Source organism: Rhizobium sp. BK491 (assembly GCF_014194925.1).
Taxonomy (GTDB): Bacteria; Pseudomonadota; Alphaproteobacteria; order Rhizobiales; family Rhizobiaceae; genus Rhizobium.
The window spans coordinates 559341-672766 of the sequence record NZ_JACIAR010000002.1 but is presented as its reverse complement, the minus strand read 5'-3'; the positions used below and the strand labels follow the sequence as shown (position 1 = coordinate 672766).

Annotated in this window: 110 protein-coding genes and 1 tRNA gene (2 of these 111 cut by a window edge); 38 read left to right on the top strand and 73 right to left on the bottom strand. The window is 60.5% G+C overall.

Features of this window, described 5'->3' with window-relative positions:
- From lpxK to FHX05_RS11115, 6 genes are all read right to left on the bottom strand, one after another.
- Window positions 1-10, bottom strand: partial view of a tetraacyldisaccharide 4'-kinase gene (gene lpxK, locus FHX05_RS11140; protein ID WP_183871669.1) — the 5' end (the start) only. Its footprint begins 1040 nt before the window's first position; 10 of the gene's 1050 nt are visible here — the first part of the coding sequence; its start codon is at window positions 8-10; its stop codon lies beyond the left edge, outside the window.
- A gap of 84 nt (window positions 11-94) precedes the next feature.
- Entirely contained in the window at window positions 95-826 is a 732-nt protein-coding gene (locus FHX05_RS11135; protein ID WP_183871667.1) for an HAD family hydrolase, read from the bottom strand.
- A 12-nt stretch (window positions 827-838) separates the two neighbouring features.
- Window positions 839-2158 carry a lipid IV(A) 3-deoxy-D-manno-octulosonic acid transferase gene (gene waaA / locus FHX05_RS11130; protein WP_183710981.1) on the bottom strand — a complete coding sequence of 440 codons (1320 nt, stop codon included), beginning with the start codon at window positions 2156-2158 and terminating at the stop codon, window positions 839-841.
- A 180-nt stretch (window positions 2159-2338) separates the two neighbouring features.
- On the bottom strand, window positions 2339-2584 hold the full coding sequence (locus FHX05_RS11125; protein ID WP_015338950.1) for a DUF4170 domain-containing protein: 246 nt from the start codon (window positions 2582-2584) through the stop codon (window positions 2339-2341).
- A gap of 61 nt (window positions 2585-2645) precedes the next feature.
- Window positions 2646-3452 (bottom strand): 3'(2'),5'-bisphosphate nucleotidase CysQ, encoded by an 807-nt coding sequence (locus FHX05_RS11120; RefSeq protein ID WP_183871665.1) that lies wholly within the window; start codon window positions 3450-3452, stop codon window positions 2646-2648.
- Between the two features lie 26 nt (window positions 3453-3478).
- A complete protein-coding gene (locus tag FHX05_RS11115; protein WP_112608149.1) occupies window positions 3479-4831 on the bottom strand; it encodes a TldD/PmbA family protein in 1353 nt (450 codons plus the stop codon).
- Window positions 4832-4981: 150 nt separating this feature from the next.
- Here FHX05_RS11115 and FHX05_RS11110 point away from each other — a divergent pair, with 150 nt between their 5' ends.
- Window positions 4982-6802, top strand: coding sequence for a monovalent cation:proton antiporter-2 (CPA2) family protein (locus FHX05_RS11110; RefSeq protein WP_183871663.1), 1821 nt, complete (start codon window positions 4982-4984; stop codon window positions 6800-6802).
- Between the two features lie 49 nt (window positions 6803-6851).
- On the opposite strand, the gene FHX05_RS11105 is transcribed toward FHX05_RS11110, so the two are convergent.
- From FHX05_RS11105 to FHX05_RS11095, 3 genes are read right to left on the bottom strand one after another with little or no spacing between them, the layout of a single operon-like run.
- Window positions 6852-7718, bottom strand: coding sequence for a patatin-like phospholipase family protein (locus FHX05_RS11105; protein WP_183871661.1), 867 nt, complete (start codon window positions 7716-7718; stop codon window positions 6852-6854).
- A gap of 18 nt (window positions 7719-7736) precedes the next feature.
- Window positions 7737-8303 (bottom strand): 16S rRNA (guanine(966)-N(2))-methyltransferase RsmD, encoded by a 567-nt coding sequence (rsmD, locus tag FHX05_RS11100; protein ID WP_095434065.1) that lies wholly within the window; start codon window positions 8301-8303, stop codon window positions 7737-7739.
- A gap of 6 nt (window positions 8304-8309) precedes the next feature.
- Window positions 8310-10271 carry a pseudouridine synthase gene (locus FHX05_RS11095; protein ID WP_183871659.1) on the bottom strand — a complete coding sequence of 654 codons (1962 nt, stop codon included), beginning with the start codon at window positions 10269-10271 and terminating at the stop codon, window positions 8310-8312.
- Window positions 10272-10343: 72 nt separating this feature from the next.
- Here FHX05_RS11095 and FHX05_RS11090 point away from each other — a divergent pair, with 72 nt between their 5' ends.
- Window positions 10344-10802: a nucleoside deaminase gene (locus FHX05_RS11090; RefSeq protein WP_183871657.1), complete on the top strand. Its 459-nt coding sequence runs from the start codon at window positions 10344-10346 to the stop codon at window positions 10800-10802.
- A gap of 36 nt (window positions 10803-10838) precedes the next feature.
- Here the strand turns inward: FHX05_RS11090 and FHX05_RS11085 are convergent, their stop codons facing one another.
- From FHX05_RS11085 to FHX05_RS11050, 8 genes are all read right to left on the bottom strand, one after another.
- Window positions 10839-11468 (bottom strand): hypothetical protein, encoded by a 630-nt coding sequence (locus tag FHX05_RS11085; RefSeq protein WP_112335401.1) that lies wholly within the window; start codon window positions 11466-11468, stop codon window positions 10839-10841.
- 134 nt (window positions 11469-11602) lie between these two features.
- Window positions 11603-14485 carry an isoleucine--tRNA ligase gene (gene ileS, locus FHX05_RS11080; protein WP_183871655.1) on the bottom strand — a complete coding sequence of 961 codons (2883 nt, stop codon included), beginning with the start codon at window positions 14483-14485 and terminating at the stop codon, window positions 11603-11605.
- Between the two features lie 300 nt (window positions 14486-14785).
- Window positions 14786-16261: a sodium:solute symporter family protein gene (locus tag FHX05_RS11075; protein ID WP_112608161.1), complete on the bottom strand. Its 1476-nt coding sequence runs from the start codon at window positions 16259-16261 to the stop codon at window positions 14786-14788.
- A complete protein-coding gene (locus tag FHX05_RS11070) occupies window positions 16251-16448 on the bottom strand; it encodes a DUF3311 domain-containing protein (protein WP_047627888.1) in 198 nt (65 codons plus the stop codon). Before FHX05_RS11070 ends, FHX05_RS11075 begins: the two co-directional genes overlap by 11 nt.
- Window positions 16449-16781: 333 nt before the next feature.
- Entirely contained in the window at window positions 16782-17423 is a 642-nt protein-coding gene (locus tag FHX05_RS11065; protein WP_112608163.1) for a response regulator transcription factor, read from the bottom strand.
- Entirely contained in the window at window positions 17420-18796 is a 1377-nt protein-coding gene (locus FHX05_RS11060) for a cache domain-containing protein (protein WP_112608165.1), read from the bottom strand. The genes FHX05_RS11065 and FHX05_RS11060 overlap by 4 nt, the downstream gene beginning before the upstream one ends.
- 151 nt (window positions 18797-18947) lie before the next feature.
- Window positions 18948-19931, bottom strand: coding sequence for a bifunctional riboflavin kinase/FAD synthetase (locus FHX05_RS11055; RefSeq protein WP_183871653.1), 984 nt, complete (start codon window positions 19929-19931; stop codon window positions 18948-18950).
- 15 nt (window positions 19932-19946) lie between these two features.
- Window positions 19947-20795, bottom strand: coding sequence for a TIGR01459 family HAD-type hydrolase (locus tag FHX05_RS11050; RefSeq protein WP_183871651.1), 849 nt, complete (start codon window positions 20793-20795; stop codon window positions 19947-19949).
- Window positions 20796-21220: 425 nt separating this feature from the next.
- Here FHX05_RS11050 and groES point away from each other — a divergent pair, with 425 nt between their 5' ends.
- The 3 genes from groES to FHX05_RS11035 all read left to right on the top strand — a co-directional run bounded on the left by groES (window position 21221) and on the right by FHX05_RS11035 (window position 24256).
- Window positions 21221-21517, top strand: a complete 297-nt coding sequence (groES, locus tag FHX05_RS11045; RefSeq protein WP_015338933.1) for a co-chaperone GroES — start codon at window positions 21221-21223, stop codon at window positions 21515-21517.
- Window positions 21518-21590: 73 nt separating this feature from the next.
- Window positions 21591-23231: a chaperonin GroEL gene (groL, locus tag FHX05_RS11040; protein ID WP_183871649.1), complete on the top strand. Its 1641-nt coding sequence runs from the start codon at window positions 21591-21593 to the stop codon at window positions 23229-23231.
- A 566-nt stretch (window positions 23232-23797) separates the two neighbouring features.
- The gene (locus tag FHX05_RS11035) at window positions 23798-24256 is read left to right on the top strand and encodes a hypothetical protein (RefSeq protein WP_183871647.1); all 459 of its coding nucleotides are present in this window, start codon (window positions 23798-23800) and stop codon (window positions 24254-24256) included.
- A 57-nt stretch (window positions 24257-24313) separates the two neighbouring features.
- On the opposite strand, the gene FHX05_RS11030 is transcribed toward FHX05_RS11035, so the two are convergent.
- Window positions 24314-25021 (bottom strand): glutathione S-transferase C-terminal domain-containing protein, encoded by a 708-nt coding sequence (locus FHX05_RS11030; protein ID WP_183871645.1) that lies wholly within the window; start codon window positions 25019-25021, stop codon window positions 24314-24316.
- 210 nt (window positions 25022-25231) lie between these two features.
- On the opposite strand from FHX05_RS11030, the gene FHX05_RS11025 reads away from it, so the two are divergent.
- On the top strand, window positions 25232-25675 hold the full coding sequence (locus FHX05_RS11025; protein WP_183871643.1) for a DoxX family protein: 444 nt from the start codon (window positions 25232-25234) through the stop codon (window positions 25673-25675).
- Window positions 25676-25748: 73 nt separating this feature from the next.
- On the opposite strand, the gene hisG is transcribed toward FHX05_RS11025, so the two are convergent.
- The 3 genes from hisG to hisS are packed head-to-tail and all read right to left on the bottom strand — an operon-like array spanning window position 25749 to window position 29076.
- Entirely contained in the window at window positions 25749-26444 is a 696-nt protein-coding gene (hisG, locus tag FHX05_RS11020) for an ATP phosphoribosyltransferase (RefSeq protein WP_112608179.1), read from the bottom strand.
- Entirely contained in the window at window positions 26444-27562 is a 1119-nt protein-coding gene (locus tag FHX05_RS11015; protein WP_183871641.1) for an ATP phosphoribosyltransferase regulatory subunit, read from the bottom strand. Before FHX05_RS11015 ends, hisG begins: the two co-directional genes overlap by 1 nt.
- Window positions 27562-29076 (bottom strand): histidine--tRNA ligase, encoded by a 1515-nt coding sequence (hisS, locus tag FHX05_RS11010; RefSeq protein WP_183871639.1) that lies wholly within the window; start codon window positions 29074-29076, stop codon window positions 27562-27564. Before hisS ends, FHX05_RS11015 begins: the two co-directional genes overlap by 1 nt.
- A gap of 125 nt (window positions 29077-29201) precedes the next feature.
- Here hisS and FHX05_RS11005 point away from each other — a divergent pair, with 125 nt between their 5' ends.
- The 3 genes from FHX05_RS11005 (at window position 29202) to FHX05_RS10995 (ending at window position 30614) form a co-directional block, all read left to right on the top strand.
- Window positions 29202-29729, top strand: a complete 528-nt coding sequence (locus FHX05_RS11005; RefSeq protein WP_183871637.1) for a 2'-5' RNA ligase family protein — start codon at window positions 29202-29204, stop codon at window positions 29727-29729.
- A gap of 70 nt (window positions 29730-29799) precedes the next feature.
- Window positions 29800-30171, top strand: a complete 372-nt coding sequence (locus tag FHX05_RS11000) for a hypothetical protein (RefSeq protein ID WP_183871635.1) — start codon at window positions 29800-29802, stop codon at window positions 30169-30171.
- 74 nt (window positions 30172-30245) lie between these two features.
- Entirely contained in the window at window positions 30246-30614 is a 369-nt protein-coding gene (locus tag FHX05_RS10995; RefSeq protein ID WP_183871634.1) for a DUF305 domain-containing protein, read from the top strand.
- Between the two features lie 40 nt (window positions 30615-30654).
- On the opposite strand, the gene FHX05_RS10990 is transcribed toward FHX05_RS10995, so the two are convergent.
- Window positions 30655-31539 (bottom strand): LysR family transcriptional regulator, encoded by an 885-nt coding sequence (locus FHX05_RS10990; protein ID WP_246698897.1) that lies wholly within the window; start codon window positions 31537-31539, stop codon window positions 30655-30657.
- A gap of 84 nt (window positions 31540-31623) precedes the next feature.
- Here FHX05_RS10990 and FHX05_RS10985 point away from each other — a divergent pair, with 84 nt between their 5' ends.
- Window positions 31624-31920, top strand: coding sequence for a YciI family protein (locus tag FHX05_RS10985; protein ID WP_183871630.1), 297 nt, complete (start codon window positions 31624-31626; stop codon window positions 31918-31920).
- A gap of 20 nt (window positions 31921-31940) precedes the next feature.
- On the opposite strand, the gene FHX05_RS10980 is transcribed toward FHX05_RS10985, so the two are convergent.
- Window positions 31941-32840, bottom strand: coding sequence for a LysR family transcriptional regulator (locus tag FHX05_RS10980; protein WP_183711001.1), 900 nt, complete (start codon window positions 32838-32840; stop codon window positions 31941-31943).
- A gap of 110 nt (window positions 32841-32950) precedes the next feature.
- Here FHX05_RS10980 and FHX05_RS10975 point away from each other — a divergent pair, with 110 nt between their 5' ends.
- A complete protein-coding gene (locus FHX05_RS10975) occupies window positions 32951-33976 on the top strand; it encodes an NAD(P)-dependent alcohol dehydrogenase (protein ID WP_183872428.1) in 1026 nt (341 codons plus the stop codon).
- 46 nt (window positions 33977-34022) lie between these two features.
- Here FHX05_RS10975 and FHX05_RS10970 read toward each other — a convergent pair whose 3' ends face one another.
- The gene (locus FHX05_RS10970; protein ID WP_183871628.1) at window positions 34023-35072 is read right to left on the bottom strand and encodes an aldo/keto reductase; all 1050 of its coding nucleotides are present in this window, start codon (window positions 35070-35072) and stop codon (window positions 34023-34025) included.
- Window positions 35073-35376: 304 nt separating this feature from the next.
- On the opposite strand from FHX05_RS10970, the gene FHX05_RS10965 reads away from it, so the two are divergent.
- Window positions 35377-36081 (top strand): HAD family hydrolase, encoded by a 705-nt coding sequence (locus FHX05_RS10965; protein WP_183871626.1) that lies wholly within the window; start codon window positions 35377-35379, stop codon window positions 36079-36081.
- A 3-nt stretch (window positions 36082-36084) separates the two neighbouring features.
- On the opposite strand, the gene FHX05_RS10960 is transcribed toward FHX05_RS10965, so the two are convergent.
- A complete protein-coding gene (locus FHX05_RS10960) occupies window positions 36085-36630 on the bottom strand; it encodes a hypothetical protein (protein ID WP_183871624.1) in 546 nt (181 codons plus the stop codon).
- A complete protein-coding gene (locus FHX05_RS10955) occupies window positions 36609-37238 on the bottom strand; it encodes a DNA-3-methyladenine glycosylase I (RefSeq protein ID WP_183871622.1) in 630 nt (209 codons plus the stop codon). Before FHX05_RS10955 ends, FHX05_RS10960 begins: the two co-directional genes overlap by 22 nt.
- 301 nt (window positions 37239-37539) lie before the next feature.
- On the opposite strand from FHX05_RS10955, the gene FHX05_RS10950 reads away from it, so the two are divergent.
- The 4 genes from FHX05_RS10950 to FHX05_RS10935 all read left to right on the top strand — a co-directional run bounded on the left by FHX05_RS10950 (window position 37540) and on the right by FHX05_RS10935 (window position 40637).
- Window positions 37540-38322, top strand: coding sequence for a L,D-transpeptidase (locus FHX05_RS10950; RefSeq protein WP_183871620.1), 783 nt, complete (start codon window positions 37540-37542; stop codon window positions 38320-38322).
- Window positions 38323-38540: 218 nt separating this feature from the next.
- The gene (locus FHX05_RS10945) at window positions 38541-39239 is read left to right on the top strand and encodes a L,D-transpeptidase (RefSeq protein ID WP_112335379.1); all 699 of its coding nucleotides are present in this window, start codon (window positions 38541-38543) and stop codon (window positions 39237-39239) included.
- 302 nt (window positions 39240-39541) lie between these two features.
- Window positions 39542-40213, top strand: coding sequence for a porin family protein (locus FHX05_RS10940; protein ID WP_112608203.1), 672 nt, complete (start codon window positions 39542-39544; stop codon window positions 40211-40213).
- A gap of 76 nt (window positions 40214-40289) precedes the next feature.
- Complete coding sequence (locus FHX05_RS10935) at window positions 40290-40637, top strand: hypothetical protein (RefSeq protein ID WP_112335377.1); 348 nt, start codon at window positions 40290-40292, stop codon at window positions 40635-40637.
- Window positions 40638-40685: 48 nt separating this feature from the next.
- Here FHX05_RS10935 and glcF read toward each other — a convergent pair whose 3' ends face one another.
- The 3 genes from glcF to FHX05_RS10920 all read right to left on the bottom strand — a co-directional run bounded on the left by glcF (window position 40686) and on the right by FHX05_RS10920 (window position 44855).
- Window positions 40686-42005, bottom strand: a complete 1320-nt coding sequence (gene glcF, locus FHX05_RS10930) for a glycolate oxidase subunit GlcF (protein ID WP_183871618.1) — start codon at window positions 42003-42005, stop codon at window positions 40686-40688.
- Window positions 42006-42219: 214 nt separating this feature from the next.
- The gene (locus tag FHX05_RS10925; RefSeq protein WP_183871616.1) at window positions 42220-43419 is read right to left on the bottom strand and encodes an FAD-binding protein; all 1200 of its coding nucleotides are present in this window, start codon (window positions 43417-43419) and stop codon (window positions 42220-42222) included.
- Window positions 43416-44855, bottom strand: coding sequence for an FAD-linked oxidase C-terminal domain-containing protein (locus FHX05_RS10920; RefSeq protein WP_183871614.1), 1440 nt, complete (start codon window positions 44853-44855; stop codon window positions 43416-43418). The genes FHX05_RS10925 and FHX05_RS10920 overlap by 4 nt, the downstream gene beginning before the upstream one ends.
- 121 nt (window positions 44856-44976) lie before the next feature.
- Between FHX05_RS10920 and FHX05_RS10915 the strand changes: the two genes are divergently transcribed.
- Both FHX05_RS10915 and FHX05_RS10910 read left to right on the top strand, forming a co-directional pair.
- Complete coding sequence (locus tag FHX05_RS10915) at window positions 44977-45873, top strand: LysR family transcriptional regulator (RefSeq protein WP_183871612.1); 897 nt, start codon at window positions 44977-44979, stop codon at window positions 45871-45873.
- A gap of 29 nt (window positions 45874-45902) precedes the next feature.
- A complete protein-coding gene (locus FHX05_RS10910; RefSeq protein ID WP_183871610.1) occupies window positions 45903-46466 on the top strand; it encodes an O-acetyl-ADP-ribose deacetylase in 564 nt (187 codons plus the stop codon).
- A gap of 3 nt (window positions 46467-46469) precedes the next feature.
- Here the strand turns inward: FHX05_RS10910 and FHX05_RS10905 are convergent, their stop codons facing one another.
- Together FHX05_RS10905 and FHX05_RS10900 are read right to left on the bottom strand one after the other, a co-directional pair.
- On the bottom strand, window positions 46470-47633 hold the full coding sequence (locus tag FHX05_RS10905) for an adenosylhomocysteinase (RefSeq protein WP_183871608.1): 1164 nt from the start codon (window positions 47631-47633) through the stop codon (window positions 46470-46472).
- A 127-nt stretch (window positions 47634-47760) separates the two neighbouring features.
- Complete coding sequence (locus FHX05_RS10900; protein ID WP_183871606.1) at window positions 47761-48669, bottom strand: LysR substrate-binding domain-containing protein; 909 nt, start codon at window positions 48667-48669, stop codon at window positions 47761-47763.
- Between the two features lie 263 nt (window positions 48670-48932).
- Here FHX05_RS10900 and FHX05_RS10895 point away from each other — a divergent pair, with 263 nt between their 5' ends.
- The 3 genes from FHX05_RS10895 to FHX05_RS10885 all read left to right on the top strand — a co-directional run bounded on the left by FHX05_RS10895 (window position 48933) and on the right by FHX05_RS10885 (window position 51870).
- A complete protein-coding gene (locus FHX05_RS10895) occupies window positions 48933-49430 on the top strand; it encodes an NUDIX hydrolase (protein WP_183871604.1) in 498 nt (165 codons plus the stop codon).
- Window positions 49431-49526: 96 nt separating this feature from the next.
- A complete protein-coding gene (locus tag FHX05_RS10890) occupies window positions 49527-51062 on the top strand; it encodes an inorganic phosphate transporter (protein WP_183871602.1) in 1536 nt (511 codons plus the stop codon).
- Window positions 51063-51132: 70 nt separating this feature from the next.
- Window positions 51133-51870: a 16S rRNA (uracil(1498)-N(3))-methyltransferase gene (locus FHX05_RS10885; protein WP_183871600.1), complete on the top strand. Its 738-nt coding sequence runs from the start codon at window positions 51133-51135 to the stop codon at window positions 51868-51870.
- 4 nt (window positions 51871-51874) lie between these two features.
- Here the strand turns inward: FHX05_RS10885 and FHX05_RS10880 are convergent, their stop codons facing one another.
- Window positions 51875-52489 (bottom strand): LysE family translocator, encoded by a 615-nt coding sequence (locus tag FHX05_RS10880; protein ID WP_183871598.1) that lies wholly within the window; start codon window positions 52487-52489, stop codon window positions 51875-51877.
- A gap of 243 nt (window positions 52490-52732) precedes the next feature.
- Between FHX05_RS10880 and FHX05_RS10875 the strand changes: the two genes are divergently transcribed.
- The 3 genes from FHX05_RS10875 (at window position 52733) to FHX05_RS10865 (ending at window position 56110) form a co-directional block, all read left to right on the top strand.
- A complete protein-coding gene (locus tag FHX05_RS10875; protein WP_183871597.1) occupies window positions 52733-54106 on the top strand; it encodes a glutamate--cysteine ligase in 1374 nt (457 codons plus the stop codon).
- Between the two features lie 134 nt (window positions 54107-54240).
- Window positions 54241-55110 (top strand): DUF937 domain-containing protein, encoded by an 870-nt coding sequence (locus tag FHX05_RS10870; protein ID WP_183871595.1) that lies wholly within the window; start codon window positions 54241-54243, stop codon window positions 55108-55110.
- A 121-nt stretch (window positions 55111-55231) separates the two neighbouring features.
- The gene (locus tag FHX05_RS10865) at window positions 55232-56110 is read left to right on the top strand and encodes an aldo/keto reductase family oxidoreductase (protein WP_183871593.1); all 879 of its coding nucleotides are present in this window, start codon (window positions 55232-55234) and stop codon (window positions 56108-56110) included.
- Window positions 56111-56118: 8 nt separating this feature from the next.
- Here the strand turns inward: FHX05_RS10865 and FHX05_RS10860 are convergent, their stop codons facing one another.
- The 3 genes from FHX05_RS10860 to FHX05_RS10850 all read right to left on the bottom strand — a co-directional run bounded on the left by FHX05_RS10860 (window position 56119) and on the right by FHX05_RS10850 (window position 58937).
- Window positions 56119-57717, bottom strand: a complete 1599-nt coding sequence (locus FHX05_RS10860; RefSeq protein WP_183871591.1) for an ABC-F family ATP-binding cassette domain-containing protein — start codon at window positions 57715-57717, stop codon at window positions 56119-56121.
- Window positions 57718-57866: 149 nt separating this feature from the next.
- Window positions 57867-58445 carry a dienelactone hydrolase family protein gene (locus FHX05_RS10855; protein ID WP_183871589.1) on the bottom strand — a complete coding sequence of 193 codons (579 nt, stop codon included), beginning with the start codon at window positions 58443-58445 and terminating at the stop codon, window positions 57867-57869.
- A gap of 192 nt (window positions 58446-58637) precedes the next feature.
- Entirely contained in the window at window positions 58638-58937 is a 300-nt protein-coding gene (locus tag FHX05_RS10850) for a DUF1127 domain-containing protein (protein ID WP_183871587.1), read from the bottom strand.
- A gap of 200 nt (window positions 58938-59137) precedes the next feature.
- On the opposite strand from FHX05_RS10850, the gene FHX05_RS10845 reads away from it, so the two are divergent.
- Window positions 59138-60091, top strand: coding sequence for a LysR substrate-binding domain-containing protein (locus FHX05_RS10845; protein ID WP_015338895.1), 954 nt, complete (start codon window positions 59138-59140; stop codon window positions 60089-60091).
- 37 nt (window positions 60092-60128) lie between these two features.
- Here the strand turns inward: FHX05_RS10845 and FHX05_RS10840 are convergent, their stop codons facing one another.
- The 5 genes from FHX05_RS10840 to guaB form a co-directional block, all read right to left on the bottom strand.
- Window positions 60129-60761: a TetR/AcrR family transcriptional regulator gene (locus tag FHX05_RS10840; protein ID WP_183871585.1), complete on the bottom strand. Its 633-nt coding sequence runs from the start codon at window positions 60759-60761 to the stop codon at window positions 60129-60131.
- Window positions 60762-60959: 198 nt separating this feature from the next.
- Window positions 60960-61841, bottom strand: a complete 882-nt coding sequence (locus tag FHX05_RS10835; RefSeq protein ID WP_183871583.1) for a dienelactone hydrolase family protein — start codon at window positions 61839-61841, stop codon at window positions 60960-60962.
- 146 nt (window positions 61842-61987) lie between these two features.
- Window positions 61988-62410: an MAPEG family protein gene (locus FHX05_RS10830; protein ID WP_183871581.1), complete on the bottom strand. Its 423-nt coding sequence runs from the start codon at window positions 62408-62410 to the stop codon at window positions 61988-61990.
- 150 nt (window positions 62411-62560) lie between these two features.
- Window positions 62561-63151, bottom strand: coding sequence for a hypothetical protein (locus FHX05_RS10825; RefSeq protein WP_183871579.1), 591 nt, complete (start codon window positions 63149-63151; stop codon window positions 62561-62563).
- Between the two features lie 3 nt (window positions 63152-63154).
- Window positions 63155-64639, bottom strand: coding sequence for an IMP dehydrogenase (guaB, locus tag FHX05_RS10820; RefSeq protein WP_183871577.1), 1485 nt, complete (start codon window positions 64637-64639; stop codon window positions 63155-63157).
- A 368-nt stretch (window positions 64640-65007) separates the two neighbouring features.
- Between guaB and FHX05_RS10815 the strand changes: the two genes are divergently transcribed.
- Entirely contained in the window at window positions 65008-65379 is a 372-nt protein-coding gene (locus FHX05_RS10815) for an NIPSNAP family protein (protein WP_183871575.1), read from the top strand.
- A gap of 15 nt (window positions 65380-65394) precedes the next feature.
- Window positions 65395-66075, top strand: coding sequence for a glycerol-3-phosphate 1-O-acyltransferase PlsY (plsY, locus tag FHX05_RS10810; RefSeq protein WP_112608243.1), 681 nt, complete (start codon window positions 65395-65397; stop codon window positions 66073-66075).
- 49 nt (window positions 66076-66124) lie between these two features.
- Here the strand turns inward: plsY and FHX05_RS10805 are convergent, their stop codons facing one another.
- The gene (locus FHX05_RS10805) at window positions 66125-66997 is read right to left on the bottom strand and encodes an MBL fold metallo-hydrolase (protein ID WP_183871572.1); all 873 of its coding nucleotides are present in this window, start codon (window positions 66995-66997) and stop codon (window positions 66125-66127) included.
- Between the two features lie 346 nt (window positions 66998-67343).
- On the opposite strand from FHX05_RS10805, the gene FHX05_RS10800 reads away from it, so the two are divergent.
- The gene (locus tag FHX05_RS10800; RefSeq protein ID WP_183871570.1) at window positions 67344-68774 is read left to right on the top strand and encodes an MFS transporter; all 1431 of its coding nucleotides are present in this window, start codon (window positions 67344-67346) and stop codon (window positions 68772-68774) included.
- An 80-nt stretch (window positions 68775-68854) separates the two neighbouring features.
- Here the strand turns inward: FHX05_RS10800 and FHX05_RS10795 are convergent, their stop codons facing one another.
- The 5 genes from FHX05_RS10795 to FHX05_RS10775 form a co-directional block, all read right to left on the bottom strand.
- Complete coding sequence (locus FHX05_RS10795) at window positions 68855-69592, bottom strand: RlmE family RNA methyltransferase (RefSeq protein WP_183871568.1); 738 nt, start codon at window positions 69590-69592, stop codon at window positions 68855-68857.
- Window positions 69589-71169: a Ppx/GppA phosphatase family protein gene (locus FHX05_RS10790; RefSeq protein WP_183871566.1), complete on the bottom strand. Its 1581-nt coding sequence runs from the start codon at window positions 71167-71169 to the stop codon at window positions 69589-69591. The genes FHX05_RS10795 and FHX05_RS10790 overlap by 4 nt, the downstream gene beginning before the upstream one ends.
- A gap of 146 nt (window positions 71170-71315) precedes the next feature.
- Window positions 71316-72119: an anti-sigma factor gene (locus tag FHX05_RS10785; protein WP_183871564.1), complete on the bottom strand. Its 804-nt coding sequence runs from the start codon at window positions 72117-72119 to the stop codon at window positions 71316-71318.
- Window positions 72112-72756, bottom strand: coding sequence for an RNA polymerase sigma factor (locus FHX05_RS10780; RefSeq protein ID WP_246698896.1), 645 nt, complete (start codon window positions 72754-72756; stop codon window positions 72112-72114). Before FHX05_RS10780 ends, FHX05_RS10785 begins: the two co-directional genes overlap by 8 nt.
- 62 nt (window positions 72757-72818) lie before the next feature.
- Window positions 72819-73361 carry a tetratricopeptide repeat protein gene (locus tag FHX05_RS10775; RefSeq protein ID WP_183871562.1) on the bottom strand — a complete coding sequence of 181 codons (543 nt, stop codon included), beginning with the start codon at window positions 73359-73361 and terminating at the stop codon, window positions 72819-72821.
- A 197-nt stretch (window positions 73362-73558) separates the two neighbouring features.
- Here FHX05_RS10775 and FHX05_RS10770 point away from each other — a divergent pair, with 197 nt between their 5' ends.
- The 3 genes from FHX05_RS10770 (at window position 73559) to FHX05_RS10760 (ending at window position 76473) form a co-directional block, all read left to right on the top strand.
- Entirely contained in the window at window positions 73559-74611 is a 1053-nt protein-coding gene (locus FHX05_RS10770) for a type III polyketide synthase (RefSeq protein ID WP_183871560.1), read from the top strand.
- The gene (locus tag FHX05_RS10765; RefSeq protein ID WP_183871558.1) at window positions 74611-75108 is read left to right on the top strand and encodes an isoprenylcysteine carboxylmethyltransferase family protein; all 498 of its coding nucleotides are present in this window, start codon (window positions 74611-74613) and stop codon (window positions 75106-75108) included. The genes FHX05_RS10770 and FHX05_RS10765 overlap by 1 nt, the downstream gene beginning before the upstream one ends.
- A gap of 117 nt (window positions 75109-75225) precedes the next feature.
- Window positions 75226-76473: an FAD-binding oxidoreductase gene (locus FHX05_RS10760; RefSeq protein WP_183871556.1), complete on the top strand. Its 1248-nt coding sequence runs from the start codon at window positions 75226-75228 to the stop codon at window positions 76471-76473.
- Between the two features lie 60 nt (window positions 76474-76533).
- On the opposite strand, the gene FHX05_RS10755 is transcribed toward FHX05_RS10760, so the two are convergent.
- The 11 genes from FHX05_RS10755 to FHX05_RS10705 form a co-directional block, all read right to left on the bottom strand.
- Entirely contained in the window at window positions 76534-77061 is a 528-nt protein-coding gene (locus FHX05_RS10755) for a gluconokinase (protein ID WP_112608263.1), read from the bottom strand.
- 72 nt (window positions 77062-77133) lie between these two features.
- Window positions 77134-78087, bottom strand: a complete 954-nt coding sequence (locus FHX05_RS10750) for a peptide ABC transporter ATP-binding protein (protein ID WP_112398718.1) — start codon at window positions 78085-78087, stop codon at window positions 77134-77136.
- The gene (locus FHX05_RS10745; RefSeq protein WP_183871554.1) at window positions 78084-79100 is read right to left on the bottom strand and encodes an ABC transporter ATP-binding protein; all 1017 of its coding nucleotides are present in this window, start codon (window positions 79098-79100) and stop codon (window positions 78084-78086) included. Before FHX05_RS10745 ends, FHX05_RS10750 begins: the two co-directional genes overlap by 4 nt.
- Window positions 79100-80008, bottom strand: coding sequence for an ABC transporter permease subunit (locus FHX05_RS10740; RefSeq protein WP_183871552.1), 909 nt, complete (start codon window positions 80006-80008; stop codon window positions 79100-79102). The genes FHX05_RS10745 and FHX05_RS10740 overlap by 1 nt, the downstream gene beginning before the upstream one ends.
- A 9-nt stretch (window positions 80009-80017) precedes the next feature.
- Window positions 80018-81022 carry an ABC transporter permease subunit gene (locus tag FHX05_RS10735; protein ID WP_112608267.1) on the bottom strand — a complete coding sequence of 335 codons (1005 nt, stop codon included), beginning with the start codon at window positions 81020-81022 and terminating at the stop codon, window positions 80018-80020.
- Between the two features lie 89 nt (window positions 81023-81111).
- Window positions 81112-82707, bottom strand: coding sequence for an ABC transporter substrate-binding protein (locus tag FHX05_RS10730; RefSeq protein ID WP_112398716.1), 1596 nt, complete (start codon window positions 82705-82707; stop codon window positions 81112-81114).
- 338 nt (window positions 82708-83045) lie between these two features.
- A complete protein-coding gene (rirA, locus tag FHX05_RS10725; RefSeq protein ID WP_015338873.1) occupies window positions 83046-83534 on the bottom strand; it encodes an iron-responsive transcriptional regulator RirA in 489 nt (162 codons plus the stop codon).
- Window positions 83535-83653: 119 nt separating this feature from the next.
- The gene (locus FHX05_RS10720; protein WP_183871550.1) at window positions 83654-84757 is read right to left on the bottom strand and encodes a M48 family metallopeptidase; all 1104 of its coding nucleotides are present in this window, start codon (window positions 84755-84757) and stop codon (window positions 83654-83656) included.
- Entirely contained in the window at window positions 84729-85796 is a 1068-nt protein-coding gene (locus FHX05_RS10715) for a YjgN family protein (RefSeq protein WP_183872426.1), read from the bottom strand. Before FHX05_RS10715 ends, FHX05_RS10720 begins: the two co-directional genes overlap by 29 nt.
- A 228-nt stretch (window positions 85797-86024) precedes the next feature.
- Window positions 86025-86372: a VOC family protein gene (locus FHX05_RS10710; protein ID WP_015338872.1), complete on the bottom strand. Its 348-nt coding sequence runs from the start codon at window positions 86370-86372 to the stop codon at window positions 86025-86027.
- A 146-nt stretch (window positions 86373-86518) separates the two neighbouring features.
- On the bottom strand, window positions 86519-88015 hold the full coding sequence (locus FHX05_RS10705) for a CoA-acylating methylmalonate-semialdehyde dehydrogenase (protein WP_112335341.1): 1497 nt from the start codon (window positions 88013-88015) through the stop codon (window positions 86519-86521).
- A gap of 190 nt (window positions 88016-88205) precedes the next feature.
- Between FHX05_RS10705 and FHX05_RS10700 the strand changes: the two genes are divergently transcribed.
- Window positions 88206-89087, top strand: a complete 882-nt coding sequence (locus FHX05_RS10700) for a LysR family transcriptional regulator (RefSeq protein ID WP_132715875.1) — start codon at window positions 88206-88208, stop codon at window positions 89085-89087.
- A gap of 39 nt (window positions 89088-89126) precedes the next feature.
- Here FHX05_RS10700 and FHX05_RS10695 read toward each other — a convergent pair whose 3' ends face one another.
- Window positions 89127-89333: a hypothetical protein gene (locus FHX05_RS10695; RefSeq protein ID WP_183711050.1), complete on the bottom strand. Its 207-nt coding sequence runs from the start codon at window positions 89331-89333 to the stop codon at window positions 89127-89129.
- A 184-nt stretch (window positions 89334-89517) separates the two neighbouring features.
- On the opposite strand from FHX05_RS10695, the gene FHX05_RS10690 reads away from it, so the two are divergent.
- Complete coding sequence (locus FHX05_RS10690; RefSeq protein WP_015338868.1) at window positions 89518-89664, top strand: hypothetical protein; 147 nt, start codon at window positions 89518-89520, stop codon at window positions 89662-89664.
- 52 nt (window positions 89665-89716) lie between these two features.
- Here FHX05_RS10690 and FHX05_RS10685 read toward each other — a convergent pair.
- Together FHX05_RS10685 and FHX05_RS10680 are read right to left on the bottom strand one after the other, a co-directional pair.
- Window positions 89717-89793: transfer RNA gene (locus FHX05_RS10685), tRNA-His, on the bottom strand.
- A gap of 217 nt (window positions 89794-90010) precedes the next feature.
- On the bottom strand, window positions 90011-90457 hold the full coding sequence (locus FHX05_RS10680) for a phasin (protein WP_183871548.1): 447 nt from the start codon (window positions 90455-90457) through the stop codon (window positions 90011-90013).
- A 221-nt stretch (window positions 90458-90678) separates the two neighbouring features.
- On the opposite strand from FHX05_RS10680, the gene FHX05_RS10675 reads away from it, so the two are divergent.
- Window positions 90679-94329, top strand: a complete 3651-nt coding sequence (locus FHX05_RS10675) for an ATP-binding protein (RefSeq protein WP_183871546.1) — start codon at window positions 90679-90681, stop codon at window positions 94327-94329.
- An 18-nt stretch (window positions 94330-94347) separates the two neighbouring features.
- Here FHX05_RS10675 and FHX05_RS10670 read toward each other — a convergent pair whose 3' ends face one another.
- The 5 genes from FHX05_RS10670 to FHX05_RS30755 form a co-directional block, all read right to left on the bottom strand.
- Window positions 94348-94749 (bottom strand): GFA family protein, encoded by a 402-nt coding sequence (locus FHX05_RS10670; RefSeq protein ID WP_183871544.1) that lies wholly within the window; start codon window positions 94747-94749, stop codon window positions 94348-94350.
- Window positions 94750-94771: 22 nt separating this feature from the next.
- Window positions 94772-95473 carry a Type 1 glutamine amidotransferase-like domain-containing protein gene (locus FHX05_RS10665; RefSeq protein ID WP_112608283.1) on the bottom strand — a complete coding sequence of 234 codons (702 nt, stop codon included), beginning with the start codon at window positions 95471-95473 and terminating at the stop codon, window positions 94772-94774.
- Window positions 95474-95680: 207 nt separating this feature from the next.
- Window positions 95681-97084 carry a chromate efflux transporter gene (gene chrA / locus FHX05_RS10660; protein WP_183871542.1) on the bottom strand — a complete coding sequence of 468 codons (1404 nt, stop codon included), beginning with the start codon at window positions 97082-97084 and terminating at the stop codon, window positions 95681-95683.
- A gap of 6 nt (window positions 97085-97090) precedes the next feature.
- Entirely contained in the window at window positions 97091-97903 is an 813-nt protein-coding gene (locus FHX05_RS10655; RefSeq protein ID WP_183711058.1) for a sulfurtransferase/chromate resistance protein, read from the bottom strand.
- A 77-nt stretch (window positions 97904-97980) separates the two neighbouring features.
- Complete coding sequence (locus FHX05_RS30755) at window positions 97981-98112, bottom strand: hypothetical protein (RefSeq protein ID WP_281411850.1); 132 nt, start codon at window positions 98110-98112, stop codon at window positions 97981-97983.
- 150 nt (window positions 98113-98262) lie between these two features.
- On the opposite strand from FHX05_RS30755, the gene FHX05_RS10650 reads away from it, so the two are divergent.
- Complete coding sequence (locus tag FHX05_RS10650) at window positions 98263-99285, top strand: class I SAM-dependent methyltransferase (RefSeq protein WP_183871540.1); 1023 nt, start codon at window positions 98263-98265, stop codon at window positions 99283-99285.
- Window positions 99286-99373: 88 nt separating this feature from the next.
- Here FHX05_RS10650 and FHX05_RS10645 read toward each other — a convergent pair whose 3' ends face one another.
- Together FHX05_RS10645 and FHX05_RS10640 are read right to left on the bottom strand one after the other, a co-directional pair.
- On the bottom strand, window positions 99374-101290 hold the full coding sequence (locus FHX05_RS10645) for a DEAD/DEAH box helicase (RefSeq protein WP_183872424.1): 1917 nt from the start codon (window positions 101288-101290) through the stop codon (window positions 99374-99376).
- 356 nt (window positions 101291-101646) lie between these two features.
- Window positions 101647-103599: an acetoacetate--CoA ligase gene (locus FHX05_RS10640; RefSeq protein WP_183871539.1), complete on the bottom strand. Its 1953-nt coding sequence runs from the start codon at window positions 103597-103599 to the stop codon at window positions 101647-101649.
- A 164-nt stretch (window positions 103600-103763) separates the two neighbouring features.
- Here FHX05_RS10640 and FHX05_RS10635 point away from each other — a divergent pair, with 164 nt between their 5' ends.
- Entirely contained in the window at window positions 103764-105659 is a 1896-nt protein-coding gene (locus tag FHX05_RS10635; RefSeq protein WP_112409913.1) for an AsmA family protein, read from the top strand.
- Between the two features lie 27 nt (window positions 105660-105686).
- Here FHX05_RS10635 and FHX05_RS10630 read toward each other — a convergent pair whose 3' ends face one another.
- The 4 genes from FHX05_RS10630 to FHX05_RS10615 all read right to left on the bottom strand — a co-directional run bounded on the left by FHX05_RS10630 (window position 105687) and on the right by FHX05_RS10615 (window position 109781).
- Window positions 105687-106502, bottom strand: coding sequence for an ABC transporter permease subunit (locus tag FHX05_RS10630; protein WP_112398702.1), 816 nt, complete (start codon window positions 106500-106502; stop codon window positions 105687-105689).
- A 3-nt stretch (window positions 106503-106505) separates the two neighbouring features.
- On the bottom strand, window positions 106506-107417 hold the full coding sequence (locus tag FHX05_RS10625; RefSeq protein WP_015338857.1) for an ABC transporter permease subunit: 912 nt from the start codon (window positions 107415-107417) through the stop codon (window positions 106506-106508).
- Between the two features lie 2 nt (window positions 107418-107419).
- On the bottom strand, window positions 107420-108562 hold the full coding sequence (locus FHX05_RS10620; protein WP_112335331.1) for an ABC transporter ATP-binding protein: 1143 nt from the start codon (window positions 108560-108562) through the stop codon (window positions 107420-107422).
- Between the two features lie 130 nt (window positions 108563-108692).
- Window positions 108693-109781, bottom strand: coding sequence for a polyamine ABC transporter substrate-binding protein (locus tag FHX05_RS10615; protein WP_246698929.1), 1089 nt, complete (start codon window positions 109779-109781; stop codon window positions 108693-108695).
- A gap of 325 nt (window positions 109782-110106) precedes the next feature.
- Here FHX05_RS10615 and FHX05_RS10610 point away from each other — a divergent pair, with 325 nt between their 5' ends.
- The gene (locus tag FHX05_RS10610; RefSeq protein ID WP_183871535.1) at window positions 110107-111105 is read left to right on the top strand and encodes an aldo/keto reductase; all 999 of its coding nucleotides are present in this window, start codon (window positions 110107-110109) and stop codon (window positions 111103-111105) included.
- 37 nt (window positions 111106-111142) lie between these two features.
- Here FHX05_RS10610 and FHX05_RS10605 read toward each other — a convergent pair whose 3' ends face one another.
- Entirely contained in the window at window positions 111143-112015 is an 873-nt protein-coding gene (locus FHX05_RS10605) for a LysR family transcriptional regulator (RefSeq protein ID WP_183871533.1), read from the bottom strand.
- Window positions 112016-112103: 88 nt separating this feature from the next.
- Between FHX05_RS10605 and FHX05_RS10600 the strand changes: the two genes are divergently transcribed.
- Entirely contained in the window at window positions 112104-112364 is a 261-nt protein-coding gene (locus tag FHX05_RS10600; RefSeq protein ID WP_183871531.1) for a hypothetical protein, read from the top strand.
- Here FHX05_RS10600 and FHX05_RS10595 read toward each other — a convergent pair.
- Window positions 112337-113426: the final stretch of a HAMP domain-containing methyl-accepting chemotaxis protein gene (locus FHX05_RS10595; RefSeq protein WP_183872422.1), read on the bottom strand. 1451 nt of this gene lie beyond the right edge of the window; only the last 1090 of its 2541 coding nucleotides appear in the window; its start codon lies beyond the right edge, outside the window; the stop codon is at window positions 112337-112339. The two genes, FHX05_RS10600 and FHX05_RS10595, sit on opposite strands and share 28 nt — an antisense overlap.

Sequence of the window (113426 nt, the reverse complement as noted above, 5' to 3'; positions counted from 1 at the left end):
CCGATACCATGCGTCTAATCCAGCCCTATTCCTGTGCCTGCGACCAAGCGGCAAGAAAGGGCAGATTGCATGAAAAAGCAAGCCATTGCCGGGATCAGGCCGATTGCGCCACAGGCATGAGCAGGTTTTCAAGCTCGGTAATGTCGTTGAGACAATAATCCGATGCGGCCGTCAGCGTTTCGCGCGAGCCGGTGCCCGTCAGCACGCCAACGGTCAGGCCGACACCGGCGTTGCGCCCCATATGAAGGTCGTGATTGTTGTCACCGACGACAGCGACCTGTGCCGGCGAAAGGCCTGTCGCGGCGTAGAAGCCGAGTACCATGCCCGGCTCCGGCTTAGTACCGAAGCCGCTATCGTAGCCGGCGATGTAATCGATATAGTCGATGAAGCCGAAGCGGCGCGCTGTCTGGCGGATGGAGCGCTCATTGTCGCTGGAGGCAACGCCGAGCCTGTATCCGCGCTCATGCAGGCGCTGGAAGAAGGCCGCGAGATCGGTGACGGGCGAGGAGAAATCGGCCGCATGCGCAAAAAGCGCGTCGAGTTTTTCCACCAGCTCCGCGACATCCACTTTCGAGCCGGCAGCCACCAGGCCCTCGGAAATCTGCCGGGTGTTACCTGCCGCAAGCAGGCTATCCGGCACGATGTGGCCTGTGATCGGGTCCATGCCGCAGGCGGAGAGAAGATGATCGGCGAGAATGGGATCGTCCTGAGCAGCAATCCTGGCAAGCTCGCGATTGACCGGCAGCCAGCTCTGGTCATAGTCGAGCAACGTGCCGTCCTTGTCGAAAAGGATGCCCCCAATCGCTCCCAGCTTCGCCGCTGTCATACCCTTCCCTTCTTATCCGTTCGCCATCGTCTTCGGCATCAGCCGCGCCTTGACCGAAAGCGGATTGATATAGGGCTCCAGGCCCTTGACCGTTGCGGCCAGCGCGCCTCGCATTTCATGCACGGCTGCGAAGCCGGCGTCGATCATACCGCGTCGTGCCGTGTCGTTCGTGAGCAAATAATGCACGCCGCGCGCCAGCATCTCGGTATCGCGCACCATGCGGGCGCTGCCGCGGCGGGCGAGCAACTGATAAGAGTCACGGAAATTCTGGACATGGCCGCCCGTCAGGATCGCGCAGCCGAGCATAGCCGGCTCAAGCGGGTTCTGGCCGCCTTCATTGAATAGCGATTTACCCATGAAGGCGACTTCCGTCATCCGCAGGTAAAGCCCCATCTCGCCGATCGTATCCCCAAGGAAGACATCGACATCGGGCGAAAGGATGTCATTGCGGGTGCGGCGCGCCACTTTCAGGCCCTGTTCGACCAGCATCGCCTCGATCGCATCGCAGCGCTCGGGATGGCGCGGCACGATGATGGTGAGCTGACCGTTATGCTCCTTGAGCATCGAATGGACGGTGGCTGCAGCACCCTCCTCGCCCTCGAAGGTGGAGACGGCTGCCCAGGTCTTGCGGTCGCCGACCTGCTTCATGTAGTCGGCAAGCGTCGGCGCGTCATAGGACGGCGCGTCCGTATCCACCTTGAGATTACCTGATTTGAGAACCTGCAGGGCGCCGAGATCACGGAAGCGCTCGGCATCGAGGTCGGACTGTGCCACGACCAGCGCCAGATTTTCGAACAGCGCCTCGGCAAGCGAGGGATGCCGGCTCCAGCGCGCGAAGGATCGATCCGACATGCGGGCGTTGACGAGGATCTGCGGAATGCGCTTGCGGCCAAGCTCCATGATCGTTGTCGGCCAGATCTCGGATTCGGCGAAAATGGCGCAATCGGGCTGCCAATAATCGAGGAACCGCTTGATGGCAGGCTTGAGATCAAGAGGAACGTATTGATGGATCACCTCGTCGCCAAGCCGCTGATGCGCGACCTTGGCAGAGGTGATCGTACCCGTCGTCAGGATGACGTGAATGTCGCGGCGACGGATTTCTCGGATCAGCGGAATGACGGCCGAGGTTTCGCCAACGCTTGCGGCATGGAACCAGATCAACGGTCCCTGCGGGCGGTTGGCACTGGCATAACCCGAGCGCTCCAGCCTGCGGGAGCCATCTTCCTTACCCTTCGCCGCGCGCACGGCGAGATAAGGCCCGATGAACGGATAAACGGCAATTCCGCCGAAACGATAGGCGCTCAAGGCAAGACGCGCCCTGAGGCTACTCATTTCGACCGCCTCCCATCCCAGCTGATCATCATCTATGCCAAATCCCGATAACCACGCGGCCGAATAAGCAGCCGAATTTTCGTTCTTATTGTGTCAAAGATACTGCTTCATGGCCGGATTTAAAGCGACAACGCTTTCCCGGATAGAGATATCAAATGCAAAATTCGGAGTAATGCGACCTCAGGATGCCGCTTTTTCCTGCGGATCCAGCAAGCGATGCAGGTGGACAATGAAATAACGCATATGGGCATTGTCGACAGTCTGCTGTGCCTTGGACTTCCACGCCACCAGCGCGCTCGCGTAATCGGGATACATGCCGACGATATCGAGCTCATTGAGATTGCGGAACTGGACCTCTTCGAGGTTTTCCAATTCGCCGCCGAAGACAAGGTGCAGGAGCTGCTTTTTGCCGCTGGTATCAGTCATTTTCGTCTCTTTCTACTGTCGTCCCCCTCCGTCCTTCATCTGCGGGATTTTGACGGAAAGGTCAACCGTCTCGTCGGTTCGATAGTTGACGGAGGAACTCCGGTAATTGTGTTGCCGACGCACCGCAAAGTTCGTCATGGGATACTTCGGCGCGGTTGTAGCGCAAGGTCTTGCCGGAGAGATCCACGAGAGCGCCGCCGGCTCGCTCCAAAATGAGATCGGCGGCGGCGAGATCCCAGTCGTGGGAGTTACGTTTGACGATTGTTCCCTCAAGCCTGCCGTCTGCCACCATGGCAAGGCGGTAGGCGAGCGACGGCACGTGCTTCACCCGCTCGACCGTCTTGCGAAAATCCGGATCGAAGCCCTTCAGCATCTCCTCGCCGGTCGCAAGACGATTGATATCGTCGCCGACCCTCTGGGAAACGCTGATCGGCTCGCCGTTCTTCAATGCCTGCCCGCCGGCCGTCGCCACGAAGAGTTCGTCCAGCGCCGGCGCATAGAGGACACCCGCCACCGGCCGGCCGTCAGTGACGACGGCAACGCTGACGCACCATAGATCCAGGCCGGAGAGAAAACCTCTGGTGCCGTCTATCGGATCGACGACGAAGACGGTCGCGTGCTTCAGACGCTCGGCGTCATCATCGGTTTCCTCGGAAAGCCAGCCATAATCGGGCCTTGCGATGCGAAGCGTGGCGGCCAGGCTTTCGTTCGCGGCAAAATCCGCGGCACTGACCGGGGACTGGCCGTTATTCTTCCACCAGACTTCCGGCGATTGCCGGAAGAAACCGAGAGCGATCTTGCCCGCCTCGAGCGCGGCACCCACGATCAGGTCCACGTCGCTCAACTGGCCGGCCTTGCTATCGATCATTGACTAATTCCAATCTCCGCTCGTTTTTAGCGGCCCGCGAGCGTCATGCCCTCAATGGCAAGCGTCGGAGCGGCGATGCCGAAATCGCGGTCGATGTCGTTCGCCGGCGTCACGCGCATAAACATGTCCTTCAGATTGGAGGCGATCGTCACCTCCGAAACCGCGAAGGTCAATTCGCCGTTCTCGATCCAGAAACCGGTGGCGCCACGGCTATACTCGCCGGTGATCATATTAACGCCCTGACCGATCAACTCGGTGACATAGAAGCCCGCACCGACGCTGCGGATCAGTTCCTCGGGCGAAATATCGCCGGGTTCCAGCGCAAGGTTCGTGGATGCGGGCGATACGGACGTGCCGCCGCGCACACCGCGGCCGTTGGTCTTCAGCCCGCCGCCAATTTCCCGCGCCGTCGCCGTGGACAGGAACCAGGACTTCAGCACACCGTCCTCGATCATGACGAGCCGCTTGCCTGACACGCCTTCGCCGTCGAAGGGGCGCGAGGACGGGCCGCGCACGATCAGCGGATCGTCCGTGATCGAAAGGCCTGCCTTCAGCACCTGCTGGCCCATCTTGTCGCGCAGGAAGCTGGTCTTGCGGGCGACGGACGCGCCATTGATGGCGCCGGCGATATGGCCGACGAAGCCGCGCGCGACACGGGGGTCAAAAACGACCGTGACATTCTTGCCGGTCGGAACCTGCCGCGGATTGAGGCGTTTGACCACCCGCTCGCCGGCGCGGCGGCCGATCTCCTCAGCCGCATCGAGATCGGCAAAATAGAGACGGCTGTCGAAATCATAGTCGCGCTCCATGCCGGTGCCCTCGCCGGCAATGACGCTGACGGAGCGCCCGAAGCGCGAGCCCATATAGTGGCCGGAAAAACCATGCGAGGTGACGAGCACAAGGCCGCCCATGCCGGCCGAGGCGCCGGCCCCGGAAGAATTGGTGACGCCGGAAACGGCAAGAGCTGCCGCCTCGGTCGCAAGCGCCGCTTCGCGTAGCTGCTCCGTGGAAACCTCGGTCGGATCGAACAGTTCGAGATCGGGATAGCTCTTGGCGAGATCCGCCTCATCGGCAAGGCAGGCGAAGGGATCTTCCGGCGAAACCTTGGCCATGGCGACCGCGCGCTCGGCAAGAGCATTCAGATCGAAGCCTGGATTGGCCGATACGCTGGCGACGCGATTGCCAACGAAGACCCTCAGCGAAAAGTCGTCGCTCTCGGAGGATTCCGTGCCTTCCACCTTGCCGAGGCGTACGCTGACGGAATGGGCCCTCGATCGCACCACGACAGCATCGGCCGCATCCGCGCCGGCTTTCCGGGCAAGATCGATCAACTGGCTGGCGCGGGAAAGCAGAGCGGCGGAATCGATTTCAGAGGTCATGACTTGGCCTTTCCTTCGCGTTCCATTTATTGTGCACTACATAAAGCATCAAGTGCGGCAAAGCCGATTCTTGTTCTAATCCCTTCACGCATGGTTGTTTATCATGGCCAAGCGTCGCAACACCGCCTGCCCCACGGAAAGAAACAGACGATGTCCGCCCCCAATACGCTTTTCACCGAAACCCTGCTGCTGCTCGGCGGTGCCGTCGTCACGGCGCCTATCTTCAAGAAACTGGGGCTTGGCACCGTGCTCGGCTATCTCGCCGCAGGCGTCGTGATAGGCCCGATCCTGCACAGCATCAGTGACAGCGAGGCCGTGCTTGCGGTTGCCGAACTCGGCGTCGTCTTCCTGCTCTTCATCATCGGGCTGGAACTGAAGCCGTCACGCCTCTGGCAGATGCGCCGGGATATTTTCGGCCTCGGCACGGCACAGGTGGTTCTCAGCGGACTTGCGCTGATGGTGGCCGCATATTTCGGCGGCATTACGGGCTGGAAGGGCAGCATCATCATCGGCTTCGGCCTGGCGCTTTCCTCGACCGCCTTCGCGATGCAGATCCTCGAACAGCAGGGCGACGTCAACACGAAATACGGCCAGCGCTCCTTCTCGATGCTGCTGCTGCAGGATCTCGCCATCGTGCCGCTGCTGGCGCTGATCACCGTTCTCGACGGCGCGCAGGAAACCGCCAATCCCCTGCCGAGCCTGGCAATCGCCGTCGGTGCGGTGGCGGCAATGATCATCGCGGGGCGCTATCTGCTAACGCCGCTGTTTCAGGTGATCGCTCGCACCGGCGCCCGCGAGGCGATGATTGCGGCCGCCCTCTTCGTCGTCATGGGATCGGCAACGCTGATGCAGCTTGCCGGCCTTTCCATGGCGATGGGTGCCTTTCTCTCCGGCGTAATGCTGGCCGAATCCTCCTATCGGCATGAGCTGGAGGCGGATATCGAGCCCTTCCGTGGCGTGTTGCTCGCCATTTTCTTCATCGCCGTCGGCCTGTCGCTGAAACTCGACGTGATCCTCGACAACTGGGTGCTGATCGTCCTCGCTGTTCCGGTGATGATGTTCATCAAGGCGATCGTGATCTATGCGCTCTGCCGCGTCACAGGCTCCCCGCATAACGATGCCGTGCGTATCGCTGGCCTCCTGCCACAAGGCGGCGAATTCGGATTCGTGCTCTTCAGCGCGGCCAGCGCCAGCGGCGGGCTCTTCTCCACCAACACGGCATCGATGCTGATCGCCATCGTGACGCTGTCGATGGCGCTGACGCCGCTGAGTTCCGCGCTGGCGAAGCGGATGGTCAAGGGAGACGCGCAGGAAGAGCTGGACGAGGATTTCGAGGGCGCCGGCTCCGACGTGCTGATGATCGGCTTTTCACGTTTCGGCCAGATTGCCGCGCAGATCCTGCTTGCCAGCGGCCGCGACGTGACCGTCATCGATTTCTCCGCCGATCGCATCCGTCAGGCATCGAGCTTCGGTTTCCGCATCTATTTCGGCGACGGCACCCGCAAGGACGTACTGCGCTCCGCCGGCATCGATCGCGCCAAGATCGTCGTCGTCAGCACGCATCTGCGCGAGGTGACCGACAAGATCGTCGAACTCGTGCAGACCGATTATCCGCATGCGCGCCTCTTCGTCCGCTCTTATGACCGTATTCACTCGATCGAGCTGCGACACAAGGGCGTGGATTACGAGCTGCGCGAAACGCTGGAATCCGGTTTGCTCTTCGGCCGCCGCACCCTGGAAGCGCTTGGGGTCAGCGAGGCGGAAGCCTACGAGATCGGCGAGGATATCCGCAAGCGCGACGAGCAGCGGCTCGTGCTGCAGGTCAGCGAGGGGCTGCAGGCCGGCACCGACATGCTCTACTCGCGCCCCGTCAAGCCGGAGCCGCTGGTCAAGCCGAAGCGTGCGGCCGAAACCTACAGCGATGCAGACGATCTCGTTGCCTTGCCGCAGGAGGAGCCGGAGCGGGCTTAATCTTCGTACGGTCCTGGCGGAAACACAGTCAGCGGCTACTGGCTAAATACTAATTCTTCGCTGTCATCACCCGGTCGAGGGCGAATTTCAACTCGTCCTTGACGCCAGCCGACATGGCGAGAATATCGCGTGCCTTCAGGAAATCGAGAACGCCGGTGCGGCCGACGGCAGGGCGCAGGAAGATTTGCGGCGCCTGCAGGCGCAGCTTCAGGGCAATATTGGACTGCATGGTCAGCTGGCCGGCACCGAACAGGCTCTCGATGCGGTTCGGAACCTGTCGACCGCTGCCTTCCGGCCCACCAACGACGTCGATGCCGATGATGATATCGGCAAGCCCGGCCAGATGTTCATAAGGAACCGGATTCATGATGCCGCCGTCGATCATCACGCGGTCTCCGAGCTTGACCGGCATGAACACGGCGGGAATGGCGGCAGAGGCGGCGAGCACGGGGAAGAGTTCGCCCTTCTCGATGACGACCTCCGCCTGGTCGTAATAATCGGTCGTGACCACCTTCAGCGGGATGTTCAGCTCGGAAAAGCTTTCCGGAATGGCCGGCGGCAGGAAGGTTCGCAGAATGCGTTCGAGATTGAACTGACCGAAGCGGATGCTGCGCATGCTGACTGGCCGCAGGCTCCAGATCTTGTTGAGAACGGCCGGGCGGTTGCCGACGGTTGCCAGCGTATAATCGCGGATCTCAGCGCCACTCATGCCAACGGCCATGGCCGCGCCCATGATCGAGCCGATGGAGGAGCCTGCTATGGCGACGGGGCGAATGCCGAGCTCGTCCAGCGCCTCGATGATGTGAATATGGGCGAGACCGCGCGCACCGCCGCAGCCGAAGGCGACTGCGACGCTCGGCGTGCCGGAAGCGGCCGGCGGATAGTCGCTGCCGACGAAATCAGCATAATCGCCCATATTGTTCTCCTTCCTCCGTCAGGCCGCCAACGGCTGGTAACGGAAGAAATGCATCTTGCTGTCACCGAAGGTTCGCTCCTCCAGAAACAGGAAATCCGACGGCGCGGCAACTGTGACATCGGCGCGCTCCTCGAGGATCGCCAGAGCGCCCGGCACCAGCCAGCCACCGGCGGCAGCGGCCGCGAAAGCCTTCTCACCCAGCCCCTTGCCATATGGCGGGTCGGCGAAGAGAAAATCGAAGGGCTCGAGATTGCCGACACTGCCGAGATCCGTCGCGTCACGGCGCAGCATGCGCGTGCGGCCATGCAGGCCGAGGGCATCGATGTTTTCCCAAAGGAGACCCCTGCCCTCGACGCTGCTCTCCACGAAGAGCACATGCCGGCAGCCGCGCGAGGCTGCCTCCAGCCCGACGGCGCCGGTGCCGGCAAACACATCCATCATCCGCGTGCCGTCGATGGCTTCGGGATAGGCGTGGTTCAGAATGTTGAACAGGCTTTCGCGCGTGCGATCCGCCGTCGGACGAATGTCGTTCGACTTCGGCGTTGCAAGCGAGCGACCGCGAAACTCCCCGCCGACGATCCTCACCGCGCGTCAGCCCCTGCCGCCCTTGGGACCGCCCCTGCCGGGGCCACCCCGACCGGAACCACCGCGCGGACCGCCAGACGGGCGACCTGCACCGCCGGGTTTGCCGCCAAAGCCGCGCGAGCCACCGGGCTTTCCGCCCGGTTTCCCGCCAAAGGATTTGCCGCCGCCTGGCTTCTTGCCGAAGGGCTTGCCGGCCGGCCGATCGCCGAAAGAACGCTCGCCTTGCGGGCGATCACCGAAGGGTCCGTCACCACGGGGCGGACGATCACCAAACGGACGATCCCCCTGCGGGCGAGCGCCGCGGGGACGTTCGGAGCGCTGCTCGCCGCCGAAAGACTTGCTGCGCGGACGCTCGTCTCCCTCGGCGCGCGGACGTCGATCACCACGGGGCTTATCGCCGAAAGGCCGGTCGCCACGCGCGGGCCGATCTCCGAAGGAGCGCTCGGAGCGGGCCTCCCCCTGGAAGGATTTCCCACGAGGACGATCGCCACCCTCTGGCCGCGAACCACGTTCACCACGCGGACGATCGCCAAACGGACGATCTCCGCGGGGACGATCACCTTGCGGCCGATCGCCGCGAGAGCGCTTGCGGTCAAAACCTTCATCATCGCCACGCGACCGGCGCGGAGCTTCCTCGCTCGAACGGATCCACTCGCCATCGCCCTCGTCGACGCGATTGATGCGAACGCGCGGGCCTTCGTCCGGACGGTCGAAGCCGCTGCGCTGCGGGCGTTCGGGCTCGCCGCGCCGGGAGGCGGTCTTTGCATTCTTGGCCGCCTTCGCGGCTGCCTTTTCGCCGAGCGGCCGGGCGCCGGGCGCCATCCAGACATTGGCGCTGCGGCGTGGGCCGAGCGGCTGGCGCTTCTGACGGTCATCGTCCTTGTGCCCACCATCGCGACCACCTTCGCGACGATCATCACGCTTGGCATCCCGCTTGGTATCGAGACGGCTGAGCGCACGTTCGCGCTTATCCTCGGGACGCTCCCGACGCGGTCGCTCTTCCTTGCCCGCGCGAACCGGGGCCGTCCGCGCCGGCTTGGCTTCCGCCTCTTCGGGTTCGGCAATGGCCGGGGCGTTATAGAGCGGCGCATCGAAATTCGCCTTGGCGTCCTCGACCAGGCGAGGGCCGAGCTGGTCGCGCAGCGTGCGGCCGCGCACCTCGAGCACATGGCCTTCCGGCAGCTCGCCGAGCTGGAACGGGCCATAGGAAATGCGGATCAGGCGGTTGACCTCAAGGCCGAGCGCGCCGAGCACGTTCTTGATTTCGCGGTTCTTGCCTTCGCGCAAGCCCATGGTGATCCAGACGTTGGACCCTTGCGTGCGATCGAGCGTCGCGTCGATCGAGCCATAGAGCACGCCGTCAACGGCAATGCCTTCCTTCAGCTTGTCGAGCGCTTCCTGATCGATCTCACCATGAGCGCGCACGCGATAACGGCGCAGCCAGCCGGTGGTCGGCAATTCCAGAACACGGGCAAGGCCGCCGTCATTGGTCAGCAGCAGCAAGCCTTCGGTGTTGATATCGAGGCGGCCGATCGACATAACGCGCGGCAGCTCTTCCGGCAGATTATCGAAAACGGTCGGGCGTCCCTCAGGATCGGCATTGGTGGTCACCAGGCCGGCCGGCTTATGGTAGAGCCACAGTCGCGTGCGCTCGATGCCACGTATCGGCACGCCGTCGACCTCGATCTTATCAGTCAGGGTCACGTTGACCACCGGCGTATCGAGGAGCACACCGTTCAGCTTGACGCGGCCATCGAGGATCATGCGCTCGATATCGCGGCGCGATGCCACACCAGCGCGCGCCATCACCTTGGAAATGCGCTCGGCCTTTCCATCCTCGACTGCGGTTTCATCCGCAGCCTTGACGGTTGCGGCCTTCGCAGGCTTCGCGCCATCGCGCTTTATCGTCTTCTTGTCGCCAGCAAAGGGTTTAGACCCAGGCCGCTTGGGCTTGTCATTCATCGTCATTTGTTGTTTGCCTGAATTTTTAACGCGTGTCCCTATCAGGTCACGCCCTTGCGGTTAAGTGGAAAAACTTGAATGGCGGCTACAAATCAATTCATGGAGCTTGCTTTGACCGAAGCGCGCCGTGCCGGAGAGCGTGGCGAAGTGCCGATCGGCGCAGCAGTCGTGCTCGACAGCAAAGTCATCGCCACTGCCGGCAACCGTACCCGCGAGCTCAACGACATCACCGCCCACGCCGAAATCGTCGCCATCCGCCTGGCCTGCGAGGAATTGGGCCAGGAACGTCTTGCGGGCGCCGATCTCTATGTGACGCTGGAACCCTGCACCATGTGCGCGGCGGCCATTTCGTTCGCGCGCATCCGACGTCTCTACTATGGCGCCGAGGATCCCAAAGGCGGCGGTGTCGACAATGGCGTGCGCTTCTATCGCCAGCCGACCTGCCATCATGCGCCGGAGGTCTATTCCGGCCTCGGCGAGACCGCATCCGCCGACATCCTCAGAGGTTTCTTTCAGGCGAAACGCTCCGAAGACTGAAAAGCGGCGGTTTTGATGCCGCCGCCTTGAGGGCTTTTATTGGAAAGGCTTCCACCAGCTGCTGTTGCTCGTCTGCTGCGCGGCCTCGGCGTCCTTCTTGCGCTTCTTTTCCTTCTTCGACTCGGGTGTACCGAGATCGTTGAGGGCAGCCTGGTCGGCAACCTGACGATATTGCTGCGGCGGGTCGATCAGGTAACGGCGCTGATCGATATAGCTGCCGGCCTGATCCTGGCGCGCGGCACGATAGGCTGCCGTCTGCTGTGCTTCGCTCATGTGATTCTTGGCGCTATCAGCCTGAGCCAGCGGCGAGCGATAGTTGACGTCGTTCTTCTTCTCGTCGGCTTCCGCGGCAAGGCGCTTGCGGGCGTCTTCCGGCGATTCGAGCCAGGCCGGGTTGTCCTTGCTTGCCAGGGACTGCTGTGGAGCGGTCAGAGTGTCTTTGCTTCCGGCAACGACCAGACCGGGGCGGTTCGGATACTTCACGCCCTTGTCCTTCGGCGTAGCGGCCGAAACGGAGGCGATGTCGCCGAGGTCATCCAGGAGCTGGACGCCGGCCGTCTTATCGGTGCCGTAAGTCGGGCTGCTAAGGCAACCAGACATGGCGCCGCAGCCAACCACAAGTGCCGCCAAGCTGACGCCGACACGAACCTTATGCATCGCTCTCATGAAAACCCTTCCCAGCCATGCCGGAATAAACGCAATAGGACCCCATTCAACGGCAACTGCCGTAAAATTCTGGCCATTTTCAGGCAGCTTTTACCGGATGAACGCCGCAAAGGCAATTCATCCGGCAATTTTCTTCAGTTGACAGCGGCAAGTTCGCGCAGTGCCGCGGCGTCACGCGCCGAGACATCCGGGTATTCCGGATCGGAGCCGACATCCGTCGTGATGCGCCAGGAACGGGCGCACTTTCGGCCCTCCGCGAGCTTGGGCACGACACTGACCTTGGCATCGTCGTCGAGGCGGAAGGCATCCGCAGGGCCCTGCTCACCCAGGATGGTGATATCGGAGGTGATGCAGATTTCCGAGAAGTCCTGGCCTTCGAGCACCTTCAGCAGCTCGGGATCGGCGACGTAGACGACCGGAGCAGCTTCCAGAGAGGAGCCGATCCGCTTGTCCTTGCGCTCGATTTCCAGCGCGCCGGTGACGACGCTGCGCACAGCGCGGATCTTCTTCCACTTCTCGGCCAGCGCCTCGTTCTTCCACTCAACGGGAATGGTGACGAACTGCTCGAGATGAACCGAGACCGCAGACGGATTGCGCGACAGCCATGCCTCTTCCGTGGTGAAAGGCAGCATCGGCGCCAGCCACGTCACCATGCAGTCGAAGATCGTGCGGATGACGGCAAGCGAGGCGCGGCGGCGCAGGCTCGACGGAGCATCACAGTAAAGCGCATCCTTGCGGACATCGAAGTAGAAGGCCGAAAGCTCGACATTGGCGAAATCGATCAGAGCGCGGGCGATGCGCTTGAAGTCGAAGGCGTCGTAGCTTTCCCGCACCAGTTCGTCGAGCTCGGCGAGACGGTGCAGCATCAGCTGCTCCAGCTCCGGCATGTCAGCATAGGCGATCACCTCGCCCTTGTCGTGCGCCAGCGTGCCGAGCATCCAGCGGATGGTGTTGCGCAGCTTGCGATAGGCATCGACATTGGTCTGGATGATGGCCTTGCCGACGCGCAGATCTTCCGAATAGTCCGACGTCATGACCCAAAGGCGGAGGATGTCGGCGCCCGCATCCTTCATCACCTCTTGCGGCGAAGTGACGTTGCCCTTGGACTTCGACATCTTTTCGCCCTTCTCATCCATGGTGAAGCCATGGGTGAGGACGGCATCGTATGGCGCACGGCCACGCGTCGCGGCACTTTCGAGCAGCGACGAATGGAACCAGCCGCGATGCTGGTCGGAGCCTTCGAGATAGAGGTCAGCCGGCCATTTCAGATCCGGGCGGTCTTCCAGGGTGAAGGTGTGGGTCGAACCGGAATCGAACCAGACATCAAGGATATCCATGACCTGCGTCCAGGCCTCGTTGGCCTTTTCGCCGAGGAAGCGTTCACGCGCACCTTCGGCAAACCAGGCATCGGCGCCTTCCTGCTCGAAAGCCTCGAGGATACGGGCGTTCACACGATCGTCCTGCAGGATGTTGCCCTGCTCGTCGACGAAGATCGCGATCGGCACGCCCCAGGCGCGCTGGCGCGACAGGACCCAATCGGGGCGCTGCTCGATCATGGCGCGCAGGCGGTTCTGGCCGGCAGCCGGCACGAAGCGGGTATCGTCGATCGCCTTCAGGGCGCGCGAACGCAGCGTCGAACCGTCGGCAAAGTCCTTGTCCATATAGACGAACCATTGCGGCGTGTTGCGGAAGATGACCGGCTTCTTCGAGCGCCAGGAGTGCGGATAGGAATGCTTCAGCCTACCGCGGGCAAACAGCGTGTTCGTCTCGATCAGCGCCTTGATGACGAGGTCGTTAGCATTGCCCTTCTTGCCGTTGTCGTCCATGACACGGCCACCTTCGAAGCCCGGGGCATCGGCGGTGTAGAAGCCCGCGTCGTCGACAGGGAACGGGATGGCGGAGGAGATACCGCGCTTTTCAAGATCGCGGGCATGCGACGTCCAGGCGTCAAAATCTTCGCGGCCGTGGCTGGGCGCCGTGTGCACGAAGCCGGTGCCGGCATCATCGGTGACGTGATCGCCATCAAGAAGCGGCACCTTGAAGCCGTAGCCGAGAGAGGCGAGCGGATGAGCACAGGTGAGTGCGGCCAGATCGGCGGCGGTTACGTCGCTCACGCGCTTGTATTGCAGCTTTGCCTTGGCGAAGGATTCCTCTGCCAGCTTGTCGGCAAAGATCAGCTTTTCGCCCGGGCGCGGGCCGAAATCATTGGCGGCTTCCGTGACCTCATAGAGTCCGTAGGACACGCGCGAGGAGTATGCGATCGCGCGATTGCCGGGGATCGTCCAGGGGGTGGTGGTCCAGATGACGACAAAGGTGCCAGCGAGATGCGCCGGGCCTTCAGCCACCGGGAACTTCACCCAGATCATGTCGCTCTCGACATCGGCATATTCGACTTCAGCTTCGGCGAGCGCAGTACGCTCGACCACCGACCACATGACCGGTTTGGAGCCACGATAAAGCTGACCGGTACGGGCGATCTTCAAAAGCTCGCCAGCGATGCGGGATTCCGCATGAAAGTTCATGGTCAGATAGGGATTGTCGAAATCGCCCGTGATGCCCAAGCGCTTGAATTCCTCGGACTGGATCTTGATCCAGCCGGCGGCAAAGTCACGGCATTCCTGGCGAAACTCGTTCACCGGGACCTCGTCCTTGTTCTTGCCCTTCTCGCGGTATTTCTCCTCGATCTTCCATTCGATCGGCAGGCCGTGGCAGTCCCAGCCCGGAACGTAATTGCTGTCATAGCCGCGCATCTGGAACGAGCGGGTGATGACGTCCTTGAGGATCTTGTTCAGCGCATGGCCGATGTGGATGTGGCCATTGGCATAGGGCGGGCCATCATGCAGCACGAACTTTTCGCGGCCAGCGGCGGAGGCGCGCAGCTTCTTATAGAGGTTCATCTCCTCCCAACGCTTCACCAGTTCCGGCTCCTTCTGCGGCAGCCCGGCGCGCATCGGGAAATCGGTTTCCGGCAGGTAAAGGGTCTTGGAGTAATCCATCTTTTCAGCGGTATCGGTCATAGTCGTGACAATTGCCTCGGTGTCTCGGGCGTCTTACGCCTCAACTGGCGCAGCCATACGGGGATTTTTCGGCGGCGGAAAGCGCCTCGTGAACGAGACGCCAAAAACCCGGACCTTCCGGCAGCTTAAAGCGCGCGGAAGGCCGGGCCAATAATTCGTATCGCGTGGCTCAGCCGAAATTGGGTCATGGTCGCCGGTTCATAGGCGTTTTTTCCAGGGAAAGGAAGAGGAAACAGTTGCGGCAATCCATAGAAAAGCCGCGGACGTTTCCGCCCGCGGCCAATTTGAGGGTCTATCTAATTAGGCTCGTGCTGCTGCCCGTGCCGGCACGACCGCATTTACGATAACGGCCACGACGATATTGGCGAGAAGCGCCAGCAGCCCCGTATAGACGGTGAAGCCGGTTTCGCCGAGCGGGACCATGTGCAGCGGCTTCCAGCCGGCATCCCATACGAGATAGGTGCCGCCAAAGAAGCCGACGAACCAGCCGGCGAGCAGAGCGGGTGCACGAAACCACTTGGTATAGAGACCGAAGACCAGAGCCGGCAGCGTCTGCAGGATCCAGATGCCGCCCAAAAGCTGGAGATCGAGCGCAAACTGCGTCGGCAGGAAAATGATGACGAGAAGCGCTCCGACCTTGACGACAAGCGATGTCATCTTGGCGACCTTCGCCTCGCCGGCATCGGAAACCTGTGGATCAATGTAAGCCTTCCAGAAGTTGCGGGTGAAGAGGTTGGCGGCGCCAATGCTCATCACGGCCGCGGGAACGAGCGCGCCGATAGCGATGGCTGCGAAGGCGAAGCCAGCAAACCAACTCGAGAACAAGGTCTGGAACAGTGCAGGCACCACGTCATTGGCGCTGTCCAGCTTCAGATTTGCCGCGTGGCCCATGTAGCCGAGCAGCGCCAAGAGACCGAGCAGCAGCGTGTAGGCCGGCAGCAGCACCGCATTCTTGCGGATGGTATTGCCGCTGTTGGACGCGAAGATGCCGGTCAGCGTATGCGGGTACATGAAGGCCGCCAGCGCCGAGCCGAGCGCCAACGTTGCGTAGGCGACGTACTGGTTGCCGCCGAGCAGCAGACTACCCGCCCCCTTGGCTTTGAAATCCGCATCGGCCGCGGCAAAGACATTCGCATAGCCACCGAGTTTCGCCGGAATGAGCGCGATGGCCGCGATCACCACGATGTAGATCATGATGTCCTTGACGAAGGCGATCAGCGCCGGAGCGCGAAGGCCGGCCGAATAGGTATAAAGCGCCAGGATGATGAAGGCGACGGCGAGCGGCAGTTCACCATGAAGTCCGAGCGCCTTGAATACCGCCGTCATACCGACGAGCTGCAGGGCGATATAGGGCATCGTCGCGATAACGCCCGTCAGAGCGACTGCCAGTTCCAGCGCCCGCGAGCCATATTGGCCGTGTACGATATCGCCGGCCGTGACGTAACCATGATCCTTCGCACGCCTCCAGAGAAGCGGCATGACCATGAAGACGAACGGATAGACGACAATCGTATAGGGCAGCGCGAAGAAGCCATAGGCGCCGACCGTGTAGACCAGCGCCGGGACGGCGATCACGGTGTAAGCGGTGTAGAAATCGCCGCCGACCAGGAACCAGGTGATCCAGGTGCCGAAGGTGCGGCCGCCGAGGCCCCATTCGTCGATATGAGCAAGGGTCTTCGGCCTACGCCAGCGGGCAGCTACAAAGCCCATGACAGTGACGAGCGCCAAAAAGAAGATGAAGACGGCAAGCGCAGTCGGATCGATATCAGTCATCATGGCGCATGCTCCGATAGGCGATCCAGGTCAGAATAGCGGTGATTGGCACCCACGCCAGTTGATACCAGTAGAAGAAGGGGAAACCCAACAGCACAGGATCGTGGCTGTTGTAGAAGGGGACCCAAAGCAAACCAATATAGGGAATAACGAGCAGCCAGCAGGCCGCCGTCCCGAAACGTTTATCCATGTCCGATACCTCTCACGCGGTGCCTGCGCGCCACCTTGTTGCAGTTGTCAGAGCGGAAGGAGTGTATCAGCCTGCGATTGCAATGTGCGCTCAAGGGCCGAAGCCGATGAACTTTGCCTGTGCAGAGCCAGACTAACGGATGTGAATTCCTCCCAACGGCCCGCCTGAGGCCAGCCGCTGCTAAAGTCCTACGGCGAGTCTGCCGCCCGAACAAGATATTAGCTGATGCGAAATCGCCGAACCTACCCAGAAGTGGGTAGACGGGCGTTGGAGCATTTTGCTTCGCTACGCATTCCGAACGGAAAACCGCTTCGCACTTTTCCTGGAAATGCGCTAGCCCGCCGTGGTTGCGATGCCGTGGTCGAGGGCGTAACGGATCAGGCCGGCCGTCGTTGCGATGCCTAGCTTCTTCTTCAAATTCTTGCGATGCGTTTCCGCCGTTGCAGGCGTGATCTGAAGTTCCTCGGCAATCTCACGATTGCTCCTGCCTGTAACGATCAAACCCAGAATGTGGCGCTCACGGGGCGTCAGAGGGTCGGCCTCTTTTTGCAGCGCGTCCGCCACCAGTATATCGCGAACGCCTGACGAGAAATAAGTTCCACCGGCCGCCACAGTCTCAATGGCACAGACCACTTCGTCGGTCGAAACGTCCTTGAGAATATATCCGACGGCACCGCGCATGATCGACGAGGAGATGTATTCGCGGCTGTCATGCATGGAGAGCATCACGATCCGCGTCTCCGGAAGCTCCCGGCGAAAGAGTTCTATCGCATCGATGCCACTCAGCTTCGGCATGTTGATATCCATCAAGGTCACTTGTGGCAGTGTCCGCCGACCGACCTCAAGGCCGCTTTGCGCAAGGCTTGCCGTCCCAACCACCTCTATGTGGTCGAAAGTCTCCAGCACGGCTTTCAGTCCGTCCAGCACCACGGGGTGATTGTCGATCAGCAGAACGCTGATCCTGCCTCTGCTCATGCCGCATCCACCTTTGCTCTTGGCAAGGCATTGGCCGATTTCGGCAGCATCGCAATAAGCGTCGTGCCACCGGCCGTGCTTTGAACGAGAAGCAGGCCACGGAAATGCGCCATCCGTTCCTGCATGTTTCTAAGCCCGAGCCCGCCCTTGCCGTCACCGGCGCCTTCAAAACCAATACCATTGTCCGAAATTCTCAAGCGCGCCCGCCCCCGATCATTCCAAAGTTTGATCGTAAGACGCGTCGCACCGGAATGACGTTCGACGTTGTTCAAGGCTTCCTGGGCAACGCGGTAGAGCGCTGTATTGGCTTCGGGCTTCAGCAGGCTGGTGAAGCCCGAAGCCTTGATCTCGGTTGCGATCCCGGTCCGCTCACCGAAATTGTTCGCGAGTGCGGTTAGTGCGGCCGTCAAGCCGAGATCATCGAGCACGCGGGGGCGGAGATCATGCGAAAGTCGCCTGATGTCCTTGATCGCGCTGTTAAGGGTATCGATACCCTTCTCGATTGTCGTGACGGCGTCATCGACCTGGTTTCGCACTTTGCGGTTGGCGAGATCCATGACGTAGCGCACGCCAAGGAGATTCTGCGAGACGCCGTCGTGCAATTCGCGGGCAAGACGGGCGCGTTCCTCCTCCTGCGCATCGATCACTCTTTGCGTCAACTCCTTGAGCCGGCCATCAGCCATGCGTCGCTCACGGAACGTCAGCAGCATGCAGGTCGTGAAGACGACCAGAACGGCAGGAACGGCAATGAATGTGACGACGATGAAGGTTCCCTTTATGTTTGCCCGCATGGCGGTGTTGGCCGCCGCGGTCTGGGTGAAAATATCGTCCAAATAGACACCGGTTCCGACGACCCAGTGCCATTTATCAAGGCCGACGACGAATGAGAGCTTGTCGGCCATGCGGCCGGTAGAGGGCTTTTCCCATTTGTACTGGTGCAGGCCCCCGCCGGTTTTTGCCGTCTTGATGAGCTCCGCGATGACCCTGTCCCCGTCCGGATCGGTCAAATCGAGCCAATTCCGGCCGTTGCGAAATCCCTCACGCGGATGAACGATGTTGTTCCCATCATAATCGTAGACAAAAAAGTACCCATCCGGGCCATAGTCAAGGGACGTCAGGATCCCGGCTACTTTATCCTTCGCAGCCTGATCGTCCGGCGCGGCGTCCCGATAGGTCGCCTGAATGGCCGAGACAGCGAGGTCTGTCAGGTTGACGATTTCCGTTTCCTTTGCCTTCAACATGTTCTGTTCGAAGGTCTCGATATTGTTCTTGGTAAGATTGGCCGACTGCCAGGTAATGAAGGCCGTGATTGCCAGGATCGAGATAACTAGAGGCGCGAGCGCGAGCGCAATAATCTGATTGCGTAATGTCAACGATGACTCCTCCCAAGAACCGGCGCAGAACAATGGCCCTTGTCGGACACGAATTCAACAGCTTGCCAGGGATGTTGATGCACACCCGCAGTCGGAGAGTTCCCTCGAAACGGCAAGGTGCCGTATTCGAACGGCAGCCACTTGGGAAATATCAGCTGAAGGCGATGACCCGGTCGAGCTCACTGAGCGGCTGGACACCGGCGAGCAGCGCCCTCGCCTCATCTTCGTCCTTATGGATTTGCGCGACCAGCGGGTCCAAGCCATCGAACTTCAGTTCGGGGCGGAGATAACCGAAGAAGGAGACCGAACAGACCTGTCCGTAGAGATCGCCGCTGAAATCGAAGACGAAGGTTTCAAGCAGCGGCGCCCCGTTGTCCGTTACCGTCGGACGCCGGCCGTAACTGGCGACGCCATCGCGGATGGTGCCATCGGCCGTCCGAAAGCGAACCGCATAGATGCCTGCCCTCAGCGATGTCTCGGGTGGCAGCTGCATGTTTGCCGTAGGGAAGCCGAGCGTGCGACCGAGCTTTTCGCCACCGATGACAGGCGCCTGAACGGTATAGCGATAGCCGAGCAGACCCGCGGCTTGGGCGACATCGCCTTCCGCAAGCAGTGTGCGTATGCGGCTCGACGAGATGACCTCCGTGTTTTCGTCGCGGAAGGCATCGATCAGTGTCACGCCGAAGCCGTTATGGCTGCCGGCATTCATCAGGAAGGCGGGGCCTCCCTGACGATCATGGCCAAAATGAAAATCGAAGCCGGTGACGACTTCCGACGCGTGCAGCCAGTCGATCAGGATCGAATGCACGAATTCATCCGCCGAGCGCTGCGAGAAAGTGCGATCGAAAGGATATTCGATAACGGCGTTGAAGCCGAGCGCTTCCAGCAGCCGTGCTCGCAAAGGAGCAGGCGTCAGGCGGAAGACAGGATGATCCGGCTTGAAAACGGTGCGCGGATGCGGCTCGAAAGTCAGCACCAGCGCCGGAATGCCGCGCTCCCTGGCGATCTCCAGCGCACGCGTCAGCACCGATTGATGGCCGCGGTGCACGCCGTCAAAATTGCCGATGGCGACCACGCCGCCCTTCAAGGCATCGGGAAGCGGTTCGCGGGTTTCGTTACGGTGGAAAACGGTCATCGACTGCCACTCTCCTCAGACAAGGCGCGGCATCCACCACTTCGGCGAGGCCTGTTCGCGCGCCAGGAAGGCGCCGAGAGCGGCCTCATCCGTATGCCCTTCGACGACATATTCGCGGGCGTGGATGCCATGGCTGATATAAAGAAGATCGAGGCCGTAATCGAGTGCGCCGCGTACGTCGGTCGGCATGCCGTCGCCGATTGCCACCACGCGCGACAGCGGAAATTCGTTCTTGACCTCGCGGGCGGCCGCGATCGCTGCATCGTAGATCGGCTGGTGCGGCTTGCCGGCGATGCGCGTCTGGCCGCCGAGCCGCTCGTAATAGGCGGCCATGGCGCCGGCGCAGGGAATCATGCGATGGCCGCGCTCGACCACCAGATCCGGGTTGGCGCAGATCAGCGGTACGTGACGGGCCGACCAGGCCGTCAGCATCTCGGTATAATCGTCAGGCGTTTCGGTCTCGTCATCGAAGAAGCCGGTGCAGACGATGCTTTCCGCTTCGCCGGCATCGACCCGCTGAACGTCAATACCTTCGAGGATACCAATGTCGCGCTTCGGACCGAGCAGAAACACCTTCTTCGGTCCCTCGGCAATCAGCTTGCGGGTGACATCGCCCGAGGTGATGATGCGATCGTAAACGCTGTCGGGAACACCGATCGCACGCAGCTGCTCGATGACCTTCGGAGCAACACGCGGAGAGTTGGTGATGAGGACGACCGCAAGGCCTTCGTCGCGGGCGGCTTCGAGCGCGATGGAGGCTTCCTTGTAGGCCGTGACGCCGTTATGGAGCACGCCCCAGACATCGCAGAGCGCAACATCATAAAGTCCGCCGATGTCGCGAAAGCTCTCGATCCGTTTGCCCATGCCGTCCTCGCATCAAATAAATTACGGGCTGACATCGCAAACCGGCCGGCAAATTACAAGAGCGGCTTGCAAGGTTTTTGCGTCGCACAAGGCCTGAGCAGCAGGCGTGGGCAAGGTCGGCGAGCGGCAAGATTGCACAGCGGAAGCAACGGGATGACGCTCTGGAAAAGGCTTGATCTGACCCTGTCTTCACGAGGGCAAAATGAGAGAACCTTTGCAACGACATGCTATGCGGCGGCGCCCTGGGCGTTAATCATCCTCAAAACAAGCCGAGGCGCGCCGCAAAAAATTCACAGTGCTGTCCTTGACTCGTCCGGAAGCCACCCCTAAATCACGGTCGCTAGCACTCTCAGAGGATGAGTGCTAACAAAATCCATACGGATCCGCGCTGATCCGTGAATGTCATTTGATCGAGGGATTAGACAATGGCAAGCACCAATTTCCGCCCCCTTCATGACCGCGTCGTCGTTCGTCGCGTCGAGTCGGAAGAAAAGACCAAGGGTGGGATCATCATTCCCGACACCGCCAAGGAAAAGCCGCAGGAAGGCGAAATCGTCGCCGTCGGTTCCGGCGCTCGTGATGAGGCCGGCAAGGTCGTAGCACTCGACGTCAAGGTCGGCGATCGCGTTCTGTTCGGCAAGTGGTCGGGCACTGAAGTCAAGCTCAACGGCGAAGACCTTCTGATCATGAAGGAAGCCGACATCATGGGCATCATCGGCTAATTGGCCGGTTCCCTTTTCCGATAAAGCTGACGGGTCTTAAAGCCCGGAAAACGCGAATTCAGGAGTTTCAAACATGGCAGCTAAAGAAGTAAAATTCGGCCGCAGCGCCCGCGAAAAGATGCTTCGTGGCGTCGACATCCTCGCTGACGCAGTGAAGGTCACGCTCGGCCCGAAGGGTCGTAACGTCGTTATCGACAAGTCCTTCGGCGCTCCGCGCATCACCAAGGACGGCGTCTCCGTCGCCAAGGAAATCGAACTCGAAGACAAGTTCGAAAACATGGGCGCCCAGATGGTCCGCGAAGTTGCTTCGAAGACCAACGACGTCGCCGGTGACGGCACCACCACTGCGACCGTTCTCGCCCAGGCGATCGTTCGCGAAGGCGCCAAGGCTGTTGCAGCCGGCATGAACCCGATGGACCTGAAGCGCGGTATCGACCTCGCTGTTGCAGAAGTCGTCAAGGATCTCCAGGCCAAGGCCAAGAAGATCAACACCTCGGAAGAGGTTGCCCAGGTCGGCACGATCTCCGCAAACGGCGAAAAGCAGATCGGTCTCGATATTGCTGAAGCCATGCAGAAGGTCGGCAATGAAGGCGTCATCACGGTTGAAGAAGCCAAGACCGCCGAAACCGAACTCGAAGTCGTCGAAGGCATGCAGTTCGACCGCGGCTACCTCAGCCCCTACTTCGTGACCAACCCAGAAAAGATGATCGCCGACCTCGAAGACGCGTTCATCCTCCTGCACGAGAAGAAGCTCTCGAACCTGCAGGCCATGCTTCCGGTTCTCGAAGCCGTCGTTCAGACCGGCAAGCCGCTCCTCATCATCGCTGAAGATGTCGAAGGCGAAGCTCTTGCGACCCTCGTCGTCAACAAGCTGCGCGGCGGCCTGAAGATCGCTGCCGTCAAGGCTCCGGGCTTCGGTGATCGCCGCAAGGCCATGCTGGAAGACATCGCCATCCTGACGGGCGGCACTGTCATCTCCGAAGACCTCGGCATCAAGCTTGAGTCCGTCACCCTCGACATGCTCGGCCGCTCTAAGAAGGTTTCGATCTCCAAGGAAAACACCACGATCGTCGACGGCGCTGGCGCCAAGTCCGACATCGAGGGCCGCGTTGCCCAGATCAAGGCTCAGATCGAAGAAACCACCTCCGACTACGACCGCGAAAAGCTGCAGGAACGTCTTGCCAAGCTCGCCGGCGGCGTTGCCGTGATCCGCGTTGGCGGCTCGACGGAAGTCGAAGTGAAGGAAAAGAAGGACCGCATCGACGACGCTCTCAACGCGACGCGCGCTGCTGTTCAGGAAGGTATCGTACCGGGCGGCGGTATCGCCCTCCTGCGTTCTTCCACGAAGATCACTGCCAAGGGTGAAAACCAGGATCAGGAAGCCGGCGTCAACATCGTTCGCCGTGCCCTGCAGTCGCTCGTTCGCCAGATCGCAGAAAACGCTGGTGACGAAGCTTCGATCGTTGTCGGCAAGGTTCTCGACAAGAACGAAGACAACTACGGCTACAACGCCCAGACGTCTGAATATGGCGACATGATCGCCATGGGCATCGTCGACCCGGTCAAGGTTGTTCGTACGGCTCTGCAGAACGCAGCTTCGGTTGCTTCGCTGCTGATCACCACCGAAGCCATGATCGCCGAACTGCCGAAGAAGGATGCTCCTGGCGGCATGCCGGGCGGCATGGGCGGCATGGGCGGCATGGACATGATGTGATAGGCCAACGGCCTCATCACAGGAATGTCCATAAAGCTTCGCCCATGCACTTTCAGTGCTTCAGGCCGCTAAGCGGCCTGAGTGGCGGCATGGACATGATGTGATAGGCCAACGGCCTATTACGACTGTTCAATCCGACATCCGGAATTGACGAAAGGGCGGCCCTCGGGTCGCCCTTTTTGTTTGTGGCCTATAGTTTCGATGCAGACCGCCAAGTTTCTGGTAGCGCAAATTTACGCAAATTGCCCCATTGCCGTTTTCGAAAAAGCTCTTATAAATCGCGGCGCAGCGATTTTAGAGGTTAGCTGCAATGCACGCAAATTTTACTTATATTCGGCACGATTAATAGGCGTCTGCACGTGGCTATGATCTTAGGGATTGAGGGGCGCGCGGATTTTTTACTTGAAATGACTTCATAGCTCGGATCGCCAAGTCGGACCAAGCATGACGGAAAATGGAAGCAGCAGAGCCGAATGCTCTGCTTTTGATGCGGCATGCGGGAAGACATTCAATCCGGAAGACGCAGGGAAATTTGAATAAAGCGCAAGGGGGGACCTGGCGCTCAAATGGGGATCATCTTGTTCAAGATTGCCAAGGCCGATTTTTCCGCACCGTTTGCGCCGGGCTCATTGGAGTTCGAGGGCCATTACCCCGATCTTCTGGCTCAGTTCTGTGTTTCCGAGGGATGGACGGGCGATCTTTCAAGCGGCATCATCAAACTTGGGCAGTGGGGCACAATGCTGCATGGGCTGAGTTCTTCAGAATGCGGCCTGCTAAGCCTCATGCATTGCTATGATCTGCAGGATCAGGCCCGTATCCTCGATCTTTTCGAGCAGGCGGCTACGGCCAATTCCTGCTTCTGCTATTCGACGACCACGCTCGGCGCAGGTGGTCATCGCCGGCCGGTCTTCTGTGTCGGCGAGTCCGTTGCCGCGGATAAGCAACATGCCGGCAGCATGGTCGGCGTTTTCCTGTTTCCGCGCTTCAAACTGGGGCCGGGCAGCCAACTCGCCACCCGGCAGTAAATCACTCTCGGCCATGGTCGGCCAAGTTCGCCCGACCAGCTACCGAGTTCAAGCTGATCAATCCCGCTTGGGAATGCTGAGGCCGCGCTGGCTTGCCGGACGTGCCAGAGCGCGATCCAGCCAGGCCATGACCCAGGGGAAGCTTTCGAACTCCAGCACCTCGCGGCCGCCATAGAAGACGTCGACGCCGCGAACCCAGGGAAAGGTGGTGATGTCGGCGATAGTGTATTCATCGCCCATGATCCATTCGCGTCCCTGCAGGCGGCTCTCCAACACGCCGAGGAGGCGCTTGGCCTCATCGCGATAACGCTCGACCGGATAGGAGTTATTGGCAACCTTCTCGGCGGCGAATTTGAAGAAATGACCGAACTGGCCGAACATGGGACCGACGCCTGCCATCTGGAAGAAGACCCATTCGAGGGTCTCATAGCGCCTGGCAGCATCGCTCGGAATGAGCTTGCCGGTCTTTTCCGCCAGATAGACCAAGATCGCGCCGGATTCGAACAGGCCGATCGGTTTGCCGTCGGGGCCATTGGGATCGATGATTGCCGGAATGCGGCCATTCGGGTTCAGCGAAACGAATTCCGGCGATTTTTGATCATTGGTGCCGAAGGAGATCAGATGCGGCTCATAGGGCAGACCAAGCTCCTCCAGCGCAATCGACACTTTGACGCCGTTCGGCGTCGGCAGAGAATAGAGCTGGATAATATCCGGATTGCTGGCAGGCCAGCGCTTCGTGATCGGAAAGGATGACAGATCGGCCATGGGCTTGCTCCTGAAGGCTATGATTTGACAACTGATTTGCCGCCACAATAGCCGATGGGGCTTGTATGGGAAGAGCTATCTCGGCGGATCATTGTTCAATGATTGTGAACTAATTGTGCGCAGTTGTTTATCTTTCCAACTCCTCAAAAATCACGAATATCCATCTCCAGAGAATAACTGCCACGTGATCCCATTTACTGGAGACCCCTTATGTCCAATAGCAACAACATCATCGTTCTTGTGGCGCGCATCCTGCTCGCCTTCATGTTCATCTTTGCCGGTTTCGGCAAGCTGACCGATCCGGCCGGTACTGCGGGCATGATTGCCGGAGCCGGTATGCCGGCCGCAACGCTGCTCACCTATCTTGCTGGCGCGTTTGAATTCGTCACCGGCGTCTGCGTCCTCATCGGCTTCCAGGTCCGCATCGTCGGCTGGCTGCTCGCCCTCTTCTGTGTCTTCACCGGCATCGTCTTCCACCTGCCGACGGTCAATGTTCCGGACTTCCCAGCTGCCGCCAATGGCTGGATCAACGGCCTGAACTTCGTGAACTTCCTGAAGAACGTCACGCTGGCCGGCGCCTACATCATGCTCGCCACCAACGGTGCAGGCGTCTACTCGCTCGACGCTCGCCGCGGCGCCTACGTAGCCGCCTAAGCGCTGCCTGTCTCCCAAGACAAAAGGCCCGCCGGAACTCCGGCGGGCCTTTCTACGTTAAATGTTTGGGAAATCAGAGCGCGCTGCGAACGGCCGAGATGATGCGCTGAACCATCGGATCACCCTCGTGGCTTTCCTTGCGTGCCCGCACCAGACAAGCCTCCGAGCGCAGGATGATGCCATCAGACAGGACCTTCAGATGGTTCGCTCTCAGAGTCGAACCGGTGGAGGTGATGTCGACGATGATATCGGCCGAGCCGGCAGCGGGTGCCCCCTCCGTCGCACCGAGGCTTTCGACGATACGGTAGAGCTGGATGCCGTGCTGGCTGGAGAAGAACTGCTGCGTCAGCCGCCAATATTTGGTGGCGACCGTCAGCCGGTGGCCATGGCGGGTGCGGAAATCGGCGGCGACATCGCCAAGATCGGCCATGGTATCGACGTCGAGCCAGATTTCCGGCACCGCGACGACGACATCGGCGTGACCGAAACCGAGCCTTGCGCAGAATTCGACCCGGCGATCGACTTCCGCCATGCCCTCACGCACGAGGTCTTCGCCGGTAATGCCGAAATCGACGCTGCCATTGCCGATCTCTCGCGAGATTTCCGAGGCTGACAGGAAGGCGATCTCGACTCCGTCCCAACCTTCGACACGGCCGCGATAGGAGCGATCGTTACCGACGGCGACGATCGGCATTCCGGCACGCTCGAAGATCGCGGCGCAATCGTCCTTCATCCGGCCCTTGGAGGGAAGCGCTATCGTGATTGTCATCAGGCTGCCCTCGCGGTTTCGATACGGTCGAGCCAGAGCGCGAAGCCGACGGCCGGGATGTGCCCCTTGGCCCCGAGCAGGGTCATCAGCCGATCGAAGCGGCCACCACCGGCGAGCACCGCGCTCGATCCCTCCACCGTCACTTCGAAGACGAGATCGGTGTAGTAATCAAGCGGACGACCGAAGGCGGCGCGATAATCAATCTTCAAAGCGTCGACGCCGGCTTTGGCTAGCGCCGCCACACGGGCATCGAAGCTCTTCAATGCGCTCCCGAGCTTCAGCCCGGCAGCGTCAGCAAAACCTGCCAGCGCCGCGGAAGCATCTGCCAGCGGCACGCTCAAGGACAAAAACTCCTCCAGCACGCGGAAGGCCGCATCATCGAGCCGCGTTTCGGACAGGACCAGCTTCTCGCGAAGGCGCCGGGCGATTTCCTGCGGCGAACGGCTGGCATTGGTGGAATAGCCGGTCGCATGCATAGTGGCGTCGATGTGCTTGATCAGCCCCTGCTCATCGCCGCGATTGAGGAAATCGAGTACGTGCGCATCGAGCCCGGTAACCGGCTGCGGGCTTGCGAGCCGCGCAAGCAGAGTTTCGAGCTGCATCATGTTGCCGAAGGCATGGATCAGCCGCTTCTGCCAGCCCGACGGCAGGCCGAGCGCCTGCACCACGGCCTCGAATACGGCCTGATCACCCAAGGTCACCGAAAGTGCCTTACCGGGCACTAGCCGGCTCAGGATACCGATGGCATCGCCGATGGCGCGAGCGTCAGCGCCGGCCGTGTCGCCATCGCCGAGATCTTCGATGCCGGCCTGATAGAATTCATGACCGCCTTCGCGGCGTTGGCGAAAGATTTCGCCGAGATAGGAATAACGCTTCGGCGTGCCGGTGGCGGTTTCGATATGCTGCAGACAGACCGGAATGGTGAACTCCGGACGCAGGCAAAGGCTGGCGCCGGTGTCGCTTTCGGTCATGAAGATGCGCCGGCGAAGATCTTCGCCGGCCATATCGAGAAACGGTTCGGCCGGCTGGATGATGGGCGTATCCACCCTCTCCGTTCCGCGAACGGAGAATTCGTCCAGCAGATCGCCGGCAAAATTCGGGAGGTTAATCAGGGGCATCAGCCCGCCCTCTTCCGGTCTTCCGCCTGTGCTGCGAGCATTGCCTTGACCTTCTCGACCAGTTCGGCCTCCGGCGCAGTTTCCTGCGCCACGCGAGCCTCGCGCCAGCTGGCATTGTCCTCGATCTCGCCGGAAAGCCGCTTGCCCTCGATCAGATCTTTGATCTGGACGACGCCCTGGGCACGCTCGTCGCCGCCCTGGATGATGGCGATCGGGCAGCCGCGGCGGTCGGCATATTTCAGCTGATTGCCGAACTTCTTCCAGTTACCCTGGAACATCTCGGCGCGGATGCCGGCAGCGCGCAGCTGCTGCGTGAAACGCTGATAACGCCCCATGGCATCGACATCGCCGTCCATGACGGTAACGAGCACAGGCTCGATCACCTCTTCCGTGCCGAGCTTGCCGAGGTTCTTCAGTGCCGTCATCAGGCGCGACACGCCGATGGAAAAGCCGGTGGCCGGCACCGGCTGACCCATGAAGCGCGAGACGAGCCCGTCATAACGGCCGCCGCCACCGACCGAACCGAAGACGACCTTCTCGCCCTTCTCGTTGGTGACGTCGAACAGCAGCTCGGCCTCATAGACCGGGCCGGTGTAGTATTCGAGGCCGCGCACGACGGAGGGATCGATCTTGATACGATCGGCCTGATAACCGGCGCTGGTGACGAGGCTGCCGATGAAATTCAATTCCTCGACGCCTTCGCCGCCTTTGGATGTGCCGGCGACAAGCTCGGCAAGCTGGGCGGCACTTTCGGCATAGTCCTTGATGCCGACGAAGAAGAGCACCTTCTCGATCTGGTCGCTGTTGAGGCCAGCACCCTTGGTGAAGTCGCCGGACTCGTCCTTGCGGCCGGGACCAAGCAGCAGCGCCACGCCTTCGGGGCCGAACTTGTCGAGCTTGTCGATGGCGCGCAGCACGTTCAGGCGCTGGGCAGCCTTGTCATCGCCGCCGAGGCCGATGGCTTCCAACACGCCGTCGAGAACCTTGCGGTTGTTGACGCGGATCACATAGTCGCCACGCTTGATGCCAAGGGCCTCCAACGTGTCGGCCATCATCATACACATCTCGGCATCCGCCTGCACGCCCGGCGCACCGACGGTATCGGCGTCGAACTGCATGAACTGGCGGAAGCGGCCCGGACCCGGCTTCTCGTTGCGGAAGACGTAGCCGGCGCGATAGGTGCGGTAGGGAAGCTGAATCTCGTTGAAATTCTCGGCGACGTGACGGGCGAGCGGCGCCGTCAGATCGTAGCGCAGCGACATCCACTGCTCGTCGTCATCCTGAAGCGAGAACACGCCTTCATTCGGCCGGTCGCTATCGGGCAGGAACTTGCCGAGCGCATCGGTATATTCGAACAGCGGCGTTTCGACAGGATCGAAACCATAATGCTCATAAACGGCCCGGATCTTGGAGGTCATCTCGTTGACGGCGCGAATATCGCTCGCCGAACGATCGACAAAGCCACGCGGCAGGCGGGCCTTGAGCTTCTGCGGTTTCTTTTGTTTGTCGCTCATCTCTAGGGTAATCCGGTATGGGAACAGTCGCGGTTAACTAGCGGATTGGGCCGAATGCGGCAAGGATTGTTATATGTTAGCGGCTGACAAAACCGAGAAAAGCCAGAGAAGGCGGTATAGGAACCATGCCATATGCGGTCGTCTTGAAATGCACGGATGAAACGGCCACGCCGGTTCTGGATCTTTGGCGGGAGGCGAGCCGCTTCGAAAGCACGCCATCGATGCGAGCACTGAACTATCCGCCGCATCTGACGTTTGCGGTCTACGAAGACATTGCCGTTTCTTCGCTCGTCGCCGCCGCGCAAAAGGCCTTTGCAGACGCGCCGCCGCTATCGGTCGAGTTTTCGGGGATCGGCCATTTCCCCAACGAGATGCTGGTGCTCTGGGCACGTCCTGTCGATGATCATGTGCTCAGGCGGATACACCGAGCCATTCACGAGGAGATCGATCCTGCTCTTTGTCATGAGCATTCCTGGCCGGATCACTGGCAGCCGCATTGCACCATTGCAATGAAGATCCCGGCGAACGCGGCGGAAGAGGCTCTGAGATGGGCGGGCGCAACGCCAGCCCAGTTTACGCTCACCTTCGATGTGGTGGATTGCATCCGCTTTCCGCCGATCGAAATCATCAGGGAAGTCAAACTGCTGCCTTGATCGCCTTTCAGTGTTTCGGCGGATGCAATTCGCGCTTGCCTTCACGGATTGCACGGCTAGGTTTCTGTTCATGCGCGTGTTTGCGATCCTGACAATGCTAATTGCCTGGTTGCTTTACGGTGCCATGCCGGCGCTGGCGAATTGCCCTGTCTGCGCTTCCGCCATGTCCAAGCCGGCGACCATGAGCATGCATGACGGCATGGCCGATATGCCTGGCATGGCCGGCCACGCCAACATGGCCGAGCCCCAGCAAACGAAGCCGGAAAACCCTTGCGCCGGCGGCATGGCGCATGTGGCGTCCTGCGCCGCCTGCCTTGCCTTGATGCCGACCCTTACAATCGAAGACTGCAAACACGCCTTCTCCTATCCAGTGCCGGCGCCCGGCCAGCGTCTTGCCGGTTCTCCGCCTCAGCCGACAGCACCCCCTCCCCGTCTCGCCTGACGATCATCTGTATTCAATCGACGAGCGGCTATTCGCTCAATTTCAGATACCGTTCAGAAACGGAGAAAATACCTATGTCCACCTCAAAATCGCTGATGCTTGCCGGCGCATTCGTCCTTGCCATCAGCCTTCCTGCCTTTGCCGACGACATGAAGGGCATGGATATGAGCAAGCCGATGGAAAACCAAGGTGCTTCCAGCAAGGCTTTCAACGACGCCATGAGCAAGATGCACAAGGACATGATGATTCACTACAGCGGCGATGGGGACGCAGATTTCGTCCGCGGCATGATCCCGCATCATCAAGGCGCGATCGACATGGCCAAGATCGAGCTGAAATACGGCAAGGATCCCGAACTGCGCAAAATGGCGGAGGGCATCATTACCGCGCAGGAAGCCGAGATCAAGGAAATGAAAGCCTGGCTAAAGAAGCGCGGCAAGTAAATTATCCGGCAAATGAGAGGCGGCATTCGTGCCGTCTCTCTCACTGCTCCCTATGCAATTTGCGGAAGACTCCATCCAGCCAATCGGACACTGTACGGATACGAACAAGCTGACGAAGCTCGGCATGGATAAGCAGCCACATCTCGCGCGTCGGCGGATTTGTGTCACCAGTGTCGACGCGGCAAAGATCTCCCGCATTCTCCGCCAGGATTTTCGGCAGGAGAGCGCGCCCTAATCCTGCAGCCGCAGCCTGGAGCAAGGCTTCGGCATCATTGACCGCAACCGGGCTGGAAAGGTCTGACTTTTTTGCCTGTGCGGCGATCCAGCGGGCATGCGGCAGATGCGACATCGCCTCCTCATAGACGATCCAGGGTAAATTTTCGACGTGGCTCTCCCGTCCCGCGGCGACGTAAACGGCATAGTCCAGGGTCGCGATCCGTCTCGCGACGACCCTGCCATTCGTCATATCGGCCGGCCTTGCGAGGCGCAAAGCCATATCCGCTTCGCGCCGTGTCAGGTTGAAATTTCTGGAATCGCCGATGAGCTCCAATTGCAGGCCAGAATGTTGCGTCAGCAGACTAGGCAGCGAGGGGATCAACAGCCGACTGATGAAGGATGGCGCCGCCGTGAGGCGCACCTTGCCGAGCGCCATGGGATTTGCCGCATCCAACGCGCCCGACAGCGCCATAACTTCGGCCTCGATCGCCTCGGCCTTCGCGACCGCGATCTCGCCCATCGGCGTCGGCGACAGGGTGCCGCCTGCATCGCGCGAGAACAGCGACGCGCCGAGGCGGTTTTCCAGAATACGCAGACGGCGACCGACCGTCGTCGCATCCGTGCCAAGCACCCTGCCGGCAGCAGCGAAGGACCCACCCCGCGCAAGCGCCAGAACGTGGCGCAGATCGTTCCAGTCGATATCGTGCAATTTTGCAGCTCCTGACGGCAAACTTACTGCGTGTATCAGCACTATTGCAGCCATAGACTGGAAATATCCAGCAAGGAGATGACGATGACCCTGTTCGCAGTTCTGTTCGAGGACGACCAGCAAAACGCCGCCGCGATCCGCAAGGAGTATCTGCCGCGCCACTTCGCCTTCCTAAGGGCGAATGCCGCGTCCATCCGAACGGCCGGACCGCTCAGCCGCGAGGGTGACGCTTTTGCCGGCGGCCTGTGGCTTGTCGAAGCTGAGACCGCCGATACAGTCGACCGTCTGGTGAAGGAAGATCCATTCTGGGCGGCAGGCCTACGCAAATCCGTGCAGGTCTTCATCTGGAGCCGGGTATTTGCGGAGCGCGCACTTCTTTGACAGGGGGTATCGCTACCAGCTCAACCCATGACCGCAGGCAGTCGCGCGGCGAGCAGATCGATGACCACGCGCATCTTCAGCGAAAGCTGCGGCACCTGCGGCCAGACGGCGTAGACGTTGACGGGCCGGCTGGAGACATTGAGCACCTGCATGAGCTTGCCTGCGTGCACATAGCTTCGTACCAGCCAGCAGGGCAGCCACGTAATGCCCATCCCGGCGGCGGCGGCATCCGCAATGACCTCCAGGTCATCCAGACGTAATCGCGTCTGCGGAAAATAGTCGACGGCCGCACCGTCGTCCTGCAGAAAGGTCCATCTCTTGGCTTCCCCCGATCTCGCATAGACGACGAGATCGTGGCTATCGAGATCGGCAATGGTCTGCGGCGTAGCTCTGGCGGCGAGATAATCCGGCGAGGCGCATAGCGTCATGCGATGGAGGGCGATCTTGCGGGCAGCAAGGCCGGCTTCGTCCCGCAACACGCCATTGCGAATGGCGAGATCGAAGCCTTCGTCGAAGAGGTCGACCACGCGATCGCTGAAGGAAAGGTCGAGTTCAAGCTTGGGGTGGATACGCGCCAGCTCCAGCAGCAGCGGTGCAGCGCAGCGGCGACCGAAGAGCACCGGCATGGAGATGCGCAGACGTCCGGTAACTTCGCGCTTGCCCGATTCCAGCATAGCCTCGCCGGACTGTATCTCGTCCAGCGCCCGGCGGCAGCGCTCGTAAAAGGCTTGCCCTTCGTCGGTGAGGCTCTGCATGCGGGTGGTGCGGTGGAAGAGGCGCACATTCAAGCGCCGCTCCAGTTTGGCGATCGTCTTGCCGATCGCCGAGCGCGAGAGATTCATGCGCGCCGCCGCTGCCGAAAAGCCGCCGGCCTCGACCGCCTCCACGAATTCGGGAATGCCGTTGAGCATATCGTTCATGATTATTGCTTCCTCTAAGGAACCAGTTAGCGGAAATAATATCGCCACGGGCGACCAGAAAGCAACGATATGTTCCGTCCATTGCTTCCAATTCCTCTCAGGAGATCATGATGACAAAGACCATGAAGCGCTGGACCCTCGAGACAATCGCCGTCGGCGCTCCCTTGAATCTGACGGAAACTGCCATTCCCTCGCCGGCGCGCGGCGAAGTGCTCGTGCGGGTGAAGGCCGTCTCTTTGAATTATCGCGACAAGCTCGTGCGCGAGACCGGCATGGGCCTGCCGATCCAATTTCCCTTCGTGCCGGCCTCGGATATGGCAGGCGTGATCGAAGCGGTGGGAGACGATGTCACCAGATTTGCCGCTGGAGATCGGGTCATGTCGACCTTCCATCCCGGCTGGATCGACGGCAAGCCGCTCGGCGATGCCCGCACACCACCCTACAGGACGCTGGGCGGCTTCTATCCCGGCGTGCTCTCCGAATATGTCGCCATGCCGGAGGACTGGCTCGTCTCGGCGCCCCAGAGCCTTGATTATGCCGAGGCAAGCACCTTGCCTTGTGCCGGTCTCACGGCCTGGTTCGCGCTGGTGGAGCGCGGCAAGATCAAGCCCGGCGATAGCGTGTTGGTGCAGGGAACGGGCGGCGTTGCGCTGTTCGGGCTGCAAATCGCCGCAGCACAAGGCGCCGAGGTGTTCGTGACTTCCTCCGGAGAGGAAAAGCTCGAACGGGCCAAGGCTTTGGGCGCTCATCACGGCATCGACCGCAACAAAAGCGATTGGGTGGAAGAGGTCTATCGCCTCACCAACGATCGGGGCATCGATCATATTTTCGAAATAGCCGGCGGGCCGAATTTCGCCCAGTCGCTGAAGGCGGTGGCGCCGCAAGGCCGCATTTCCGTCATCGGCGTCCTTGAGGGCTTCGACATCTCCGGTCCGGTGGCACCACTGCTGTTGAAATCTCCCACCGTGCAGGGCATCAGCGTCGGCCACCGCCGCTCGCTCGAAGATTTCGTGCGTGCCGTCGACAGCATCGGCCTGAAGCCCGTCATCGACCATCGCTATGCCCTCGGCGAGGCATCCGCCGCCTTCGATCATCTCGATCGCGGCCCCTTCGGCAAGATCGTCATCGAGCTCTAACGTGGAGTCGGGCCGCTGCGAAAAGCTGGCGGCCCGACTTATGATATCAGCCCTTCGGCTCGAAGGGCTGCGGCACGCGCTGGGCGCCCTGGCGAGCCAGCATCCAGCCGGGATATTCGGGCGCAAGCGCGCTGACGTCATCGAGCTTGGCCATATCCCCGGCATCGAGCTTCAGCTTGACAGCGGCCAGATTCTGGTCGAGCTGGTCGAGGCGCTTGGCGCCGATGATGATGCTGGTGACGAAGGGCTTCGCCAGGATCCAAGCAAGCGCCACGGTGGCGACACTGGAGCCGTGCTTTTCCGCCACTTCGCGCATCGCGGCGACGCAGGCCCAGGCGCGGTCCTTGTCGACAGGCGGGAAATCGAAGTTCGCACGCCGTCCCTCGCCATTGCCGGGAGCGCCCGGACCATACTTGCCGGAGAGCAGACCGCCAGCAAGCGGCGACCAGACCATGAATCCGATCTTTTCCTCAACCATCAGTGGCACGATTTCACGCTCGAGATCGCGGCCGGCGATGGAATAATAGGCCTGCACTGTCTCGAAGCGAGCAAAGCCGCGGCGTTCGGAAATGCCGAGCGCCTTGGCGATACGCCAGGCCTGCCAGTTGGAGACGCCGACATAGCGGACCAGCCCGCGCGAAACGAGATCGTCCAGCGCCCGCAGGGTTTCGTCGATCGGTGTCACGATATCCGTTCCATGGATCTGATAGAGATCGATATGATCGGTCTGAAGACGATCCAGGCTGGCCTGCACCGAGTCCATGATATGGCCGCGCGAGGCCCCACGATCGTTCGGCTTGTCGCCCATGACGCCATAGACCTTGGTAGCGATGACGACATCCTTCCGGGGAACGCCGAGGTTCTTCAAGGCCTGGCCGAGCAGCTTTTCGGAATTGCCGAAGGAATAGACGTCGGCGGTGTCGATGAAATTGACGCCGGCAGCAAGCGAGCCTGCGACGATCTTGTCGGCCAGCGCCTGGTCGACATCGGCGATCGAGCCCCAGGGAGTGTTGGGATTGGCTTCGCCGAAGGTCATCGTGCCCAGGCAGAGTTCAGAGACGAACAGGCCGGTATTGCCCAGTTGATTGTAACGCATAGGAGAAATTCCCTTATGGTCAGCCGGAAGACTCTTCCGGCCGGTGAACGCTATCTTTTCGCTATGAATTGGCCTCGGCACGACAACCGCAGTCGGGGCTGCCCTGGGGAGGTCATAAGACGGTCGTCGAGGCCGGACTCAAGCTCCGCGGCAATCGAGACAACAAGCACATAATGCACCCGAAACCATTTTCAACGCGAGACCTCGGGCCGATCACGATGCGGTGACCGACGCATGCTCTTGCGTCGAGGCGCGCGCGGATTAGACTCCGGTTTTTATTTGATGCGCAAAACGGACACACCCGATGACGCAACGCCCCCTAACGACAATCGGCTTCGACGCCGACGACACGCTCTGGCAGAACGAACAGTTCTACCGGCTGACGGAACTGCAATTTACCGAGCTACTTGCCGATCACGCCCCAAGCGACGTCATCTCCGCACGCCTGTTGGAGGCGGAGAAGCGCAATCTTCGTCACTACGGCTTCGGAATAAAAGGCTTTACCCTCTCCATGATCGAGACGGCCATCGAGATCACCGAGGGCGAAGTGCCATCGACCGTCATCGCCCAGATCCTCGATATCGGCCGCGATCTTCTCGCCCATCCAGTCGAAACACTGCCGCATGTGCGTCAGACGTTGGAGGCCCTCTCGGGAAAATATCTGCTTGTCCTGATCACCAAGGGCGACCTTTTCGATCAGGAGCGCAAGCTTGCGCAATCCGGGCTCGGCGATCTCTTCGATGCCGTCGAGATCGTCTCAGACAAGAACGCGTCGACCTATCGCCGCATCTTCTCCAAGGTGGGGGACGGGCCGGAGCGGGCGATGATGATCGGCAACTCACTGAAATCGGACATCGTGCCGGCGCTCGCTGCCGGCAGCTACGGCGTCTTCGTGCCGCGCGAGCTCACATGGTCGTTCGAGCATGTCGAGGAACCGACAGACGCACCGCGTTTCCGCAAAATCGGTCATCTCGGCGAGCTGCATGACGTGATCGAAGCGTTGCGGTAATCCCTACTGCCCCTGCTTGGAACGAGGTGGAAACAGCATCGGCCCCTGGTCCTTCTGCTGATCGGCCGGCGCCTGCTGCGCGGCCGGCGGATTGGGATCGATGAGGATCTCGTATGGCGCGCCGAGACCGCGCCGGCGCGTGACGCGCGAATAATAGGGCTTGAGCAGCCAGGTCGTATCCTCATTGAGGGTCACGTCGGCGGTATTGCCGTCTTCATCCGTGCCGAAGAAGGATTCATCCCCGCTCGACGAGAGATCGAAGATCGCCATATAGGCGTACTTGCTCTTGGAGCTGAAAGTGATCCGCACATGCTGACCCTTCTTCAGCGGCAGCATGTAGACCTTGCCCTTGCCGAACTTCGTCCAGCCCGTCAACCTCTCAAGGACTGCCGGCAGGGCGATCTTCTCGAGCTTTTCGCCACGATCGAGCTGCGGCAGCTGCTGTTGCTGGGTATCACTTTGAGCATGGGCGTCTGCGGCGCCCAACAGCGCAACCATCGTCAGCGAAAGACCGAGAAGCGCAGCTTTCACGGCCGCACCAATGCGCAACGCATCGCCTCCACCTCTTTCCGGCAATAGCAGCCTTCGATGTGGTCGTTGACCAGGCCCATGGCCTGCATGAAGGCATAAACTGTGGTCGGGCCGACAAAGGTCCAGCCGCGTTTCTTCAGATCCTTCGAAATCCGCACCGAAGCCGCCGTCGTCGGATTTGCGCGAAGATGGGCAAGGTCGAAGATCTCCGGGCGCTCGGCAGCGGTCGGCTCATGGCTCCAGAAATAGCGGGCGAGCGAACCGAATTCGTCGCGCAGCTCGATGGCGCGATTGGCATTGTTGATGGTGGAAACGATCTTGCCGCGATGGCGGATGATGCCGGCATCGGCTAGGCAACGCTCGATATCCGCTTCGCCAAACTTGGCGACCTTCTCGAAATCGAAGCCGGCAAAAGCGGCGCGGAAATTCTCGCGCTTGCGCAGGATCGTCAGCCAGGAGAGGCCCGACTGGAAGCCTTCGAGGCAGATTTTCTCGAACAGCCTGATGTCGTTGACGACGGGCCGACCCCATTCCTCGTCGTGATAGCGCTGATACTCCGGCAGATTGCCGTGCCAGAAGCAGCGGTCCTTGCCATCTTCGCCGGTGATGATGCCCGTTTCGGCCATTTTCGCGATTCGTCCCCTATTTCAGCACGCGCTACCGGAAACCGGTAAGCCACTATCGGATAAATTGAGATCAATCAAATGCTTAAATTCATAGACTGACTTCGACGACCGCGCATTCCGATTCATGATTTACCACTTGCAAACCATCTTTCCAAACCAGGCGGTAACCCTGACAAAGCTTTATCGGCTTCGCGGCATTTTGATGAATAGATGTTTACCATTCGCTCGCGTGCAAGTGGCACCATTGTTTCGACCGGGTGCTTCGCGCCCATCTTCGGCCCATGTGTAGAGAGTTTGTCCGATGATGAAACATGCCGTTCTGTGTGCCGCCGGCGCCCTGAGCCTGCTTGCCTCCACCGCCTTTGCCGACGATCGCTATCAGTCGCGCCCGCCTGTCATCGTCAGTCCCGATCTGACCGCCCCCTGGGTGATGCAGCTCGGTGGCGGCAACGTGCAGCCGGTCGTCTATCCCCGCCCAATGGCGCGGCGCGCAGTCGATCCCAGAATGGAGCAGCCGGCCAATCCGCAGGTGCGTCAGGTCGTGCAGCCGCGCGGGCTGTTTGCGCGCCCGGCCGTGCAGCAAGTCGCCATGGCCCGCCCGCAATATCCGACAGTCCGAGGCCAGATCGATCCGCAGTTCCTGCCGCAGATCGTCGACTACCAGACCAAGGAAAAGCCCGGTAGCATCGTCATCGATACCAATAACCGCTTTCTTTATCTCGTGATGGATGACGGCAAGGCGCGGCGCTATGGCGTCGGCGTCGGCAAGCCGGGCTTCGAATGGGCCGGCGCCCACACTGTGACCCGCAAGCAGGAATGGCCGGATTGGACGCCGCCGGCCGAAATGATCTCACGCGAAGCCGCCAAGGGCCATTATCTGCCGGCGCACATGGAAGGCGGGGAAGGCAATCCGCTCGGCGCACGCGCCATGTATCTCGGCTCCACCCTCTATCGCATCCATGGCACCAACGCCCCCTGGACCATCGGCAATGCCGTCTCCTCCGGCTGCATCCGCCTTCGCAACGAGGATGTCATCGATCTCTACAACCGCGTAAAGGTCGGCACCCGCGTCACCGTCATGTAATCTCGAAAAAGTCCCGCCCTGTGCGGCGATACTACTCCATTGGAGGGGCAGTATTCGCCGCATGGGAAAACCCTCCACTATAGTTCAGACTATAGTCCGATCGGCGACAGACAAGAGGGCAGTTCTTCCTGAACGTACCCAACATTGGTCATTTTGATCTTGATCCCTTCGTTGGTTCCGGTAATTTCCTACCGGATTCAACGAGGGGAATGCGAATTATGAAAGCAGCATTGTCGATCGTGACGGCAGGTGTCGTCGCGGCGTGTCTTCTTGCAGCATCGAACGCAGCTGCCTTCACCGCTTCGACACCTATTACGGCGCCGGTCGCCCGCACCGACGTGATCCGGGTCGCAATGGAGCCGCAGGGCCAGGTGAAGCCGCAGTTCCAGCGGCGGATGGTGCGGCTGGCGACGAACGAGGAGCCGGGCACCGTCATCGTCGACACCAACAACAAGTATCTCTACCTCGTCGAAGGCAATAACCGCGCAAGACGCTATGGCATCGGCGTCGGCCGCGATGGTTTCGGCTGGTCCGGCGTCGTCAAGGTCGGCCGCAAGGCGGAATGGCCCGGCTGGACGCCGCCGCCGGAAATGATCGTTCGCGAAGCCAAGAAGGGCCACAAACTGCCGGCCTACCAGGAAGGTGGCGAGGACAATCCGCTCGGCGCGCGCGCCATGTATCTCTATCGCAACGGCAACGACACCGCCTTCCGCATCCATGGCACCAACCAGCCCTGGAGCATCGGCCTCAACATGTCCTCCGGCTGCATCCGCATGATGAACAAGGACGTGATGGATCTCTATGATCGCGTCCCCGTCGGCACTAAGGTCATCGTCGTCGGTCCCGGCAACAAGCAGGGCGAAGTCAGCTATCAGGATCGCGGCGTCGATGTGCTGAGGACTCTGTTCGGCGGCTGATAGAATCCAACCCGAATCAGGCACCAACATAGCGGGCGCTCTTCCCTGGCATGACATCATTCGCGCCGGGGAAGGCGCCCGTATCGCTTGCAATAGTTTATTGCGTGCAGGCGCGGATGGAGACACTGTTGCGCCGGTGTTACAGCCTGAAACTTATCACGATGCCCCGCCGAAAAATGGCTCGTCGCCTTCAGTTTACCGTCAGTTTTCCCGCCTAAGCCGTGCCTGTTCACTCATGACTGCAATAGAAGTGTCATGGAAGCACGCTTAGATGGCAGCACTGTGGCATCCGGGGATTTCATATGCATCGTGCATTTCGCATCAAGCAGCCGGCCCTCGCCGCGCTTGCGACTTCCGCATTCATCTTTGCCGCAAGCTCTGCCTCGGCTGAGATGCAGTTTTCCGCTTACGGCGGCATACAGGGCGCGACGGGCAGCAATGTGACCACGTCGGACGGCGCTGATTTCGACCCCAACTGGTCCGGAAAATCCTTCAAGATGCCGCCCTATTTCGGCTTCCGCGGCATCTGGTGGCTTGACCAGTTCGACAAGCCGAACTGGGGCGTGTCGCTCGATTATACCCATGCGAAGGTCTATGGCGATCTCGGCAATACGCCCGGCTGGTCGCATTTCGAGTTCACCGATGGCCTGAACATGCTAACGCTGAACGCGCTCTATCGCTTCCAGGATTCGAGCCGCAACTGGACACCCTATGTCGGCCTCGGCGCGGGCATCAACGTGCCGCATGTCGAAGTCACCCGCTCGTCGGGCACGACCTTCGACTACCAGTTCGGCGGCGCTTCGCTGCAGGCGCAGGCGGGCGTCAGCTACCAATTTGCCAAGCATTGGTCGACCTTCGTCGAATACAAGGGCAACTACAACTTCGTGAACAACGTCTCGATCGACAGCGGCGACACGCTGAAGACCAAGGTTTTCACCCACGCTCTCAACTTTGGCGTGTCGTTCAACTTCTGACGTCCCTCAGGCTGAAGTCGCAATCGATCCCTCAAACCGGTTCAGGCATGGGGGGTCTTGTGCTATGATCCAACGCATGAGCTTCTCTTACTATCGTTGCGACTGGATCCATCCGGAAAACGAGGAGCCGGTCATCGTTTATTATGAGGTCGATATCGCCGGCGATGTTCCGCGGCTGATCGATGTGTTTGCCGATGGTCGCCGGCAATGCATGTCGGTTGTCGATTTTACTGCAGTGGGACGTGACATGCTGGAGATCACCAGCCTCGTCGAAGGCTCATTTTACGATGGCATTACCGGCCTAGTGGATGGCATTTTCTTCGAGGAAGGGCAGGATCGCATTAGCATGACGCGCATTGCCGCCGATCGGTTCGAAGTCGAATGGCAGGCTCATCGCCTACCCGCGCCGGACAAGCTGCATTAGTACGCAATTCCGGACGGAAAACCGCTCTACACTTTTCCCGGAAATGCTCTAAGCGGCGGCCGGCTGCAGGCCCTTCAGTTTCACAGGCATTTCGCCGCCATAGGCCCAATCCAGCAATTCCACCGTATGCAGGATGGGAATGCCCGTTCCCGTCGCGATCTGCGTGATGCAGCCGATGTTGCCCGTCGCGATGATATCGGCTTTCGTCGCCTCGATGTTTCTGACCTTGCGCGCCTTCAGTTCGGCCGAAATTTCCGGCTGCATGATGTTGTAGGTGCCGGCCGAACCACAGCACAGATGCCCTTCCGCCGGGTCGCGCACCGTAAAGCCCGCGGCTTTCAGCAAGAGCTTCGGCGCCATGGTGATCTTCTGCCCGTGCTGCATGGAGCAGGCGGAATGATAGGCGACCGCGATGCCGCGCGGCATATGCGACGGGAGATCCAGGCTTGCGAGATATTCCGTGATGTCCTTGGCGAGAGCTGAAATCCTCGCAGCCTTTTCCGCATAGGCCGGATCGAGGCGCAGCATATGCCCATAGTCCTTGATCGTCGTGCCACAGCCCGACGCGGTGATGATGATCGCGTCCAGCCCCCGGGCCTCGATCTCACGCAGCCACACATCGACATTGGCGCGGGCACCTGCGAGCGCCTGTTCCTCGCGGCCCATGTGATGAACCAGCGAACCGCAGCAGACCTCCCCTTCCGGCACCACGACCTCAATGCCGAGGCGCGTCAGCAGGCGGATGGTGGCTGCGTTGATTTCGGGATCGAGCACCGGCTGGGCACAGCCCGTCAGGATCGCCACGCGACCGTGGCGCTCGGCCTGCGCTACATGCAGCCCCGGCTTTGCAAAAGGCGACGGCGCGGGAATGCTGCGGGGCGCGAGATCGAGCATGGCGGCGAAAGCCTTTAAGGCCGGAACGCGTCTCAACAGCCCCTTGAACGGCCGGCCAAAATTCGCAAGCCGCAAGGCCAGCCGGAAACGGCCGGGATAAGGCAAGACGGCTGCCAGCACATTGCGGGTCAGCCGATCCATCAGCGGGCGCTTATAGGTGTTCTCGACATGGACACGCGCATGGTCGATCAGGTGCATATAGTCGACACCGGAGGGACAGGTCGTGGTGCAGGCAAGGCAGGAAAGGCAGCGGTCGATATGCGTCACCACCTCGGCATCGGCTGCCCGACCGTTTTCCAGCATGTCCTTGATGAGGTAAATGCGTCCACGCGGACTGTCGAGTTCGTTGCCGAGCGTCACATAGGTAGGACAGGTGGCTGTGCAGAAGCCGCAATGCACGCATTTGCGCAGGATCGCCTCGGATTCGGCCACATGCGGGTCGGCAAGCTGTTCGGGCGTGAAATTGGTTTGCATTACCCATGTCCCCGTTCGAGCAAGACCGCGCCCCTCATCTGGCCTATCGGCCACCTTCTCCGCGTTTTGACGGGGAGAAGGGGATTGGCGCATCCTCCGTCACTCCTCAACCTCTCTCGAGCCGATAAGGCGCCGCAAACGAGGTCGTCCCCTCGCCCCGCCTGCGGGGAGAGAGTTAGGGTTAGGGGCCATCGCCGACAGGAACCAGATTTCATCACGCCATCTTCCCTGGATTGAAAATTCCGGCCGGATCGAATTTTTCCTTCACGCGCGCAGACAGCAGGGCCACGGCTTCGGGTTGCGGCTGGAAGGCCTGCGTGGTCGCACGTTGGGCAGGGGTGGCGCGCATCAAGGTGGCATGTCCGCCGCCCAAGGCATGAATGTAGCGCCTGAGCACATCACCTTCCGGTCCGGCTTCCATGCGCATCCAGACGAGCCCGCCCTGCCAATCATAATAGGCATCCACGCCTTCTTCCAGGCGAAGTGCTGCGACGAGCTGGTGGCCGATACTGGGTGCCACGGACACACGCCAAACGGGGCGCGTCGTGCCATCGGCATAGGGCTTCACATTGCGGATCTCGCGCCAGAGCCTACGGCTGTCGTCTTCTGCAAGGCGCTTCACCGAGCCGAGCCGGCCCATGGCGGCAGCAAGCTTTTCACCCCGGACCGAGACGGAACCCGGAAGACCCTCGACGCGCAGCACAGTCGCCTCCCCCTGCGGCAGCTTGCCGTCGAGAAAGGACCAGGCGACCGTTAGCGGCAGATGGGCGGCGCCCGATACCTCGAGCGGCAGGGCCATAGCGGCAGCCATGGCATTGGCGGCCTCCGCATCGTTGAGACCGGAGAGGACAATCGTCTCCTCGGTCTTCGGCTTGGGCGGCACGCGGAACGTTACTTCGGTCAAAAGGCCGAGCGTTCCGTGCGAACCGGCCATCAGCTTGACGAGATCGAGACCGGTGACGTTCTTCATCACCCGCCCGCCGGCCTTGACGATCTCGCCCTTGCCATTGACGAAACGGACGCCGAGCAGGCTATCGCGTGCCGCACCGCTGACGAAACGGCGCGGCCCGGAGACATTGGCTGCGAAAATGCCGCCGATCGTTGGCTCACCTTCGGTTGCCATCAGCGGCCTGTGATCCATCGGCTCGAAGGCCATCATCTGGCCGGCCTCGGCAAGAGCGGCCTCGATCTCGGCGGCCGGCGTGCCGGCGCGGGCCGTCATCACCATCTCACCCGGATTGTAGGCGACGATGCCGGCAAGGCCACGTGACGAGAGCACCGCTTCGGACGGGACCGCATTGCCGAAGCCGGATCGCGTGTTGCCGCCGACGATTGCTAGGGCCGCGCCGCGTGCCGTATGATCGCCGATGATGGAGGCGGCTTCCTCCTCGGTTCTCGGATGAAATTCGGTCATGCGGCGTTGCGTCCGTCGAGCGGGAAGACCTTGGATGGGTTAAGTATCCAGCCGGGATCGAAGGCTGCGCGCACCGACATCATCTGCGCGAGATCGACATCGGCATATTGGTGGCGCATCAGGTCGCGCTTCTCGATGCCGACGCCGTGCTCGCCGGTGAGGCAACCTCCGGCATCGACGCAGAGCCGCAAGATATCGTTGCCCGCCGCTTCCGCCTTGGCGGCATCTTCGGCGTCGTTGGCATTGAAGAGAATCAGCGGATGCATGTTGCCGTCGCCGGCATGGAAGACATTGGCGACGCGCAGACCATAGCCCTCAACGATCTCGCCCGTCTTCTTCAGCACATAAGAGAGCTGGCTCAGCGGCACGGTTCCGTCCATGCAGATGTAATCGGCAATGCGGCCGGTGGCGCCGAAGGCCGACTTCCGGCCCTTCCAGATCAAGGCCGCTTCCGTTGCCGACTGGCATTCGCGCACCGTTTTGACCTTGTGGTTGCGAGCAATGGTAACGATGCTCGCAAGCATGTCGTCCATTTCCGCCTCCGAACCTTCGACCTCGACGATCAGCAGAGCCTCGACATCAAGGGGATAGCCGGCCTTGGCGAAGGCCTCGCAGATCTCAATCGCCGGCTTGTCCATGAATTCGATCGCGACAGGTACGATGCCGGCAGCGATGACGTCGGCGACGCAGGCGCCCGCCTCTTCGGAACTGTCGAAACCGAAGAGTACCGGCCGGGCGCCCTCCGGCTTGGCGATGAGCCGCACCGTTGCCTCGGTGACGATGCCGAGTTGGCCTTCCGAGCCGCAGACCAGACCGAGCAGATCGTAGCCCGCCGCATCTAGCGCCTTGCCGCCGAGATCGATGACGGTGCCATCAGTCAGAACAAGCTTGACGCCGAGCAGATTATTGGTCGTGACGCCGTATTTCAGACAGTGCGCACCGCCGGAATTCATGCCGATATTGCCGCCGATGGTGCAGGCAAGCTGCGAGCTCGGGTCAGGCGCGTAAAAGAATCCGTCGGCCGAGACGCTTTCGGAGACATGCAGGTTCGTCACCCCCGCCTGCACGGTCGCCGTGCGATTGGCATAATCGATATCGAGGATGCGGTTCATCTTGGAGAGGCCGAGGACGACGGCATCCTCCTGGGGTATCGCGCCACCGGAAAGCGACGTGCCGGCGCCGCGCGGCACGACGGGAATGCCGTAGCGATGGCAATATTTCATGACGGCCGCAACTTCCGCCGTCGAGCGCGGCAAGGCAACGGCAAGCGGCAGGCGGCGATAGGACACGAAGGCATCGGTTTCGAAGGGCACGAGCTCGCGCGGCTCGTGGATTAGGCATTCCGGGGCCAGCAGATCGGTCAAATCGGCGACGATCGCACCTCGGCGCGCTAGAACATCCGCACGCGGCTCCAGAAATGAAATGGCCTCGGCCATGCCGTCCTCCTCCTGCATCCGATATCGAACGCAGCCCTCTTTTAGCGCATTACAGGCTTAGCGCTTTCCCAAGTTTGGAGCAAATGATAAGCACTTATTCCAAAACAGGAAATAATTCTGCATGACCAATTTGGGAGATCTCGAAATCTTCGCCAGCGTCGTTGCGACCGGCAGCATGTCGCTGACGGGTCGTGCTCTCGGTTTTTCGCCGGCCGTCATTTCCAAGCGCATCAAGCGCCTGGAAGACAGGCTCGGCACCCGGCTCCTGCAGCGCACCACACGGCAGATTTCGCTGACGGAAGCGGGCCAGGGCTTCTACGACCGCGTGCTCGCCATCCTCGCCGGGCTGGAAGAGGCGGAAGCCTATATTGCCGGGCGCTCCTCCCAGATGCACGGCACGCTGAAAATATCGGCCCCGACGTCCTTCGGCCGTCTCCACATCGCGCCGCATCTGAAATCCTTCATGCACGCCCATCCCGAACTGGCGCTCAACCTCGTTCTCAGCGACGAATTCGTCGATATCGTCGGCGGCGGCTTCGATCTTGCCATCCGCATTGCCGAGTTGACGGATTCCAGTCTTGTCGCGCGCAGGCTGGCGCCGGTGCGCCGCGTGCTTTGCGCCTCCCCTGCCTATATCGATGCCCATGGCATGCCCGAGGATATCGACGATCTGCGCCGGCATACCTGCCTGCCCGCGCACAATCTCGACCCCTGGCGGCTGGAAGGGCCAAAAGGCAGCCTGATCTTCCGGCCCGAAGGCAGGCTCATCACCAATTCCAGCGAGGTCGTACGCGAAGCCGTCATTGCCGGCCTTGGCATTGCGCTGCGTTCCACCTGGGATATCGGGCCGGAGCTGCGCGACGGCCGCCTCGTCCAGGTGCTCCCGGCCTATGAGGGCTCGCACAACGTCACGCTTTCGGCCGTTTACCCCAGCCGACAATTCCTGCCGGCAAAAGTGCGCGTCTTCATCGATTTTCTGGCGGAACTTTATGGGCCTGTTCCCTATTGGGAGCGATGAGAACCCTTTTGAGGATCGAGGAGACCGTCATGGCCGCGCCCGAGAGCATCCGTTCCGATCTTGATCTCAACTCGAAGACGCGCCTCACCGTTATGCTTGGCGATATTACCAGGCTTTCGGTCGATGCCATCGTCAATGCGGCCAATAGCAGCCTGCTCGGGGGCGGTGGCGTTGACGGGGCGATCCATCGCGCCGCCGGGCCGGATCTCCTCGCGGAATGCCGGACGCTGAACGGCTGCAAGACAGGGCAGGCAAAGATAACAGGCGGATACCGCCTGCCGGCAAAACATGTGATTCATACGGTCGGCGCCGTCTGGAATGGCGGAAACCGTGGCGAAGATGAGCTGCTTGCCGGCTGTTATCGCAACAGCCTCAACCTTGCCTGGCAAAACGGTCTGAAGACCATCGCCTTCCCGGCCATCTCCACCGGCGTTTATCGCTTTCCCGCCGAGCAGGCGGCTAGGATTGCGATCCGCACCACCCTTGCCGAAAGCAAGGATGGTGCCTTCGATGAAATCATCTTCTGCTGCTTCGGCGATGAGATGGCGGCACTCTACGAAAGATTGCTGCCGCAGGCGCTGTCCGGAGCCTGATGCCTATCGCGCCAGATCGAGATAGGCGGAGGCGACCAGGGCATCTATATCCGTGGGAACGGGGATGACGCAGGCCTCCTTGCCGAGGCCGCCCTTGGCGACCCGCTCCAGGCATCGCGCCTGCAGCGCGAAGCCGAGATCCATGGATTCGACGATGTTCCCCAGCGGACGCGGACCGGCCAGATTGGCCATGTGGCCGCCGCCGAGAATGTGGAAGGCTCGGCCGTCTCGCATGCGAACAGTCTCGATCTGCTCAGCTTCGTAACCATCGACGCCGACAACATCGGGACTGCTACGGAAGCCTTCGATATCGATCTCATGCGGAAAGTGGCCGCCATTCATCAGGATCGCCCCGTCCTTGATCAAGGGCAGATCGGCAACCGTGATGATGCCCGGATAGCCCGTCACAGTGATCAGAATATCGGCGGAGCGGATCGCCGCCTCGCGTAGCGGCGTTGTGAAGCCATCGAGATGCGCCTCAAGCGTCGTGACCGGATCGATATCGACGACGCTGACGGCGGAGAATGCGTTGCGGAAGCATGCGGCCGTGCCCTTGCCACAGGCGCCGTAGCCGAAGACGGTCACATGTTTGCCATTGGTGGAGCGGTTGGTGAAGCGCAGATAGCTCTCGAACATGCTTTGCCCGACAGCATGGCGGTTTTCGGCGAATTGCTTGATCGGGCTGTCGTTGATGACGAGGATCGGCATGTTGAGCTTGTCGCGCATCGACATCAGGCGGGTGCGGCCGGATGTGGTTTCCTCGGTACCGCCAAGCAGGTTGGCATGGGGCCTGTCCGCCGCGCGGGCGAAGAGATCGCCGCCATTGTCGAGCAGCAGGTCAGGCTTTTCCGCCAGGATCGCATCGAGGCTTGCACCATGCTCCTCTGCGTCGCGGGTCTGCGTCGCAAAGACCTTGATGCCCTGAGCGCGCAGATAGTCCACCGTTTCCGGCTGGGTGCTGTTGAGATTGCCGGTGCAGACGAGATCGGCGCCGCCGGCATGCAGCGTCATCAGCAGCGCAACCGTCTTCGGCTCGAGGTGAATGCCGGTGCCGATGGTGAAGCCGGCAAAGGGTTTTGTGTTACGAAATTCCGCTGCTGTGGCCGCCAGCAGACGGCAGCTGCGCGCCACCCAGTCGATACGCGAAAGAGAAGAAGACTGATCCATGATGCGCTCCCGCCGGTTGGTTCGATGCCGCGATCTGGCATGATCGCAAAGGAGGTGTCGATGGACATTGCAATGCGCTGTATGGCAGAAAATCTGCCATGTCGATGCGCTTCGTTTTGATGTTTTGCTAAGCCGGTTCGGCCCCTGTCTCGCTTAGCCAATCCGCCAATCGTACCAGTGCCGGGTCCTTCACGTCGCCGCTGCGAATGCTGAGGCTGTAGCCCGCCGGCCTACGGATGAAGCCGAAGGGGGCGACCAGAGTACCGCGATCGATATCCTCGCCAATGGCGGTGCGCGGGGCGATGGCGACCCCGAGGCCCGAGCGGGCGGCGCCGATCGCAAGCAGCAGATCCTCGAATTCGCGATCGACGGCAAAGGGGGTGGGCGCGCGACCGCTTTCGGCAAACCAGTCCTCCCACAGGCTCGGGGCGGAACGGCTGGTAAGGCCGACGGCTCCGGCAAGTGCCGAAACCCCACTCGCAAGCCCGAGGCGATCGGCGACATCTGGCGTTGTGACGGGACCGAACTCATCCTCCATGAAACGAATGGCCGTGATATCGCGCATCGGCCGGTATTCGCCGCCCATGATGACCGCTTCCAGGTCGGCGCGCTTGGCAAGCGGCTCGACCGTAGCCATCGGCACGATGTCGATATCGATATCCTGAAGTGCCGCCTGAAGCGCCGCGAGACGCGGCATCAGCCACCAGACGGCAAAGGCCGAGGGAACGCCGAGCCGGAGCGACCGCCGTTGGCCAACGGAAAGTTCGGCGGAGGCCCGCGTCAGGATGCCAAAGGCGACGCCAACGGAATCGGCGAATGCCCGGCCCTTCGCTGTCAGCACCAGCCGGCCATTCTCCCGGTCGAACAGGGGTACGCCAAAATGTGCCTCCAGCAGGGTCAGCTGCTGCCTGATAGCCCCGCGCACGACGCCAAGCTCATCAGCCGCCTTCAGAATGCTGCCGCAGCGCGCCACCGCATCGAAGGCACGCAGCGCGTTCAAAGGCGGCAAGCGTCGAGGCGGGATGCGTCCGGACATAATAAATTTTTTCTCTCTTTCCAAAACGATAGCAGCCACATCCAAGCAATTGCGCCATCTGCGGCACGGAAACGCTGTGGAATGTCGCTTTCAGCATAAGCGTTGGCGAATATCAGAAGGCAAATCTTTGTATTTTTATCTACGCAGCACTCAATAAATATGTGGGGAAATACCATATAGCGTTCCGTGGAACGCAAAATTTTTCCCCAAAGTGATAATATAGAATCAAGCCGTCACTCCAACTCCTAAAGGTGAACCGACAATTGGCCTTTCTCAGCCGTATAGCAAACGATGTGCAACTCATGTTTCGGCGTCCGCCGCGACAGCAATATGCTGCGCTCTGCTATCGGGTGAAGAAGAAGACAGGTCAATTTGAGATGCTGTTGCTGACCAGCCGCGACACCGGTCGTTGGGTCATCCCCAAGGGATGGCCGATGCCGGGCAAGCTCTCCCACGAGGTCGCCGCCCGTGAGGCCTATGAAGAGGCAGGTGCGCGCGGTGTGGTGGAAACCGAGCCGCTCGGCTCGTTCGGCTACGACAAGCTGCTGAAGGACGGCATTCAGGTGCCGTGCCGGGTGCAGGTCTATGCCCTCGAAGTCAGCGAACTCGTCAAGAACTTCAAGGAAAAGGGCGAGCGCTCCATGGAGTGGGTCTCCTTCGAGGAAGCCGCCGAACGTGTTCGCGAACCGGAGCTGCACGATCTCATTCTTGCCTTCGCCGAGCGGATGACGGCAGCTTCCGCTGCGATCCAGGCGAAATAAGCCACATTCGTCACAAAAAACTGTGCCAGTGTGCCCGGGAGATATTGCGCGCCTCATCGGTCAGCGCAATACGAGAGTTTTGATCCAGGGAATTGAATGCCCGACCGACCGGCCACGCCTGCAAAAAGGACGCTCGACAAGGACCTCGACAAATTCACCTATGTCGAGGACGCGACCTATCACGTCACGAGGCGCCTGGTGGCGCCGGGCATAGGCCTGATCTTTCTCGGCCTCGCCATGGTCTTTGCCGGTATCTACGTGCTCGACCAACCGGGGGCCACACTGATCTTTGCCGCGGTGGCGCTTGCCGGCTACATGGCCATGAACATCGGCGCGAAGGACGTCGCAAACAATGTCGGCGCCGCCGTCGGTGCGCGCGCGATCACCATGACGCAGGCGCTCGTCATGGCGGCGATCTTCGAGATTCTCGGCGCGACGATCGCCGGCGGCCCGGTCATCAACACGATCTCGACCCATATCGTCGACACCAACCGCATCATCAGTGTCGGCAAGCTTGCCTGGCTGATGATGGCGGCACTTCTCGCCGCAGCCCTATGGATCAATTTCGCCACCTGGCTGAAAGCGCCCGTTTCGACCACGCATACGATCGTCGGCGCCGTTGTCGGCGCAGGTGCAGCCGCTGTCGGCCCCGAGCTCGTGAACTGGAACACGCTGGCGGCCATTTCCGCAGGCTGGGTTGTAACGCCCTTTCTCGGCGGTGCCATCGCCGCCGGCATCCTCTATTTCATCGAGACCTGCATCATCTATCGCGACGACAAGATCGCCGCCGCCAGATACTGGATTCCCATCCTGATCGGGCTGATGGCCGGTGCCTTCTCAGGCTATCTCGTGGTCCAGCTCGAACCCAAAGGCGCGATACCCAGTATCCTCAATCTGACGATCGGCCTCGCGGTCGGCATTATTGTCGGGCTCGGGGCGCGACCGCTGGTAACGGCGCAATCGGTCGGGCTCGAAAACAAGAATAGCTCGCTGCGCAAGCTTTTCCGCCTGCCGCTGATCTGTTCGGCAGCCCTGATGTCCTTCGCGCATGGCGCCAACGACGTCGCCAACGCGATCGGGCCACTGGCCGCGATTGTCCGCGATATCGGACTTGGCGGCTCGCTGAATGTCTTCGCTGAAACGACGACCCAAAAGGCTCCCTTCTGGGTGGTCATGATCGGCGGCTGCGGCATCTCCGTCGGCGTTCTGCTTTACGGCCCGCGGCTTATTCGTCTTCTCGGCGAGCAGATCACCAAACTCAATCCGATGCGTGCCTATTGCGTCGCCGTATCCGCGGCCCTCACCGTCATCGTGGCCGCCTGGTTCGGTTTCCCGGTGAGTTCGACCCACATTACCGTTGGCGCAGTCTTTGGCGTCGGCTTCTTTCGCGAGTGGTCAACCGTCCGTTCCAAGCGGCGATTTGACTATATGCGCAAAAAGGCCGAGGCGGCGGGCATACCCTGGAGCGAGCCGGAAGCCACCGATGAGCGCAATCCCGATGAGGTTCATCGCCGCCGGCTCGTGCGCCGCTCGCATTTCATGACCATCATCGCCGCCTGGGCGATCACCGTGCCGGTCGCAGCCCTGCTTGCCGCCGTCGTTTATTGGGTTATGGTCGCGCTCTTCATTTAGAGCGGTTCGGTTCCCACCGGGTCTTCGAACCGCCCTATCTCATTGTTCTAAGCAATTCCGGGAATCATCCATGCGCGCCAATTTCCGCATGCAGCGGCTGTTCGTGACATCAGACATCAAGGCAGGTGCCTCCATCGAGGCGGACCATGACCAGTTCAACTATCTCGCCAATGTGCTGCGCTTGGAGGATGGCGCCGAACTCCTGATCTTCAACGGCCGCGACGGAGAGTGGAAAGTTAGTGTCTCCTTCCCCACCCGCAAGCGCATCCTGCTGACGCCGATCGAGGAGACACGCCCGCAGCCAACCCCGTCCGATCTGCATTATCTCTTCGCGCCGCTGAAGGTTGGGCGCCTCGACTACCTCGTTCAGAAGGCCGTGGAGATGGGTGCCGGCCTGCTGCAGCCGGTCATGACACAGCATGTGCAAGGGAAGATCACCAATCTCGACAAGGTCAGGGCCAACGTCATCGAGGCTGCCGAGCAATGCGGCATTCTTGGCATTCCCGACGTCGCCGAGCCGGTTAAGCTTACCGATCTGCTGGCAAGCTGGCCGCGCGAGCGCCGTATCATCTATTGCGACGAAGGCGATGCCGGACAAAATCCGCTGCCGCTGCTGACCAAAGTGAAGGAGAAACATCTGGCGCTGCTGGTCGGCCCCGAAGGCGGCTTTTCGGAAGAGGAGCGTGCCCTCCTGCGCAGCCTCGATTTCGTCACCGCCATTCCGCTCGGGCCGCGCATCCTGCGTGCAGATACGGCCGCCGTTGCCGCGATGGCGATAATCCAGGCCGCGATCGGCGACTGGAACTGACCCTTTACTCCAAGACGGCAACGATGGTCGCAACGACCAGCAGGATTGCGAGCGAGATGTTGACGATCCGCGAGATCTTCGGATCTCGGAGGAAACGGGATAGCGAAGCACCCACAAGCAGCCAGACCATGTGAATGGCCACGATCATGGCCGTGAGCAGCGCGATCTTGACGGTGGCGTCGAGCAGCCGCCGATCCTGAAACAGGCTGACAGTGGCGAAGACGGCAGCGATCGCCAGATAGGCCTTGGGATTGGCGACGGCGAGCAGGAAACCACCAGAAAAGGCAGGCGCCGCAACGTGATCGTCGCGGCGAGACAGCGGCGGCGCCGTTGCGATCTTGAAGGCAAGGTAGAGGATATAGACGGCGGAAACCACCGTCAGCAGCAATGCGCCGTGGGGCACGGACAGCAGAATCGCAACGACGCCGGCGGCGACGGCCAGCAAGACCGCTACGGTGCCTGCGATGAGACCAGAAACGTAAGCGAGCGACCGCCTGAAACCATAGGCGGCGCCCATCGCTGTCGCGCTGATCGTGGACGGGCCTGGGCTGCCCATGATGACCACCGAAGCAAGCAGCAGTGTCAGTATGGAATAGTAAAGGGCGTTCGGACCGTTCATCAATGTGCTCCGCTTGATGTCAGTGGACGCAAAACTAGCGGCGTGAACAGAGAGGCGTCTTGAACGCTTGTGCAAATATGCTTGTGCCTGCCACTGGCGTGATGCACTAGCGAGACATAAAATCCTATTTTTTTGAACGACCCTTGAAAGAAATTCACTTGCACCGTACGTCAATCCGCGTCAATCACCCTCCAATTGACCTGCGACTGACGCGGGCTCTGCTCCGAGATCTAAGGTAATACCATGGCGCGCGATACCACCGACCAGACTCCGCTCTCCTCGGTCTCGGAAATGACGGCCTATCTGGCCGCCGGCAACAAGCCGAAGGAGAAATTCCGCATTGGCACCGAGCACGAGAAATTCGTGTTTTTCCGCGCCGACAACAGCCCGGTCCCCTATTTCGGCGAAGCCAGCATTTCCGCGCTCCTCACAGGACTGCAGAAGAAGAGCGGCTGGGATCCGATCATGGACGGCGACAACATCATCGGGCTCGGCGAACCCACAGGCATGGGCGCGATCTCGATCGAGCCGGGCGGTCAGTTCGAGCTTTCCGGCGCGCCGCTCGAAACTATCCATCAGACCTGCAAGGAATCCAACAATCATCTGGCGACGGTGCGCGAGATCGCCGAACCGATGGGCATCCGTTTCCTCGGTGTCGGCGGCAGCCCGAAGTGGACCCTTGCCGAAACCCCGCGCATGCCGAAATCGCGCTACGACATCATGACCCGCTACATGCCGAAGGTCGGCACCATGGGTCTCGATATGATGTATCGCACCTGCACCATCCAGGTGAATCTCGACTTTTCCTCGGAAGCGGATATGCGCCGCAAGATGCGCGTGTCGATGAAACTGCAGTCGCTGGCAACGGCGCTCTTTGCCTCCTCTCCCTTCACCGAGGGCAAGCCGAACGGGCTTTCTTCCTGGCGCGGCGAAATCTGGAAAGATACCGACAACCGCCGCGGCGGCCTGCTCGATTTCACGTTCCGCGACGATTTCGGCTTCGAAGACTATGTGAAGTGGGCGCTCGACGTTCCCATGTATTTCGTCGTTCGCGACGGCCGTTATCACGACTGTACGCATGTCACTTTCCGTCAGTTCATGGATGGAGCGCTGAAGGGCGAAATCGCCGATTGGCAACCGACGATGGGCGATTGGACGAACCATCTCTCCACCCTCTTCCCGGATGTTCGCCTCAAGCGCTTCCTCGAAATGCGCGGCGCAGATGGTGGCCCGTGGCGCCGCATCTGTGCGTTGCCGGCCTTCTGGGTCGGCCTGCTCTATGACGATGAGGCGTTAACGGCGGCCGACGAGCTGACCAAGGACTGGAACTTCCAAGAGGTCAACGCACTGCGTGATGTGGTGCCGGCGCAGGGCTTGAAGGCTTCCATCAAGGGCCACGGTCTACTTGATATTGCACGCGAAGTGGTCGGCATTTCGCGCCTAGGCCTGAAGAACCGGAATCGCTTGAATGGCGACGGCCAGGACGAAACCGTCTTCCTTTCGCCGCTCGACGAGGTGCTTGCCAAGAAGGGTACGCTCGCTGACGATCTGCTGATGCTCTACAATGGCCGCTGGAACCAGTCTGTCGAACCGATCTTCGAGGAATATCAATACTGATAGGCGGTTATCTGCCGTCGCGGCCTAGCGAGTTCACGGCAGAAACCGGTATGCGCTCTCTTTTTTCCGCTATACTATCGGAATCAAGCGCCGCCTGATTCCGAAGCGGCCTCATAGCGGGGAAAGGGACTTCGATGCTGCCACTCTTCGACATGATGATGCAGGCACAGAATGGCGCCGCCACGGAGGCCATGGCCAAGCAGTTCAGTCTTGCGCAGGAGCAGGCGGCGAAAGCGATGGCCGCGCTGATGCCTGCCTTTTCCTCCGGCTTCAAGCGCAGCGCCACCGATCCCTATAATTTCATGGGCGTGATGCAGGACATCAGCTCGGGCTCCTATGCTAAATATTTCGAGGACATGACCAAGGCCTTTACGCCCGAGGGCATTGCCGACGGCAATGCGGTGCTCGGACGGTTGTTTGGTTCCAAAGACGTTTCCCGTGCGGTTGCGGCGCAGGCAGCGCAGATGACCGGCATCGGGCAGGAAATCTACAAGCGCATGCTGCCCGCCATGGCCGATACGCTGATGGGCGGCCTCTTCAAGGAAACAAGCGGCCAAATCCCGCAAATGACCAATCCCTTTCTCAACACCGATATGGGCGAAATGATGCAGGGCTGGCTGCAGAGCATCGGCTTTGCGCCCAAACAGCAGCCGACGCCGCAGGCAAGCATCTTCGACAATCCCTTCACCCAGGCGATGGAGCTGATGTTCGGCGCCGATGCCGTCAAGCGCGAGAAGCCGGCGCCGACCAATCCTTTCCTCGACAATCCCTTCGCCAAGGCGTTTCAGGACATGATGAAGAACTTCCCGATGCCATCGGAGCCGCCAAAGGAAGAGCCGAAGGCAAAGCCTGCCGCCGGCATCGACATGGCCGCTTATACCGAGATGTTCAACGCCATGTTCGACAGCGGCCTCGAAGTGCAGAAGAATTATCAAAAGAACATGGAAGCGATCTTCGACAGCTATTTGAAGACCGAGGACAAGCCAGCCCCAGAACAGAAGTGACATTCGGCTGATCGTATTCCGTTCCATTGTTCGCTATTCCGCACGGGCCGTGCGGATTGCGCCCGATTATCACACACTAAGACTGAGCCTATTTCTTATTTCATCTTGAAAAGGAGATAGCATGTCCAGCATCGATCAATCCGGCAGCTTTAGCCTTGGGGACAGCAAGGTCAAACGGCTCGGCTACGGCGCCATGCAGCTAGCAGGCCCCGGAGTATTCGGCCCGCCGAAGGACCATGACACCGCGCTCGCAGTCCTCCGCGAGGCCATCGCCTTGGGCGTCAACCATATCGATACCAGCGACTTCTACGGTCCGCATGTGACCAACCAGCTGATCCGGGAAGCGCTCCATCCCTATCGCGACGATCTCGTCATCGTCACCAAAATCGGCGCGCGGCGCGGCGCTGATGCCTCCTGGCTGCCGGCCTTTTCCGCCGATGAGCTGAAGCAGGCGGTGCACGACAATCTGCGCAATCTGCAGCTCGACGTGCTCGATGTCGTCAACCTTCGCGTCATGATCAATCCACATCACCCGACCGAGGGTTCGATCGAGGCACCGCTGACCGCCCTTGCGGAGTTCAAGCGGCAGGGTCTGGTGCGTCACATCGGGCTTAGCAACGTCACGCGCAACCAGATCGCCGAGGGGCGCAAGATCACCGAGATCGTCTGCGTGCAGAACCTCTACAATCTGGCGCAGCGCACGGATGATGCACTGGTCGATGAACTGGAACGCGACGGCATCGCCTATGTGCCCTTCTTCCCGCTCGGTGGGTTCACACCGCTGCAATCATCGGCGCTTTCCGATGTGGCCGCGCGCCTGAACGCCACGCCAATGCAGGTGGCGCTTGCCTGGCTGCTGCAGCGCGCGCCGAATATCCTGCTCATCCCAGGCACCTCGTCGCTTGCTCACCTCAGGCAGAATATCGCGGCCGCCGAGCTGAAGCTTCCGGAAGATGCGATCGCCGAACTCGATCGCATCGCCGGTGCCGACCACGCTTGACGCACCTCTCACCGATCCGAGAAGGCTCGGGCAGAGAGCTCGAGCCGTCTCTCTATGCCGATATTGTTGAGAAACACCTCGTCGTGGCTGACAACCAGAAGCGCGCCGTCATAGGCCCGCAGCCCGGCTTCAACCGCGGCGATGGAGTCGATATCCAGATGATTGGTCGGTTCATCGAGGATCAGCAACGAAGGCGCCATCGCGCCGCCAAGTACACAAGCAAGTCCGGCCCGCAGAAGCTGGCCGCCGCTCAGGCTGGAGACAATCTGCAGCGCGGCATCAGCCCGAAACATGAAGCGCGCCAGGGCGGCTCGGCAGGCATTTTCGTCCGCATCCGGGTTGATCCGCCGGAAATTATCGCGAATCGAAAGGGATGGATCAAGCAGGCTCACTCGCTGATCTAGCAGGGCGGAATGGACGACCCGCACCGTGCCGCTACCGGGTTTTAGCGCGCCGGAGACCAATGCCAGCAGTGTCGTTTTGCCTGAGCCGTTCGGCCCGGTGACGGCAACACGCTCCGGCCCCGTCATGATGAAATTGAAGTCGCGCAGGATCGGCCGTTCTGGCTCGTAGCCAGCGGTGACGCCTTCCATCCTGAGGACGATCCTGTTTGCCGGCAATCCCGATGTCGGCAGCTTGACGGCCAGGGGCTGCAGGATCTCGATCTTTTCGCGGGCGGCGGCGGCATCCTGCAGGGCTTGGGAGCGGCGGCGTTCGGCAAGCCGCGTCTTTTCTGCGCTCGTCATTTCGGCCCGCTCCTTCAAACCGCCGAGCATGATGCGCGGAATACCGCCCTTTGCCGCCATCTTTCGGCCGGCTTTGTCCCGCCTCGCTTGCCGCTCGACGGCTGCCTGGGCGCTTCTCTCCACTTCGGCGATACGCTTCTCCGCCTCGGCGAAATCATGCTCGGCGGCGGAAAGCTCCAGCGCCTTACGTTCGCGATATTGGCTCCAGTTGCCGCCATAGCGTGAGGCGCCGAGCGATGTCAGTTCGACGATCGCATCCATGGTATCGAGCAGCTCACGGTCATGGCTGATGACAATGGCGCCTGCCCTCCAGCCCGCAAGCAGATGGATGACAGCGGCGCGACCGTCACGATCGAGATTGTTGGTGGGTTCGTCGAGAATGAGGAAATCCGGATCGTCGACGATAAGGGCAGCCAGGCCGCAGCGCGTGCGCTGTCCGCCGGACAGGGCCACGAGAGGCGTTTCCGGAGTGACGTCAAGCCCGACACGATCAAGGGCTGCGGCGATGCGCGCCTCGAGCGTCCAGTCGGCCAAGACGAGTTCGTCATTGGTCGCCTCGCCGGCTTCCGCCCGTTTCAACACGGCAAGGGCTTTGCTTGCGCCAAAAAGATCGGCAACGGTTTCGTCCGCCTCCACCTGCACGCTCTGGCGCAGGATTCCCAATCGGCCGTTGAACGAGATGCTGCCGGATTGCGGCTGCAGCTCGCCGGAGATGAGCTTGATCAGCGTCGTTTTGCCGACGCCGTTGCGGCCGACAAGGCCGGTGCGCTCGGCGCCGAAGCTCAGATCGAGATTGGAAAGAAGCGGCCGGCCGTCAGGCGTGGACCACGAAAGATTGGATAGAACGATGGATATGGGCATGAGCATGAATGTCCTCGATGGCAAGGCTGAACGGCATTGCGGTCGAGGTGAAATCCATTGCTGCACACATCCTGTTGGTATCAACGATGCTCATAAACTAGGCGAGCGGCATCTTCAGTTCAAGTCCTGCGAGTAAAGATGCAGGCATTTCACGCATTGGCATCGATGGCGCCAAGGAAGTCTATGACACGCTTCCAGGTGAGATCGGCAGCCCTGGCGTTATAATCGGGTAGGCTGGCATCGGTATAGAGATGGCCGCCGCCCGGATATCGAAAAATCTCTGCAGCGGTTCCGGAGCGCTCGACGGCCTGCCGCCAGGCGGCAACGTCTTCCTCTGGTTCGAACGGGTCCGGTTCGGCCAGATGCAGCTGCAAGGGCAGACCCTTGCGCGCGTTCTCGGCGATCGGGGCGACGCCATGCAGCAAAAGGATGCCGGCCGTCTTTTCCCGCTTGGGCCAGAGGCTGGAGATAACGCCAGCCCCCATTGAAAAGCCGGCCAATACGGTCGAGGCCGGCAGCCCGGCCAACGCCCATTCGGCGCGCTCGCAGATCGTTTCCCAGCCGATCTCGTCCTTGAATTCGAACCCTTCTTCGATCGATCGGGCGATCAGCCCATCATAGAGATCCGGCGCGAAGGCCTTGTGCCCGGCCGCCTGCACACGCTCGACCGCCTCATGCTCGAGCGACCGCAGACCATAGACGGAGTGGAAGAAGATCACCGTTGCCATCATCGCTTCCCTGCTGTTCGGATCAGGTCGTTAGATAAGACAGTTGCTGTAGGAGGCAACTTGCCCGCGCGTGATCCATGACGAAAACCCGGTCTTCAGAAAGAAAAAACCCGGTGTTGGCCCTTGGGCCGAACACCGGGAAAGAGGCAGGGCTTATTGGCTATCACCCTGCGGGGAAACTATCGTCCACCATCAGCCTCTAAAGCTGCTGAAGGCGGAGAGGCGCGCGCAGCGACGCGCGGAATTGGTGAGATGGCCGGACGGATCCCCGAAGAAGGTCGAGGTGGTCAGCGCGGCGTTCAAATCCTGCCTGGCGAGGCCGATGTCGCTCAACTGAGTGTCGTTCAACTCATTCAGATATTCGATTTCCTTACGATTTCGGATTGCGCGCCAGATCGATGCGACATTGCTCAAAGCAAGCCCCACGCGTGCCGTCAGCGACAGCGATGGCGTTGCTAGGCCGAGGTCAAGGGTCCGATCTGTCGTGCGCATTTCCGTGTTCCTTTCTTTGGGCACACGCGAGCCAAGCCCCTTTCCGATGATCCGGAAAAGGGGCGTAGGCCGGGAGGAATTCGACAGGTGTTTCTGTTCGATTGGTATGCTGAATTGCATTCAGAAGATGCCAAAGCCCTATTGATCAGTCCAACGAATGTTTCTAATGATAACTATCAAACTCCTTTATAGGTGAACCCATGTCCGCGCCGCTTGATATCGATCAGTTGCAGACCTTCATCGCAATCGTGGATTCCGGAAGCTTCACCAAGGCAGCCGACCGCGTGTTCAAGACGCAATCGGCCGTCTCCATGCAGATGCGGCGGCTGGAAGAGCGCGTCGGCAAGCAACTCTTTATCAAGGATGGCCGCGGCAATCGCCTGACGGCGGAAGGCGACAAGCTGCTGAACTATGCGCGCCGCATCATTCGCCTGAACAACGAGGCGATGGCGGCTTTCGACGACAATCGGCTCGAGGGCACGCTGCGCATCGGCACGCCGGACGATTATGCCGACCGCTACATGCCCGAAATCATAGGCCGTTTTGCCAAGACGCACCCGAATGTCGAGCTCTACATCGTCTGCGAACCCTCGGTCGATCTCGCCGAGCGCATGCATCGCGGCGAGCTCGATATAGCGCTCGTCACCCACAATCCGCGTGAACGCATGTCGGATGTCGTGCGAACGGAACCACTTTGCTGGGTCGGCTCGGCCAATCATCCGCTGCGCGACGATGCGCCCATTCCGCTCGCCGTCGGGCGGCGCGACTGTCAGTGGCGCCAGCTTGCCTGCTCGGCGCTCGACGCCGGCGGCCGCGACTATCAGATCCTGTTCACCAGCTGGTCCTGCACCGTCGTTGCCGCGGCCGTGCTCGCCGGCATGGCGGTTTCGGTCATGCCGGAATCGGCGCTCAGGACCGGCATGAAGGTGCTGACCCAGGCCGATGGCTTCCCACCGCTGCCGCCGGTGCAGATCGGCATCATGAAACGGGCCGGCCTGTCGGTATCGCTGATGAACGCCATCACCGCGCATATCTCGGCCTGCCTGGACAACATCACGCCGGCCGCGGTGGATGACGATCTCGATGGCGAGGTGAAAACCTATACGCGCTTCTATCCCCGACTGCGCGCCGGGCACATTCTGCCGGGCTGGTGAGCCCGAGAAAACACCAGCCAATCGCCTTCGGGAATCGTTACTGCGCCGGCTCTGCCAGCAAGGTAACGCGGATCACCTGCTTCAATTCATACAGCATACGTAGCGCCATCTCGTCCTCGCTTACGATGGCGAAGCGGATGGATGCGCCGATCAGATGGCTGAACAGCTGCGTGCGTGCCTCAAGGTCGATGCGACTTTCCGCAGGCAGGAAAGGCCGGATGCTCTCCAGAAAAATTTCGGCGACACGATTGCTGTGCTGTATGTTGAGCTGGAGGATATCCCTGTCGATATCCGTGCCGAGCCAGACGCCGATATAGGCGGGATCGCTGCGGAACTCGCGATAATACCAGTCGATCATGCTGCAGACGAGCTCGATGGCATGATCGAGCGATGCCACGAAAGCAAAAGCCTCTCCGACCTTTTGCCGGATTCGGCTGGAATGGCGTTCGAGCAAGGCACGGACGATCGCCGCCTTGTCCGGGAAATACTGATAGACGGAGCCGATCGGGATTGCGGCAACCGTAGCCAGTTCGGTCATCTTCGTCGCGCTCACCCCCTTCTCGGCGATCAGCGCGGCCGCAACCGACAGGATGACATCGACACGCTGGATGCTGCGCTCCTGCTGCGGCCTCTTTCGAAAGTTTATACGGTCGGGATTATCCGGATTCATTCTCTTCCCGTTTCATTCTCGCACTGAACGACGCTCAAGCGCGGCCGACGCTATGACACCTGAGGGGTTCAATGCGCGTAAACGGGAAAAGTCCAATTTTAATCATCACTTAGGAGTCAGAATGAACTCCGGAATCGGGGCCAAGACATGGTTTCGGCCCCGGTAATCGGTGAGCCCGCATGCTCAATCCGCGTCGTTCTAGGACAGGTACTTCCTCAGGAAATCGACGGTTCTGCCCCAGGCCAGGTCAGCAGCTTTCTTGTCGTATCGGGCTGCTGAGGTATCGTTGTTGAAGGCATGATTGACGCCTTCATAGACGAAAATCTCGAAGGTCTTGCCGGCTGACTGCAGCTCCTTGCGATAGGCCTCGATGCCGGCGTTGATGCGATCGTCCAACCCGGCATAGTGCAACAAGAGGGCAGCCTTGATGTCAGGCACGTCGTCCGCCGGCGGCTGCGCGCCATAATAGGCAACGCCCGCCTTCAGCTCCGGCGAGATGGTCGCGAAACGGTTGACGAGGCCGCCGCCCCAGCAGAAGCCGACGGCGCCGACCTTGCCGTTGGCGCCATCCGTCTTGGCGAGATAGGTCAGGCTCGCCTCGGCGTTAGCGGCCGTCAATGCCGGATCGAGATTGGTGAACATGTCGCGCGCCTTGTCCTCGTCCTCGGGCGTGCCGCCGAGCGGGGAGAGGAAATCGGGCGCCAGCACCACGAAGCCTTCCAGCGCCATGCGGCGGGCGACATCGCGGATATGCGGATTGAGGCCGCGATTCTCGTGGATGACGATGACGCCGCCGAGCTTGCTGGCTGCATCTTTCGGGCGGACGAGATAGCCCTTCATCTCGCCTTTGCTGCCGGCGAACGTGACATCCTTTGCGTCCAGCCTGCTGTCATCGGCGGCAATGATCTCGGCGCTGGCCTTGTTGGCGGCGAGCAGCGGCGCGATGGCAGCGGCGGCGCCTGCCGAGCCTGCAAGCTTGGTCAGCTTTTCCATAAAGCCCCGACGATCGAGCGTCAGATGCGTGTATTCGTCATAGGCGTTGATCATCGCCTGCGTCACGACCGGCTTTTCCGTGCTCATGATCCTGTTCTCCCTATTTCCCCGGCGGCAGGCAACAAGCAGCCCACCATTCGCTGACAAGATAGGTCAGCGGGTCTCGGCGCAATGGTAAAGGAAAAACACAAACGCGTTACCGCAGGTTGCGGCTTGCGGCAATGCGGGCAGCCTCAGGAGAAGGCGAGCCAGATACCAAGCCAGCCCCACATGCAGACCAGGGCTGCGAAGCCGAGCGTAAAGAGCGGGCTGCGATAGCGCAGATCGTTGCTGGTCACATGCACGAAGGCATGCGCGTAGCGCGTGGCGACGAAGATCCAGGCAAGGATTACGGCCGGCAGATTATCCGCTTGAGCGGTATAGAGGACGATACAGCCGACATGGAAAAGCAAGGGAAGCTCGAACTGATTGGCGAGGCTGTTTCGCACCACCAGGCTTTCCGCCGGTTCGTCGGCTGTATGGTTTTCGCGGAATTGCGCTGGCTGGATGCGGCCGGCCTTCACCAGCACGCGGCGGCGCCATCCGAGGAGCGCATAAAGGACGAAGACCAGTACCGCATGCGCCATCATGGGCCAGAACATTTCAAAGCCAGTCACGCCGCCAACTCCTTTGGAACTTCCGAAAACTGAACCACTGTATAGCTTTGTCCTTAAATCGGAATCGACTTAAGGACAAAGCTATACAGTAGATCTAAAATGCTATAGCGACCTTTGCGCGTCACGTATGACGCGCGGCGCTATAGTCGATCAGGACGGTTTAGAGCCGTCCGGCGAGAGGTAGCGAAAAATCGCAAAACGGGCCAGTAGAATCACCGTCACCACAAGCGTCAGGAATTTCAGCCTGACGATGATGGGCAGTAGGCCCGCCAGCAGCGATACCATGGCATCGGAGGGCGTTGCCGGCGGATAGAGCATCAGGCCGGCAATATTCTCGGCATAATCGACAAGCGCGTAGAAGATCGGCAGGCAGAAGATGACTGCGGTCGCGCCAGGTGGAATCGGCCGGCCGAAGAAAAAGCCGCCGGGGCCGACGAGCCGCATCAGGCAGAACAACAATCCGCCCAGCACCAGCGGGAAGATCAGCTCAGGCCCGAGATACATCGAATGCAGGATCGCGGCCGGATCGGGGTGATCCTTGAGATAGCGCAGCATGGCGATGACGTCTTCGCGCTCATAGCCGCCGATGCGTGCATCGAGCATCTGCTGGCCGGCTGCGGCATTGCTAAAGGTGCGCATGAAACCGGCATAAATCCAGGCGAACAGTGCCAGCGAAAGCGCTGCGAGGATCGCCGTCAGGCCCTCGAGGGACCTGACGTTGCCAGAAGCGCGATCAGCCATCAATCAGCCGCCTGCACCCGGATAGTTCGGGCTTTCGCGGGTGATCGTGACATCGTGGGCGTGGCTTTCGCGCAGGCCCGCGCCGGAGATGCGCACGAAGGTGGCGCGCTCCTGGAAATCCCTGAGATCGGCGCCGCCGACATAGCCCATGGCTGCCTTGAGGCCGCCTGCGAGCTGATGCAGCACGCCGGAGACAGGCCCCTTGTAGGGAACCTGGCCTTCGATGCCTTCCGGCACAAGCTTCAGCGTGTCGCGGACCTCGGCCTGGAAGTAGCGATCCGCCGAACCGCGCGCCATGGCGCCGACAGAGCCCATGCCGCGATAGGCCTTGAAGGAGCGACCCTGGTAGAGATAGACCTCGCCCGGGCTTTCATCCGTGCCGGCCAGCAGCGAACCGATCATGGCGGCGGATGCGCCGGCGGCGATCGCCTTTGCCAGGTCACCGGAGAACTTGATACCGCCATCGGCGATAATCGGGATGTTCTGATCCTGCGCTGCCTGCACAGCCGACATGATGGCGGCCAGCTGCGGAACGCCGACGCCGGCGACGATACGGGTCGTGCAGATGGAGCCGGGGCCGATACCGACCTTGACGGCGTCCGCGCCTGCATCGATCAGCGCGCGCGTGCCATCATAGGTAGCGACGTTGCCGGCCATGATGCGGACGGAGTTGGACAGCTTCTTGACGCGGGTGACGGCATCGAGAACGCGCTGCGAGTGACCGTGGGCGGTATCGACGACCAGAAGGTCGACGCCGGCGTCAATCAGGCGCTCGGCGCGCTCATAACCATCGTCGCCGACGCTGATGGCGGCTGCGGCACGAAGGCGGCCCTGGGCGTCCTTCGAAGCATGCGGGTTCAGCTGCGACTTCTCGATATCCTTGACGGTGATCAGGCCGACGAGACGGCTGTCGCCATCGACGACAAGTAGCTTTTCGATGCGGTGCGTGTGCAGCAGGCGCTTGGCTTCATGCTGCTGAACACCGTCCTTGACCGTCACGAGATTCTCGCGGGTCATCAGCTCGTAGATCTTCTGCTGGGGATCGGAGGCGAAGCGGACGTCGCGGTTGGTAAGGATACCGACGAGGCGATGCGACTTTTCGACGACCGGAATGCCGGAAATGCCATGCGCCTTCATCAGGCTGAGCGCTTCGGCGAGCGTTGCGTCCGGACCGATGGTGACCGGATTGACGACCATGCCGCTTTCGAACTTCTTGACCTGGCGGACCTCTTCGGCCTGCTGCACCGGTGTCAGATTGCGGTGGATAACACCCATGCCGCCGGCCTGAGCCATGGCGATCGCAAGGCGGCTTTCCGTGACCGTATCCATGGCGGCGGAAAGGATCGGCAGGTTGAGCTCGATGTCCTGGGCGATGCGGGTGGCAATATTCGTCTGGCCCGGCATGACCTCGGAGTGTCCCGGCTGCAGGAGCACGTCGTCGAATGTCAGAGCATCCAATCCGGTTGACGTTTCAATGATGCGTGCCATGGCCAATTCCTTCGTCTGTGAAAAACAGGAAAGCCCGGAACGAATCGTCTACCGGGCGATCTTGCAAGTGTTGCTTGGAAGTTGGCGAGGGCTGGTAACACGTCTATGACAGGAAGGGAATAGCAAAAAGCGATGGGCAGCTATGCTAAGCCGCGACTTCAATGCGGGATCCGGCTGCAGTGTTCAGGGATTTCCATGCGGGGGTTGTTAAACACATGCGAAAGCCCTCGTAATCGTCGGCCGCTTTCGGCAAGAGCAGCAATTGCGAGCGGTCTATTCCGGAAGAGTGCGCCATGACATAAGGTATCACGGTCGATTGGACGCAGGAATCCTGATGCCTGCTTGTAACCTAAAGAAATGATCTTTCAATGCTCAAAAGCCCGGTTACATGCGAAGTTCGCTACCGCATCGATCACCACAGAATTTCGGAATTCGAAGCTTACAGTCGGATTTGGATTGAGCTCATCGAACGCCATGGCGGAACACATCACGGCTATTTCCTACCCCGGGACAAGCCCGCAGAGGCCGGAGTGAGCTTTCCGGGCATGGGTGAAGAAGGCCCCGGCGGTATAGCGGTCGCACTATTCACATTTCCAGATGAGATAACCTACCTGCAATACCGCGAGCGTGTTGCAGCCGATCCGGACGGAATTGCCGCAAACGAACGCTTCGGTAAGAACCCGCCATTCATCAGCTACGAGCGAACTTTTTTGCGGCCGATGCTACGGGCAACGACTTAGACAGAGGTGGCACTCATGAGTTTCTGGATAGCAAGTGTCGCTGGATTGGCGATCGCTTATCTCGTAGGCTCCATTCCCACGGGCTATCTGGCGGGAAAACTGCTCAAGGGCATCGATCTTCGGGAACACGGTTCCAAGTCCACCGGAGCAACAAATGTATTGCGTACGCTCGGGAAGTGGCCTGCTCTTGCGGTGCTTGTGATCGATGTACTGAAGGGTGCTGGAGCGATCATCTTTGCCCGTTGGTTCTATCCTTGGCTCTGCACGCTGCCAACTGCCTCGTTGTCCACGGCACTTGATCCACGCAATCAACAAGCCTGGATGCCCTCGGCGGTTTGCTTGGCCGGGCTAGCCGTGCTGCTCGGGCATAGCCGCCCCATTTGGCTGAATTTTCGGGGCGGTAAGTCCGTCGCGACCGGATTAGGCTTGCTGCTGGCGATAGCTTGGCCGGTAGGCTTGGGCGCGGTAACGGTTTTTGGCGTCGTCCTGGCTATATTTCGGATTGTTTCCTTGGGTTCGATCCTGGCAGCACTGACCGCGATTGCCCTTGCCTGCGGCCTGGAGCAGCCATTGCCCTATCGGCTGCTGGTGATTGCTGGCAGCCTTTACGTGATTGTGCGCCATCGTACGAACATTCAGCGTCTGCTGGCAGGAACGGAACCTCGTCTCGGGCGAAGTGCCGTGGTCCCGAATTGAAACGGGATCGCACATTCGGCATATGCGATCCCATGCTGCCTCGATTGGCTCAAACATCGAACTGGTAGCTTTTCGGAATGTAGCGGAAGCCTTCCGGTTGTTTCTCGACGAAGCCGACAGCGGGGAAAGGCATGTGGAAGCCGAGGAAGGGGATGCGGTCGGCGGCGATCATGTCGAAGATACGGCGGCGGGTTTTCGCGGCCTGCGCCTTGTCCACATCGAAGCGGACCTCCCAATCCGGGCGGCCGAGCGACAGGACATAATGGTTGGCGGTGTCGCCGGTCATAACAAGCTGCCTACCACCGGATTCCAGGTGGAAAACGAGATGGCCGGGGGTGTGGCCCGGCGCCAGCATGGCGGTCATGCCGCTGACGATCTGGTCGCCATCCCTGAGGAAGGCCATCTTCTCGGCGAAGGGCACGACATTGGCGAGCACAGCCTTGTGGCCGCCTTCCGACGGCGTTCCCTCACGCGCCTTATCGGTCCAGAACCCATACTCGATCTCGCCGGTAACGTAGCGAGCGTTCGGAAAGGCCGGGCCGCCCTCCTCCATCAGTCCGTTGATATGATCGCCATGCAGATGCGTGAGCGCGACGACGGTGACCTGCTCGGGCGTGTAGCCGACGGCCTTCAGCCCCTCGCGAAAACGGCCGAGGCCACGCGCGCGTCCGGGTGCACCAAAGCCGGTATCGACGACGATCACATCGGAACCGGTATCGATGATGGCGGGCGCATAGCTGTTCACGAGCTTTTCCGTCGGCAGGAAATTCTGCTCCAGCAATTTGCGAACCGTATCGGGGGCCTGGTTCGAGCCAAAGGTCTCCCAGGGATTATCCATGATGCTGGCGCCGTCCTTGACGACGGTTACGGTGCAGGATCCTAATTTGAACTGATGCGTATCCGGGGGCAGGACGGCAGTCATGAACTTACTCCTTGTGCTGATGCGCAACGTAAGCTGCGCCTATCGGCGTCGTCGGCAGCAACGGCCCTGGAACACATGCTGCTTGACCGAAAATTGGTCATGACAAGACGATCCGAATCCGCTAATACACCGAACGATGTTTTATGCGTTTGGCATTTACATGCTCTTAGCATATGTCAAACCCTGTGTTCCGCGCCAGCGACAGCGGCCATCACGAAGACGTGATCCCCAAGCATTCATGGAGTAAGATCCGGGATTGGCAGCGGCCTCGCATAGGACTACAGAGCGGCTGATCGCGCCAATAGCGATAGCCTTACCGCAGACAGACCTATCGAGGCAGATGCCTATGAATCGCATCGTTCCATTGATCCTCGCCGTCGCTCTCTTCATGGAACAAATGGATTCCACCGTCATCGCGACAGCGCTGCCGGCCATCGCCAACGATCTCCATGTCGGCCCGATCACGCTCAAGCTGGCCCTGACCTCCTACATGGTGTCGCTGGCCGTCTTCATCCCGATCAGCGGCTGGATGGCGGATCGCTTCGGCGCGAAGAACATCTTCCGTGTTGCCATCTGCGTCTTCGTCATCGGTTCCATCATGTGCGCCTTTTCGGGCGGCCTGCTGGAATTCGTCTTCGCCCGCTTCCTGCAGGGCGTTGGCGGCTCGATGATGACTCCGGTCGGGCGCCTTGTGCTGGTGCGCACCACGCAGAAAAGCGACCTGGTTTCGGCCATGGCGCTGCTTTCCATCCCGGCGCTCGTCGGCCCGCTTGCCGGCCCGCCGCTCGGCGGTTTCATCACCACCTATGCTTCCTGGCACTGGATCTTCCTGATCAACGTTCCCGTCGGCATCCTCGGCGTGATCTTGGCGTCAATCTTCCTGCCTGAGGTGGAAGCGACCAAGCCACCGAAGCTCGATGTCATCGGCTTCCTGCTGACGTCCTTTGCCGCCTCCGGGGTCGTTTTCGGCATGTCCGTCATCAGCCTGCCGGCGCTGCCGCCCTATATCGGCATCTCGGCCGTCGTCATCGGCTTCGTCTGCAGCTTCCTCTATATCGGCCATGCGCGCCGACACCCGGCGCCGATCCTCGATCTCACGCTGCTGAAGAACGCCACCTTCCGCGCCTCGGTGACGGGCGGCACGCTGTTCCGCATCTGCATCGGCGCCATGCCGTTCTTAACCCCGCTGATGCTGCAGCTCGGCTTCGGCCTTAATCCGTTCCAGTCCGGCCTCATCACCTTTGCCGGCGCGATCGGTGCGATCTCTACCAAGTTCATCGCGCGCCGCGTCTTCACCGCCGTCGGCTTCAAGACGGCGCTGCTTTCGGCTGCTGCCGTCACGACAGTCACGACGATCTGCACCGGCCTTTTCCAGCCGTGGACGCCGCATCTCATCATCGTCGGCATCCTGCTGATCGGCGGCTTCTCGCGCTCGTTCTTCTTCACCGGCATCAATGCGCTCGCCTTTGCCGATATCACCGACAAGCAGGCAAGCCAGGCGACATCGATGAGCTCGGTCATGCAGCAGATCAGCCTGGCGCTCGGCGTTGCCGTCGCCGCCATGATCCTGGAAGCCTCGACCTTCTTCAGCGGCACGCAGCTGCAGGTTCGCGATTTCCATATCGCATTCTTCTGCATTTCGATCCTGACCGTGGTCGCCACCATCCCCTTCATCCGCATGGATCGCAGCGCCGGCGCCATGGTTTCCGGCCACAAGGCTGGCCTCAAGCGTGTCGCAGCGGTACAGCCGCAGGTGGAGCAGACGGCCGCAAAGTGATGGTCCAGCCCTCATTCCGCTTCAGCCAAACGGCAGCGCAATGAGGGTTTCGTCAGTTTAGCGATTGAGGGTCGCCGGATTTAGCGGTCGGAGGCGGATTGCTCTTCTTCGGTCTCGCCTTCCGGCTTCCGGCCCTTGAAGCCTTTAGCCAGCAGGAACATTTCCACCGACTCGGCTCTGGATGCGCCGGGCTTTACATGGACGACCTGACGGAAATTCTGCTTGAGGAAGGTCAGCAGGTCTCGCTCCGTGCCGCCCTGGAAGGTCTTGGCGAGGAAATGCCCGCCTTCGGCCAGCACCTCGACGGCGAAATGCGCTGCCACTTCGCAGAGATGCATCGTGCGCAGGTGATCGGTCCGGTGATGACCGGTCGTCGGCGCGGCCATATCCGACAGCACCAGATCGGGCGTACCTCCGACCGCATCGATCAGCCGCTGCGGCGCGTCCGGCTCCAAAAAGTCGAGCTGCAGGATGCTGACGCCAGGGATCGGCGCCATTTCCAGGAAGTCAATAGCGGCGACGCGGATATCCTCCTCGGTCGAATCGGTCACCTTGGCGGCGATCTGCGACCAGCTGCCCGGAGCGGCACCCAGATCGATGATGCGGCGCGCGCCCTTGAGGATCTGATGCTTCTCGTCGATCTCCAGCAGCTTGAACGCGGCGCGGGCGCGGTAACCTTCAAGCTGGGCGCGCTGCACATAGGGATCGTTGATATGGCGCTGCAGCCATTGGCGCGACGAAGCCTTCAGCTTCTTTTTCTTGACGCGCTGGCCGAGCTTGCGGCCCGTGCGGTTGCCGGCGATGGTTGGCTTGGTCACGTCTGCGGCCCCTTCATATCCCTCGGTCGATGACCCCGGCGCGAGCGGCCCCGCCGCCAAACGCCATCGTCTGCCATCATGTCGGTCAGCAATCCCTCGCGCAGGCCGCGATCGGCAACGCGCATGCGCGGGCTCGGCCAGCGGCGGCGGATCGCCTCCAGAATGGCGCATCCCGCCAGCACCAGATCGGCGCGATCCGGTCCGATGCAGGGATTGGCGGCACGGCCGGCAAAATCCCAAGACAAGAGCTTGGCCTGCATCGCGCTCACCTCGTCATCCGACAGCCAGACGCCGTCGACCCTGCGCCGATCGTAACGCGGCAGATCGAGGTGAACGCCGGCAAGCGTCGTCACAGTGCCCGAAGTTCCGATCAGGTGGAAGTCGCCGCTGTCGCGTGCTGCGCCATGCACCGGCGGGCAATCGAAACGCTCGAGCATGCGCTGGACTTCGCACACCATCGTCTCAAACAGTTCAGGCGTTACATCACGACCGCCATGCCGCTCGGAGAGCGTGACGACACCGACGGGCAGCGAGGTCCAATGGGTGATGTGATTGGCCAGCCGGCTGGAGCGATTCTCGCCGATACGGATGACGGCAATTTCGGAGGAGCCGCCGCCAATATCGAACAGAACGACAGAGCGCGCCTCCGGTCCCACCAGCGACGAGCAGCCGGAAACGGCAAGCCGTGCCTCGGTCTCGCGATCAATGATTTCGAGCTGGAGTCCTGTTTCTTCGGTCACGCGCGCAAGGAAAGCTTCGCCGTTGTCCGCCGCGCGGCAGGCTTCGGTCGCGATCAGCCGCATGCGCCGGATTTCGCGTGTCTTCAGCTTGGCCGCGCAGATGCGCAGCGCCTCCACAGCCCGATCCATGGCATCGCTCGACAGACGTCCGCTGGCTCCAAGTCCTTCGCCGAGGCGCACGATGCGCGAAAAGGCATCGACCACCCGGAACTGGCCGGGGCGGGTCGGCTGCGCGATCAGCAGGCGGCAATTGTTGGTGCCGAGGTCGAGGGCCGCATAGAGGTCGAGTGGCCGGGAATCAGCGTCGGCATAGTGGTGATGTTGGCCCTGCCCTTCGCGGCGCGGCGGCGATTGCCTGATCTGGCGATGCTCGTCATGGGCCACTGGCGCACGCGCGTTCGAAGGCGCATTGGCAGGCGCGACGATCTGCGCCACTTTCTCATGCACCAGAGGCCGGCCCTGCAGGCCACGCTTGCTGCGATGCTTGCGTCGGTTCTTGCCGCTTTTATGCGAAGACGGATGGCCATGATCCGGCGAGGCACGATGCTCAGCCGGTGTCGAAAGCTGCTGTGTCTGGGAAGCAGGCTGCGGGCCACCTTGGGCTGCGCGTGCACGGCGCCGGCGCTTGCGCTTTTTGGCCGGTAAGCCGGCCTCATCCTCTGCTGGGCGTTGCGCCACCTGGCCGGACTTGCCTGCCTGGGCGGCCTCCGCAGAATGAGCGTTCGGACGGCCGTGACCGCGCTTACGCTTCGCGCGCCGGGAGGATTTACCCTTCCTGCGCTCTGCTGCCGACGCCCCGTCTGCCTGCGGCGCTAGGCCGCTGTCGGGGTCACTCACGTATCTTTTCCACCGCGCCGCGCAAGGCCCCTGAGGGTATGCTGCTGGCGCTCGTTCGATTTTCGTTGGGCAAAGAATACCAGCAGGATGGGTTTTCGCCAAATTCTTTTTGAATCACGTCATTTTAGTCGCGCGCCAAACAGCCCTCACGCGACCAGATGCGCCCTGATATCAGCCGCAAGTTGCTCCATCCGGTCGATCGGCGCATGCCCGATCAGCATGAAGGCGTGGGTGGCGCTCGACCAATAGACGACATTCATGCCCTTGCGATTTTCCATGTCCGGCGCCGCCGCACCCTTGGCGGATCGGACGATGCAGAGCGCCATGGGTCCGCTTTCCGGATCGAGATAGGCGATCTGAGCCAGCGGCTTGCTGTCATAATTCAGGATCTGAGCACGCTTGAACTCGATACCCGGCATGGCGACGGCTTCGGGCGCCAGCGATAGATTCAATTTGGCGCCGACTTCATTCAATTGCGCAACCTGTTGCGCGTGATCACCGGCCGGAGCGCTCAGCGTATCCGCCGTATAGAGCGAGAGATATTCCGCCACTACGGCACGCCATTCCGCATCTTCGTCCGGTTTCGAAAGCCGGTGGCCGATGCCGATCACGGCACGGTCGACGGCAATAGCAGCGACGAAGCTTGCGGCGACGGCCGCAAGGAAACCGCGGCGGCCGATGCCGGCAGTGCTGGCTTTGCTCTCCTCTCTCAAGGGAATGCCGGCAAGCATGGCATCCAGCCTCGCAGCCGGAGCCTCGGCAAGCATCGGCTGGAATGCCTCCGCGAAGGGCAAGGTGCTGCGCGACAGAAAATCGAATCGCTCCGCCACGCGCTCGTCGTCGGCGATCAATCGTTCGATCCGCTCGCGCTCGGCGACATTCAGCTCGCCATCGATAAAGGCGGTGAGCTGCTCGTCCGAGGGCATCTGTCCTTTATGCGATTCACTCATTTCCATTCCCCAGTCGCTCACCTCCGGACGATTTCCCGTCAGCCGCCATTCCCATGCCCTCAGCGAGTTTCGCCCGCGCCGCCGCCAGCCGGCTCATGACCGTTCCGATCGGCACATCAAGAACGTCAGCCACCTCGCGATAGGAAAGCCCTTCGACATAGGCCAGGAACACCGCAGTGCGCTGCGCCTCCGGCAGAGCCTGAACGCGCTGCAACACCTGCCCGGCCAAAATATGCGTTTCGGTTTGCCGAGCACCGTCGAAAACCAGCGTCTCGTCGGCATCGACAAAGCCCTGTCCCATGCGCACACGGCGCGAGCGGACCTCGTTCAGCCAGATCGAATGCAGGATGGCGAAGAGCCAGCGATCGAGCCGCGTGCCCGATGTGAATTGAGCCGCTCGCTCCAGAGCCCTGACGCAGGTCGCCTGCACGAGATCGTCGGCCACGTCACGCTGACGCGACAGCACCACACCATAGCGCCACAGCCGCGTCAGATGCTGGGACAGTCCCGCCCTGATATCCTCTTCGCTCGCTATGACAGCCTCCGCCATTCCCGCATGTCCGGGAGCCGCCGATCTTTTTGGCGGCTCCGTTGCCGTCAGACTATAAGCGGAAATTGCGCCACGAGCGACTGGCATCACTCCCATATCCCTCGCAAAGCTCCCTGCTTGCCGTCTTTATCCCCGGCGCTTACCTGCGATCACAGGCTGGACGGATTCATGATCGCAGCGTGAAGATCGCGATATTCCTCGCAGCTCGTATTGCCGCAGAGCGTCTTGATCGTGCTCAGCTGGTCCTTGGCGAGGTCCATCTGGCCCCTGATGACGTAGGCTTCGCCGAGATATTCACGAACCAGCGTGTACTTCGGATCCATGGCGACAGACTTCTGGTAATAGGAGATGCCTTCGTCGGTACGGCCGAGCTTACGGGTGGCGTAACCGCGATAGTTCAGCGCTTCTGCCGTATTCGGATTCTTCATCGTGTCGAGAACCGCCAGGGCTTCCTCGTAACGATGATCCTTCTTGGCGAGCGAGTAGGCATAATCCGCGCGGTTTTCGTCCGTGACGTTGGCACCCTGCTGCTTGACGCACTTCTTGGTCTTCTGATCGTAGATCTCGCCCTTCTTGCAGGTCGGCGTCGTGCTCGAATCGTTGCCGGCAGCAAAGACCGGGATGGCGAAAGCGCCGAGGGTCAGGCTTGCGCCGAGAGCGATGGAAGCCAGGCGAATTGCTTTGGTCGTCATGGAATGTCTCCTTGGCAAAATGAACGTTGCGAGGGGAGAACACACCATCGGCATCTTTTATTCGGACGATGCGAAAAATTTTTTCGGCGCATCCCAATGCGGGACGCCGTCACTCTTTCGTGACTGCTCCGGCATCGAATAGACCACCCTCACGACGTGTTTCCATCCCACGCCCCTCAAGGGCGCAGGAGAAACTCGTGACTGATACCGTCAAACTTCTAAGTGTCGCCTCTGCAACGCCCGACAATATCATCCTCCAGACCGACGCCGCCGAGACTGCGAGCCGCCTCTTCTCGAGCCGCTTTCAAGATTTCAAATATCTCGCGCGCGTGTTCGAAAGCACCGGCATCCGCAAGCGCCATGTGGTGCGGTCACTTTCCTGGTTCGAACAGCCGCATGGCTGGCAGGACCGTATGGCGGCCTATACCGAGGTGGCCTCGGAGCTTTTCCGCCGGACGGCGGCTGCAGCGCTGCAACGCGCCGGCCTTGAGGCCCGGCATGTGGACTGCGTTGTTACAGTCTCCTCCACCGGGCTTGCGACGCCGAGCCTCGACGCGCGGCTGGCCGGCTTGATGGGCTTCCGTGCCGATATCGAGCGTGTACCGGTCTTCGGGCTCGGCTGTGCAGCCGGCGTATCCGGTCTTGCGGTGGCGACGAAGATGGCACGAAGCCGGCCAGGCGCCGTTGTCCTTTTTGTCTCGATCGAACTCTGCTCCCTTGCCTTTCGGCTGGACGAACTGACACGGCCCAACATCATTGCCACCGCGCTATTCGGCGATGGAGCAGCGGCCTGTGTGCTGCGGGCCGGCGAAAGCGGCATTGCGGAAATCGAATCGACCGGCGAACATCTTTTCCCCGAGAGCCTCGGCATCATGGGCTGGAAGATCGATGATACCGGCTTCGGTATCATCCTCGAACAATCGCTGCCGGTCTTTGCCGAAACGCATCTGAGGAGCGCGGTTGCCGGCATTCTGGAGCGATCCAGGCTTTTGATCTCCGATATCGACCGCTTCATCTGTCATCCCGGTGGCGCCAAGGTGCTGGCGGCGCTCGAAAGCGCGCTCGGCCTTGAAGAAGGCTCGCTCGAAATCGAACGCGAGGTGATCCGCGACTACGGCAACATGTCCTCGCCCACGATACTGTTCGTGCTGGAGCGCGCCATTGCGGCCGGCTTGCCGGAGCGTTCCGCCCTGCTCGCCATGGGGCCGGGATTTTCGGCAAGCTGCATCACCTTGAGGAGGGTCGCCTGATGCTGTGGCCGTCGATCGCGCTTCTGGCCTTCGTGACGCTGCAGCGGCTGGCGGAGCTCATCTATGCAAGGCATAACACCGCAGCGCTCCTTGACCGCGGCGCTCGGGAATATGCGCCGGAGCACTATCCCTTCATGGTGGCGATGCACGCAGCTTGGCTGATCGGATTGTGGCTGCTCGCCATCGGCCGGCCTGTCGATCTCGTCTGGTTCCTGCTCTTCGTGGTGCTGCAGGGACTGCGCCTCTGGGTACTGGCGACACTGAGGGATCGTTGGACGACGCGCATCATCATATTGCCCCGCGCGGCGCTGGTGACGAAAGGACCCTATCGCTTCCTCAGCCATCCCAACTATGCCGTCGTCGTCGGCGAGATCGCTGTCTTGCCGCTCGCCTTCGGCATGCCGCTTTACGCCGCGATCTTTTCGCTGCTCAATGGCATCATTCTTGTGATCCGCATCCGCGCCGAAAACGCCTGCCTGAAACAGAGTGCGGCCTGACCGCATTTTTCAATTGCGCCGCTGAAATTTGGCAGGCATTTTCGATGCTTAGAGCGCGGTCAGACAATACGGAACGATCGAGCGGCAATGCAATAGGCATGCGGATAGCAGGATAAAATGACAAAGGACGCAATCGTTCTCGGTGCAGGCATCGTCGGTGTTTCGACGGCAATCCATCTGCAGCGGCGGGGGCGGCAAGTCGTCCTCGTCGACCGCCAGCCACCGGGCCAGGGAACATCCTTCGGCAATGCCGGCCTCATTCAGCGCGAGGGCGTCGTGCCCTACGGCTTCCCGCAGCAATTCGGCCTGCTGCTGCGCTATGCCTTCAACAATCGCATCGACGCGCATTATCATCTGCACGCTCTGCCGGCGCAAATCGCCTTCCTCGCGCGCTATTGGTGGAACTCCAATACCAAGCGCCACGAGATGATTTCGCGCGCCTATGCGCCGCTGATCGAACATTCCGTCAGCGAGCACAACGATCTCATCGAAGCCTCGCATGCCGAAGAGCTCATTCGCAAGAACGGCTGGGTGGAGCTGTTCCGTTCGAACGGGAAGCGCGATGCCGAGTTTGCCGAGGCCGAACGACTCAACCGCGAATTCGGGATCGGTTACGACGCGCTGAGCGGTGCGGAGATCACAACCATGGAGCCGCATCTCAGAGGCAATTTTTCCGGCGCGCTTCGCTGGCGCGACCCCTGGTCGGTGCTCGACCCCCACGGGCTGACATCAGCCTATCGCCGATATTTCGAAAGCATTGGCGGGCGTGTGACGACGGGAGATGCCGTCTCACTCGGAATGGCCGGCTCGGCCTGGAGAATGGTGACGGCGGAGGGATCGATCGACGCGGAGGACGTCGTCGTCGCACTCGGCCCCTGGGCCGATATCGTCACGAAACGCTTCGGCTATGCTTTTCCGCTCGGCGTCAAGCGCGGCTATCACATGCATTACGCCACCGAGGGCGACGCCATCCTCAACAACTGGACGCTGGATGCCGAGCGCGGCTATCTGCTGGCACCGATGAGCCGCGGCATCCGGCTCACAACCGGTGCCGAATTCGCCCTGCGCGATGCTCCGAAGACACCGGTCCAGCTCGACCGTGCCGAAGCCGTCGCGCGCACCACCTTCCCGCTCGGCAAACGGCTCGATCCGGAACCCTGGATGGGAGCACGGCCTTGCACGCCCGACATGATGCCGATCATCGGCAAGGCACCGCGCCATAACGGCCTATGGTTCGCCTTCGGGCATGCCCATCACGGGTTGACGCTCGGCCCGGTGACCGGCCGCGTGCTCGCCGAGCTCATCACCGGCGAGAAGCCCTTCATCGATATTTCGGCTTATGCTCCCAGCCGGTTTGCGCCCTGAGCCGCTCTATCTCACGCAATTCCGGACGGAAAACCGCTACGCACTTTTCCTGGAATTGCTTTAGAGGATTGCCCGGAGGCTTCTGACAGACGCATCGACGATCTCTTCGATCGTGGCGTCGATGTCGACGGTGACGACACCGGGCTCGCCCGTCGGTACTTCCAGCGTCTGCAATTGGCTTTCGAGCAGCGAGGTCGGCATGAAATGCCCCTTGCGCTCGCCCATGCGCTTCGTCAGCAGCTCTTTGGAGCCTTCGAGATAGATGAAATAGAGATGACCGCCGGCGGATGCCCGCAGGCGTTCGCGATAGACGCGCTTCAACGCCGAGCAGGTCACGGCAACGCCCTCGCCTTTCGCAAGGCTTGCCGATATTTCCTGGCCGATCTTTTCGAGCCACGGCCAGCGATCCTCATCCGTCAACGGAATGCCTTTGCTCATCTTCTCGACATTGGCTGCCGGATGCAGGGCATCGCCTTCGATAAAATGGATGCCGAGCTTGGCCGCCACACCCTCACCGATCGAGGATTTACCGCTGCCGCTCACACCCATGACGATGATGGCAAGCGGGGTGTCCTGATTATCGCGCATAGGCCTATCCGAAATGATTGATTTCAAACCGGGCACGGTCGCTCTTCAGCCATGCCCGATTCGCAACTTGGATCAATCCAGCGGAAAGAAACAGGAAAATTTATGCGTTCCGTCGCCCGCAAGTTCCGGTTCAACCTGCCGGCACTTGTCCTGGGCACGCCAGCAGCGCGGATTGAAGTGGCAGCCCTTCGGCGGATTGAGCGGCGACGGCAATTCGCCCTGCAGGCGGATGCGGTTCTTTTCGCGATCCGGATCGGCGATCGGCGTCGCCGACAGAAGGGCCGCAGTATAGGGATGGCGCGGCCGGTTGAAGACCTCGTCCGCGGTGCCGGTCTCCACCGGACGTCCGAGATACATAACCATCACGTCGTCTGCGATGTGACGGACGACGGAAAGGCCATGCGAGATAAAGAGGTAGGCAAGGCCCATCTCCTTCTGCAGATCCATCAGCAAGTTCAGGACCTGTGCCTGGATCGACAGATCGAGTGCGGACACCGGCTCATCGAGCACCAGCACCTTCGGCCGCAGCATCAGAGCACGCGCGATGGCGATGCGCTGGCGCTGGCCGCCCGAGAACATATGCGGGTAACGATCATAGTGTTCCGGACGCAGACCGACGCGTGCCATCATCTCCTCCACCTTGCGGCGTCGGGTGGCGGCATCATCATCCGTGTTGATCTTCAGCGGCTCTTCCAGGATGGAGCCGACCTTCTGGCGCGGATTCAGCGAGCCATAAGGGTTCTGAAACACGATCTGCACGGCACTGCGCAGGCTGCGGTCGCCGAGCCTGGCGGGCTTGCCGTCTATCAGCAATTCGCCGGCCGTCGGATTTTCGATCATCGTCACGAGGCGAGCGAGCGTCGACTTACCGCAGCCGGATTCGCCGACGACAGCGAGCGTGCGGCCCGACTGCAGGCTGAAGCTGACGCCGTTCAGCGCCTTGACGGTCGCTTCCGGTTTGAAGGTGCCGCGCTTGACGGTGTAGAAGCGGGCGAGATCGCGCCCTTCGAGAACAGCGCCGGTCATGCGGCACCTCCTGCTTTTTGCGTGGCGACAATGCCGGGGTGGCCGAGTGGCTTGCCATGTTGCAGCGGATAATTGCATAGGGCTACGCCCAGTTCGGTCCCCTGGCGCTTCACGCCCTTGTCGCATTCCGGCGTTGCAAAGGAGCAGCGCGGCGCAAAGAGACAGCCCGTCGGTCGATCGTGCTGACCGGGAACGACGCCGGCAATCGACGGCAGACGCTCGCCGACTTCGGCGCGCTCCGGCAGAGCCGAAAGAAGGGCTGCCGTATAGGGATGATGCGGATCGCGGAACAGTTCCTTGACAGGCTGCTCCTCGACCTTCTGGCCGGCATATTGCACCTGCACGCGCTCTGCCGTTTCGGCGACGACGCCCATGTCATGCGTGATGAGCACGAGCGCCATGCCCTGCTCCCGCTGAAGGCGCACGAGCAGGTCGAGGATCTGCGCCTGGATCGTCACGTCGAGCGCGGTCGTGGGCTCATCGGCAATCAGAAGCTTCGGATTGCAGGCGAGCGCCATGGCGATCATGACGCGCTGGCTCATGCCACCGGACATCTGATGCGGGAAGTTCGACAGGCGATCCGCAGGGGCTGGAATGCCGACGAGATTCAAGAGTTCGATCGAGCGTTCGCGGCGAGCCTTGCGATCAAGGCCCATATGGATGCGGAGCGTCTCGCCGAGCTGGAAGCCGACCGTGAAGCACGGATTAAGGCTCGACATCGGCTCCTGGAAGATCATGGCCATGTCCTTGCCGATGATCTTGCGACGCTGACGCGAGGAGATACCGCGCAGGTCCTTGCCGTCGAACATCATGCGGTCGGCGGTGATCTTCGCCGTCCAGGGCAGAAGGCCCATCATGGCAAGCATGGAGACCGACTTGCCGGAACCGGATTCGCCGACGATCGACAGGATTTCTCCTTTGTCGCAGGTGAGCGAGACGCCATCGACGGCCCGGAACAGGCCGGACGAGGTCTGGAATTCAACGGAGAGGTTTTCAATATCGAGGAGTGCCATTACGACCTCTTCAGCTTCGGGTCGAACGCATCGCGCAGGCCGTCGCCCATCAGGTTGATGGCGAGAACCGTGATCAGGATGCAGAGACCGGGGAATGTAACGAGCCAAGGGTTGCTCTGGAAGAATTCGCGCGAGTCGGCGAGCATCGTACCCCATTCCGGCGTCGGCGGCTGGGCGCCTTGACCGAGAAAGCCGAGCGCGGCGGCTTCGAGAATGGCGGCCGAGAAGGCGAGTGTCGCCTGCACGATCAGCGGACCCAGACAGTTCGGAAGTATGGTCTTGAACATCAGGCGCAGATGGCCCGCGCCGGCAACCCGCGAGGCAATGACATATTCCTTGTCGCGCTCGGCCATGACGGAGGCGCGTGTCAGACGGACGAAATGCGGCTGGTTGACGATCGAGATTGCAATCATCGCATTGATCAGACCCGGGCCGAGGATTGCCACGAGTACCAGAGCGAGCAGCAGCGACGGAACCGCAAGAATGATGTCCATGACACGCATGATGATCGTGTCGATGCGACCACGGGCATAGCCGGCGACAAGGCCGATCAAAATGCCGACGATCGCCGAAAGCGAAGCAACGACGAGGCCGATGAACAGCGAGAAGCGCGTACCGTAGATGAGGCGCGACAGGAGATCACGGCCATTGGCATCGGTGCCGAGTAGGAAGCTGCTGTTGCCGCCCTCCGCCCAGGCGGGCGGCAGGCGCTGCATGTCGCTGCCATAGGCCACATCGGGATTATGCGGCGCCACGAGACCGGCGAAAATCGCCAGAAACAGGACGAAAAGGAAGATCGCAAGGCCGATGACGGCGCCCTTGTTGCGAGAGAAATAATACCAGAACTCCGCAAGAGCGGAAGGACGGTCGGATTTGACACTAACCGTTTTGACGCTAACCGTGCTCATGGGCCGCTCCTAGTGACGAATGCGTGGATTGACGAAGCCGTAGAGCAGGTCGACGACGAGATTGACGAGCATGACGATGCCGGCGATCAGCAACAGGCCACCCTGCACCACCGGATAATCGCGCTTGAAGACCGCATCTATCATCCATTTGCCGATACCCGGCCAGGAGAAGATGCTTTCCGTCAGGATGGCGCCGCCGAGCAGCACGCCGACCTGCAGGCCGATCGTGGTGACGACGGGGATCATCGCATTTCGCAATGCGTGCACGGAAACGACGCGCAGCGGCGAGAGGCCCTTGGAACGAGCCGTGCGCACATAATCCTCGCCGAGCACTTCGAGCATCGCCGAGCGCGTCTGGCGCGCGATCACGGCGAGCGGGATCGTGCCAAGCACGATGGTCGGCAGGATCAGCGAATTGAAAGCGGACCAGAAGGCGCCCTTCTGGCCGGACAGCAGGCTGTCGATCAGCATGAAGCCGGTGATCGGCTTGAAGAAATAGATGAGTCCGATACGGCCCGAAACCGGCGTCCAGTGCAGATAGCCGTTGAAGACGATGATAAGCAGCAGGCCCCACCAGAAGATCGGCATGGAATAGCCGACGAGGGCGACGCCCATGACGCTCTGGTCGAACCATGTGCCCCGCTTCACGGCGGCGAAAACACCGGCGGGTATGCCAAGACAGATCGCGAGGATCATGGCACAGATCGACAGCTCGAGCGTGGCCGGGAAGAAGGTCAAAAAGTCGGTCAGCACGTCACGCTTTGTCGTGATCGAGGTGCCGAGATCGCCATGAAGGGCATTCCAGATATAGCGGCCGTACTGCACGACCATCGGCTGGTCGTAGCCGAGATCGTGCGAGATCTGCGCATGGCGTTCCGGCGACATGACGCGTTCGCCCGACAGCAGCATGACAGGATCGCCGGGAAGCAGGCGGATGAAAGAGAAGGCGACGATCGATACACCGAGGAATGTCGGGATCAGCACCGCTAGCCGGCTGAAAAGAAATCGCAACATGGCAGATGTCCAAATTTTTCCGGCGGTCAGACAGAGTGTCTGACCGCCGGCTCGCCCGATACTAGCCGGGCATTCTCACAGATTTTTCGTTATTCGGCGATATCGACGCCGTCGAAGCGATGAATACCAAGCGGATCCTGGAAGTAGCCCGTGACATTCTTCGTCATCGGCATGAAGACTTCCGAGTGATCGATCGTCATCCACGGTGCTTCGCGCTTGAAGACGACCTGAGCCTCTTCGTAGAGCTTCGTGCGCTCCTTGACGTCAGCCGTCTGTTTGGCCTTCTTCACCAGACCGTCGAATTCCTTATTGCACCACTGTGCGCGGTTGTTGCCGCCGACAGCGTCGCAGCCGAGCAGCGTGTCAAGGAAGTTGTCCGGGTCGCCGTTGTCACCGGTCCAGCCGAGGATGGCCGCGCCGTCGCGGTCCTTGGCGGAGGAGAGCTTCAGGTACTGGGCCCAGTCATAGGTGACGATCTCGACCTTGACGCCGATCTTGGCGAGGTCCGCCTGCATCAGCTCGGCAGCGCGGCGCGCGTTCAGCATGTAGGGACGCGACACGGGCATCGCCCAGATCTTCATGCTGAGATCCTTGACGCCGGCCTTTTCGAGCAGCTTCTTGGCTTCTTCAGGATTGAACGCGTCGTCCTTGATGTCCTTGTTGTAGGACCACATGGTCGGCGGGATCGGGTTGGTCGCAACCTTGGCGGAGCCCTGGAAAACGGCATCGACGATGGCCTGCTTGTTGACAGCCATGTTGATGGCCTTGCGTACTTCGACCTTGTCGAACGGAGCAACCAGCGTGTTGTAGGCGAGATAGGAAACGTTCAGGCCAGCCTGATCGAGAACCTTGAGGTTCTTGTCGGCCTTCAGATCCTTGATATCAGCCGCATTCGGATACGGCATGATGTTGCATTCACCGGACTTCAGCTTCTGCGCACGAACGGAGGCGTCCGGCGTGATCGCGAAGACGAGATCGTCGATCTTTTCCTTGCCCTTGAAGTAGGTTTCGTTCGCCTTGTAGCGGATGACGGCATCCGGCTGATAGGCGACGAAGGTGAATGCGCCAGTGCCGAGCGGCTGCTGGTTCATCTGCTCCATCTTCTTGTCGGCCTGCAGCTTATCAGCATATTCCTTCGACAGGATCGAGGCAAAGTCCATAGCGAGGTCGGCGAGGAACGGAGCTTCCGGGCGGTCAAGGACGAACTTGACGGTGAGATCGTCAACCTTGTCGATCGACTTGATGAGCTTCGGGAAGCCCATGCCATCGGCATATTCGTAGGTACCGCCGGCGACATATTTTGCCCAGGGGCTGTCCGTGCCGAGCTGGCGGCTGATCGAGAAGATCACGTCATCGGCGTTGAGATCACGCGTCGGCGTAAAGAAATCGGTGGTCTGGAACTTGACGCCCTTGCGGAGCTTGAAGGTGTATTCCTTGCCGTCCGGAGACACGGTCCAGCTTTCGGCAAGGCCCGGCTCGATTTCGGTGCTGCCATGCTTGAATTCGACAAGGCGGCTATAGACCGTGCGCGACGAGGCGTCGAAAGTATTGCCTCCGGTGTAGAGACCCGGGTCAAAACCTTCCGGCGAGCTTTCCGAGCAATAGACAAGCGTTTTTGACCAGGCGGACGTCGCCATGACCGAAGCCAAGGCTGTCACTGCCAGCAGGACAGAAATCTTTTTCATGATATCGTTTCCCAGATTGTTATTCTTTTGAAGCCGTGGACACCAGAGGTTCCCATCCGGATCGCGCCGATGGAACTTTATTTTAAGTTTGAAAGCAACAAGCGCCGCCTAAAATTTTTCCAATTTCTAGAGTTTGGAAATTTTTGAACGAAAAAACCTATGAATTGGTAATTTTCTGGCAAAAATTTGCATGCCTTTAGCAGATTCAGAACGATTTGCCGTTTTGCTCTTTCAATCCGCCAACCGCCTATTGCCCGGATAGGAGGCAATACAAACGAAAATCCGCAGCTACCGGCGGTAACTGCGGACTGAAACATGTTCGAATTTCAGAGGACTGATCAGGCGGCCGGGGCTGCAACCACCGGCTTCTTCGCAATCGCCTTGTGATCTTTGTCGGTAAGGCCGAGGAGAAAGTTGATCTGCGGGCGAGCCTTGACAAGGTCGTCGATGGAATATTCGGTCAGAACGTCGAAGAAAGCATTGAGCGCCTTGCGCAACGCCGAGTTGAGGCCGCAGCTATCGACCAGTGGGCATTCCACCACGCCATCCTCGAAGCATTCCGCCATGGCGAAACTGTCTTCGGTAACACGGACGACATCGAACAGACTGATATCGGTCGCCGGCTTGCCAAGGCGCACGCCGCCATTGCGGCCACGCACCGTTTCGACAAGGCCAGCCTTGGTCAAGGGCTGCAGAATCTTAAAGAGAAACAGCTCAGATACGCTGTATGCCCTGGCGATTTCCGGAATTCGGCTCAGATGGCCTTCATTAGCGGCGCAATACATCAGCATGCGCACTGCGTAATTGGTCTGCTTGGTCAAACGCATGCCGATCTCCTGGAATCGAGGCTGCTTAGGGGCTGGCCCCGTATATAGTGGCTTTCTTAGTTTTGAACAATTCCAAAATATGAAATTCATATTCAGCTTATTTAGAAAGCCTGAGCTCCTCACCCCTTCGGCTTCGTCCCCTTCTCCTTGAGCTCACTGGCATAATCAAGGATCGCCTGCTTGCGCTCGGGCGTCCCCGGATGGGTTGAGAGCATGCTGGTGCTGCTATGATCGCCAAGTTTCGTTTCAAGGATATCGAAGAACCGTGAGAGTGCCGTCGGATCCATGCCCGCCGCCTGCATCAACTCGACAGAGCGGCGATCGGCCTGTGCCTCCGCCTCGCGGGAATAGGAAAGCGCAAGTAGGCCGCCGCCTTGCGTCAATAGGTCCTGAATGCCGGAACCGACGTCACCAGCTATCAGAAGCACGAGACCCGCAACACCCGCGGCACGGTAAAGCTGACGCAGGCTGTGCCTGTATTCGACGTGACCGATCTCGTGACCAAGCACAGCTGCAATCAGTTCCTTATCACCGCCGGCGAGTTCGACCAATTGGTCAGTCAGAACGAGGTTTCCGTCCGGCAGCGCGAAGGCGTTCGGACCGATCAGGCCGCCATCGCGGAAATTCAGATGGTAACGGCCGGCACCACCTTCCGCATTTGCAGCTATCGTGGCGAAATCATTGCGAATTTCCGTCTGCTGTGCCGCCGGCAGCTTGCTGGGGCCGAAGGTCACCTGGTCCAATGTCTTCAGCGTCCCTGCCGACATCATCTCCGGCACCACGGGCGGCGTCGCCAGCACCGCAACCTCCACCAAGATCGGCAGGGCATAGCGATAGATGACCGAAGCAAGGACGATCGTCGCAAGAGCAAAGGCGATCAGACGGGGACGAACGATCTCAAGTCCATGAACGAAACCACTGCGTCCCTCGCCGCGGCTTCGCAGGTAAGCATCGACAGCGTCATTATCGCAGGTTTCAAAAACCGATTCATTTCCGAACACAATGCGACGCGGGATGGAGCCGACGCGCGGGCTGACCTCGATATCCGAGCGGATACCCCAGGCAAGCCGCTTGTCTTCCTCATCCTCTTCAGACGAGAGCACCATGAGAGACCCGCCGATATCCATCAGCCGGGACGGAACCTCCCGGCTGGAATGCGGCGGATGCCAGACACCCGTCGCGATCGTCTGCGGATCAGAAGCCAAAGTCGAATCCATCGACATCGAGATATTCCGCGCTGATCGCGTTGCCGGTCGAGCGGATCTGGTCGAACACGACGCCGATTTCGCCATTGATACTGATCGCCGTATGCTCTGCCAAGAAGCGCTGCATGCGCACCGCCGCCCACGGGCGCATCAATCCGAGAGTTACCAAGGTGACGACGACATTGGAAATCGCAATCCACGCATAGCGCCGGCGACCAAGATCGCTTCTGAGCTCATGACGATGATCGACCGTTGCCGCCGACCAGACGATGTTGCGCACCGTCGCGCGGTAATAAAGACCAGCGAATAGGTAAATCGGGAAAATAAGCACAATCATCCAATGCCACAGGCTGAGGCTGCCCATTCCCGGTCCCATCGAGTTGCTGCTGAAACCGATCGCGAAAGCGCTTACAACTCCCAATATCACGATGCTTACGATCATAATCGCGATTACGGTGACGAGGGCCTCGTAGAGCGCGCCCAATCGCGGCTCGGTCGAGAACGGCCGATCGCCATAGCGCAGATTGTCGAAGATATATTTATAGAACCATCGGCTTGCGATCGGGGACAGTAGCCCAAACGATACAATCGTTACCAGAGCGCCGAGGAAGATTGCTTTGAATGCACCGCCATAGGTCCCAACGAAATCGAAGCGCACATTGCGATAGCTCGTAACCCGCGCATTGAACCGAAGGCCGCGCATGAGGAACCATGGGAATACCACCAGCAAGACGGGCCAGATCACCAAAACCGCCAGCGGCGCAATATGCGAAAGTACATTCAACACCAAGAAAACGCCGAATACGATCAGCCGGCCGATCAATATCTGCTTACCCTTGGCATGATATTCGAAACTGTGGTCCAGAATGACCGTATTCCCATAGAAATACCGGTTCCGGCGGACCTTTGCCCAGGCCGAATAAATACCCAGCGTAACAATCGTCAGCAGAATATTGACGATCCAGATGCCGAAATATTCCGAAGCGTTGCCTGTGAAGGAAGCTCTTTGGAAAAAAGGGCTTCCGCCCAGCGGATAATCTTGCTCAACAACTGCCATGCTATGTTCCCCTACCCCACAAGAGGACGAGCGTTCCCACCGGCACTCCAAGTAAGCACCAGACGTTGGGCGACGTGTTGCGCGGCACGTCACTCGCCTTAACATTGCATTTGAGATCAGGAAAACGACCGCCGATCAACGGAAAAATACAGGCTTACCGCACTTGAGGCGCGAACGGGCAATTTGCAGCAAGACTGCAACCTTAATGCCACAACGGCGCCAACTCACTCATGGCACGGAAATCCAGACCGCCATTTCGCAGCCGCCCGGCTCACGGAAATGAAAACGCCGACCGCCGGGAAAATCGAAAGCGGGGCGGGTGATGACGCCGCCGGCGAATTCGACGGCACGCTGAGCAGCTTCCAGATCGGTGGTGCGCACGACGGGCAAAGGCGTGCCGGCGGCCTCTCCTGCGTCCCCGTCTATGCCGGCATCTATTCCGGCTGCTTCGATGACATGGTAAGTCGGCCCATAGCTGACAAAGCTCCAGTCGAAGGCTTCCTCGAAGAAGCGGCGTGTCTTCAGGCCGTCTTTCGACGGAAATTCGAGATAGTCGATCTGATAGGTCACGGCCATCGCGCGGCCCTCCCGTTGTTCTTGTTTTGTTCTAAATGAAAACAGCGGCCCTGACAAGATGACTCCATCGAAAACAAACGCAATAAAAAAGCCGCCGTCCGAAAAAATTCCGGACGACGGCCGATGGAAGCCAATGATTGCGATGCTTATTTCATCGTCGGCATGACGAATTCGGCGCCATCCTTGATACCGGACGGCCAGCGCGCGGTGATCGTCTTCGTGCGCGTCCAGAACTTGATCGAGTCCGTGCCGTGCTGGTTAAGGTCACCGAAGCTCGAAGCCTTCCAGCCGCCGAAGGAGTGGTAGGCAAGCGGAACCGGGATCGGAACGTTGACGCCGATCATGCCGATATTGATGCGCGAAGCGAAATCGCGAGCTGCATCGCCGTCACGGGTGTAGATGGCGACGCCGTTGCCGTATTCGTGCTTCATCGGCAGGTCGAGGGCATCCTCGTAGTTCTTGGCGCGAACGACCGACAGAACCGGCCCGAAGATCTCGGTCTTGTAGATGTCCATCTCCGGCTTGACGTGGTCGAACAACGTGCCGCCGACGAAATAGCCGTCTTCATAACCCTGCAGCTTGAAGCCGCGGCCGTCGACGACCAGCTTGGCGCCTTCTTCGACGCCACGGTCGATCAGGCCGTTGACGCGGTTATAGGCATCCTTGGTGACCAGCGGGCCCATGTCGGCCTTCTCATCGGTATAGGGGCCGATGCGCAGGGATTCGATCTTCGGAACCAGCTTCTCGACGAGACGGTTGGCCGTCTCCTCGCCGACCGGAACCGCGACCGACACCGCCATGCAACGCTCGCCGGCCGAGCCGTAGCCCGCGCCCATCAGGGCATTGACGGCCTGGTCCATATCGGCGTCGGGCATAATGATCATGTGGTTCTTGGCGCCGCCGAAGCACTGGGCGCGCTTGCCGTTCATCGCGGCCGTGCCATAGACGTAGCGGGCGATCGGCGTGGAGCCGACGAAGGAAACGGCAGCGATATCCGGATCCGTCAGGATGGCATCGACGGCAGCCTTGTCGCCATTGACCACGTTGAGGATGCCTGCCGGCAGGCCGGCTTCGATCATCAGTTCAGCAAGGCGGATCGGCAGGGACGGATCGCGCTCTGACGGCTTCAGGATGAAGGCGTTGCCGCACGCGATCGCCGGCGCGAACATCCACATCGGGATCATGCCTGGGAAGTTGAACGGCGTGATGCCGGCGCCGACACCGACCGGCTGGCGGATGGAGTACATGTCGATAGCCGGGCCGGCGCCTTCGGTGAACTCACCCTTTTGCAGATGCGGAATGCCGCAGACAAATTCGCAGACTTCGAGGCCGCGGATGATATCGCCCTTGGAATCCTCGACCGTCTTGCCGTGCTCCGAAGAAAGCAGGGTCGCCAGCTCATCCATGTTCTGGTTCAGCAGTTCGACGAACTTGAAGAAAACGCGGGCGCGGCGCTGCGGGTTGGTGGCGGCCCATTTCGGCTGCGCAGCCTTGGCATTTTCGACGGCTGCGCGCAGTTCGTCAACGTTCGCGAGCGCGACGGTTGCCTGCACTTCGCCGGTTGCCGGGTTATAGACGTTGCTCGTGCGTCCGCTCGTGCCGGCGACGTGCTTGCCGCCGATGAAATGACCGATCTCACGCATGGATGTGCCTCCTCGTTTTCTTGGATGCTGACAGGATGGCACTTCAATTTGCACAAATCAATGAGCTGTTATAAGCAACCGTTGTGCAAAAATTAAAGTCCGAAAGCATGTCGCGTAAAAGTGTATAGCGGTTTTTGCGATAACGACATGCGCGAGACCAAAGGCCGAACGCGCAAAAGGATGTGTGCTGATGGATTGGGATGACGTCCGCATGTTTTTGGCTGTGGCGCGCACGGGCCAGATCCTGGCTGCTTCGAAACGGCTGGGCGTCAACCACGCCACCCTCTCCCGCCGCGTGACGACGCTGGAGGAACGGCTGAAGACGCGGCTGCTGGTGCGCCGCACCAATGGCTGCGACCTGACGGCGGAAGGCGAAATCTTCCTTCACGCGGCAGAGCGCATGGAAACTGAGATGCTGCGCGCGCAGGCAAGCGTCGGTCACCTCGACAGCGCGATCACAGGGACCGTGCGCATCGGCGCGCCCGACGGCTTCGGGGTTTCTTTCCTCGCGCCGCGGCTCGGGCGGCTGATCGCCCGCTATCCGGAGCTGCGCATTCAGCTCGTGCCCGTTCCCCGCTCCTTCTCGCTGTCGCAGCGCGAGGCCGATATCGCCATCACGCTGGAACGGCCGGAGCAAGGACGTTTGGTCTCATCGAAACTGACGGATTACACGCTCGGGCTCTATGCCTCGAAAGCCTATCTCGAGCAGGCAGGATTGCCCGACAGCGTCGAGGCGCTGAAGCTGCATCCGCGCGTCGGCTATGTCGAAGACCTGATCTTTACGGCATCGCTCAATTTTTCCGGCGAGATCATGCGCAGCTGGGACGCCTCTTTCGAGATCTCCACCGCCATCGGCCAGACGGAAGCAGTGCGTTCCGGCGCAGGCGTCGGCATTCTGCATGATTATATTGCCCGGCAGTTTCCGGAGCTGACCCGTATTCTACCGGATGTCTCTATCAAGCGTGCCTACTGGACGACCTATCATGAAAGCGCCCGCGATCTCGTGCGTGTGCGCACTGTCGCGGACTTTTTGCAGGAGCTGGTCAGCGAGGAGCGGCGGATCTTCCTGTAAATAACGCCGATGGAGGCGCCTCCGGCTCGGAGGCAATGGTCACGGCATTAAGCTGCGCCACCATGATGGCGCATGCGGCGGTTGAGCCTCCGCATGCTTCGGCGGCTCCTCGTTCTCGTCGGGGTTGGGCACGGGAACTTCATCCGGCAACCTGTCCGGCTCCGGCTCTCCGATCGGCGGCTTCGGCGCCCAGCCTGGCTCCGGCATCGGAGGCGTATCGGGAATAGGCTCGTTCGGTACAGACATGCCCGCTCCTTTCGTCTGCTTGCCGATATGGACACAACGATGAGCGATGCCGACGGTTCCAAGATAATTTGGGCATGCGGGCAGCGTTTGCGATAGAGACGCGGTTCGCCACCCTCACGCCTTGCTTCTGGACAAAGGCCGGGTGAAGCTTAGTATTTTCGCGGAGAGATCAGGAGCCAGGACGATGAGCGACAAGAAGCAGCAGAAACTGGACGAGAAAGAACACAAGGAACAGGACGATTATCTGGAGGAAGCGCTGGAGGAGACTTTTCCGGCAAGCGATCCGATATCGCCCGGCCATGTCTCGAAGAAGCCTGAAGACAAGAAGTAGGCCCGCGAGGCCAAAGGCGTCGGTATCTTCTACGAACGAACCGGGGAGAAAATGGTACGGTTGGGGGGTCTCGAACCTCCGACCTCAGGTGCCACAAACCTGCGCTCTAACCAACTGAGCTACAACCGCACTTGCTCGCGTCGCCGCGAACGGGGGTGACATACGAGGACTTTGAAATTATTTCAAGTCCTATCTCCCCGCAATATGAAAAAGCTTTGCAGATATCCAAATGATGATGCGCAGCCAGATACCGGCCAGGCCGGCTTCTGCTGTAAACGAAAAGTCCCGCCCCAGGCTTTCACCTGGGAACGGGACATTCGTGCCTTGGGAGGCTTGTCGGAAATGATTAGGCCTTGAAGGAGGCCATTGCCTTTTCAGCGGCGTCCTTGGCGGGCTTTGCCAGCTTTTCAGCAACCTTCTTGGTGGTGTCCTGAATAGCCTTGGCCTGCTCGACGGTAACTTCGGCCTGCTTGCGGATGAAAGCGCTCTGAAGTTCGAAGAGTTCCGCCGCTGACTTGACGCGAAGCAGGGCTTCCATGTGAGCCAGCGAGCTTTCAGCATTGGTGCGCAGAACGTCGATAGCCTTGAGGCCGATTTCTACGGAACCAGCCTGTGCAGTCTGAACGGTTGCTTCAACCGTCTTGCCTGCCTCTTCGGTGGCGGCCTTCAGCTTTGCAAAGGCTTCCTTGGACTGGGCAGCGCCCTTTTCCGCGAAGTCGCGGAAGGATTCGGAGAACTTGGACGGGTCGAATGCCGCCGTTGAAAAAACGTCGTCTTTCTTTACAGTAGCCATGATTATGCTCCTAAAAGGGCCTCCCTGCGGGGGCCGCCGTGAACCTGTGTGAGGAGTATATAATATAAATTATTGTGCAGTGCAACATAATTGTGCGCCGCACAAGGCGTTAACCTTTCCGGCCGAAAAATGGACCGTTCGCTGGACCGAAAAGCGGGGTGCCGTTATTAATAAACCGTTAAATCACGAGAGGCGGTTACGCCCGCAAAACAGGTTGGAAAATGCCCGCAATTCAATATCCGTTCATTGACATTGCCGTGCATCCCCGCGTTCGGGAGCGTTTCGCGCGCGGTGAAGCCATGGTCATGTTCTCGACCGGCATGGATCGCGTGCTATGGGCAAACGCCGCCGGCGCCAACCTTTTTGGCTATAACATCATTTACGATTTCATCGAGCAGGGACCGAAGTCCGGCGACATCTCGTTTCGCCAGATCGAGGCGACCGCGCGTGGCCTCGGTGCGGTGGGCGACCAGCGCACATTTCTGATCCGCATGGCTTCGGGCTTCCAGCGGGCCGTCGTCAATGCGGCTGTCGAACTCATCCGCATCCAGGCCGGCGAAGAAGCGGTGCTGTTCTCCTCTCCGGTTTCCTCAAAGCCGCTCACATCAGCCGAATGCGCCAAGCGCATGATCGATGGGTTCGACGATCCCGATACCCATATGGCCGTCATCGGCCGCGATGGCGAGATCGTTACCGCCTCAGCCGGCTTCAGGACGCTTGGCGTAACGCCGCAGACCGCGCGGATGATGACGACCATGGCCGGCGCACAGCCGGATCGGCTGATCAAGCGACCGATCCCGACCGGGCGTGGTTATCTGCCCGCCGCCATCGGCAAGCTTTCCGAAATCCCGGCGCTGCACCTGCTGTTCGTCGTCGAAACGGTGCTTGGCCATCTCGACCCGACGGAAAGTCTTGCCGACGAAGCCCGCCCCGCTGCGGCCAGCGAACCGCAGGCGGAGGAAGTCCGCAAGGAGCTTGAGGCAGCAGTGCCGGACGAAGAACAATCCCTCGCTCCGAATGCACCCTTCGGCGACGTCATCGATGCGGTGGCAGGCATTGAGGAGCTGGACGAAACCCCGGAATATCGGGAGGACGAACAAGCGGAGGCGGTCTCGGCCTCCGGAAGCTCGATCGAAGCCGGAACGGAAGCGGCTGCCAATGCGGATATCGCGACCGACGCAATGGCCGAGACCGAAGCTCACGCCGATGAGCATCAGCCGGAAACCGTGAGGGATGGCGGAGACAATGCTGCCGCAGAGGCGACGGCAGCTACAGAGCCGTCTTCGCGAGAAGCCCATGCAGATACCGAAAACACGCCCGCACAAGGTTTCAATTTCAAGCGCAACGGACGCGCCACTCGTTTCGTCTGGAAGATCGATGCCGCTGGTAATTTCAGCGAGGTTTCGCGCGAATTTGCCGATGCGGTGGGGCCGCATGCCGCCCAGATAGCCGGCACGGCGTTTGCCGATGTGGCCCGCCGTTTCAATCTCGATCCGGACGGCAAGATCGCGGAACTATTGGCGCGGCGCGACACATGGTCCGGCCGCACGATCTACTGGCCGGTGGAAGGGACGAGCCTGACCGTGCCGGTCGACCTTGCCGCCCTGCCGACCTATACGCGCAGCCGCGAATTCGATGGCTTCAGGGGCTTTGGCGTCGTCCGTCTGGCGGATGCCGTCGAAGATCCGATGAAACGCGGGATGGCTCTCGGCACGCAGGCGGCTGACGACGCCGCGACGGATGCCGAAATTCCCCCGGAAGCAGAGGCGGTATCGAACGAGCACATCGCCCCCGAAGTTGAATCCCCTCCGGCGCCAGAAGAACTAGAGAGCTCCGCTCAGGATAGCGCAGACACCGACCCGGTTCCCACTTACGAACCGCCCGCCCTGCGAATTTCCGACACGCCGAACCGTCGCGAGTCGGACAAGGTCGTTCGCCTGCATGAGCGCCGGGCATTGACGCAGACCGGCCTTTCACTCAGTGAACAGGCAGCCTTCCGCGAAATAGCCCGACAGCTTGAGCCTTTGGGCAAACGCGCGGAACCGTCTGGGGAGCAGCCTGGTGACGAACGGCATGAGGACGGTGCCGACACCCCGCCGCAACCGAATGCGGCAGACGAAATCCTTTCCGAGACCTCCGAAACGGGCGATGAAAATGGCCATGTCGACGACCAGCAGCCGGCTATACCAGGTGTAGAAGAAAAAGCATCGCCGCCGGTCGTGACGTTCATTGAAGCGACGGATGATGATGGCCCGAAAACGGATAACGAGGCTACCGCTGAAGTTGCGCCGGCATCAGCCGAGCCGGAGGAGGATTTCGACCCCCTCGATGTCCTGAACAACGCCATTCCGTCACGCGTGAAGATGCGCACGGGCCTGTCGTCGGACATCGTCGACCAGCTGCCGCTCGCGATCCTCATCCACGCCGGTGACCGCCTCATCCACGGCAATCCGGAATTCCTACGGCTGACCGGCTATGACAGCCTCGATGAACTCGAACAGGTCGGCGGGTTGGATGCGCTGTTGCAGCGCAACGATCTGGAAGGCAAGACCGAGCAGCCCGGCGCGATGATGGTCGTGCGCGCCGACGATGCCCTGGTGCCGGTGACGGCTCGGCTGCAGTCGATCCGGTGGGAAGACGGCACAGCCTTGATGCTGGCGTTGATGCCGGTGGAAAGAAGCGAGCCGCCGGCACCGCCGCAGCCAATTCCTGAAGAAGCCCGCCCCGAGCGCATCCTCGAAAAGGTCGCCAAGTTGCAGGTGGAGATCGAGGAGCTGCGCTCGACGCTGGAGACGGCGACGGATGGCGTGATCATCATCGGCCAGGAGGGCGAAATACGCTCGATGAACCGCTCTGCGAGCGCGCTGTTCAACTATGACGACCAGGAAACCCGCGGTAAACCCTTCGTCATGCTGTTTGCGCATGAAAGCCAGAAGGCTGTGCTCGATTATCTCAGCGGCCTATCAGGCCATGGCGTCGCCAGTGTTCTGAACGACGGCCGCGAGGTGATCGGACGCGAGGCTTCCGGCGGCTTCGTGCCGCTGTTCATGACCATGGGCCGGCTGAACTCGTCGAACGGCTATTGCGCCGTCATCCGCGACATCACGCAATGGAAGCGCACCGAAGAAGAGCTGCGCAACGCCAAGCGCGCCGCGGAAACCGCCAATGCCCACAAGACGGATTTCCTTGCCCGAGTGAGCCATGAAATCCGCACGCCGCTCAACGCCATCATCGGCTTTTCCGACATGATGGCCGGCGAGCGCTTCGGGCCGATCGGTCACTCACGCTACATCGAATATGCGACCGATATCGGCCGCTCCGGCCGCCACGTGCTCGACATCGTGAACGACCTTCTCGATATCTCGAAGATCGAAGCCGGCGAGATGGATCTGGATTTCGCTTCGGTCGGCCTGAACGAAGCGATTACCGAAGCGGTGTCGCTGGTGCAGCCGCAGGCCAATAGCCAGCGCGTTATCATCCGCACCGCTCTGTCGCAAGCCGTGCCGAATGTCGTAGCCGACCTGCGCTCGATCAAGCAGATTGCGCTGAACATCCTTTCGAACGCCATCCGCTTCACGCCATCGGGCGGCCAGATCGTGGTGTCGACTGCGTATGAGGGCAATGGCAGCGTCGTCCTGCGCATCCGCGATACCGGCGTCGGCATGACACGCTCGGAGCTGGAGCAGGCGATGAAGCCCTTCCGGCAGGTGGCCACCAATTCCCGCAAGCGCGGCGATGGCACGGGCCTGGGACTGCCTCTGACCAAGGCGATGGTCGACGCCAACCGCGCCACTTTCTCGATCAACTCGGCTCCGAACGAAGGTACGCTGGTTGAGATCACCTTCCCCTCGCCACGGGTGCTGGCGAACTGAGACAATCTTGGTTCGCGATCAAGACCAGAGATCGCGCACGCATCGTCCGTCGGAAGGAAGATCTTCAAACGTGTCGAGCCCATCGAAGTGATCGATCGGCAGGTCGGCAACGAGATCCGGCGGCGCCAGCCGAACATTGACCTCCATGCGCCGGCGGCCATCCTTTTGCGGCCTCACGCCGCGCCAGCTCACCACGCAGGCGCAGGACGGGCAGAACAGTATTTCGAGAGACGGCCTGTCCTTGCCGGCGCGGATATAGGAGGCAGTCCGGCCCGTGACGGAGACACGCTCTCCTTCGTAATCATAGGCCCATAGCGTGCCGTAGCGCCGGCAGAGCGTACAGTTGCAGGCGGTAATCGAGCCTGGATCGCCTTCGAGCGTCCAGCCCGCCTTGCCGCAATGACACGAGCCGATCAGCATGTTTTACTTTACCTAAAGTGCTTTAGGAGTCCTGCGAAAGGACCAGTCCGTCGAGAGTGATGTCGTTTGCGTGCCTGACCTCGCCGTCTGCGATCCAAACAGGTTTTCCGATACAATCCGCCCGTCCGTTCGAAACGACAATGCCATCCCCATCATTGCACGCCAGAATTGGTCGGTTCGTGAACTTGCTGTAACGGATAAGCTCGTTGAGATAGCTTGCCTTTTCGTTCAGGTGCGGAAAGAATTCGAACGGCACGAGGTCGAGCGCCGTTTCCTTGACCAGAGCTTCCGGAATTTCATCTGTGAATAGGGCGTCGGTGGCAATCGTTGGTGTCATGAGAATGGCGCCGGCGCTGGTCCCGATCAAAACACCGCCGCCGAGCGCCCAATCTCTCAGAAGCGAGAGCATCCCGCTTCGTCGCAGTCGCTGTAGATATTCAGCAGTGTGACCGCCCGTCAGATGAATGCCATCGCACGCGAAAAGCGCTTCTCTGTCTTCGATAGCCCTCGACCCTTCCGGATCATAGAACAGCGACACCTCTATACCGTGGATATTATAATATTGCCTACGGTCGTTAAAAAAGCGCCGGTCCGGTTCAGGGCCAGATGGAATGTATCCGATCCGGTTTCCCAATTTGAGAGCAGCCATCATTGACAGAAGCTTGAGGTCCACTCTTCTGTTCTCAGGTATTATTTGATCACTATAAAAGACTAGATTGACCATGCTAGATTCCAACGGAAGGGCGATCGGGGCTTCCACAGTGTGCGGCGAAACGGGCACTATTAAAACTGCCGCCAGTCTTCATTCCAAACACGATCTGCAGAACTTGCACCTGTCGAGCGCTAAAACGGCGATGTTAGTCGGGTTGGCAGTAACGCTGATGGGCATTTGGCTGCCCTTGCGCGGTTGAGGACGCGAATACTTCTTCCGTCAAGAAACGAAGACAGTCCAGCCAACGCCCAAAGCTGCGGATGCCAATAAGGTCGATATCACCGACATCTTCAGGCGAAATATGGCGATGGCGGCAAGTAAGGTCAGCACCAGCGAGGGCAATGAAAGCGAGGTAAGGACGGGCACATCCATCGTCCAGGGGCCGTAGGTGAAGCTTGCGGTCTCTCGGAACAGCACATGGAGTCCGAACCAAATCGCCAGATTGAGGATGACGCCCACTACAGCTGCCGTTATCGCAGACATGGCGCCGGTCAGCGCGACATTGCCGCGCATCTTCTCGATGAACGGCGCACCTGCAAAAATCCAAAGGAAGCTTGGCAGAAAGGTGACCCATGTTGTCAGCATGGCAGCGAAGGTCGCCGCCGCAAGGGGGCTAAGGGTGCCGGGATTGCGATAACCCGCCAGGAAACCAACGAACTGCGTGACCATGATCAGCGGTCCCGGGGTCGTTTCCGCCATCCCCAGACCGTCCAGCATCTCGCCCGGCCGCAGCCAGCCTAATTGCTGCACGGCCTCCTGTGCGACATATGCCAGCACGGCATAGGCGCCCCCAAAGGTCACGATTGCCATCTCGCTGAAGAATATCGCGATTTTGGAAAAGACATTGTCGGGGCCGAGCGTCATCAGAAGGGCCGCAACCGGAATGAGCCATGCGGCGGCCAGCAGACCCGAGGTCTTCAAAGACCAGGCGAGGTTTGGTCGAGCGTGCAAAGGGATCTCCTCGCCAAGAACAGAGTCCTTATCTTCCAGAATTGTCCCCGAGCCCGACTTATGACCGCCGCCCATCTTGAAGGCGGCGACCCCTGCCCGAGAGGCCAGGTAGCCGATAATCCCAGCTCCAACGATGATGACGGGGAACGGAACATGCAGGAAGAAGATCGCCACGAAGGCAGCGGCGGCCAAAGCAACCATAGTCCTGCTCTTGAGGGCTCGGCTCCCGATGCGAAAGACCGCCTGGACGACGACCGCCAGCACGGCGCATTTGAGCCCGAAGAACATCCCTTCGATAAAGGTCAGGTTCCCGAACAGGACGTAAACATAACTGAGCGCGAGAATTGCCAGGAAGCCGGGCAGGACGAACAGAATGCCGGCGATGATCCCACCAAGGGTCCTGTTCAACAGCCAGCCGATATAGATGGCAAGCTGATGCGCTTCCGGACCCGGCAGCAACATGCAGTAGTTCAGGGCATGAAGGAACCTGTGCTCTCCCACCCATTTCTTCTCGTCGACGACGATACGGTGCATGACGGCGATCTGCCCAGCCGGTCCGCCGAAACTCAGGGCAGCAACGCGGATCCAGACCTTAATGGCCTCATGGAGGGGAACGATGTCCCGATCAACCTCGCTTGATCGCTCGGCTATATTTTTCGCGAGGTCGGTCATAGTCTCTTACATCTTCCTCGGATTTGGCCAATTGTGCGTCTCTTCCGTCGCATCACGACACCAACGATAGAAGGCATCGTAAAGCGCCATGCCGGCTTCCAACTGCTGCAGGTCGTCGTTGAACATTCGCGAAAGTCCAAGCGAGGCCGCAAGCAGCCCCGGCACTTCAGGTGCCAAGTCCGGCCGGGCGGTATCGGCGCCCCGAACGATGGTTGCAAGATGAAGGAGAGGTTCTGTGCCGAGGCCGAATTCCTCGATCATGACATCGAAGGTGCACAGCTCGCCGCGATGACTCCAGAAAACATCCTCTATATCGAATGGTGTCGCTTTAAAGCGATCGCCGACGGCCGAAACTTCGGCTGCGGGAACGAACAGGAAGATTGCTGAGGGATCGATGAAGCGGCGAATCAGCCATGGGCAAGCGATACGATCGATCTTCGGCCGTGCCCTCGTTACCCATACGGTCCGCCCCTTGGCATCGCGGGGAGGCAGCTTTTCATCGGCGACCAGCATGTACTTCGCGCTGCGCCACGCTTCGAACCCGCCTTCGAGGACCTCTGCCTCCTTTCCGACGACGCGCAGATGGGCAGCAACTCCGTGGGCGAGTTTCTGTCCTTTCTGACAGAGAATGATGGTGGGCCCCGCCAGTTCGTTCGCCCAGTCGGCTACCAGTCGATAGTCGCGACGGATCGAACTGGGAACAAGACGGGGATCGGCAGCGAAATCCTCGTCATTACGGACATCGATAATCGTCGGCAAATTGAGCGTGCCGATAATGCGATTGAGCTTGTCGGGTGTAATTTCCAGAAATGACGGCATAGCGCGTCCTCCGTTGGCTCGGTTTCACGGACGCGATTCTTCAGCCGTAGCCTCGTGGGGTGATCGCAGCCCCATGGTCAATTTACTGCCTGACGCGCTTTAAATGTCAAGCCGAATAACCGCTTGCTGCACCGGGCAAACATTTTCTTGGCTTCGGCAGCCACTTGCAGATTGGCCGTAACGTCGCGGTTGTCGTGAAGTTCTGCCACGACGACTTCGCCCGCGCCGCAGGCCAAGAATATCTGATGTATCTTTTCAGTATTATCGATAACAAACTTAAAGTCAGGCGCCTTTTGTGAGATAGTTCATCCTTACGACCGACTATTCCGGTCGGTCATTGGGCACATAAGGGGGGTCCAATGTCATCGACGGCAGTAGAAGCAAACGTCGGCGAAGTTTCGCCCAATCTAGTGGTCGATGCAATGTTTGCGTGCCGAAAGACGGCCGCCATCGTAGCCGCCATTGAACTCGATCTTTTTACCTTGATTGCTGACGGCAGCAATGCAGCATCCGTGGCGGCCGCAGCAAATGCAGATGAAAGAGGCGTTCGCATTCTGTGCGACTATCTCGTTGTGAACGGCTTTCTCACGAAAACAGGCAATCAATACGCTCTGACCCCATCCAGCCGAGTTTTCCTCGACCGGCATTCACCAGCCTATATGGGCGGGGCCATCGAATTCCTGGCCGCCCCGGAGATCCTCAAACAGATCCTGGACAATCCGGCTTCCTATGTCCGCAACGGCGGGTCCATTGGATTGGCAAACATGTCTCCGGATAATCCGGTGTGGGTGAAATTTGCTCGCGGCATGGGCTCGTTCACTGGCGGCAGCGCGATCAGCCTCGCCACCGAAATGGCCAACTTGCCCATGCAGCCAAGGAAGATACTCGATATCGCCGCAGGGCACGGGCTTTTCGGAATCGAGATGGCGAAGGCTTTTCCTTCGGCCGAGATCGTTGCGGTCGATTGGGGCTCCGTTCTGGAATTGGCCAAACGTAATGCGCAGCAATTTGGCGTCGCCGAACGCTACAAGGTCATTGCCGGCAGCGCATTCGAAGTCGACTGGGGCACGGACTATGATCTTATCCTGCTGCCGAACTTCCTGCATCACTTCGACCTGGAAACCTGCTCCGGACTGCTTAGGAAGAGCCGAGGTAGCCTGAGCGCCGAGGGCAAGGTGGTTGCGGTGGACTTCGTGCCTAACGACGATCTCGTCTCGCCGCCCTTCCCAGCTGCTTTCTCATGGGAGATGCTGGCCAGTACACCAAAAGGCGAGGCCTACACGCAGAAGGGCCTGACCGAGATGGCTAGGCGTGCCGGTTTTCATAATGTGACGGTAAAACCACTACCACCATCGCCGGCAAGCTTGATCTTCTTCGAGTAATGGCGCTCGGAATAGCGGCCTCCTCTTGCCGGGGGATGCGGAGATAGCGCCAAGGGGGCGGCCGCCCCCTTGAACTCGGCGACGGAGATTATTCTCCCTGAGCCCGCGTGGCCTTGCGCTTGGCCCTCGAATTCGGCTTGCCTGCTGATGGCCCGTCGTTCTTGGCGAAGCCCGACTTTCCGGGCTTTTTCGCCCAAGGCTTCTTGTCGGAACGCTCGGAAACGCCGCCCTCGCCTGCATTCGACCGCTCCGGCTTGCGGTCGGACTTCCATTTCGGCTTCGGGCCGTCATTCGAACGGGCGCCCTTCTCAGCGAAGGGCTTCTTCTTTGCGAAGCCGCCTTCCCGCTTGGTCTGGAAATCCGGTATGCCGGCAAGCGGCTTGACCCTGATGCCGCGCTCCAGCGTCTTGTCGGGGCCGATGGCCGCGAGGAAGCGCTCAAAACTCTCCGTCGAGAGCTCGACGAAGGTTTCCTCGGGCTGCATCTTGATGGCACCGATGTCGCGCTTGGTCAGATTGCCGTTGCGGCAGAGCATGGGGATCAGCCAGCGCGGTTCGGCGTTCTGCTTGCGTCCGACAGAGAGCGATACCCAGAGACCATCGGTGAAGTCGTTGCGTCCAGCAGACGAGCCTTCATCGCGCGGCGTGACCGGGAAATCGTCGCGGCGGGGCTTTCGGCGCTCGCCTTCGGCCGGCACGTCCTGCAATTCCTCGGGCGCGGAATGGCCGGCGCGGTATTGCCGCAGGAATGCGGCGGCGACCTGCTCGGCGCCGTGGCGCTCCAACAGCTGCCGGACGATCGACTCCTCGTCTTCGGCAAGCGGCGCTTCAAAGACCGGATCGGCAAGAAGCCTTTCATCGTCGCGCTGGCTCACTTCATCGGCTGACGGCGGCTTTGCCCAGGTGGCGCGGATGCGAGCAGCTTCCAGCAGGCGTTCGGTGCGGCGGCGGGCGCTGAGCGGCACGATGAGGGCACTGACGCCCTTGTTGCCGGCGCGGCCGGTGCGGCCGCTGCGATGCAGCAGCGTGTCCGGATTGGTCGGCAGATCGGCGTGAATGACCAGCTCCAGCCCCGGCAGATCGATGCCGCGGGCGGCGACGTCGGTTGCGATGCAGACACGGGCGCGGCCATCGCGCATCGCTTGCAAGGCGTGCGTGCGCTCGTTCTGGCTGAGTTCGCCTGAGAGCGCAACAACCGAAAAGCCACGATTGTTGAAGCGAGCCGTCAGGTGATTGACGGCAGCACGCGTCGAGCAGAAAACGATGGCATTGCGCGCCTCATAATAGCGCAGCACGTTGATGATGGCGTTTTCCCGGTCACTCGGCACGACGGTCAGCGCGCGATAATCGATATCGACATGCTGCTTGGCCTCAGAGGCGGTCGCGATGCGGACGGCATCGCGCTGATAGTTTTCGGCAAGCTTGGCGATCGAACGCGGCACGGTGGCGGAAAACATCAGGGTGCGACGATCGGACGGCGCGGATTCCAGAATGAACTCCAGATCCTCGCGGAAACCGAGATCGAGCATTTCGTCGGCCTCGTCGAGCACGACGGCCTTGAGTTCGGAGATATCGAGCGAATTGCGTCGAATGTGATCGCAGAGACGCCCCGGCGTGCCGACGACGATGTGAGCACCGCGCTCGAGCGTGCGGCGCTCCGTGCGCATGTCCATGCCGCCGACGCAGGAGGCGATCGTGGCGCCCGTCAGCCCATAGAGCCATTCCAGCTCGCGCTGCACCTGCAGCGCCAGTTCGCGGGTCGGTGCAATCGCCAGCGCCAGTGGCGCACCTGCGCGGCCGAAACGTTCCGCGCCGTCAAGCAGGCCGGGCGCCAGCGCCAGGCCGAAGGCAACCGTCTTGCCCGAGCCGGTCTGGGCCGAGACAAGCGCATCCTTGCCGGCCAGGCCCGGATCGAGCATGGCCTTTTGCACCGGCGTCAGCGTTTCGTAACCGCGCTTCGCCAAAGCCTGGGCAATCGCAGGAGCGATGCCTTCGAATTCAGTCATCATCTGTCTTTCGGAATTCTTCGCGCGCCATCAGGCGGCGATCATCGTGGCTCGCACGTCGCGAACCTCTTCTTCACGCGTGCACATACTTGCTCAAGGCGACAATGTACAGAGCGGACGCGTTTTCGTACGGGGCGAAACGAAAAAAAGGCAGCGAATCGCGCTGCCTTTGAAGTTTATGCTGTCGAAAAGCCAGCTCGAGTCGGGGAACTTCATGTCTCGAGAGCCGAGAGTGGCTCCAATCCGCTCCAGCTCATGCGAACGGTCTCAAGTTGGCCTTTACTTTTGACCAAGCTTTCTTAACGCGAGGTTAGCAAACGATGGTCATCGTTTGCCCCTCAGTTTTAAGGCCCACCTTAACTTTTGAGTTCTTCCAGCCCGGCGAAGAGATCGAGCGCTTCCGGATTGGCGAGCGCTTCCTTGTTCTTGACCGGACGGCCATGCACCACCTCCCGCACCGCAAGCTCGACGATCTTGCCGGATTTGGTGCGGGGGATATCCGTAACCGCGATGATCTTGGCCGGCACATGGCGCGGCGAAGCGCCGGTGCGGATGCGGGTTTTCATCGCCTTGACCAGGTCTTCGGTTAGGGCGACGCCGGCGGCAAGGCGGACGAAAAGCACCACGCGGACGTCATCGTCCCAATCCTGACCGATGCAGAGCGCCTCGAGAACCTGGGGAATCTGCTCGACCTGATTGTAAATCTCGGCCGTGCCGATGCGCACGCCGCCGGGATTGAGTGTGGCGTCGGAGCGGCCGTGAATGATGAGGCCGCCATGCTCTGTCCACTCCGCGAAATCGCCGTGGCACCAGATATTGTCGAAGCGCTCGAAATATGCGGCTCGATATTTGGCACGCTCGGGATCATTCCAGAACATGACCGGCATGGAGGGGAAGGCCTTGGTGCAGACGAGCTCGCCCTTCTCGCCGCGCACCGGCTTGCCTTCGTCGTTCCAGACATCGACGGCAAGGCCGAGGCCGGGCCCCTGGATTTCGCCGCGCCAGACCGCTTGCAAAGGGTTGCCGAGCACGAAGCAGGAGACGATATCGGTACCGCCGGAAATGGAGGCGAGCTGGACATCGTCCTTGATGCCCTCATAGACGAAGGTGAAGCCCTCCGGCGACAGCGGCGAGCCGGTGGAGGTCATCAGCCGCAGGCTCGAGAGATCGTGCGAGGTCTTCGGCGTGAGGCCGCTCTTGTGGACGGCGTCGATATATTTGGCCGAGGTGCCGAACAGCGCGAATTTCTCTTCCTGCGCATAGTCGAACAAAATGTTGCCATCGGGTGCGAAGGGCGATCCGTCGTAGAGGCAGAGCGTCGCGCCGGCGGCAAGGCCGGTCACCAGCCAATTCCACATCATCCAGCCGCAAGTGGTGAAGTAGAAGACCTTCTCGCCTGGCACGACGCCGCAATGCAGGCGATGTTCCTTGAGGAGCTGCAGCAGCGCGCCGCCGGTCGAATGCACGATGCACTTCGGGACACCCGTCGTGCCCGAGGAAAACAGGATGAAGAGCGGATGGGAGAAGGAGACGGGCTCAAACTCGACCGCTTTCGCCTCGAAGGGGGCAACCAGATCGTTGAGGGTTCGCGCGCCCGGCGTTGCCGCCACGACCGCCTCGGCATTGCCGGCATAGGGCACGATGACGGTGGGCGCTTTCAGGCGCTGAGCGATGGCGCTGACCTTGGCAGTAACATCCTGCAGCTTGCCGCCATACCAATAGCCACTGCAGGCGATGAAGAGCTTCGGTTCGATCTGGCCGAAACGATCCATAACGCCCTGTTCGCCGAAATCCGGCGAACAGGAGGACCAGATCGCGCCGATCGACGCGGCCGCCAGCATGCAGGCAATGGTTTCCGGCATGTTCGGCATCATCGCCGCCACGCGGTCTCCCTTGCCGATGCCCTCGGCGCGGTAGGCCTGCTGCAGGCGAGATACCATCGCGGCCAGCCGGTCCCATGACCAGCGATTGCGCACCTTGTCCTCACCCCAGAATACCAGCGCATCGCCCTCGCCGCTCCGCGACAATAGGTTTTCGGCGAAGTTCAGCTCGGCATCGGGAAAGAAGCGGGCATCCAGCATGACATCGCCATGGATCAGCGCCCGCTCACCGCGCTTGCCCTTCACAGCGCAGAAATCCCATACCGCCGACCAGAAGTTTTCTCGATCGGCGATAGACCAGGCATGGAGGCCGGCAAAATCTGCCAGCGAGAGGCCGAAGCGGCGGTTGCACTCCTGCATGAAGGCAAACATCGGGCTCTGGTTGCGAAATTCCTCCGACGGCGTCCAGAGCGGCTGCTGATCCTGCATATTTCTCTCCCCGCTTTTCGCTCTATATAGCGATGTTGCAGCGCATTATAAAACATGGTGTTGTGGGCATTGCCAGTGCGTGACGTTTGCATCGGGCAAACATTTCCTATATCCGGCAAACTCAGGCAGACTATCCCTGTCAGTTCAAGAGTCTCCTCGGGATCATGAGAGCTTCGAAAAACAACAAGTGGCGGTTGACGATGCGTTCGGCCTCGCGCTGGCTGCCTGCCTTTGCTCGCACGACCGGCATCATTCTTCTCACGATCCTCATCGTGTTCGCTGTCTTCAGAGCGACCGCACCTTTCCTGATTTCAAGCGGCCTGGTGCGCTCCGGCATCGAGAAGGCACTTTCGGAATGGACGGGATATCGCGCCCAGATCGAAGGCGACCCGACACTTGATTTCTGGCCGACGCCACGCGTGACGCTCAACCAGGTCACCATCCGCGAACCGTCGAGGAACGGCAAGGTCCTCGGTCACGTCGATAGCCTCTCCGCGGATTTCTCGCTGTGGTCGGCGATCCGCGGGCACGCGCATTTTCACGAATTCCATTTCCTGCGCCCGACCCTTTACATCCGCCGCGACGAGAATGGCCTGATCGACTGGACGAACGAAGGCCGGCTTTCCAAGGCGATCGAGCAGGCCGGGGCCTCCTCCGGCGACGGCATGCGGATGAGCAAGGAACAGGATGCGGCCATCGGCATGCTGACCATCGAGGACGGCAGCATCGAGATGGCCGACGAGCGCAGCGGGAATATCTATAAGCTCAACGCCGTCAACGCCGACATCGCATGGCCACGACTTTCCCATTCGCTGAGCGCCGTTATCCTTGCCCGCTTCAACGGTCAGGACATCAAGCTGAATTTCGATTCGCCGCAGCCCCTGCTCTTCTTCGCCGGCAAGAATGTGAACACCACGACCAGCTTCGTCTCGCCGCTGATCAACTGGACCTATACGGGCATCACCAGCATAGCTGACTTTTCGGCGCTTTCGGGCAATCTGGATCTGAACGTGCCGAATGTTCCCTCCTTCATCGCCTGGAGCGGTCAGCGCCTGCCGGCAGCAGATGCCCTCAAGAATATCTCGCTCACCGCCAACATCGCGGCGATCGAAAACGGCCTGCGCTTCAACAATCTGAGCTTCAAAGTCAACGATTCCGCTGCCTCCGGCATCATGGACCTGAACTACACGAAAGCGGGCAAACCGAAGATCTCCGGCACGCTGGCTTTCGACCAGATGAACCTCAATCCCTTCCTGGCCGCCTTCTCCATGCGCCTTGCAGCTGAAACCGCCATCGATGCGCTGCTGAATGGCAACCCGCTGCAGCGGCTCGACCTCGACCTGCGGCTGTCATCGAACAAGGCGGCTCTCGGCCCCTTCCAGTTCGATGATATCGGCGCCAGCCTGCTGGTGTTAGGCGGCAAGGCGAAATTCGACATAGGCGACAGCGGCTTCGAAAATGGTTCCCTGACCGCGCATCTTGAGGTCGCGCCGGGCGATTTCGACGGCGGCGGCAAATTGCAGATATCGATTCGCAACGCCGATTTCGGTGGGCTCTTCACGCGCCTGAAGCTGATCGGCCCATTGCCGATGCCTTCATCAGCGTCCTTGGATCTTTCGCTCAGCACCTCGAAGCCGATCTGGGTTGCCACGCTCAGCGACGTCGCCGGCACGCTGCACTTCGCTTCGTCGGCAGGGTCGTTTCGCCAATTCAATCTCGCCACCTTCCGGACGCTTGCCGCCCAGAAGGCATTCTTCCGGATGAGCGACATCGCCGACTCGTCTTTCGACTTCGACAGCATCAACGCGGATGCAAGTTTTGCCAAAGGCTCCGCCGAGGTACAGAACGCAACCGTTACGGGCCGCAACGAAACGATCACCTTCAACGGCGTGGTTCCGTTCCGCACCAACGGGCTGGCCCTCTCCGGTGCGATCGAGGCGACCTCACCATCCGATGCCGACGAATTGCCGATGCTGCCCTTCTTCATTGGCGGCAGTTGGCCGAACCCGGTGATTTCGCCGGTCGCAACGCTTCTGCAAAAGCCGATACAACAGCCGTAGTTCTTCACGCGGTTTGCCTGCAGCACTTCAAGCTGCTGCAGCGGCGTGCTCATCCCTTTGTCGCTGAACCTCGCGACGTTTCGTCACGATGGAAGTGCAGATGACCCCGACGGCAACCACGCCGATCAGAATGGTACAGATGGCGTTGATTTCCGGCGTCACGCCAAGCTTTACCTGGCTGTAGATCAGCATCGGCAGGGTCTTGGCGCCGGCACCGGAGGCGAAAGTCGCAATCACCAGATCGTCGAGCGACAAGGTCAGTGCCAGTACCCAGCCGGAGAAGACGGCCGGCGCGATGATCGGCAGCGTCACCTCGAAGAAGGTGCGCACCGGCGGTGCGCCGAGATCCAGCGCCGCCTCCTCGATGGAACGATCGAAGGTGAGCAAGCGGGACTGTACGACGACGGCGACGAAACACATGGTCAGCGTCGTATGCGCCATCACGATCGTCCAGAATCCGCGATCGACGCCCGACGTCACGAAGAGCAGCAGCAGCGACAGGCCGGTGATGACGTCAGGCATGACCAGCGGCGCGTAGATCATTCCCGAAAACAGGATGCGGCCGCGGAAACGCGTGTAGCGCACAAGGGTAATCGCCGCGAAGGTGCCGAGCACCGTTGCAATCGTCGCCGAGAGCAGCGCGATGCGCACCGTCAGCCATGCGGCATTCAGCATCGTATCATTGCTGAAAAGATGAACGTACCATTGCGTCGAGAAGCCGCCCCAGACTGTAACGAGGCGCGAGCTGTTGAAGGAGTAGATCACCAGCAGCAGGATCGGCAGGTAGAGGAAGGCCAGGCCGAGCGTGACCGAGACGATGTTGAAGCGGGACCAGCGGATCATTTGTTATCTCCCCTTCTCGTCGGCTTTTGCCTGAAAATGCTGGAAGAAGACGATCGGAATCACGAGCACCAGAAGCAGGATGGTCGCCACCGCCGATGCCAGCGGCCAGTCGGTGTTGCTGTAGAATTCCGTCCAGAGCACCTTGCCGATCATCAGGGTTTGCGATCCGCCGAGCAGATCGGGGATGACGAATTCGCCGACGGCGGGAATGAAGACCAGCATGCAGCCGGCGATGACCCCGGGAAGCGAAAGCGGAAAGGTGACGCGCCAGAAGGCGCCAATCGGCGTGCAGCCGAGATCCTGCGCTGCCTCGATCAGCGTGCCGTCCATCTTTTCCAGCGCGGAATAAAGCGGCAGCACCATGAAGGGCAGGTAGGAATAGACCATGCCGATATAGACGGCGGTATTGGTGTTCAGGATGACAAGCGGCTCATGAATGATGCCGAGCGCCATCAGCAGTTGGTTCAGGAGGCCCGTCGTGCTCAGGATCGACATCCAGGAATAGACGCGGATGAGGAAACTCGTCCAGAAGGGCAGGATGACCAACATCAGCAGCGTCGGCCGAATCGTGCGCGGCGCCTGCGCCATGCCATAGGCGATCGGATAGGCGATGATCAGCGTCAGGAGCGTCGAGATGCCGGCAATCTGCAGGCTCTCGATATAGGCGTTCATGTAGAGCGGATCGCCGGCAAGCCATATGTAATTGTCGAACGACATGGTTTGCAGCTTGTCCCACCAATCGCCGAAACTGTCGGTCCAAGCGAAGGACGGATCATAGGGTGGCACCGACAGGGCCTTCGTCGACAGCGAGATGCGGAAGACGATGAGGAAGGGCGCGAGAAAGAAGAGCAGCAACCAGGCATAGGGAACGATGATAACGAGGCGCTGATAGATGGAGGAGCCGAGCGCTTTCATGATCAATCCTTCAGCAAGACGCCGGCATTTTCATCGAAGGAGATCCAGACGTTCTGGTCGTAGGCGAAGGGCTCTTCCACGGCGCGGACTGCGTTCAGCGACGAGGCCTTGACCACTTGCCCGCTCTTCAGCTTGACGTGGAAAACGGTCATGTCGCCGAGATAGGCGATGTCCCAGATCTCGCCTTCTGCCGCATTGACCGAGGCATTGGCCGGCGGACGCGGCGAAACCCGAAGCTTTTCCGGGCGGATGGCGAGACTGGCGCGGCTTCCAGCCGATGGTATGTCGCCAGAAGCCGTGCGCACCGTGAAGCCCGATTCGATCGCGATCTCGACGATGCCCGATTGTGCCGAGTTGACGTTCCCGTCGAGGATATTCACATCGCCGATGAAGTCGGCAACGAAGCGGCAGTTGGGCGCCTCGTAGATCTCGGCCGGCGTCGCCACCTGCACCACCTTGCCGTGGCTCATGACTGCGATGCGGTCGGCCATGGTCATCGCCTCTTCCTGGTCGTGGGTAACGACGACGAAGGTCAGCCCCAGGCTCTGCTGCAGATCCATGAGTTCGAACTGAGTTTCCTCGCGCAGCTTCTTGTCGAGCGCGCCAAGGGGTTCATCGAGCAGCAGCACCTTCGGCCGTTTCGCAAGCGAGCGGGCTAGAGCCACGCGCTGGCGTTGACCGCCGGAAAGCTGGTTCGGCTTGCGCTTGGCGAACTGCTCCAGCTTGACGAGCTTCAGCATCTGCCCGACGCGATCGTCGATCTCGGACTTCGGCATGCCATCCTGGCGCAGGCCGAAGGCGATGTTCTTTTCCACCGACATATGGGGAAACAGCGCGTAGGACTGGAACATCATGTTGACGGGGCGGCGATAGGGTGGCGTGCCAGCAAGATCTTGCCCATCCAGCACGATTTCGCCCGTTGTCGGCTGCTCGAAGCCCGCCAGCATGCGCAAAAGCGTGGACTTGCCGCAGCCCGATGCGCCGAGAAGAGCGAAGAATTCACGATTGTAGATATTCAGGGAGAGGTTATCGACGGCGGTGAAATCACCGAACTTCTTCGTCACGTTCTTGAAGGAAATGTAAGGTTTGGCCGAAGGATCGGTCCAAGGAGCAAAGGAACGCCGGATATTACCGAGTGACTTCATTATCTATCCCCAAATGGATGCCCCTACGGGCGCTCGTCGCGCCGGCTCTTCCCCATCCCGGCGCGCTCGTGATTTCCTGCATTGTCCTCATAAGGAAAGGCCCGGACGTTGCCGTCCGGGCCGCTTCGATTTATTGGCCTGTCGTGACCTTTGTCCACAAGCGTGTCGCCACGCGCTGCGTTTTAGAGTCCCAAGGGGTCAGCGTGTACAGTTTCTCGCGAACCGCGTCGGTCGGATAAACGGACGGATCTTCCAGTACATCCTTGCTCACGAACTCCTGCGACGCCTTGTTGCCGTTGGCATAGGAAGTGAAGTTGCTCGCCTTGGCGATGACCTCAGGCTTCATGATATAGTTGAGGAAAATATGCGCCTCCTCGACATGCGGCGCATCGGCGGGGATCGCCATGACGTCGAACCACATCTGCGCGCCCTTTGTCGGGATCGAATAGGCGATGTTAACGCCGTTCTTCGCCTCGGCGGCACGATTGCGGGCCTGCAGCACGTCGCCGGAATAGCCAAACGCCAGGCAGATATCGCCATTGGCAAGCGCATTGATATATTCGGAGGAGTGGAATTTGCGCACGAAGGGACGGATCGCGGTCAGGAGATCCTCGGCTTTCTTGAAGTCTTCCTGCTTGGTCGAATTCGGGTCGAGGCCCAGATAGCGCAGCGCGGCCGGAATGACGTCGGTCGGGGAATCAAGCACGTAGATGCCGCAATCCTTGAACTTGGCGGCGAGCTTCGGATCGAAGATCACGTTGATATCAGGCGCATCGTCCGTGCCGAGGATCTGCTTCACTTTGTCGACATTATAGCCGACACCGCTCGTGCCCCACATGTAGTCGATGGCGTACTGGTTGCCGGGATCGTAGGTCGCAATGCGCTTCTGCACCGTATCCCACATGTTGGAGATATTCGGCAGCTTGGACTTGTCGAGCTTCTGGAAGACCCCGGCCTTGATCTGGCGCTGCAGGAAGTAAGCCGTCGGCACGACAATGTCGTAGCCGGTCTTGCCGGCCAGCAGTTTGGTTTCCAGCGTCTCGTTCTGGTCGAAGGTGTCGTAGACGACCTTGATGCCGGTTTCCTTGGTGAAATCCGCCAGGATTGAGTTGTCGATGTAATCGGACCAATTGTAGATATTGACGACCTTGTCTTCTGCCTGAGCGACCGTCGCCAGCGAAACGACCGCAAAAGCCGTTGCTGCAAGCCGTGCGAACATGGACTTCATAGTCTCTCCTGTTTTGTTCAAGGGCATCCAGCCGATGCCCAACCCTCTGTTTTTCCCGTTAGACTAGAAAGGAAATCGAAAGGCGACAAGGGAAAAAGGCGGGTCAGCGCGCGCTTTAGCTTTTTTACCCAAAAACGATCGAGCGCTCTGCAAATGGCTGCCGTTCGCACGCAATCGTGAACTCAAGGCCTGCTTCACGCGTGAACACGGAAGCCGGCTTTGCTAACATCGCGACGTTCTCGCTCGCGAACATTTTCAAACCTGTCTCGCCGCCCCGCTCAGCGGGCAAACTCAAACCCATCAGCAGGGGTTCATCATGCAGTATCAGAAATTCGGCAATACCGGTCTCAGCGTCTCGCGTCTTTGCCTGGGCACGATGACCTTCGGCCTGCAGATCGAGCAGGAAGATATCGCCCATGCCATTCTCGACAAGGCGGCAGATGCTGGGGTCAACTTCATCGACACGGCCGATGTATACCCGCTCGGCGGCGGCGAGCAGCTTGCCGGCAGCACCGAAGAGATCGTCGGGCGCTGGCTGAAGGGCAAGCGCGACCGTTTCATCGTCGCGACCAAAGCCGTCGGAAAGGTCGGCCCGTCTCCCTGGGATCAGGGTGCGTCGCGCAAGCATCTCCTCGACGCCATCAACGCTTCGCTGCGGCGGCTCGGCACCGATTATGTCGATCTTTACCAGCTGCATTCGGACGATCGCGAAACGCCGATCGACGAGACGCTGGAGGCGCTCGACGTCATCGTGCGCTCGGGCAAGGCTCGCTATGTCGGCGTGTCGAATTTCCTCGCCTACCGGCTGGCACTGGCGCTCGGCCGCGCCGATTTCCTGCGCACCGCCCGCTTCGTCTCAGTGCAGCCGCGCTACAATCTCTTGTTCCGCCAGATCGAGCGCGAACTGCTGCCGCTTGCCGAAGAACAACGTCTCGCCGTCATCCCCTATAACCCGATCGCTGGCGGCCTCCTTACCGGCAAGCACAAGCATGATGTCGCGCCGACAGAAGGCCGCTTCAGTGCACAGCTTCGCAGCGCCGGCAGCAACTATCTGCAACGTTATTGGCACGAGCGCGAATTCGCGACCATCGAGAAGCTCCGCGGCATTGCCGAAGAGGCCGGGCAATCGCTTACCAAGCTTGCCGTCGCCTGGGTTGCGGCCAATCCGGTCATCACCTCAGCCATCATCGGCGCCAGCCGTCCTGAACAACTGACGGACACGTTGGCCGCCATCGATCTGCAGCTCGATCCGGAGCTCAAAACCAAGCTTGACGAAGCCACTGTCGAATATCGCTGGGGCGACGCGGCCCGTTGAAGAAGCACGAAGCGGCGGTCAATTGCCGTTGGCTCTTTCACAGATAGGTCGGGCGCTTGCCGGCAAAGAGTTCGGCGTGGCTTTTCAACAGCTTGATCATGCGGTCGACCACCGTGCGGATTTCCCGGCGGTGGCGGTCGACATTGTTCATGACGATCCATTGCCGGTGGCGCAGCTCGTGGATTTCCTCGCCGACCCGCTCCAGCCGCGGCTCCTGATCTCCGACGAAACAGGGCAAAACGGCAATGCCGGATCCGGCGAGCACCAGATCGTGCAGTGAGCGCGGGCGGCTGACCGTGAAGGCGATTACCTCGCGTCTATTCTGATGCGGCCAGCGCAGATAGGCTGAGATCGCTTCCTCCTCCGCCACCACGATCCAGCGCTGCGATCCGACAAAGCGCATATTGCGGGCCTGATAGGCGGCATAGGCGACATCACCGATCTTGACGGCGGCGAGATTGGTCTCTTCCGGCTCGAAGGCACGGATGCCGATATCGCTCTCGCGATGGGCGAGGCTGGCGCGGCGCTCGCCGAGATGCAGATCAATGCGGAAGCCGTCCCGCTCCGAACAGACCGTCGGCATATTTTGGCTGAGCAGCCAGCCGACCCAAGTGCCGGCAGCGATGCGGACCACGGACGTGCCCTGGGCATCGCGCTGCCAGCTATCGACCTTGCGAGCGGCCGCCTCCATCTCCAGCAGTTGATCGAACAGCGTCTGACCGTCGCCGGTCAGCGTGTAGCCCGCCTGGCTGCGCTCGAAGAGTGGGCGGCCGATCTGCGCTTCAAGTTCCAGCATGCGCCGACCGATCGTTGCCGGGCTGAGACCGCTTGAAGGGACCGCGCCCGTCAAGCCGCCGCCGCGGGCCACATCGAGAAAAAGCTGATACGAATCCCATGACGAGTTTTTCATAATTGAAAAACATAAGACGATCATGGCTGTTTATAAAGAAAATTCGGATGTGTAGTTGAAGGGATGCCTCACAGGAAGGAGACATCCCATGATAGACAGCATGGCCCTGGCGAAAGCCATAGAAATACAGAGCCTGGCGCGCGAAGAGCAATGGCGCTGCGACGAGGATCTATTCTACCTCGACTACGGCCTCGAACCGCCGCGGCTCTTCATATGGATTGAGCGTATATTTGTCGCTTCGGGCATCCGGCGCAAGGCAATGAAAAAGGCGGACCGGCCGGAAATCGGCCGATCCGCCAGCAGTGGCAATGATGGCTGCAGTCAGGCTGCCGCCTGCTCGCGCATGTAATTCGCGCTGTAACCAGCCTCGATCTTGAACTGCTGAATGAGGTGCAGCAAAGCATCGGCCTCGGCGGCCAGCTCCCGGCTGGCGGCGGTAGTTTCTTCAACCATGCCGGCATTCTGCTGCGTCATCTGGTCCATGTGATTGACCGACGAATTGACCTCCTGCAGGGCGCTTGCCTGATCGTGGCTGGCACGGGCGATCATTTCCACATGCTGGCTGATCGTCACGATCTGGCTGCTGATCTGCGCGAGTACCGAACCGGCCTCCTGCACGAACTGCGAACCGGAACTGACCTCCTCGGTCGACTTGTTGATGAGACCCTTGATCTCCTTGGCGGCAGCGGCCGAGCGCTGTGCCAGCTCGCGCACCTCCATGGCGACCACGGCGAAACCTTTGCCGGCGTCGCCGGCACGGGCGGCTTCGATGCCGGCATTGAGCGCCAGGAGATTAGTCTGGAAAGCGATCTCGTCGATGACGCCGATGATCTGCTCGATCTTGCGGGATGCATCTTCGATCCGGGTCATCGCGTCGATGGCGTTGCCGACGACGATAGAGCTGTCATCGGCGCTGCGCTTGGCTTCGCGCACGATGGCATCCGCATCCTTGGCACGCTCGGCAGACGAACGGACGGTGACTGTGATCTCGTCAACGGCCGCGGCCGTCTGCTCGAGAGACGCCGCCTGCTGCTCGGTGCGCTTCGACAGAGCCTCGGCAGAAGCAGCCATCTGGTTGCCGTTGCTCTGAATCATCTCGACATTGTCGCGCACCTGGCTCAGCGTCTGCTGCAGGCGCGATAGCGAACTGTTGAAATCCTGGCGAAGCTGTTCGAGACGGCCAATGAACGGCGTTTCGATCGTTGCCGAAATATCGCCCTGGGCAAGGCGCTCGAGCCCGGCAGCAAGCTCGCTGACGGCATAGTCGATCTGCCGGTCGAGCTCGCGCTTTTCCGCGTCGTTGCGCTGACGTTCGTGCTCTGCGGCCGCACGCTCCTCGTCGCTCTGTTCCTCGATACGGATCTTCGAGATAGCGTTTTCCTTGAAGATGCCGAGGGCTCGGGCCATATCG

Coding starts and splice junctions, on each gene's coding strand:
- FHX05_RS11135 (WP_183871667.1), bottom strand. CDS start 826: ATGACAGCGGCGAAGCTGGGAGCGATTGGGGGCATCCTTTTCGACAAG.
- waaA (WP_183710981.1), bottom strand. CDS start 2,158: ATGAGTAGCCTCAGGGCGCGTCTTGCCTTGAGCGCCTATCGTTTCGGC.
- FHX05_RS11125 (WP_015338950.1), bottom strand. CDS start 2,584: ATGACTGATACCAGCGGCAAAAAGCAGCTCCTGCACCTTGTCTTCGGC.
- FHX05_RS11120 (WP_183871665.1), bottom strand. CDS start 3,452: ATGATCGATAGCAAGGCCGGCCAGTTGAGCGACGTGGACCTGATCGTG.
- FHX05_RS11115 (WP_112608149.1), bottom strand. CDS start 4,831: ATGACCTCTGAAATCGATTCCGCCGCTCTGCTTTCCCGCGCCAGCCAG.
- FHX05_RS11110 (WP_183871663.1), top strand. CDS start 4,982: ATGTCCGCCCCCAATACGCTTTTCACCGAAACCCTGCTGCTGCTCGGC.
- FHX05_RS11105 (WP_183871661.1), bottom strand. CDS start 7,718: ATGGGCGATTATGCTGATTTCGTCGGCAGCGACTATCCGCCGGCCGCT.
- FHX05_RS11095 (WP_183871659.1), bottom strand. CDS start 10,271: ATGACGATGAATGACAAGCCCAAGCGGCCTGGGTCTAAACCCTTTGCT.
- FHX05_RS11090 (WP_183871657.1), top strand. CDS start 10,344: ATGGCGGCTACAAATCAATTCATGGAGCTTGCTTTGACCGAAGCGCGC.
- FHX05_RS11085 (WP_112335401.1), bottom strand. CDS start 11,468: ATGAGAGCGATGCATAAGGTTCGTGTCGGCGTCAGCTTGGCGGCACTT.
- ileS (WP_183871655.1), bottom strand. CDS start 14,485: ATGACCGATACCGCTGAAAAGATGGATTACTCCAAGACCCTTTACCTG.
- FHX05_RS11075 (WP_112608161.1), bottom strand. CDS start 16,261: ATGATGACTGATATCGATCCGACTGCGCTTGCCGTCTTCATCTTCTTT.
- FHX05_RS11070 (WP_047627888.1), bottom strand. CDS start 16,448: ATGGATAAACGTTTCGGGACGGCGGCCTGCTGGCTGCTCGTTATTCCC.
- FHX05_RS11065 (WP_112608163.1), bottom strand. CDS start 17,423: ATGAGCAGAGGCAGGATCAGCGTTCTGCTGATCGACAATCACCCCGTG.
- FHX05_RS11055 (WP_183871653.1), bottom strand. CDS start 19,931: ATGACCGTTTTCCACCGTAACGAAACCCGCGAACCGCTTCCCGATGCC.
- FHX05_RS11050 (WP_183871651.1), bottom strand. CDS start 20,795: ATGGGCAAACGGATCGAGAGCTTTCGCGACATCGGCGGACTTTATGAT.
- groES (WP_015338933.1), top strand. CDS start 21,221: ATGGCAAGCACCAATTTCCGCCCCCTTCATGACCGCGTCGTCGTTCGT.
- groL (WP_183871649.1), top strand. CDS start 21,591: ATGGCAGCTAAAGAAGTAAAATTCGGCCGCAGCGCCCGCGAAAAGATG.
- FHX05_RS11035 (WP_183871647.1), top strand. CDS start 23,798: ATGGGGATCATCTTGTTCAAGATTGCCAAGGCCGATTTTTCCGCACCG.
- FHX05_RS11030 (WP_183871645.1), bottom strand. CDS start 25,021: ATGGCCGATCTGTCATCCTTTCCGATCACGAAGCGCTGGCCTGCCAGC.
- FHX05_RS11025 (WP_183871643.1), top strand. CDS start 25,232: ATGTCCAATAGCAACAACATCATCGTTCTTGTGGCGCGCATCCTGCTC.
- hisG (WP_112608179.1), bottom strand. CDS start 26,444: ATGACAATCACGATAGCGCTTCCCTCCAAGGGCCGGATGAAGGACGAT.
- FHX05_RS11015 (WP_183871641.1), bottom strand. CDS start 27,562: ATGCCCCTGATTAACCTCCCGAATTTTGCCGGCGATCTGCTGGACGAA.
- hisS (WP_183871639.1), bottom strand. CDS start 29,076: ATGAGCGACAAACAAAAGAAACCGCAGAAGCTCAAGGCCCGCCTGCCG.
- FHX05_RS11005 (WP_183871637.1), top strand. CDS start 29,202: ATGCCATATGCGGTCGTCTTGAAATGCACGGATGAAACGGCCACGCCG.
- FHX05_RS11000 (WP_183871635.1), top strand. CDS start 29,800: ATGCGCGTGTTTGCGATCCTGACAATGCTAATTGCCTGGTTGCTTTAC.
- FHX05_RS10995 (WP_183871634.1), top strand. CDS start 30,246: ATGTCCACCTCAAAATCGCTGATGCTTGCCGGCGCATTCGTCCTTGCC.
- FHX05_RS10985 (WP_183871630.1), top strand. CDS start 31,624: ATGACCCTGTTCGCAGTTCTGTTCGAGGACGACCAGCAAAACGCCGCC.
- FHX05_RS10980 (WP_183711001.1), bottom strand. CDS start 32,840: ATGAACGATATGCTCAACGGCATTCCCGAATTCGTGGAGGCGGTCGAG.
- FHX05_RS10975 (WP_183872428.1), top strand. CDS start 32,951: ATGACAAAGACCATGAAGCGCTGGACCCTCGAGACAATCGCCGTCGGC.
- FHX05_RS10970 (WP_183871628.1), bottom strand. CDS start 35,072: ATGCGTTACAATCAACTGGGCAATACCGGCCTGTTCGTCTCTGAACTC.
- FHX05_RS10965 (WP_183871626.1), top strand. CDS start 35,377: ATGACGCAACGCCCCCTAACGACAATCGGCTTCGACGCCGACGACACG.
- FHX05_RS10955 (WP_183871622.1), bottom strand. CDS start 37,238: ATGGCCGAAACGGGCATCATCACCGGCGAAGATGGCAAGGACCGCTGC.
- FHX05_RS10950 (WP_183871620.1), top strand. CDS start 37,540: ATGATGAAACATGCCGTTCTGTGTGCCGCCGGCGCCCTGAGCCTGCTT.
- FHX05_RS10945 (WP_112335379.1), top strand. CDS start 38,541: ATGAAAGCAGCATTGTCGATCGTGACGGCAGGTGTCGTCGCGGCGTGT.
- FHX05_RS10940 (WP_112608203.1), top strand. CDS start 39,542: ATGCATCGTGCATTTCGCATCAAGCAGCCGGCCCTCGCCGCGCTTGCG.
- FHX05_RS10935 (WP_112335377.1), top strand. CDS start 40,290: ATGAGCTTCTCTTACTATCGTTGCGACTGGATCCATCCGGAAAACGAG.
- glcF (WP_183871618.1), bottom strand. CDS start 42,005: ATGCAAACCAATTTCACGCCCGAACAGCTTGCCGACCCGCATGTGGCC.
- FHX05_RS10925 (WP_183871616.1), bottom strand. CDS start 43,419: ATGACCGAATTTCATCCGAGAACCGAGGAGGAAGCCGCCTCCATCATC.
- FHX05_RS10920 (WP_183871614.1), bottom strand. CDS start 44,855: ATGGCCGAGGCCATTTCATTTCTGGAGCCGCGTGCGGATGTTCTAGCG.
- FHX05_RS10915 (WP_183871612.1), top strand. CDS start 44,977: ATGACCAATTTGGGAGATCTCGAAATCTTCGCCAGCGTCGTTGCGACC.
- FHX05_RS10910 (WP_183871610.1), top strand. CDS start 45,903: ATGGCCGCGCCCGAGAGCATCCGTTCCGATCTTGATCTCAACTCGAAG.
- FHX05_RS10905 (WP_183871608.1), bottom strand. CDS start 47,633: ATGGATCAGTCTTCTTCTCTTTCGCGTATCGACTGGGTGGCGCGCAGC.
- FHX05_RS10900 (WP_183871606.1), bottom strand. CDS start 48,669: ATGTCCGGACGCATCCCGCCTCGACGCTTGCCGCCTTTGAACGCGCTG.
- FHX05_RS10890 (WP_183871602.1), top strand. CDS start 49,527: ATGCCCGACCGACCGGCCACGCCTGCAAAAAGGACGCTCGACAAGGAC.
- FHX05_RS10885 (WP_183871600.1), top strand. CDS start 51,133: ATGCGCGCCAATTTCCGCATGCAGCGGCTGTTCGTGACATCAGACATC.
- FHX05_RS10880 (WP_183871598.1), bottom strand. CDS start 52,489: ATGAACGGTCCGAACGCCCTTTACTATTCCATACTGACACTGCTGCTT.
- FHX05_RS10875 (WP_183871597.1), top strand. CDS start 52,733: ATGGCGCGCGATACCACCGACCAGACTCCGCTCTCCTCGGTCTCGGAA.
- FHX05_RS10870 (WP_183871595.1), top strand. CDS start 54,241: ATGCTGCCACTCTTCGACATGATGATGCAGGCACAGAATGGCGCCGCC.
- FHX05_RS10865 (WP_183871593.1), top strand. CDS start 55,232: ATGTCCAGCATCGATCAATCCGGCAGCTTTAGCCTTGGGGACAGCAAG.
- FHX05_RS10860 (WP_183871591.1), bottom strand. CDS start 57,717: ATGCCCATATCCATCGTTCTATCCAATCTTTCGTGGTCCACGCCTGAC.
- FHX05_RS10855 (WP_183871589.1), bottom strand. CDS start 58,445: ATGGCAACGGTGATCTTCTTCCACTCCGTCTATGGTCTGCGGTCGCTC.
- FHX05_RS10850 (WP_183871587.1), bottom strand. CDS start 58,937: ATGCGCACGACAGATCGGACCCTTGACCTCGGCCTAGCAACGCCATCG.
- FHX05_RS10845 (WP_015338895.1), top strand. CDS start 59,138: ATGTCCGCGCCGCTTGATATCGATCAGTTGCAGACCTTCATCGCAATC.
- FHX05_RS10840 (WP_183871585.1), bottom strand. CDS start 60,761: ATGAATCCGGATAATCCCGACCGTATAAACTTTCGAAAGAGGCCGCAG.
- FHX05_RS10835 (WP_183871583.1), bottom strand. CDS start 61,841: ATGAGCACGGAAAAGCCGGTCGTGACGCAGGCGATGATCAACGCCTAT.
- FHX05_RS10825 (WP_183871579.1), bottom strand. CDS start 63,151: ATGGCTGATCGCGCTTCTGGCAACGTCAGGTCCCTCGAGGGCCTGACG.
- guaB (WP_183871577.1), bottom strand. CDS start 64,639: ATGGCACGCATCATTGAAACGTCAACCGGATTGGATGCTCTGACATTC.
- FHX05_RS10815 (WP_183871575.1), top strand. CDS start 65,008: ATGCTCAAAAGCCCGGTTACATGCGAAGTTCGCTACCGCATCGATCAC.
- plsY (WP_112608243.1), top strand. CDS start 65,395: ATGAGTTTCTGGATAGCAAGTGTCGCTGGATTGGCGATCGCTTATCTC.
- FHX05_RS10805 (WP_183871572.1), bottom strand. CDS start 66,997: ATGACTGCCGTCCTGCCCCCGGATACGCATCAGTTCAAATTAGGATCC.
- FHX05_RS10800 (WP_183871570.1), top strand. CDS start 67,344: ATGAATCGCATCGTTCCATTGATCCTCGCCGTCGCTCTCTTCATGGAA.
- FHX05_RS10785 (WP_183871564.1), bottom strand. CDS start 72,119: ATGAGTGAATCGCATAAAGGACAGATGCCCTCGGACGAGCAGCTCACC.
- FHX05_RS10780 (WP_246698896.1), bottom strand. CDS start 72,756: ATGCCAGTCGCTCGTGGCGCAATTTCCGCTTATAGTCTGACGGCAACG.
- FHX05_RS10775 (WP_183871562.1), bottom strand. CDS start 73,361: ATGACGACCAAAGCAATTCGCCTGGCTTCCATCGCTCTCGGCGCAAGC.
- FHX05_RS10765 (WP_183871558.1), top strand. CDS start 74,611: ATGCTGTGGCCGTCGATCGCGCTTCTGGCCTTCGTGACGCTGCAGCGG.
- FHX05_RS10760 (WP_183871556.1), top strand. CDS start 75,226: ATGACAAAGGACGCAATCGTTCTCGGTGCAGGCATCGTCGGTGTTTCG.
- FHX05_RS10755 (WP_112608263.1), bottom strand. CDS start 77,061: ATGCGCGATAATCAGGACACCCCGCTTGCCATCATCGTCATGGGTGTG.
- FHX05_RS10750 (WP_112398718.1), bottom strand. CDS start 78,087: ATGACCGGCGCTGTTCTCGAAGGGCGCGATCTCGCCCGCTTCTACACC.
- FHX05_RS10745 (WP_183871554.1), bottom strand. CDS start 79,100: ATGGCACTCCTCGATATTGAAAACCTCTCCGTTGAATTCCAGACCTCG.
- FHX05_RS10740 (WP_183871552.1), bottom strand. CDS start 80,008: ATGAGCACGGTTAGCGTCAAAACGGTTAGTGTCAAATCCGACCGTCCT.
- FHX05_RS10735 (WP_112608267.1), bottom strand. CDS start 81,022: ATGTTGCGATTTCTTTTCAGCCGGCTAGCGGTGCTGATCCCGACATTC.
- FHX05_RS10730 (WP_112398716.1), bottom strand. CDS start 82,707: ATGAAAAAGATTTCTGTCCTGCTGGCAGTGACAGCCTTGGCTTCGGTC.
- rirA (WP_015338873.1), bottom strand. CDS start 83,534: ATGCGTTTGACCAAGCAGACCAATTACGCAGTGCGCATGCTGATGTAT.
- FHX05_RS10720 (WP_183871550.1), bottom strand. CDS start 84,757: ATGTCGATGGATTCGACTTTGGCTTCTGATCCGCAGACGATCGCGACG.
- FHX05_RS10715 (WP_183872426.1), bottom strand. CDS start 85,796: ATGGCAGTTGTTGAGCAAGATTATCCGCTGGGCGGAAGCCCTTTTTTC.
- FHX05_RS10710 (WP_015338872.1), bottom strand. CDS start 86,372: ATGGCCGTGACCTATCAGATCGACTATCTCGAATTTCCGTCGAAAGAC.
- FHX05_RS10705 (WP_112335341.1), bottom strand. CDS start 88,015: ATGCGTGAGATCGGTCATTTCATCGGCGGCAAGCACGTCGCCGGCACG.
- FHX05_RS10700 (WP_132715875.1), top strand. CDS start 88,206: ATGGATTGGGATGACGTCCGCATGTTTTTGGCTGTGGCGCGCACGGGC.
- FHX05_RS10695 (WP_183711050.1), bottom strand. CDS start 89,333: ATGTCTGTACCGAACGAGCCTATTCCCGATACGCCTCCGATGCCGGAG.
- FHX05_RS10690 (WP_015338868.1), top strand. CDS start 89,518: ATGAGCGACAAGAAGCAGCAGAAACTGGACGAGAAAGAACACAAGGAA.
- FHX05_RS10680 (WP_183871548.1), bottom strand. CDS start 90,457: ATGGCTACTGTAAAGAAAGACGACGTTTTTTCAACGGCGGCATTCGAC.
- FHX05_RS10675 (WP_183871546.1), top strand. CDS start 90,679: ATGCCCGCAATTCAATATCCGTTCATTGACATTGCCGTGCATCCCCGC.
- FHX05_RS10670 (WP_183871544.1), bottom strand. CDS start 94,749: ATGCTGATCGGCTCGTGTCATTGCGGCAAGGCGGGCTGGACGCTCGAA.
- FHX05_RS10665 (WP_112608283.1), bottom strand. CDS start 95,473: ATGGTCAATCTAGTCTTTTATAGTGATCAAATAATACCTGAGAACAGA.
- chrA (WP_183871542.1), bottom strand. CDS start 97,084: ATGACCGACCTCGCGAAAAATATAGCCGAGCGATCAAGCGAGGTTGAT.
- FHX05_RS10655 (WP_183711058.1), bottom strand. CDS start 97,903: ATGCCGTCATTTCTGGAAATTACACCCGACAAGCTCAATCGCATTATC.
- FHX05_RS10650 (WP_183871540.1), top strand. CDS start 98,263: ATGTCATCGACGGCAGTAGAAGCAAACGTCGGCGAAGTTTCGCCCAAT.
- FHX05_RS10645 (WP_183872424.1), bottom strand. CDS start 101,290: ATGACTGAATTCGAAGGCATCGCTCCTGCGATTGCCCAGGCTTTGGCG.
- FHX05_RS10640 (WP_183871539.1), bottom strand. CDS start 103,599: ATGCAGGATCAGCAGCCGCTCTGGACGCCGTCGGAGGAATTTCGCAAC.
- FHX05_RS10635 (WP_112409913.1), top strand. CDS start 103,764: ATGAGAGCTTCGAAAAACAACAAGTGGCGGTTGACGATGCGTTCGGCC.
- FHX05_RS10630 (WP_112398702.1), bottom strand. CDS start 106,502: ATGATCCGCTGGTCCCGCTTCAACATCGTCTCGGTCACGCTCGGCCTG.
- FHX05_RS10625 (WP_015338857.1), bottom strand. CDS start 107,417: ATGAAAGCGCTCGGCTCCTCCATCTATCAGCGCCTCGTTATCATCGTT.
- FHX05_RS10620 (WP_112335331.1), bottom strand. CDS start 108,562: ATGAAGTCACTCGGTAATATCCGGCGTTCCTTTGCTCCTTGGACCGAT.
- FHX05_RS10615 (WP_246698929.1), bottom strand. CDS start 109,781: ATGTTCGCACGGCTTGCAGCAACGGCTTTTGCGGTCGTTTCGCTGGCG.
- FHX05_RS10610 (WP_183871535.1), top strand. CDS start 110,107: ATGCAGTATCAGAAATTCGGCAATACCGGTCTCAGCGTCTCGCGTCTT.
- FHX05_RS10605 (WP_183871533.1), bottom strand. CDS start 112,015: ATGAAAAACTCGTCATGGGATTCGTATCAGCTTTTTCTCGATGTGGCC.
- FHX05_RS10600 (WP_183871531.1), top strand. CDS start 112,104: ATGATAGACAGCATGGCCCTGGCGAAAGCCATAGAAATACAGAGCCTG.